Genomic DNA, 114,599 nt, shown 5'->3' with positions numbered 1-114,599 from the left:
GAAGGCCGAGATACTGCGCAACGTCTGGGACGCGCACTATGACGGTCCTGACAACGTGGTTGAGGTGTACGTGGGATATCTCCGACGCAAAGTCGACGGTCCCTTTGGTACCAACACCATCGAGACGGTCCGAGGCGTCGGCTACCGACTGCTGTCCTGAGGCAGAAACAATCCTCGATCGGGCTGTGCGTGCGTTGCCCCCCAGGAAGCGGGACTTACTGCCGAGGGTTCGGCGCGCGATCGGTGATGCTGCAACGGCGGAGAGAGGCAATCTCAGCAATCTCTCAGCGCTTCGTTCCTACGCTTCTACGTCGTGGCGATCACTCCGAATGACGGACAACGGAAATTGTGTTGTTACCGCAAGCAGCGACGCAGCGGCAGGCCGCTTTCTGGGACGCACCGATGCGACCTGGGAGCAACGGTGGCGTCCACCGCGATGCCAAGCCACTGCGACAGCATCGCCGCAATCATCACGGCTGGCCCGCCCGTGCCGCCGAGGTGTCACAGCCGCGCGGCGCTGACTGGATTACCCATTTCAGCTGAACAACGTTGTGCATCAATGCTGTTGGTGTGCGGATAGTTACGAACGGCTGATGCGCGGGGACGGTTTCTGCCTCATGCAGGTCACGGTGACCCGCGGCGGGGCTACGCTCTTGGACCAGGTCAGCGCAAGTATTCCGGCCGCCCGCTGCACCGCCGTTGTTGGTGCCAGCGGGGCCGGCAAGTCGACATTGTTGCGGTTGCTGAACCGGCTCGATGAACCTACGACCGGACGTATCACGCTCGACGGTGCGCCCATCGACGGAATGGACGTCTTGGTATTGAGGCGGCGCGTTGGGCTGGTGGCGCAAGCCGCGGTATTGCTGACCGATCGAGTGCTCGACGAGGTCCGCGTGGGTCGCCCCGACTTGCCTGAGGCCGGAGTGGCCAAGTTGCTGGAACGCGTGGGGCTGTCGCCAGGGTTCTCCTTACGCGCGACCGCGGAGCTGTCAGGCGGGGAAATGCAACGGGTGTGTCTAGCGCGGGCGTTAGCCGTCGAACCGAAGACGCTGCTTCTCGATGAGCCGACGTCGGCGCTCGACGGGGCTTCGGCCGAGGTGATCGGCGAGTTGGTAGCCGCCTATGTGAGCGCGGGTGGAACCGTGGTCCTGGTCAGCCATGACCACGCGTTAATCAAAAGCGTCGCCCAACAGGTTTTAATCCTCGAAAACGGTCGCCTGGTCGAGTGTGCCCGACCCGGCGACCCCGATCTTGGTTCAACCTCATGACCACCACCACGACCGTCGACGACGTGTTGCCGGAGTGGCGCCCGCGGAGAAGTGGCGTCAAGGACGCCCGGCTGGAAACGATGCAAACCTGCACCGATCAGGAAACCAATTGAAGGGAGTGTCGGAGATGGTGTGGCATGGAGTCTTGGCAAAGGCGGCACCTACGGTAGTCACTGGGATCGTCGGAGCGGTCGCGTATGACGGGCTACGCAAAGTGGCCAAGAAACCGCTGCGAGCAGCAGCTGTTTCCATGACGGCGGTGGGTTTGCGTCTCGCGCGCCAGGCTGAGGAAAGCGCCGAGCGGGCCCGGCTAGCGGTCGCCGACGTGGTAGCCGAGGCCGCGGAGCGCGTGGGAAAAGAGAGTTCACCGCCGACCGCGCAGGCCGAAGATGACCTCACGGAGACCGATGATGCCGGGCGTTGATGCCGGGCTCAGACCGGCGGTTGTATCCGCCGCGGCGGGGCGGATGCGGGTGCACGCCGTAGGCTTCCGCCACGATTACTTGCGGGCCTCAGCGATCGAGGAGACTGTCGCCAAGGTCACCGGAGTGCGCGCAGTACAGGCGTATCCGCGTACCGCATCTGTCGTGGTTTGGTATGCGCCCGGAGCGTGCGATACCGCAGCCGTTCTGGCAGCGATCTGCAGCGTGGAGTCCGTCGGTGCCGCGCCGACGGGCGAGCGTACTTCCCGCTCCTCGGTTGCTCGCGGCCGCAGCAGTGTGCTGAACAACGTCATCGGCCGGCTCGCCCGAACGTTGTCGAAACCGCGCGGTGGGCTGTCAAGTGATCCGCCCGAGATTCAGAGGCTGCGTGCAGCACTGGACCGTCTTGGGTACCACCTCGAACCTGCCCCCGCCGGTCAGCATTCGCCGATCCGGTTGATTAAACGCGGCCGAGTTCGCGTCCGCGCGCAGTGGGTATCCCTGACCTTGCCGCTGGGGTTGATAGCGCTCGGATTGACCGGCGTCGGCGTTTGTTGGTTACTACGGCGGGCGGCGAATATGGGCTTTCCGGCGGCTCGACCTGCACGCGCGCGGATGATCCGACATAGCCCGAGATCGCCCCTGGCCGCGATGGCGACAGCGGCGCCGGCCGTACCGAGCTGGGGCGGGGTTGGCGTATCGCTTCTGTTGGTCACGGCGGCAGGTGCGGTTACGTACCGGCAGCGGCTGGGTTTGACGAAGGAGCTTGTCGTCGCCGCCGCACGCGCCGCAGTACAGCTGGTCACGGCCGGTGCTCTTCTTCGCGTCTTGTTCCAGTGGACGAGCCTGCTTGGCGCCGCCGGGTGGGTGAGCATGATGACGATCGTTGCCGGACAGGTCGCAGGTCGGCGCGGTGCAGGCATACCACAGGCCAGGCTTATCGCCACTGGCGGAGTTGCCGCCAGCACCGGTGTCACGCTCGGAGCTTTGCTGGCCGGACGGGTGATCGCCGCCGAGACCCGCGTGCTCGTTCCAGTCAGCGGCATGATTGTCTCCTCCGCCATGCTGGCGGCCGGAAGTACTTTGCGGCGTCTCGACTACGAAGTTCGCCAGTCGCGCCCAGCCATCGAAGCCCGATTGTCTCTCGGCCAATCCGGGCGGCAGGCGATCTTGCCTCACCGGCGATCAGCGCTGCGGACGGCGTTGATTCCGACGATAGATTCCACCAAGGTAGTCGGGCTGATCAGCCTGCCTGGCGCGATGACCGGACTGATCCTGGCCGGAACGAGCCCCCTCACCGCGATTCGCTACCAAATCGTGGTGATGTATATGCAGCTTGCCGCCACCGCGCTGTCCGCCCTCGTCACGGTCCGCCTCGCAGAGAAATCGCTTTTCGACGACGCGCAACGCCTGAATCAGGCGAACCTGCCTGGCAATACGAGTTGACCCTCGCCTAATTGTGGCCGTTGTCGCGAGCATTCCGGTATCTGACGTTGATCGCCTTCGGGAGGCCACGCCATATCAGCGCGCCGACACAGCCGACGGGGTGACGCGGATCGATCCAGCAAAGATCATCCGCACCACTGCACCCCGCTCTCCTCCGAGGTTTGTTGCTGCGCTGTGGATTCGGACCAAAATTCCGCACGCCCCCTTTTCTGGGCTGCCCTCAAGTTGTTCGATCTGAGACAGTTATGGGTGCCGGTTACGAATTGAAATGCTCAGGCAGGGCAACGGTCATGGTGGTTCCACCGCCGGGACGGTCGTTAACAGTGACCGTGCCGCTATGTGCAGCGACTACCTCAGCGACGATGGCCAAACCTAAGCCGGCGCCCCCGCCGCTGCGCGCGCGGTCTGAGTCCAGTCGCACAAAACGCTCGAAGACACGCCTTCGCTCAGACTGTGGGATGCCCGGGCCGTCGTCGCTGACAGAAAGCACGGCTGTTCCGTTTCCGTTGCTGACCTCAATGCCGATGCGGGAGTTCGCGTGCCGCACGGCATTGTCGACCAGGTTGCGGATAACCCGTGATAGGGCTTCGGGGTCACCGGTCAGATGCGCAGGGCCGATATCGGTTTCGATCGTGCAAGCGCCTGCGCGCCGCACACGGGCAGCCTCGATTTCTGCGAGGTCCCCGAGGGCCATCTCCTCTTTTCGCAAGGTCAGACGTCGTTCGTCAGCGCGCGCCAACAAGAGGAGATCTTCGACCAGCGTTTGCATGCGTTGCGCTTCGGGAAGCAAAGTGTCGGCGGCTAATTCGGCATCGAACACTCCGGGGTGGATTTTGGCGAGCTCCAGCCCAGAAATAACGGTGGCCAGCGGACTTCGCAGTTCGTGAGAGGCATCAGCCACAAACCTTCGCTGCGCCTGCTGTCCTGCTTCAATGCGCGCCAGCATGTCGTTCATGGTGACCGCCAGGGCCGCAATCTCGTCGTGATTGCGGGACACGGGCACCCGTTGGGCAAGATCAGAGGTCGTAATAGCGGCCACTCTGCGGCGAATCGCGTCGACTGAGTGCAGCGAGCGTCGCACCAGCCGATAGGTTGCAGTCGCGGCAACCGCCACAATGATGGGTGCTCCGCAAGCCAGTAGCAGCGCCACGGCCCGCGCAGTTTCTTCGACTGCCTCACTGCCTCCGCCGACCAGCACCGTGTACTGCCCGGATACCGTTTCGACCCGCTGACCGCTCATTCTCATGTCGTCGCTCGGCAGCGCGTCGTCAGGGATGCCGCGCCTCAGTTCGGGACCGAAGTCAGAAACGGGGAGCAATGGTGTGTCCGGCGCAGAGCCCGACCTCAGTCGTACCGCTCCGGAAGGATCGATCACCTGAACGGCGACCACATGTTGATCCGTCTTCAGCAGCGCGCCATCCAGATCGCCTAAGGGTTTGGATTGCAGCGCCGCGGCGATAGTTTGAACTCTGGCGGCGGTCGCGTCATCAATCCCGTCGAGCAACAACCGGTAGAGAACTAAGTCCAAAGCGGTCCCGGCAAGGCCGAGGGCAAACAACACGACCACTGCCGAAATGACAGCCGACCGTGTAGAGATTCCCCAGTTGCGCGGCCGGGCAAAACCCCGAAGCCTCGATCGCGCGTTACCCCTCACACCGTGCACACGGCCATTTTTCTACTCATCGGCTAAGAGCCGGCTGAGAGGGCGGGCGATCGAGGCGCGCGCATCGATGTTCCCCTTGGGCCTCACAGTGGCTTCTCAGCGATCTACTCATAGCGTCGGTGCTTGTTGAGTGACTATTTGCTCGCATTTCGCGTTACCCACCTGCCCGGGCTTTCAAGGCTCGGGCGCCGGTGGCGCAGCGCTTTACGGAGCTGCCAGCCGATCCCGCCGAAGGACAATTGTGCCGAATCAAAAATATGATCTCGCCTCCCCCGTCAGTACACCGCGACGCTGGTTGACGCTCGCGATCTCGGTGGCCGCCACTTCGTGCGCATTTCTGTTCATCAACTGTGGGGTGTTTCTCATTCCGGCGCTGCAGTCCGAACGCCATACCTCACTCGCACAGGCGGGGTTATTGTCGGCGATGCCAAGCTTCGGCATGGTTTGCACGCTGATCGGCTGGGGCTACCTGGTGGACCGCCACGGTGAGCGCTGGGTGCTCACCGCTGGCCTGGGTGTGACCGCCGCGACCGCTTTCGCCGCCGCACCCCAGCGTTCCCTCGCGGCGATCGGCGCGCTAATGTTCCTCGGCGGAATGGCCGCTGCCAGCGCCAACACCGCTGGCGGACGGCTGGTATCCGGCTCCTTTCCATCCCACCAGCGCGGCCTGGCCATGGGAATCCGCCAGACCGCGCAACCGCTGGGCGTTGCAATCGGCGCGTTGGCACTACCTGAACTGATCGAGATTGAAAATGGATTTTTCGCCGCTCTGCTTTACCCGGCGGTCGCGTGCGCAATGGCAGCCGGAGCCTGCTACGTCTGCTTGACCGACCCTCCCCGGCCCCAACGTGCAGCCACCCCCCACGAGCAGCTAACCAACCCCTACCGGCGCTCACAAACCCTGCAACGTATTCACCTAGTGTCGGCGCTTTTGATGGTGCCCCAACAAGTCACGATCACGTTCATGCTCATCTGGCTGATCACGGAGCATCACTGGTCGATACCCGCGGCCAGCGCGCTAGTTACTGTCACGCAATTCATCGGCGCGCTGGGCCGCATCGCCGCTGGCCGCTGGTCTGACCGCCTCGGTTCTCGGATGCGTCCGAAGCGGTGGATCGCCACCGCGTGCTTTTCCACATCGGCGGTGCTTGCGTTGAACGACTATCTCAACTCGCCGCTCGCCGTTGCCGCCATGGTGGTTGCAGCCGTGACCGCGGTGGGCTACAACGGCTTGGCGGCCACAGCGATCACCGAGTTCGGAGGGCCGTTCTGGAGTGGACGAGCCCTCGGCGTGCAGAACACGTGCCAGCGATTAGCCGCCGCCGCCACAGCGCCTTCATTCGGTGCGCTCATCAGTGCAGCGGGATATCCGCTGGCTTTCGCCGCATGCGCCGTATTCGCTCTGGCGGCGGCACCGCTCGTGCCGGTCGATAGCGAACGTACTAAGGACCGCGACCTCGGCCTGGACTCGATTTAACGCGGTCGACGCTGTGCAGTAGCCAGCATGAGCGCGCAACGCGCGTCATTGTCGGGACATTCAGCCTGCGCGCAGCCCGGACTGCGGCGTCCAGGTTCATCGGGACCCGCCGCCGGCGCCGAACCGCTCAGCCGTCGGCATTGCCACTGTCGATCCGGCTGTTTGGCTTTGGGTACGGTTGCGACGCCGCGCTGGCCACACCAGGACCACGACCATTACTACCGCGTAAAGCAGCCATCCCAGCACCTCGATGAGCCGAGGATCGGTGGGAACGCCGAACAGGCCCGTGACTAGAGCACCCTGCACCGACTCCTCGGGGATCCAGTGCGACAGGTCAACGACCTGTTGTTGACCGATGTTCAGCCACCCCGCCTCGTGGGCAGTGCGCAAAACATTCAGTCCCAACCCGGCTGCGATGAGAACCAGGAAGATACCGGTGACCCGAAAGAAACGGTGCAGGTTGAGTTTCAATCCGCCGAAGTAAAGACCTACGCCCACTCCCATCGACACCGCGATTCCGGTCATGCCGCCGATAACGGCGAACCAGCGGCTGCTATGAGAGGTGCCCGCGGCCGCCAATAGGAACACCGACAACTCGAAGCCCTCTTTCAGGACAGCGAGGAAGGCCATGACCGTGAGCGCTAGGGAACCGCCCCGACTGACCGCCTCTTCGGCGCCAAGTTCCAGTTCACCCTGCAGTCTGCCGGCGTGGTGGATCATCCAAACAATCATGGAAGTGACAAACATGATCGCAAAGACACCAATGATGGTCTCCATCATTTCCTGCTGCGCCTGCGGCAAACCTTTTGACAAGAGGGTCAAGCCGACGCCGCCGGCGATGCAAATCAGTACGGCGACAGCGACACCAGCAAACATGGAACGAGTCGACTGGCCGTTCCGCTTCAGAAAGGCTGCGGCGATACTCACTATGAGCGTTACTTCTAAACCTTCGCGCAGGCCAATCAGAAACACCCCGATAAAGGCGCCAAATCCGGCTTGCACTGTCGCCCCTCCCTCTTCCCTGTGCGGGATCCTCAGTCACGATTAGCAAAGGATGTGACGGGACCAGCAGCCTATGGGGCGGACGCTGAGAAGGCGCTGAGAAGCCCACCAAATTGCATGGCTGCGTCATCAGGCGGGCACATTGAGCCCACTCGGTGGTGAGCCCGCCACGGCTCGCAGGTCGCCGTGAATCTGACTCCAAATCTCCCCTGTGCAGCCTCCGTCGTGTCTGCATTGGCGGAGCGGGTCATTGGTGCATGGCACGACCACTCTTGCGAACGCGATTCCGCGCCCTGACTCGCGACGATGCCATAGCGGGCATGTCGCGTGGACCACAGCATGCGCATCGACCCGTCTGGTTTGAACGCCAAAACCACTGGCTCGCGCACCGTCCGATTCCGCAGGCCGATCCATCGAGGCGCAAAGATGGCGATTCGTTGTCGGCTTCTCAGCGCTTCCTCAGCGCCTCCCCAATACCTTCGGCTCCGAATCAATGTGGCAAGCGTGGGAGGGGAACAATGAGCTGTCAACCTGATGTGGCCCCGGAGTCTGGGCTTGGCGGAGCGGTCGCCGTCGTCGGAGATGTCGCGGAAATGGTCGGGGCGTCGGCCAGGCCGCGGTTACGCGGCTGGATCCACCTCTACAGTGCCGTCGTCGCCGTGTTCGCCGGGACCACTCTCGTGGTGGCGTCGTGGTCGGAGGTGTCCAAACTGGCCGGCCATGCGACGCTGGCGTACGTCCTGGCCATTGTGTCGATGTTCGCGGTCAGCGCCACGTACCACCGCGTGTACTGGCAATCAGCGGCCGCACGGGCGTGGATGCGCCGACTCGATCACGCGATGATCTTCGTGCTCATCGCCGGCACCTATACGCCGTTCGCCCGCTTGAACATGCCTCGGCCGACCGGGCATGTCGTGCTGGCCGTCGTGTGGGGCGGGGCGTTGGCCGGCATCGCCTTGACCCTGCTCTGGCCGTCGGCTCCGCGGTGGATGGGTACGTCGCTCTACTTGGCGTTGGGCTGGGTCGCGGTGTGGTACATGGGCATGATCCTGCGCAACGCCGGAGTGGCCGCGGCCATGCTGCTCATCGCGGGCGGCGTCCTCTACAGCGTCGGCGCGGTCTGCTACGGACTACGCCGGCCCGACCCGTGGCCGACCACATTCGGCTATCACGAGGTCTTCCACACCCTGACGGTGCTCGCCGCGATCTGCCAGTTCATCGCGATCTGCTTCGCCGTGTTCTGACCCGATTGCTCGGCGAATCGCACGTCACGCCTTCGACCGCGTCAGTCCGGGCAGGATGAAGCCGTCCACCAGGGCCTGCACGGTGCGGCTGTCCGGCGGGTCGTTCGGCAGCAGCGACCGGTGAATGAGGTAGCCGGGCAACAGATCCCACAGTTCGTCGATGATCGCTTCCCGGGCGATCTCCCCCCGGTCCACCGCCTGTTGCAACACGTGCTGCATCAACGCTTTTCGTTGATCGAGGAATTGATGTTGCATGGCGTCGCTGAGGGCGGGGTGACGCGACACTTCGACCAGCACCGCGCGAATGGTGCTGGCCTGCTGATGCGCCTGCGCGCAGATGATTTCCCCGAGCTTCAGCAGGTCGCCGCGCAGGGTGCCGGTGTTCGGCGGTACCGCCACCTGGCACATGCCTTCGATGAAGGCGGCCAGGACCAGTTCGGCCTTCGACGGCCAACGGCGGTAGACGGTGGCCTTGCTGGCCCGGGCGGTGTTGGCCACGGCGTCCACCGTCAGGCCGTCGTACCCGTGTTCGGCGAGCAGTTCCAGCGTCACCGCCAGCAACTCGGCCTCGCGCGGCGACCACGGAGATGCGTCCGCCGGGGGGTCGATCGTCGCAGCCATAGCGCCCACGATAGGACGGCAGGGTTAGTACGGTCCAGTACCGTACTAGTCCGCGCGCCCTGTCACTCCGGGGCGGGTTCGGTTTCCGGCGGCCCTTCGGCCAGCAGTTTCCGGAACCCGTCTTCATCGAGGATCGGGACGCCGAGCTCGACGGCCTTGTCGTATTTGGAGCCGGGTGAGTCGCCGACCACGACGAAGGAGGTCTTCTTCGACACCGAACCGGCCGCCTTGCCGCCCCGGCTGACGATCGCCTCCTTGGCGTCATCGCGGGAGAAGCCGGTCAGCGAGCCGGTCACCACGATGCTCAGCCCCGCCAGGTTGCGCGGCACGCTGTCGTCGCGTTCGTCGGCCATCCGGACACCGGTGGCGCGCCACTTGTCGACGATGTCGCGGTGCCAGTCGACGGTGAACCAGTCGGTGACCGCGGCCGCGATGGTGGTGCCCACCCCTTCCACGGCGGCCAGCTCTTCGGTCGTCGCCCCGGCGATCGCATCGAGCGTGCCGAAGGCGGCCGCCAGCGCGCGCGCCGCCGTCGGCCCGACGTGCCGGATCGACAGGGCCACCAGGACGCGCCACAGCGGCGCCTCCTTGGCCTTGTCCAGGTTGGCCAGCAGCCGCCTGCCGTTGGCCGACAAGTCGCCGGCCTTGGTCCGGAACAGCTCGGTGCGCAGCAGGTCCTCTTCGCTGAGGCTGAACAGGTCGCCTTCGTCGGAGATCGCCCCGGACTGCAACAGCGCGGCCCCGGCCTCGTAGCCGAGCACCTCGATGTCCAGGGCGTTGCGGCTGGCCACGTGGAAGACGCGCTCACGCAACTGCGCCGGGCAGCCTCGGGAGTTGGGGCACCGGATATCGGCGTCGCCCTCCTTCTCCGGCGCCAGGGTGGTGCCGCACTCGGGACACGTTGTGGGCATGACGAATTCGCGTTCGGAGCCGTCGCGCAGGTCGACCACGGGACCCAGTACCTCCGGGATCACGTCGCCGGCCTTGCGGATCACCACCGTGTCGCCGATCAGCACGCCCTTGCGTTTGACCTCCGAGGCGTTGTGCAGCGTGGCCTGCGCCACCGTCGAGCCGGCCACTTTGACCGGCGTCATGAACGCGAACGGAGTGACCCGCCCGGTGCGCCCGACGTTGACCCGGATGTCGAGCAGCTTCGTCTGGGCTTCTTCCGGCGGGTACTTGTAGGCAATCGCCCAGCGCGGTGCCCGCGAGGTGGAACCCAGCCGGCGCTGCAACGCCGTCTCGTCGACCTTGACCACCACGCCGTCGATTTCGTGGTCCACCTCGTGCCGGTGCTCGCCCCAGTACTCGATGCGCTCCTGGACCGACGTCAGCCCGCTGACGACGGTGGTGTGCGTGGAGACCGGCAGGCCCCACTCCTTGAGCGCCAGGTAGGCGGCGTGCTGGCTGACCGGCCGAAAGCCCTCGGTGTGCCCCAGCCCGTGGCAGATCATCCGCAGTTTGCGGCGGGCGGTGACGGCGGGGTCCTTCTGGCGCAGCGAGCCCGCGGCGCTGTTGCGCGGATTGGCGAACGGCGCCTTGCCATCCTCGACCAGGCTCGCGTTCAGGGCCGCGAAATCGTCGACCCGGAAGAAGACCTCGCCGCGCACCTCGAGAACTTCGGGCACCGGGTAGTCATCGCTCGGGGACAACCGCAGCGGCACGTCGTCGATGGTGCGCGCGTTGAGCGTGACGTCCTCGCCGGTGCGGCCGTCTCCCCGGGTTGCGGCCCGGGCCAGACGTCCGTCCCGGTACACCAGCGACAGCGCGACGCCGTCGATCTTGAGTTCACAGAGGTAGTGCGCGTCGTCGCCGACCTCGGCGTGCACTCTGGCCGCCCAGGCGCTCAGTTCGTCGGCGCTGAACGCATTGTCGAGGCTCAGCATCCGCTCGAGGTGCTCGGCCGCCTCGAACTCCGTCGCGAACCCCGCCCCGCCGACCAGTTGGGTCGGCGAGTCAGGAGTGCGCAGCTCGGGGTACTGCGCCTCAAGCGCCTCCAGCCTGCGCAGCAGTTTGTCGAATTCGGCGTCGGTGATGATCGGCGCATCGCGCACGTAGTAGCGGAACTGGTGTTCGCGTACCTCCTCGGCCAGGTCCTGCCACTCGCGGAGCACCTCGGTAGACGTCACTCTGGCAGGCTATCGCCCTACCTCTCGCCGAGATTGCCGCCAGGGTCGCGCCCGGGACGAAATCACAGCCCTCACGGCAATCTCGCCGCGCGAGCCGCCGACGCCCTCGCCGCGCGAGCCGCCGCCACCCCTCGCCGCGCGAGCCGCCGCCGCCCCACGCCGAGATTGCCGCCAGGGTCGCGCCCGAGACAAAATCACAGCCCTCACGGCAATCTCGGCGAACAAGCCGCCCGCCACGCCGCGCGAGCCGCCGGCACCCCTCGCCGCGCGAGCCGCCGCCGCCCCACGCCGAGATTGCCGCCAGGGTCGCGCCCGGGACAAAATCACAGCCCTCCCGGCAATCTCGGCGAACAAGCCGCCCGCCACGCCGCGCGAGCCGCCGCCACACCCCCTCGCCGCGCGAGCCGCCGCCGCCCCACGCCGAGATTGCCGCCAGGGTCGCGCATGGGACAAAATCACAGCCCTCCCGGCAATCTCGCCGCGCGAGCCGCCGCCCCACGCCGCGCGAGCCGCCGGCACCCCTCGCCGCGCGAGCCGCCGCCGCCCCTCGCCGAGATTGCCGCCAGGGTCGCGCCCGAGACAAAATCACATCCCTCACGGCAATCTCGGCGAATAAGCCGAGGCTCCACTCACCCCTCTACTCACCCTTCTACGAAGGCCCGCAGCCGGTCCACCGCCGCGTCCCAACGCCGCGACAACTGGGCGAGGTAATCGCCCGCCTCGGCCAGCGGCTCGCTGCGCACCGCCCAGAGGCGCTCGCGCCCGCGCCGGCTACTCGTTACCAGCCCCGCCGACTCCAGCAGCTGCAGATGCTTGCTGGCAGCCTGCCGCGTAACCGGAATAACCTGTGTCACTTGCGTTGTCGAGCTCGGACCCACCTCGCACAGCCGTACCACGATGCGCAGCCGGTTGGCATCGCCGAGGGCGTCGAAAAGTGGCGCGCCGACCGCCGTCACGCCCGCTCCTCCAGGTAGCGGCGCACCAGGTCGGTCTGAATCGTCCAGCCCTCGGCGTTGGCATCGAAGGAGGCCCGACGACGCGCCTCGGGTATCGCGTCGAAGCCCGACTCGACGATGGTGAGCAGCACCCCGTCGGACACCTCGGCAAGAGTGAACTCCACGAGCGTGGTGGTGTCCTCATCATCCGGATCGATCGGCCAGCGGTAGGCGAACCGGCGGGGTGGCTCGACGGCGACGACCTGCCAGCGACTCGTGACGCCGGCGTGCGGCTCCTGGCGCTTGGCGACGTCGGCGTCGACTTCGGTGGGCGTGATCGTCGCGGTGACGGTACGCCCTTCAGCGAAGGGCCCGTCGAAGCGGACGCCGAACCAGCGTCCGAACTGTTCCGCGTCGCTGATCGCCGCCCACACCCGCTGCAGCGGCGCGCGCAGCAGCACCTGCTTCTCGATTCGATCGGCATCCATGCGCAACCTCCTGGTTGCCTATCACCTCATCACGCCTCCCGCGAAAATGCAACCGAAAGGTTGCGCATACACCTAGATCGCGTCGGGGTCCTGCGTGAATGCCTCCGCCGCGTCCCGGGCCAGCCCGACGGCGGTGCGCGCCCATTGCGGCGTCGCACCCGCCAACCCACACGCCGGGCTGACACCCACGCGTCCCCGCAGCGGCGAACGCCCGAACCCGAGGCGGTCGGTCACCGCGACCACCCTGGTGGCCACCTCTTCCACCGACGGCGGGCGCTCGGGAGCACTGCTGTCGACCACACCCAGCACCACGGTGCGCCCCGGCTCCACGAAGGCCGCGACCCCGTCCAGATCCGCGGCCCGCAGCGTGCTGACATCGATCGATACCGCGTCAATTCCCGTGCGCCCCAACATGTCCCATGGAATATCCGGAGCGCAGCTGTGCAGCACGACGTCCGCCCCCACCACCTCGGCGCAGCTGCTCAACAACCCCTCGGCGACCGCCTCGTCGAGCGAGGGCACCGGACTCAGGGCGGTGACCCCGGTCAGCCGGCCGCCCAGCGCGGCCGGCAGCGTCGGCTCGTCGAACTGCACCACCACCGGGGTGTCGAGCCGACGCGACAGCGCGGCGCGGTGGGCGGCGACACCTTCGGCCAGCGAGGCGGCCAGGTCACGCAGCGCTCCCGCATCGGTGATCGCACGGTGGCCGTTGCTCAGCTCCAGCCCCGCCGCCAGGGTGACCGGCCCCGGCGCCTGCACCTTGACCACCCGGTCACCGCCCCGCAGGCCCGCGGTCTCCCACGCCTCCTCCAGCGCGTCCATGTCCTCGTCGAGCATGCTGACGGCCCGGCGCGTCACCGCACCGGGACGGGAGGCGATGCGGTAGCCGCGCGGCACGGTGTCCAGCGCCACGTCGATCAGCAGGGCCGCGGCGCGGCCGAGCATGTCGGCGCCCACTCCGCGGGCCGGCAACTCGACCAGATGAGCCAGCGCGCCGGCCAGTTCGCCGACGACGACTTCGGCGGCCTGGCGCGCCGAGGTGCCAGGCCAGGACCCGATGCCGCTGCCCTGTGCGAAAACACTCACCGGGCAACCGTATTCGACATCCCACCGTGCGTCCCCGACCAGGGGTGTTTAGCACTGTTGCGCACGGGTAGATTTCGACCCGGAAGGGCGGCACATGGCGAGACTGACGCGGTTGCTCCTGGCGTGTTGTGCGATGGTGCTGACGACGGCGTGCACTCGCGTGGTGAGCGGCGAAGCGTTGCCCGCCTTCGGCGCGGTTCCGCTGGACGTGCTCGACGCGGGCACGGTGCTGCTGGACCAGTCCAGGATGCGCTCGATCACCGGTGCCGGCGAACACCTGACGATCATTCCCTCGATGGACGGCCGCTACCCGGTGGACATCGAGGACCTCGCCGCGACCGCGCCGGTGGAATGCCGGTTCGTGTTCGCCGAGACGGCGACGTTCGGTCCCGACGTCAAGGCGTTCCACAAGACGACCTTCCAGGACCCCGCCGGTGGTCGGCTGATCTCCGAGGGTGCCGCGAGCTACCACGACGCCGGTACCGCCCGGCACGCTTTCGAGGTGCTGGTGTCCACGGTCAAGGGTTGCGCGGACAGCTCGATGGGCTGGTTGTTCGTCAACTCGTGGGACGCCGGCACCGATTCGCTGCGCATGCGGCCGGGGTCGTGCGGTCGGGACTACCGCGTGTTGTCGGTGGCCTTGCTGGAAGTCACCTTCTGCGGTTTCCCGGAATCGGTTTCGGACATTGTGATGACGAACATGGCCGCCAATGTGCCGGGAAGTTAGGCCTGCCCGGTCCCGGCGATAGTGGCGCTGCCGATCACCTCGTCGCCTTCGGGATCCGGACGGTACAGCACCAGCGTCTGCCCGCGCGCCACGCCGCGCAGCGGCGCCCGCAACTGCACCACCAGCTCACCATCGGCCAATTCCGCTACGGCGTCGGCGATTTCGCCGTGTGCCCGCACCTGCACCGCGCATTCGATCGGGCCCGAGGGCGCCGCTCCGGCGGTGAACACCGGGGCCCGGCCGGTCAGCGCGTGCACGTCGAGTTCGGTGGCACCGCCGACGTGCACGGTGGCGGTGTCGGCGTCGATCGCTGTGACATAGCGGGGACGCCCGTCCGGGCCCGGCCCGGCGATGCCCAGACCCTTGCGCTGCCCGATGGTGAAGCCGTGCACGCCCTCGTGTTCGGCCAGCACCGCGCCGTCCCGGTCGACCACCGCCCCACGCCGGACGCCGATGCGTTCGCCGAGGAAGGCCTGCGTGTTGCCGGAGGGGATGAAGCAGATGTCATGGCTGTCCGGCTTTTCCGCGACCGCCAGACCACGACGGGCGGCCTCGGCACGGATCTGCGGCTTGGGGGTGTCGCCGATCGGGAAGGCGGCGTGCCGCAACTGCTCGGCGCTCAGCACCGCCAGCACATAGGACTGGTCCTTGTCCCGGTCCACGGCGCGGCGCAGCCGTCCGCCGGACAACCGCGCATAGTGGCCGGTGACCACCTGGTCGAAGCCGAGCGCCAGCGCGCGCGCCGACAGGGCCGAGAACTTGATCTGCTGATTGCAGCGGACGCAGGGATTCGGCGTTTCCCCCCGCGCATAGGAGGAAACGAAGTCGTCGATGACGTCGGCCTGGAACTTTTCCGCGAAATCCCAGACGTAGAAAGGTATTCCGAGGACGTCGGCGACACGGCGAGCATCGGCCGCGTCCTCTTTGGAGCAGCAGCCGCGCGATCCGGTGCGCAAGGTGCCCGGCGACCTCGACAGCGCCAGGTGCACACCGACCACGTCGTGTCCGGCGTCCACCATGCGGGCGGCGGCCACCGACGAGTCCACACCACCGCTCATCGCGGCGAGAATCTTCACTGGGCCGTCCCGGCGGCGGCCAGGGCGGCACGCCGCGCGCGTGCCACGGCAGCGGGCAGCACCTGCAACGCCGCGTCCACATCGGAGTCAACGCTGTTGTGGCCGAACGAAAGTCGAAGCGACCCGCGAGCGCTGGCCGGATCCGCGCCCATCGCGAGCAGCACATGTGACGGCTGCGCCACGCCGGCAGTACAGGCCGATCCGGTCGAACACTCGATTCCGTTGGCGTCCAGCAGCATCAGCAGCGCGTCGCCCTCACAACCACGGAAGGTGAAGTGCGCGTTGCCGGGAAGCCGTAGCGGGTCAGGGGCCCCGTTGACCCGGACGTCGTCGATCTGCGCGAGCACGCCCTCGACGAGTCGGTCCCGCAGTGCCCGCAGCCGCGCGCTGTTGGCCTCCAGGCCGTCCACCGCGATCCGGGCCGCCGCTGCCATGCCCACCGCACCGGCGACATCGGCTGTCCCGGAACGGATGTCGCGCTCCTGGCCACCGCCGTGCAGCAGCGGCACACACGCGACGTTGCGACGCAGCAGCAACGCGCCCACCCCGGGCGGGCCGCCGAACTTGTGCCCGGTCACGCTCATCGCCGAAAGTCCGCCGGCACCGAAGTCGACCGGCAGCTGCCCGACCGCCTGCACCGCGTCGCAATGCATCGGGACACCGAATTCGGCTGCGACGGAGGCTAATTCGTTGACCGGCAGGACGGTGCCGACTTCGTTGTTGGCCCACATCACCGACACCAGCGCCACGTCGTCGCCGCCGTCGAGCGCCTCGCGCAGGTCGGCGGCCGACACCGAACCGTCGGAGTCGGTGGGCAGCCAGGTGACTTCGGCGCCTTCGTGCTCGACCAGCCAGTTGACACTGTCCAGCACGGCGTGGTGCTCCACCTCGCTGGTGACGATGCGCCGGCGGTTCGCGTTCTCGTCGCGACGGGCCCAGTACAGGCCCTTGATGGCCAAATTGTCGCTTTCGGTGCCGCCCGCGGTGAAGATGACCTCCGACGGGCGGGCACCAAGCTTTTCGGCGATCAGTTCCCGGGATTCCTCGATCCGCCGACGCGCCGCGCGCCCAGTGGTGTGCAGCGACGACGCGTTGCCCACGGTGCCGAGCACAGCCGTCATCGCCTCGATGGCGGCGGGGTGCATCGGGGTGGTGGCGGCGTGATCGAGGTAGACCATGACCCGCCCCACGATACCGGCCCCTCCTGCAGCGATTCCGGCCGGAACAGGGCGCGGACCCGCGACTGATAGCGTAGTGAACAATGTGTTCAGTACTGCCGCAGGGGGACAGTTGACCGCGCCGCCGACACAGAACCGCAGAACCGCGTGAGCGCCGAGAGCCGGCGGTGGTGCTTTGCCGACCAACTCGGCCCCCACTTCCTGGACGATCCGGCTCAACCGGTGCTGCTGATCGAGTCGCAGGCTGTGTTCGCGCGCCGAAGGTTCCACCGGCGCAAGGCGCATCTGGTGCTCTCGGCGTTGCGCCACCGGGCGGCTGAGCTCGGCGAGCAGGCCGTGTTCCTGCAGACGAGCAGCTATCGGGAAGCCCTTGATCAGCTCAAGGAGCCGGTCAGCGTGTGCCAGCCCACCTCGTGGGCGGCCGACCGGTTCGTGCGATCGCTGCCGTCGGTCGAGGTAGTGCCCGCCCGGGGATTCTGCACGAGCCGGCAAGATTTCGACGAGTGGGCGGAATCACAGCGGACGCTGCGCCTGGAGAATTTCTACCGGACCGCCCGCCGCCGCTTCGACCTGCTGATGGACGGTGACCAGCCCGCCGAGGGCCGGTGGAATTTCGACGCCGATAATCGCGAACCCGCCCCCAAAGCCGCCGATGATCTGGGTGTTCCACAGCCCTGGTTGCCCGAGGAAGACGAGATCGACGAACAGGTTCGCGCCGACCTGGACCGCTGGGAACGCGACGGAGAGGTGACGTTCGTCGGACGCGACGGTCCGCGCGAGTTCGCCGTCACGCCAGCGGAGGCGCAGCAGGCACTGCAAGTGTTTCTGCGAGATCGACTGCCGCACTTCGGCCCTCACGAAGATGCCATGCTCAGTGGCGACCGGTTCATGGCGCACAGCCTGCTGTCGGCGCCGATGAACCTGGGCCTGCTGGATCCGCTGGACTGTGCCTACGCCGCCGAGGACGCCTACCGCAGCAAGAAGGCGCCGATCAGCAGCGTGGAGGGATATATCCGCCAGCTGATCGGCTGGCGCGACTACATCTGGCACGTGTATTGGCACTTCGGCGAAAACTACCGTCACCGCAACGCTTTACACGCCACCAACAGCCTGCCGGCCTGGTTCACCGAGCTGGATGCCGATGCGGTGCAAGCGAACTGCCTCAAGGACGTGCTGGCGCAGGTGCGCGATCACGGCTGGGTGCACCACATCCCGCGCCTGATGGTGCTGTCCAACTATGCGCTGCAACGGGGTTGGGATCCGGCCGCCGTCACCGACTGGTTTCACCGGTCCTTTGTCGACGGCTATGACTGGGTGATGGTCGCGAACGTGGTCGGCATGTCGTTGCATGCCGACGGCGGGTTGATGGCGACCAAGCCCTATGCATCGGGGGGCGCCTACATCAACCGCATGAGCGACTACTGCGGCGGATGCCGCTACCAGCCCAGCAAACGGGTCGGCGAGCAAGCCTGCCCCTTCACCGGCGGCTACTGGTGGTTCCTGGCGCGCAACACCGGGGAGTTGGGACGCAACCGCCGCATGGCTCAACCCATGGCGGGGCTGGGCAGGCTGAAGGACCTCGACGAGGTGGTCGCCCAGCAGCGCGGCCTCGGGGACAGTGCGCCGTAAGCCCGCTACGTCAGCAGCTTCTCCATCCGGCGCAGCGCGAGCTCACAGACGGCCAGATAGGCGGGCGCCCAGCGCGGCACGCCGAGCGTGATCCGCGCCCCGTCGCCCTCCGGATCCACCCGGTGCCAGGTTGCCGGAATGCCGGCCACTTTCCAGGCCCAGCATCGGCCCTGTTCGAACTCGGTGACCGCGAACGGAACCCGTACCAGCAGCGCGGTCCGGACCGTGCCCGTCGCGCCGGCGGTCAGGCGCCTTCCGGGCTGGTCGAGTTGCGCCCCGTTGATCGACGGCCCCCACTGCGGCCAGGCGTCGAGGTCGACTAGCAGGTCCCATGCCGCCTGCGGTGGCGCGGCAACGAACCGATTCACACTGAACGTCATCGATCCAGGTTTCCCAATTGCCGGCTACCAACCCATCGATCCCGGAATTCCCTTGAACGGGCCGACGATCCAGCTGGTGATCCATCCCCCGTAGAACCCGCCGGGCTGCGGAATCACCTCTTCGCCGTTAACCGTGCAGCGGTCCACCTGGGCGGCCATCACCGCGATCGCGTTCGCGATCGGCGCGAACCCGGCGGTGGGCCGCTGATAGGTCCAGGCCGCGCGCGGAGCCACCCGCGCGGGGGTCACCAGGTCGAAGTAGCTGGCCTGGCCTTTCCATTCGCACCAGGACGAACCGTCGGCCGGCCGCAGCACACCCTCCGCGAAGGCTTCCCGGGGCAGGTAGTAGGTCGGCGGATGGCTGGTCTCCAGTACCCGCCAGGCGCGCTGGGTCGACGCGATCTGCTGACCACCCAATTCGATGGTGATGGAACCGGTGAAGTCTTCCAGCCGTGGCGGGCGGGGATAGTCCCAGACGGATTCCTGTCCCGGACCCGCAACGTCGGGCTTCGGCCAACGACTCATTAGGTACCTCCGCGCTCGGCTGACGCCCGACGAACTTCATTGTCCGCCGGGGCGCGGAGGAGCCTTCAGGCCACCAGCGCGTGATCCAGAGCCGCCGGTGCGCCCGAGCGCACCGCCGTCTGGCAGCGACGCGCCAGGGCACGCCGGTCGGCACCCGGTAGCTGCAGCGACTCGACGCGCACCCGCGCTACTGTGCGGCGTGCACAGACCACCCGGTAGACCGAGCTCAGCAGGGTGTCTCGGCCGACGTAGGCCGGTGCCGTCGACATCCGCCCGTCCAGGTGGTGGTAAGTCAGGCGCAGCGGCTGCACCGGACGGCCCGCGTCGATAGCGGCCTGGAACATGGCCGGGTAGAAGCTGCCGAATCCCACGCCGCACCAGGTGGTGCCCTCCGGGAACGCCACCACCGTCTGGCCGGCCCGCAGTCGCCGGGCGACGGCGTCCACCACCGCGGGCAGCCGCCGCAGGCTGGTCCGCTCGATCGGAATGATCTTCAGGATCCGCGCGACGATGCCACTGGCGGGGCCGGTGAACATGTCCGCTCGCGCGACGAACGACCCCGGCAGTACCGCGCCGATCGCGAAGACGTCCAGCCACGAGACGTGGCTGCTCACCACGAGGACTCCGCTCAGATTTCGAATCGGATTGCCCGACACGGAGATTCGGACGCCGAGGCTGCGCAGCATCAGCCGGCAGTAGGCGCGCTGCAGGTGCGTGGAACCCGGCAGCGGGATGCCCAGCAACGGCAGGCCGGGGGCCAGCATCACGACCAGCGTGATGCGCAGCGCGGCGCGCAACCGCACCGCCGGCCCCGACACCGCCGCGGCGTCCAGGCAACCGACGTCACACGATGCGCGGGGCAGCCACGAGTGCCCACCCGGCGTGTTCACCGGGCATCGCCACTTGACCAGCCGCCCATTTCGGCGGCGGCCGACACCGACCGCAGCCGCTTGAGATAGCGGGTGTCGGCGTCGCTCTTGCCCAGCAGCACGCAGAAGTCGCCGACGCCGAAGTCCGGGTCGTGGGCGGGTTCGCCGCAGGCCCGCGCGCCGAGTCGCAGGTACCCCCGCATCAACGGCGGGACGCTAGGCCGGCTGGGCGGCGCGATGTCATCGAGCGCCACGCCGTCGACACGCACCGGTCGGTACGGTCGCACCCGGTACCGCGCCGGGTGCCGCTTGAGCACGAAGTCGCGCACGCCGCGGACCTGGCAGCCGGGCGCCTCTCCCCCGGTTTCGATCGGCACCGACACGCAGCCGGTCACGTAGTCGTAGTCGCAGCGATCCAGATAGGCCAGAATGCCCGCCCACATCAGCAGCACCACCCCGCCGTTGCGATGGCCGTCGCGCACCACCGCGCGCCCCATCTCCACCAGCGACGGCCGTAAAGCGTCGAAGTCCCGGACGTCGAATTCGGTTGCCGTGTAGAGACCACCGGCGGCGATGGCGCCCGACGGCGGCAGCATGCGGTAGCAGCCGACCAGTTCGCCGGTGTCGTCATCGCGGACCAGGAGGTGGTCGCAGTACTCGTCGAAGCGGTCAACATCACGGCCGTCGACATGGGTGGGCAGGGCGAAACCGGGGGTGCTGCTGAACACGTCGTAGCGCAGGCGCTGTGCCGCTTCGATGAGGCTCGGATCGGTGGACAGCAACAGGGAATAGTGCGGTCCGGACGACGACCGTGTCGCCGGGCCACGTGGTTTGTCGCTGGGTATGAGAACGGATGCGATGCTCATGGCACCAACGTGGCGCAGGCGGTCAGCTAACCGGCATCGGCCCGCTGACGTGTCGATGCACGTCAGATGACGAATCAGACGAAAACGGCCCCGCAGGTTAACCCGCGGGGCCGTTCGCGTGAAGATCAGCCCTTGCGGGCCTTGACGCCCTCGGTCACCTGCGGGGTGACCTTGAACAGGTCGCCGACCACGCCGTAGTCGGCGATCTCGAAGATCGGTGCTTCTTCGTCCTTGTTCACCGCGACGATGGTCTTCGACGTCTGCATGCCGGCCCGGTGCTGGATGGCTCCGGAGATGCCCAGCGCGATGTACAGCTGCGGCGAGACCGTCTTGCCGGTCTGGCCCACCTGGAACTGCCCCGGGTAGTAGCCGGAGTCCACCGCGGCACGGGAAGCGCCGACGGCGCCGCCCAGCGAGTCGGCCAGCTCCTCGACCACGCTGAAGTTCTCCGCGCTGCCCACGCCGCGGCCACCGGACACCACGACGCTGGCCTCCGTCAGCTCGGGGCGGTCGCCGGCCACGGCCGGCTCGCGGGAGGTGATCTTGGTCGCGTTCTCGCCCTGGGCCGGAACCTCGACGTTGACCTGCTCGCCGGCGCCGGCCTTGGGCTCGGCGTCGATGGCGCCGCCGCGGACCGTGATCACCGGGGTGTCCCCGTTGACCTGGGACTCGACGGTGTAGGCGCCACCGAAGATCGAGTGCAGGGCCTTGTTGCCCTCCCGTACCTCGACCACGTCGACCAGCAGACCCGACCCGATGCGCGCGGCCAGCCGGCCGGCGATCTCCTTGCCGTCGGCGTTGGCCGCCAGCAGCACCGCCGCGGGCGCGTTGGACTCGGCCAGCGAGGCCAGCACGTCGACGTACGGCGTGATCAGGTAGTTCTCCGCCACGTCGGACTCGGCGACGTAGATCTTCTCGGCGCCGGCCTCTTTGAGGCCGTCCACCAGCGGTGCGGCGGTGCCGGACGCACCGACGACGACGGCGGCCGGCTCGCCAAGGGCACGTGCCGCAGTGATCAATTCAGAAGTGACCTTCTTCAGGGCCCCTTCGGCGTGCTCGACGAGCACCAGAACTTCAGCCATGGGTTATTCGCTCTCTAAGTCTGTCTGTGTGTCGGATTCGCGCTCAGATGATCTTCTGGCCAACCAGGTACTTGACGATCTCGCTGCCGCCCTCGCCCTCGTCGGTGACCTTCTCACCGGCCGTCTTCGGCGGCTTCGGCGTGGAGGTCAGCACCGACGACCCGGCGTTGTCCAGGCCCACCTCGTCGGCCTCGACGCCGATCTCGGCCAGCGTCAGGACGGTCACTTCCTTCTTCTTCGCGGCCATGATGCCCTTGAAGGACGGGAAGCGGGGCTCGTTGATCTTCTCGGTGACGCTGACCACGGCGGGCAGCGACGCCTCGAGGCTGAACAGGCCGTCGTCGGTTTCGCGCTCGGCCGTGATCTTGCCGCCCTCGACGGACAGCTTGCGCACGTGGGTGAGCTGCGGCAGGCCCAGGTACTCGGCGATGATCGCCGGCACCGCGCCGCCCGAGCCGTCAGTGGACTCGTTCCCGGCGATCACCAGCTCGGTGCCTTCGATGGTGCCCAGTGCGCGGGCCAGCGCCCACGCGGTCTGCACCACGCACGAGCCGTGCAGGCCGTCGTCCTTGAGGTGGACGGCCTTGTCGGCGCCCATGGAGAGGGCTTTGCGGATCGCCTCGGTGGCGCGCTCGGGGCCGGCGGTCAGCACGGTGACCGACCCTTCGCCACCCTCCCGCTCCCGGATCTGCAGCGCTTCTTCCACGGCGCGCTCGTTGATCTCGTCCAGGACCGCGTCAGCGGCCTCGCGGTCGAGCGTCCAGTCGCCGTCGGAGAGCTTGCGCTCCGACCAGGTGTCCGGAACCTGCTTGATCAGGACCACGATGTTCGTCATGAGTGTGGTTCGTCCTCCTCGAAGGAGTCCCACAGCGCTCGGCTGAGGGACCTCGGTAACACGTTTCTTGACCGCATACGCCATGTTACTAGTGGGTAACTTCTCGCGGTCTGCCATCCCACCATAGCGGGTGCTTACTGGGACGATTGCCCTGGGCTGCCCCCTTGATCCCCCGTCCGGTTCGCGAATCAGAGGCCAGGCATTAGCCTGCCTTAACAATGAGTGCAATCGTCCCCAATACTCCGGACCGGATCGACGCCACGGTCGATCCGGGGTTGACGCTGACAGGCGAGCGCACCATCCCTGACCTCGACATCGAGAACTACTGGTTCCGTCGACACGAGGTGGTCTACCAGCGCCTGGCTCCGCGCTGCGCGGACCGCGACGTCTTGGAGGCCGGCTGTGGTGAGGGTTACGGCGCAGACCTGATCGCCGGGGTGGCGCGCCGGGTGGTCGCCGTCGACTACGACGAGTCCGCCGTCGCCCACGTCCGCAGCCGCTACCCCCGGGTCGAGGTGCTGCACGCCAACCTGACCGAGCTGCCACTGCCCGACGCGTCGGTGGACGTCGTGGTGAATTTCCAGGTCATCGAGCATCTGTGGGACCAGGGCCAATTCATCCGGGAGTGCGCGCGGGTGCTGCGGCCCGCGGGCCTGCTGATGGTGTCGACGCCCAACCGGATCACCTTCTCCCCCGGCCGCGACACCCCGATCAACCCGTTCCACACCCGCGAACTCAACGCCGACGAGCTCACCGAGCTGCTGGTCGACGGGGGTTTCGAAGAGGCGGCTGTGCTCGGTTTGTTTCATGGCCCGCGCCTGCGGGAGATGGATGCCCGCCACGGCGGCTCCATCATCGACGCGCAAATCGAGCGGGCGGTGGCCGATGCGCCCTGGTCACCGGAGTTGGTGGCCGACGTCGCGGCGGTGGCCACGGCCGACTTCGACCTCCTGGATCGGGCGGTGTGTGATATCGACGACAGCCTGGATCTGGTCGCGATCGCGGTGCGCAATTGACCAGTTCACCCGACCGGGTGCCCGGCATGTTCACGTTGGTGCTGCACACGCACCTGCCCTGGCTGGCCCATCACGGTCGCTGGCCGGTCGGAGAGGAATGGCTCTACCAGTCCTGGGCGGCGGCCTACCTGCCGCTTTTCCGGGTGCTGCGCGCGCTGGCCGACGAGGACCGCCGCGGGTTGCTCACCCTGGGCATGACGCCGGTGGTCAACGCTCAACTCGACGACCCGTACTGCCTGGACGGCATGTACCACTGGCTGGCCAACTGGCGGCTGCGCGCGGCCGAGGCTGCCAGCGTGCGCACGCTGCCGAAGTCGAAGTCGTCCGGTTATCTGTCCTGCACGCCGGAAGCGTTGCGGGCCTTCGGCATTCGTGAATGCCAGGAAGCCGATCAGGCGCTCGAGGACTTCGCCACGCTGTGGCGGCACGGCGGCAGCCCGCTACTGCGGGGTCTGATCGACGACGGCACCGTGGAGTTGCTGGGCGGGCCGCTCGCCCATCCGTTCCAGCCGCTGCTGGCTCCGCGGCTGCGGGAGTTCGCCCTGCGCGAGGGCCTGGCCGACGCACGGTTGCGACTGTCGCACGAACCCACCGGGATCTGGGCGCCCGAGTGCGCCTATGCCCCCGGCATGGAGCACGACTATGCCGCGGCCGGCGTCAGCCACTTCATGGTCGACGGGCCATCGCTGCACGGCGACACCGCGCTGGGCCGCCCGGTCGGCACCAGCGCAGTGGTCGCGTTCGGGCGTGACCTGCAGGTCAGTTACCGCGTGTGGTCGCCCAAGTCGGGCTACCCCGGGCACGCCGCCTACCGCGATTTCCACACCTACGACCACCTGACCGGGCTCAAGCCCGCCCGCGTCACCGGCCGCAACGTGGGGTCCGACGGCAAGGCCCCGTATGACCCTCAACGCGCCGATCACGCCGTCGACGTCCACGTCGCCGACTTCGTCGAGGTGGTCCGCAACCGGCTGGCCTCGGAGTCCGAACGGATCGGCCGGCCCGCGCACGTGGTGGCCGCGTTCGACACCGAACTGTTCGGGCACTGGTGGTACGAGGGCCCGACCTGGCTGGCACGCGTGCTGCGGGCACTGCCCGAGGCCGGTGTCCAGGTCGGGACGCTGCGCGACGCGATGTCGGCCGGATTCGTCGGGACGCCCGTCGAGTTGCCGCCCAGCTCCTGGGGTTCCGGCAAGGACTGGCAGGTATGGAACGGCGAGCAGGTGGCCGACCTGGTGCAGCTCAACTCCGAGGTGGTCGACACGGCGCTGACCACCGTGGACAAGGCGCTGGCCCAGACGGCGTCGCTGGACGGGCCCATCCCCCGCGATCACGTCGCCGATCAGATCCTGCGCGAGACGCTGCTCACGGTGTCGAGCGATTGGCCGTTCATGGTCAGCAAGGACTCCGCCGCCGACTACGCGCGCTACCGCGCCCATCTGCACGCCCACGCCACCCGGGAGATCGCCGGGGCGCTGGCGTCGGGCCGCCGCGACACCGCGCAACGACTCGCGCAAGGCTGGAACCGGGCCGACGGCCTGTTCGGCGCCCTCGACGCCCGGAGATTGCCCAAGTGAGCGCCTTGTCACAGGCAGGGCCGCACAGCTCCGCCGCACCCCTCAACCCCGCCGAGCGCCCGCATGTCGCCACCGACACGCCGCCAAACCTGACAATTTGCGGTCGCTCGCGCCCAGCCGCACCCCACGCCTCCGCCGAGCGTGCACAGATTGCCGGCGACACGCCGCTGACGATGGCATTCTGCGCACCCTCGCGCCCAGCCGCGCCCCACACATCCGCCCAGGCGCGGCCATGAAGATCCTGATGATCTCGTGGGAGTACCCGCCGGTGGTCATCGGCGGCCTCGGCCGGCACGTACACCACTTGTCCACCGCGCTCGCCGAGGCCGGCCATGAGGTCGTCGTGCTGTCCCGCCGGCCCACCGGCACCGATCCCAGCACCCATCCGACGTCGGATGAGGTGCACGACGGCGTGCGGGTGATCGCCGCCGCACAGGATCCGCATGAGTTCACCTTTGGCACCGACATGATGGCCTGGACGCTGGCCATGGGCCACGCCATGATCCGCGCCGGCCTGTCGATCACCGGCGGCCGCCGGCCGTGGCGCCCCGACGTGGTGCACGCCCACGACTGGCTGGTGGCACATCCCGCCCTCGCGCTCGCTGAATTCTATGACGTGCCAATCGTTTCCACGATTCATGCGACGGAAGCCGGACGGCATTCCGGCTGGGTCAGCGGGGCGATCAGCCGGCAGGTGCACGCGGTCGAGTCGTGGCTGGTGCGCGAATCCGATTCGCTCATCACGTGTTCGGCGTCGATGCGCGAGGAAATTACCGAACTTTTCGGCCCCGGTCTGTCCGAGACCACGGTGATCCGCAACGGCATCGACGCGGCACGCTGGCCCTTCGCCGACCGCCGTCCACGCACCGGCCCGGCAGAACTCCTTTACGTCGGACGGCTGGAGTACGAGAAGGGCGTGCACGACGCGATCGCCGCACTACCCCGGATCAGGCGCGCCCACCCCGGCACCACCCTGACCGTCGCCGGCGACGGCACCCAGCAGGACTGGCTCGTCGAGCAGGCCCGTAAACACAAGGTGCGCAAGGCAACCCACTTCGTCGGGCATCTCCACCATGACGAGCTACTGGCCGCGCTGCACCGGGCCGACGCCGCGGTGCTGCCCAGCCACTACGAGCCGTTCGGGCTGGCCGCACTGGAGGCCGCCGCGGCCGGCATCCCGCTGGTCACGTCCAACACCGGCGGCCTGGGCGAAGCCGTGATCAACGGCGTCACCGGAATGTCGTTCGCCCCCCGCGACGTGGCCGGACTGGCCGCCGCCGCCAACTCGGCGCTCGCCGACCCGGCCGCGGCCCAGCGCCGGGCCCGCGCCGCCCGGGAGCGGCTGACGTCAGACTTCGACTGGCAGACCGTGGCACACGAGACGGCGCAGGTCTATCTGGCCGCCAAACGCCGTGAGCGCCAACCGCAGCCGCGACGGCCGGTCGTCGAGCACGCGCTGCCGGACCGTTAGTCCAGCCCGACCGCGTCGGCGCAGTACCGCCACATCCGCGCCAATTCCTCATCGCTGTACCAGGTCGTCGGCAGGTAGTGCTGCGGGCGCGGCCGTCGGTCGTGCCAGAAAAGTCCGGTGGGCGGTGCCGGTTTGGTCGCGGCCAGCCAGACCGCGGTGTCGGCGCCCTCCTCGGCGGTGCGCAGCAGCGGGCCGGTGAGGCGCCGGAAGCCGGGCAGCGAGGACGCCACTCCCGGGGTGTCCGCCCACCCGGGGTGCATCGAATAGACCCGGATGCCGGCCCAGCGGCGGGCCAGGATCGACGTGAACGCCACCTGAATCCGCTTGCTGCGGGCATAGGCAATGGCGCCGCGGTAACGCCCCGCCCGGTATTCCGGGTCCTCGACCGGCAACTGCTGGGTGTACATCCCGCCCGACGACATCAGGATTACCCGCGGATCGCTGGACGCGCGCAGCAACGGCAGCAGACCCTCGGTCAACAGCAGCGGGCCCAGCACATGGGTGGCCAGCGTGACCTCATGTCCCTCGCTCGTCTCGGCGCGCTGAGCGGGCAGCAGCCCCGCGTTGTGGATCAGGATGTCCAGCCCCGCCATTCGCCCGGCCAGATCCGCGGCGAACGCGCGCACCCCGGCCAGGTCCGACATGTCACACACCTCGACGCGAATATCGGCATCGGGGTTGCCGGCGATGATCTCGGCACGCGCCTGTTCCCCCTTCGCGCCGTCGCGCACCGTCAGCAGCACGGTCGCACCCAGCCCGGCCAACCCGGCGGCGATGGCTTTGCCGATGCCGCGGTTGGCGCCGGTGACCAGCGCCGTGCGTCCGCGCAGGGCGCCGGTCTGCACATCATCCGGCCACTCGAGGGTCCGGAGGCGATATCCGATCCGGGTATAGCCCGGCACCACCGCCCGGTCCAACACGGCGTCGAACAGCGAAACGATTCCGTCGCGAACACCCATGCAGACAAGAATGCCGCACCGGCGCACCGTCTCTTCGGTCGGTAACGTCACATGCATGGGCCTGACTTATTCGAGCGTTATCGACGCGCCGCGCGACGAGGTGTTCGCCTGGCACACTCGCCCCGGCGCCTTCGCCCGGCTTTCGCCGCCTTGGTCGCCGATGCGGCTCGTCAGCGAGGCCGAGTCGCTCAAGGACGGCCGTGCCATCCTCGGCCTGCCGGGCGGCCTGCGCTGGGTGGCCCAGCATCAGCCGGATTCCTATGATCCGCCAAGGCGTTTCGTCGATGTGCTCAGCAGCGACGGACTGGCTTCGCTGCCCCCGCGAATCATCGGACACTGGCGGCACACCCACGATTTCGAAGAAGTCGGCGCAGGGCAGACCCGCGTCATCGACCGGGTGGACACGCCGGTGCCAGAGCGCGCGCTGCGTCCGATGTTCGTCTACCGGCACCGCCAGCTGGCCGATGACCTGGCCGCGCACCGGCGGGCGGCCGAGAACGGACTCAAGCCTTCCACCGTCGCCGTCACGGGTTCCTCAGGATTGGTCGGCACCGCCCTGACCGCGTTCCTGAGCACCGGCGGCCACCGCGTCATTCGACTGGTCCGCGGCGCGGCGCAGAGCCCCGACGAGCGCCAGTGGAATACCGACGACCCCGATCCGGACCTACTGGCCGGGGTGGACGCGGTCATCCATCTCGCAGGCGCCTCGATCGCCGGACGATTCACCGAAAAGCATCGAAAAGCCATCCGGGACAGCCGGATCGGGCCCACGCGACGACTGGCCGAACTGGTGGCCCGCACCGGAACGCCCGTGCTGATCTCCGCCTCGGCCATCGGGTTCTACGGGTACGACCGGGGCGACGAGCCCCTCACCGAAGACAGCGTGCGCGGCGACGGCTTCCTGGCCGACGTGGTGGCCGACTGGGAGGACGCCGCCGCGCCGGCCGAGCAGGCCGGAGCCCGGGTGGTCAAGGTGCGCACCGGCATTGTCCAGTCCCCCGCGGGGGGCACGCTGCAGCTGATGCGGCTGCTGTTCAGCGCCGGCCTCGGCGGCCGGCTCGGCAACGGCCGGCAATGGTTCTCCTGGATCGGAATCGACGACCTGGTCGATATCTATCACCGCGCGTGGTGGGACGGCGAACTGTCCGGGCCGGTCAATGCCGTTGCCCCGCAACCGGTTCGGAATACCGACTACACCCGAACGCTCGCCGGTGTGTTGCACCGGCCGGCGATCCTGCCGGTTCCGTCGCTGGGCCCACGGGTCCTGCTCGGCGCCCAGGGCGCGCGGGAACTCGCGTTGGCGAATCAGCGGGTGACACCTGCCCGGCTGACGAATCTGGGTCACTCGTTCCGCCAGCCCGATCTCGAATCCGCGTTGCGGCACCTGCTCGGGCGCAGCGGCTAGTTACGGCACCGGTCGGGTGGTGACCGGTCCGTGCGACACGTCGCGCATCAGCGCGGTGCGCAGCGAGCGCGGCCACAGCACCGGACTGGGCATTCCCTTGTCGTGCAGCAATCCGTCCATCAGGTCGGCGAAAGCGTCCAGCGACGACCACCGCGGCGTCCAGCCCAGCTCCTGACGCGCCCGCTCGGTGGCCAGCAGCGGCGCGGAGAACGCCATGTCCAACCAGCCCCGGTCGATCGGCTGCAGCCGGGCCCGCCAGGTCGCCTGCACCAGCGGGCCGAGCAGCCCAGCCGGCACATGAATGGCTTTGGCGCCCAGCGCATCAGCGATGTCATCTCGGGTCACCGCCGGTTCAGCGGCCAGATTGAACGGCCCCAGCGCACGCCGCTCGATCGCCCGCACACACGCGTCCGCCACATCGTCGGCGTGAACCATGGACACCTTGAAGGACCGGTCCAGCGGCAGCACCGGTAGCCAGCGCAACCACCCCGGATCTATGTAGGCGGGCAGCGTATAGCGGCGCAGACCGGCGGCGGCATTGCGCTGCAAAATCAAACCCGGGCGCAGCCTGGTGATTCCCACACCGTCGGAGTGCGTCGCCTCGTAGTCGTCGAGCAGATTCTCCGCGGCCGACTTCGCCCTGCTGTACGTCGACGTGCACAGGCCCGCGGTCGACCACGACTCGTCCACCTTCTCGCCGTAGCGGCCAGGTGCATACGCGCCGAGGGACGACATGTGCACCAGATGAGGTACCCCGGCGCCGTGCGCCGCGCCCAGCACCGCGGAGGTGCCGCGGATGCCGACCTCGTACAGATAGCGCGCGTTGCGGGTGGGCTGAAACCCCCAGGCCAGGTGCACCACGCAGTCGACGTCACGAAAGATGTTGCGCAGCTTGGCTTCCGCATCGTTGTCAGCGACATCCAGCTGATGCCACTCGACATGCCGATACACGTCCTGCGGCGACGGCTGACGCCGCGCAATTCCGACGACCTCATAATCGGCATCGGCGACCGCGCGCAACAGCGCAGTGCCCACATTGCCGCTGGCGCCCGTGACGGCTATCCGCCGGGTCACTGCCGGCCACCGTGGTCGTGGGCCTCCCGGCCGCCACGGCTGCGCGCATAGGCGCTCGCGCGGAGATCGGCCAGCCATCCCGGGAACAGCTTCACCCCGGGCGCGGTGTTGAGTACCGGATCGAACGAGACATCCTGTCCCGGGGGCAGTTCGACCACCTTCGTCAACGAAAGCCGGCCCAGCTCGCGGAAATCGGAGCTACCGCAGGCCTGGTCCAGCGTGACGTCGACGCCGCCGTTCTGGATGCGCTGCTCGATGTCGTCGAGCGAGAGGCCGGCCCCGTCGAGTCCGGTGTCGATTCGGGCGCGCAGCCACCACTTCTTCCCGTCGTAACTGAGCGGCATCAGGGTGGTCATGTCATGTCCGGACCATGAGGTGACCGGCCGCAGCGCCACCGCCCGGGTCACCACCCCTGATCCGGCCGACACCAGCAGGATGTCCCACGGCCCGGATCCGGTGTCGACGCGCAGGGCAAGTCCCATGAAATCCGGAAGTCCACCCGGCGTACCGGTCGCCTTGGAGAATCGAGCGACCACATCGGAGGTGGGAATCGGCAGACCCTCTCCATCAGGAGCGACGCGCTGAAGGGAACCTTTCGCCACGACTCCGAGGGGATGAAAGAACCGCTTACCCCGGACGGCGGAACCCCACTGGAAGGGCAGGGCGACAAGATCAGAAACATTCACCGGCGGCGGGTTCCCTTTCTCTGCACAGGAAAACTTCTCCGCTCGGGAAAACCCGCTTGAACCGAATCGAGCTCTGCTACGTGTGCTCAATAGTCGGCGGCCGACCCGTACGACTGGCGGTCTACACAATCATTCAGTAAGTTAACGATTAAATAAATGAAGATAATAGTCCTACCTGCCCACCGCCACCAGCCCGTGGTTTGGCATCTCGTCGAGGGGGTACCAACGCGTGAATCCGAGCCGTCCGATGTCAGCGGCCGACGCCGATTTCGAGGGAGTCTTCGAGGGAGCCAACGTGGGAGATGTGCGTGGATTCCCGCGGGTGGCCCTTGCCGAAGCCGCACGCAAAGGCCCAGCGGCCCTGTCTGCCACCGACCAGTTCGACGACTGGCGGATCAGCCTAAGACGGGCCGTGCTGGCCGAGGTCGAAGCGTTCGTCTTGGCGCGCTGCACCGACACACTGGGTGACTGTGGCGTCGACACCGCCGGTGAAGTCCTGCTCGAGTTCGTCAAGGGCGGCAAATGCCTCCGGTCGACCTTCATGTACCTGGGCTGGCTGTCCGGTGCGCCGCCCAGCGAAGCTGCCCTGTCAGCCACCGCCAGCTTAGAATTACTGCACGCTTTCGCACTGCTGCAGGACGATGTGATGGACGACTCGCCGTCGCGGCGCGGGTTGCCGGCCGCGCACATCCAGTTCGAGCGCTGGCACCGCCAGCGCGGCCTGTCCGGCTCGTCGAGGCGGTTCGGCGAATCCGCCGCGGTGCTGCTCGGCGATCTGTGCCTGATCTGGGCCGAACAGATGCTGCGCGACTGTGGCCTGAGCCGTCATCAGCTGCACCGGGCCTGGCCGCGCTACGACGCGATGCGCACCGAGCTGGCGGTCGGCCAGTTCGCCGACCTCACCCTGGACGTTCGCAAACTGCCGACCCTGGATGCGGTGCTCAACGTCGCACGTCTGAAGTCCGGCAACTACACGGTGCGCCGGCCACTCGAGATCGGCGCCGCGATGGCCGGCTGCAGCGAGCACACTCTGGCACGGCTGGGTGAATACGGCAGTGCCGTCGGCGAGGCCTTCCAACTGCGCGACGACATCCTCGGCGTCTTCGGGTCGCCGGGCACCACCGGCAAGCCGAACGGCGGCGATCTCCTGGAACGCAAGGCGACCAGCTTGATGGTCGCGGCGTACGAGCTGGCCGACAAGTCGACGCGACGGGAATTCGGGAAGCTGGTCGATCGCGACCATCTCACCGATGAGGACCTGGAGCATTGGCGCTCTTTGATTTTCGCGACAGGCGCCGTGCAGCGGATCGAGGAACTCATCACCGACCGCGTGGAGATCGCCCAGAAAGCGTTGGACAGCAGCGGAATCGACGGCCCCATCAGTGGCGCGCTGGCCAGTATGGCCGGCGTGTGCACCAAGCGGGCCGCATGATCGCACGGGAGGAATGCTGATGCGTACGGTAGGCGGCCGGACCGATCGGGTCGTCGTGGTGGGTGCCGGGCTTTCCGGGCTCGCGGCGGCGCTGCACCTGGCCGGTCGGGGGCGGGAAGTCACGGTGGTCGAGCGTGAACCGTGGCCGGGAGGTCGTGCGGGTCGCCGCGACATCGGTGGCTACCTGATCGACACCGGCCCGACGGTGCTCACCATGCCCGACCTCATCGAGGAGGCCTTCGCCGCGGTCGGCGAATCAATGGCGCAGCGCCTCGATCTGTTGCCGGTTGACCCGGCCTATCGGGCCATGTTCGCCGACGGCGCCGCCCTCGACGTCCACACCGACGCCGAGCGGATGGCAGCCTCGGTGCGGGAGTTCGCCGGGCCGCAGGCTGCCGACGGCTACCGCTCGTTGCGAGATTGGCTGGACCGGCTCTACCGAATAGAGTTCGACGGCTTCATCGCGGCGAACTTCGACTCACCCCTTTCGATGGTCACCCCGCAGTTGGCCCGGCTTGCCGGTATCGGCGGTTTCCGGCGCTGGGAGACGATGGTCAAGCGCTACATCAGCGACCCGAGGCTGCGGCGGGTTTTCACCTTCCAGGCCCTTTATGCCGGGGTCGCTCCCCAGGACGCGCTGGCCGTGTACGCGGTGATCGCCTACATGGACACGGTGTCCGGTGTGTTCTTCCCGCGCGGCGGTGTGCGGGCGCTACCCGACGCGCTGGCCGCGGCGGCCCAGGATGCCGGGGTGCAGTTCCGGTACGGGTCCACGGTCACATCGCTGGAGCGCAGCGGCGAGCGCGTCAACGCGGTGATCACCGCCCAGGGTGACCGCATCGCCTGCGACGCGGTGGTGCTGACCACCGAGTTGCCGCTGACGTACGAACTGCTGGGCCGACGGCCCAGGCGCCCGCTGAAGCTGCGCGCGGCCCCGTCGGCCGTGGTGATGCACGTGGGTTGCCGCGCCATCGAACCACCGCCGGCCCACCACACCATCCTTTTCGGCGACGCGTGGGACCAGACGTTCACCGACATCATCCGCGACGGCCGGCTGATGCGGGATCCGTCACTGCTGGTGACACGCCCGACGGCCAGCGATCCCGGCCTCGCCCCGGCCGGACGCGATCTGCTCTACGTGCTGGCGCCGGCGCCCAACCTCGACCGCGGTCACATCGACTGGTCGAACACGGCCGGCCCCTACGCTGCGACCATGCTGGAGGCGGTGGAACAGCGACTGTTGCCGGGCCTGCGCGATGATGCCGAGGTGCTGCACGTGGACACCCCCGCAGACTGGGCCCGGGCCGGCATGGCCGCGGGCACCCCGTTCGCCCTGGCGCACACCTTCGCCCAGACCGGTCCGTTCCGGCCCGCGAACCTGGTGCGCGGCATCGATAACGCGGTGCTGGCCGGGTCGTCGACCACGCCCGGTGTGGGGGTGCCGACCACTCTGATCTCCGGGCGGTTGGCCGCCGACCGCGTCACCGGGGTGCCGGACCGCATTTCCACGCAGCTGGATCTGAAAGCACGGCTGCCATGATCCGCGCCGAACTCGACGCCGCCGGGATCGACGATCCCGACTTGCGTGCCGCCTATCGCAGTTGCCGAAAGATCGCGGCACAGAACGGCCGCACGTATTTCCTGGCGACCCGGCTGCTGGCTCCCGACCAGCGTCCGGCGATCCATGCGCTGTACGCCTTCGCCCGCCTCGCCGATGACATTCTCGACGAGTTCAACCCGAACCTGGACGCCGCGGCGCGGGCTGATCGGCTGCAGGTGCTGTCCGACCGCTTCTTCGCCGGCGGCGCGCAGCGTGACGAGCCGGTGCTGACGGCGGTCGACCACACGGTGCACCGGTACCAGATTGCGTCCGAGTTGTTCGTGGACTTCCTGGACTCCATGCGCATGGATCTGACCGTCACCGCCTATCCGGATCGCGCCGCCCTCAATCAGTACATGCGGGGGTCCGCGGAAGTCATTGGTCTGCAAGTGCTTCCGATACTCGGCACGGTCGGTGACCCAGGCGAAGCGGCGCCGTACGCCGAAGCGCTGGGCCGCGCGTTCCAGTTGACGAACTTCCTGCGGGACGTCGACGAAGACCTGTTGCGCGACCGGATCTATCTGCCGGCCGATGAACTCGCCGCGCACGGCGTGGACCGCGAGCTGATGCTGTGGTGTCATATGCACCGCCGCACCGACGCGCGGGTCCGGGACGCACTGGCCGAGCAGCACAAGATCACCCGCGAGATCTACCGGTTCGCCGCTGACGGGATCCCGTTGCTGGCGCCGCGGTCACGCCCGTGCGTGACCACAGCGTTGACGCTCTACTCGGAGATTCTGGACCGCATCGAGGACAGCGAGTTCGCCGTCTTCAGCCACCGCGCCACGGTCGGAAAGGCGCGCCGCATTCAGGTGGCCGGCAGCGCTCTGTTCGAGGCCTGGCGCATCCGCCGATCCGTGCCCGATCACCGGAAACCCGGTGCCGCGTGAGCGACCACTGGCAATATCTGATCGTCCTGGGCCTGTGCCTGCTGATCACATTGCCGCTCGAACTGTTCGGCAAGGGTGTGTACCGCCAACCGGGCCGTCTGCTGCGTGCGGTGGTGCCATTCGCGGCCGTGTTCCTGGTATGGGATGCCATCGCGATCGCCGCCGGAATATGGTGGTACAACAGCGAATACATCACCGGCATCGAGTTGCCGCCTCGCATACCCATCGAGGAGGTGCTGTTCTTCGTGGTGATTCCCATCTGCGGGCTGCTCACCTACAGCGCGGTGAGCACAATCCTCGCCTGGAGCAGACGCCGATGACCGGATTGGGCTACACCGTTCCGGCCGTGGTGTCGGTGCTGGCGGTGTGCGCACTGGAGTTCACGGTGTTGCGCACCGGCCTGTTCCGGAAGCTGGCTTACTGGCTGTCGATGGTGATCGTGCTGGGCTTCCAGGTTCCGGTCGACGGCTGGCTGACCAAGCTCAGTGCCCCGGTGGTCATCTACGACGAACGGCAGACCAGCGGTCTGCGCTTTCCCTTCGACATTCCGGTTGAGGACTTCCTGTTCGGCTTCGCGCTGGTGACCGGGGTCCTACTGCTGTGGGAGTATCAACGTGTACGGCGGTGATGATGGATAAAGCAGGTCTTGCCCGCGGCGACGTTCCGGACGCATTCGACGTCGGCGCCGACGCCTACGACCGCCTGGTGGGCGCCAACCCCGGCTATCACAGCAATCTACGACGTTCGGTGCAGCGTATGGCTTTACCGGACAACGGTCGCGGCCTGCGACTGCTCGATGCCGGTTGTGGCACCGGCGCGTCGACGGCCGCGCTGCTGGCGGCGGCTCCCGAGGCCGAGATCATCGCCGTCGACGCCTCAGCCGGCATGCTCGAGGCGGCGCGCGCCAAGTCGTGGCCGGAGTCGGTGCGGTTCGTGCACACCCCCATCGAAGATCTCGCCGAGCACGGCATCACCGGCCCGTTCGACGCCATTCTCGCGGCCTACCTGCTGCGCAACCTCGCCGACCCGGACGCTCAACTGCGCGCCTTCGGCGGACTGTTGCGGCCGGGCGGAACGCTGGCGGTGCACGAGTACTCCGTGCGCGATTCCGCTGCCGCCGTGCGTATTTGGCACGCGGTGTGCTGGGGGATCATCATTCCGTCGGGCTGGTTGCGGACCCGGAGCACCACCCTGTACCGCCACTTGTGGCGCAGCGTGCTGAGTTTCGACGGGGCGCAGCGGTTCCGCCGGCGGATGTCCGATGCCGGATTCACATCGGTACGCAGCGAAACCATGCCAGGCTGGGAACGCAACATCGTCCATACCTTTATCGGGGAGGTACCGCGATGACCAACAGCCGGACCGACCGCCGCCGCGAACGGCACGTGGCCACACCCGGACTGGCCGACGCCACAGCACTGTCCTCGCGCCCGCGCGTGGTGGTCGTCGGGGCCGGGATTGCCGGCCTGGCGGCCGCCACCGGACTCGCCGAACGCGGTGTCGACGTCGAAGTGGTGGAGAAAGAGCTTTATCTCGGCGGGCGGGTCGGTGGCTGGACCGAACAGGAAGACGGCGCCGACCTGCCGATGAACCGCGGGTTCCACGCCTTCTTCCGTCAGTACTACAACCTGCGGGCGCTGTTGAGCCGCGTCGATCCGCAGCTGCGCATGCTGACACCGGTCACCGATTACCCGTTGATCGACGGCGCGGGCCGGCGCGACACCTTCCGCGGGCTGCCCCGCACGCCACCCTGGAACGCGCTGGTGTTCGCGCTGCGCAGCCCGACGTTCCGGCTCTCCGACCTGGCCCGCATCGACGCCAAGGCGTCCGCGCCGCTGGCGGCGGTCTCGGTTCCCGAGATCTATCACCAGCTGGACCACATCGACGCCGAAACGTTCCTCAAGAGCATCAATTTTCCGGAGTCGGCGCGTCATCTCGCCTTCGAGGTGTTCTCCCGCAGCTTCTTCGCCGAGCCGACGCAGCTGTCCGCCGGTGAACTTGCGACGATGTTCCACATCTACTTCCTCGGCTCCAGCGAGGGGCTGATCTTCGACGTCGCGAACGCCAATTTCGATGTCGGCCTGTGGAATCCGTTGCGGGAGTACCTGAGCGAGCGCGGCGTCCGGTTCCGTTCGGGCACCCCGGTGCAGCGCGTCGAAAGCGTCTCGAGTGCCGAAGGCAAATTCGCGGTGCACACCGAAGACGGCGCGCTGTCCGCCGACGCCGTGGTGCTGGCGCTGGACGTCGGCGGACTGCAACAGGTCGTGGCCGCGTCTCCCGAACTCGGTAACGACCTGTGGCGCGCCCAGATACGACGACTGCGCACCGCGCCTTCGTTCGTGGTGCACCGGCTGTGGCTCGACCGCCCGGTCCGGCCGGACCGGGCGCCGTTCCTGGGCACCGCGGGCCATCCCCCGCTCGACAACATCAGCGTGCTGGAGCGCTACGAGGCCGAGGCCGCCGCCTGGGCCCGCCAGACCGGCGGCTCCGTCGTCGAATTGCACTCGTACGCAATGGATTCCGCAACTCCCAGCGACGCGGCAATCGAGCAGTTGCACAAGCTCTACCCGGAGACCGCTGCTGCCAACGTGATTCAGGAACGGGTGCTGCGCCGCAGCGACTGCCCGTTGTTCACCCCGGGCACCTACACCCGGCGCCCGACCGTGGCGACGCCACAATCCGGCCTGGTGCTGGCCGGTGACGGCATCCGGGTGGACCTGCCGGTCGCGTTGATGGAACGCGCCGCCACCACCGGCTGGGTGGCCGCCAACCAGTTACTCTCCCGATGGGGGGTGTCTGGTCACGATCTGTTCACCGTTCCCACCCGGGGCCGGTCCGTGTTGTTGAGATCGCTTGCGCTTCGTCAAATTCGAAGCCAGATTCGAGGCCAAATTCGAGGCCAGATTCGAGAGCGGGCATGAGCGTCAGCGAGCAGTTCCGCGACCGGTGGCCCAAAGACTGGCCGCTGCAACTAGTTCCGCGCGCGGCGTGGACGCAGCAGCGCCCCACCTACGGTCAGGCCCAGCCGGCGATCATCAACGCCGCCCTGGAACGGTCGCAGCGCCGGCCCACCGGTAACTGGTACGTGTTCGCGGCCAGCACCGACGTGCGGCCCGGCCGGCCACTCGGCGCTCGCGTGGCCGGCGTCGAACTCGTCGCCTGGCGCGATCGGCTCGGCCACCTGACGGTGGGTCCGGCGAGTTGCCCCCACCTGGGCGCGGACCTGGCCACCGGCACGGTCGCCGACGGAGTGTTGTTCTGTCGCTGGCACGGGCTCGCCCTGGACGGCAAATCCTGCAAGCTGGGCTGGGCCACGTTGCCGAGTTACGACGACGGCGTGCTGGCGTGGGTGCGACTGGACGCGGTCGGCGGCGAAACGCCGCTGGACGTGCCGGTCATCCCCGACCGGCCCACCGGGACCACGCTGCCCGCCGTCGCCCGCGTCGACGGCACCTGCGAACCGCAGGACATCATCGCCAACCGCCTCGACCCCTGGCACGGCGGCTGGTTCCACCCCTACTCGTTCACCCGACTCGAGGTACTCACCACCCCGACCGAGGAAGACGACCGGTTCGTCGTCTCGGTCACCTTCCGGGTCGGCCGTTTCGGGGTGCCGACCATCGCCGAGTTCACCTGCCCCGAGGCGCGCACCATCGTGATGCGCATCGTCGAAGGCGAGGGTGCCGGCAGCGTCGTCGAAACCCACGCCACCCCAATCGGTCCCGGCCCCGACGGGCAACCCCGCGTCGCCGTCATCGAAGCCGTCGTCGCGCATTCGCAGCGCCCCGGATTCAGGGCGGCACTGTCGGTGGCACCCCTGGTGACGCCGCTGATGCGGTACGCGGCCAACCGACTGTGGCGCGACGACCTAGCCTACGCCGAACGCCGGTACCGGCTGCGCAGCGGCGGCTGAGCATCGCCGTTCAGTCCTCTAGGCTGAATCAGCGATGAAGAGAAGATATTTCGCCCTTGTCGTGGCCACCGTGGCCGCGCACTTCGCCTACCTGGCGTATCTGCCGAGCGGTGGTTTCCTGGCATTGCGCTGGCGGCGCACCTTCTGGCTGCACGTCCCGACCGTCTGCTGGGGGGCCGCGGTGGTGGCACTGGACCTGCAGTGCCCGTTGACGTCACTGGAGGATTGGGCACGCGCCCGGGCCGGCATGGGCACTCTGCCGGACAACGGGTTCATCGGCCGTTACGTCGACGGCGGCGTCCTGCCGGCCAACCGCACCGGAACCGCTCAGGCGCTGGCATTCACCGCCGCCGGGCTTTCCTGGATCGCGTTACTGATCCAGGGACGGCGGGTACCCGCCTGAGAAACGACGGGAGCGAACTCAATTGAGCGACGACAATCTGCGCAAAGGCGACAAGGTCGAGTGGCAGAGCCACGGCAACACCGTCAAAGGCGAGGTGGAACGCAAGATCACTTCGGACACCGAGGCGGCCGGGCGTACCGTGCGGGCGTCCAAGGATGACCCGCAGTATCAGGTCCGCAGTGACAAGACCGGCAAAGACGCGGTGCACAAGCCTGATGCGCTGAAGAAGAGCTGACGATCGGCCATGGCCTCCAGCACGGACGAGACCACGTGGAAGGAATTTCACGAACGCGTCAACATGACCGCGGGCGAGCTTGAGAAGTGGCTCGAGACAGAGCAATCGCACGATGTCGGCCAGAAGAGCGGAAACAGCGAATCCACCGGCCACGCCAGTGGCAGGCGCATCGTCGCGATCCTGCGGTCCAAGCGCGCCGACCTCGGCGACGACGATTACGCCCACATGCGCAAAGTGACCGGTTACACCAAGCGGCACCTCGCCCAGCGCCCCAACGGCGACGTCAGCGACACGGCATGGTGTTATTCACTGATGAACTGGGGTCACGACCCGACCAAACGGTGAAGCCGCGCGACCGGCTGACGCACGCATGAGCGATCACGCCGTACTCTGAGTGGTTGATGAAGGGGTGCGGGTAAGTGACCAAGCGTGGCGGGGACGAATCGCCGCCGAGGCGGACGGAGCTGGAGAGGCAACTCTCGGCCGACATTCGCGCCATCACCGCCCGTTCCGACCGCGTCGGACGGCATTACGCCCGCGTCAATGACGTCAGCAACAGCGACTTCCACGCCCTGCTGCACATCATGGTGGCCGAGACCGCGGGCCAACCGTTGACCCTGGCTCAGCTGCGGCAGCGCATGGACGTGTCGCCGCCGGCCATCACCTACCTGGTCGACCGGATGATCGAGGCGGGTCACATCCGGCGCGAACCCGACCCCGAGGACCGGCGCAAATGGCTGCTGCGCTACGAGACGCGCGGCATGACGCTGGCACACACGTTCTTCACCCCACTCGGAACGCATATCCGTGAGGCGCTGGCCGAGATGCCGGACAAGGACCTGGTGGCAGCTCACCGGGTCTTCCTGGCGATGATCGACGCGATGGCCAAGTTCGAGGACCAGCTGGCCGTCCCGGAGCACCACGAGGAATCAGCGGAACTCGGTCGGGGTTCGTCGTCGCCGGGCAGGCGGCGTCAGGGAGCCGCCCGGTCTGACACGCGGGGGCGCTGAGAGCAACCGCTGCTCGATCAGATCCGCACCTCGCGCCACTCCCCCGGTCGCGCCGAATCCATCGGCAACCCGGCGAGCTCCGCCCGTCATGGTCGCCGCTTTCAGCACCGCGGCCCGCAACCGCGCCGGCGTGAGCCGCTTGGGCGGTAGCCGGGTGCCGCAGCCGGCCACCTCGACACGGCGCGCCACCTCGCCCTGGTCCCGCGCGAACGGCACCACGCAGACCGGGACGCCACGGTTGAGCGCCTTCACCGTGGTTCCCATTCCGCCGTGTGTGACGACACACACAGCCCGCTCGAGCACCGGGCCGTGTGGCAGGAATTGGCACACCGTCGAGTTCGGCGTCCGGGGCAGGCCGGCGGGCACCCCGGCCGGAAATGTCGCGATGACGTGAACGGGTTCCTCAGCGAGCGCTTGCAGCGCAACATGACCCAGCTTGGCGTCGGCCTGGGCGATCGAGGATGTGCTCACCAGCACGATCGGCCGGTCGATGGCGTCCAGCCAGTCCGGCACCGCGGAAGGGGTCTGCTCGGCTACGCACGCGCCGATGAACTGCACGGCATCGCCCCAGTCGGGGTGCGGGTATTCGAACGGCTCGCCTCCGACCGCCAGCAGCAGCGGCGCCCGCCGCATCAACTCGTCGACCGAGTGGATCAGCGGCGCACCCAGTTCGGCGCGAAGGGCGTTGATCCGCGGCAACATCGGGCGGTCGAAAAGGTAAGTGACGAAGGGCCGCATCGAGGCGTCACGGACGCGCCCGATGAGCCCGGGCAGCGGTCGCAACCCGGGCCCGAACGGTGGCGCCGACTGGGAACGCAGGTACGGCGTGAACGGTGAGAACACGGTCCACGGCAGCCCGGCGACGTCGGCAGCCGAGATCGCGCCCCAACAGTTCGCGTCGACGATGACAGCGTCGGGCGCTGCCTCGGTGATCGCGCACCGGAAATCATCCACCTCCAGCACGGCCCGCCGGCAGAGCACGTCGATGGACCGCTTGAGAACACCTAAAGCGTTGTGCGCCAGCCAATCATCTCCGACGATGGCCTCGATCCGTGGGTCGACCGCTTCGGTGTGCACGCCGACCGAACGCATCCGGTCGACCTCGCTGCTCATCGTTCGCAGGTGAACCTGGTGGCCGCGCGCGGTCAGCTCCGCCAGCAGCGCGGCCATCGGGTAGAGATGACCCAGTGCGGGCGAACCGTAACCCAGAATCACCGCCATGCGTCCGCCTAGGTGACGGGTAGCGCGCCGAGCTTGCGCAGCGAAGGCAGATCGGCCGCGCCGCAACCGTGCAGACAGATCCGCAGTTCGTCGATAAAGCCTTGCAGCCACGCCGTTGCCGCATCGGCGGACTCGATAGCGGGGTCCAGCAGCGGGCGGGCGATCGCCACCACGTCGGCGCCCAGCGCGAGCGCCTTGGCCGCGTCCATACCGGTGCGGATCCCACCGGAGGCCACCAGCGGAATGCGCGGAAGTGCCGAACGCACCTCGAGCAGCGCCTGCGCCGTGGGTATCCCCCAGTCGGCCAGGTCCGGATAGCGCAGTTCGCCGTACCGGACCAGCTGCTCGACACGCGACCATGACGTGCCGCCGGCCCCCGCGACATCGATGGCCGCCACCGGCGGTTCTCCGGTCAGGCGCAGCAGGTCGGCGACGGCGTTAGCGCCGATGCCGTGGCCCACTTCCTTCAGCAGCACGGGGTAATCCAGCATCGGCGTCAGGTCGTGCAGCCGATCCAGAGATCCGGCGAAGTCGGTGTCACCGTTGTCCTGCATCGCCTCCTGCAGCGGGTTGGTATGTACCGCAAGCACATTCGCCCCGACCCGGTCGAGCGCCCGGTTGATCTCCGGGATGGCGTCCTTGAAGAATTGCGACAGGCCGATATTGCCCACCAGCAACACGTCGGGGGCCACGTCACGCACCGCGAAGCTGGGCACAGCCCGCTCGCCCAGCGCGCTGTCCAGCATCACCCGCTGGGAGCCGAGCATCATCCCGATACCCAGACGCTGCGCGGCGGTGGCCAGATTCCGGTTGATGGTCCCCGACAACTCGGCACCGCCGGTCATGGCACCCACCAGCACCGGCGCGCGCAACGGCACCCCGAGAAACTCCGCCGACAGGTCCACGTCGCCCAGGTTGGTCTGTGTCAACCCGTTGTAAGGCAGCCGGAAGCGCTCCAGGCCCGTCGTGACGCCGTGATAGGTCACGTCCCCGTCCCGGCACACGTCGATATGACGCAGCTTCCGGGACGCCATGTCGCGGCGCTGCGCCGTCATGGGACTCCGGCCCTGGCAGTCAGCACACTCAGACCCCGCTCCTGGGCTTGACCGGAACCGCGATTTCGTTGCGGCGCAAGGCCGGAACGGTCCAGGGCGGATCGTAGAACCAGGCGGCCGGAGCGTCCGTCGTTTCGAATCCCAACTCGCCCAGCGTGTCCATCAGCTGCTTGGTGTGCGAGGCAACCGCGCGCTTGCTGGGAATGCCGTTGAACTTGTGCACCGCAACCGTCGCGGGTGGCACCTTCACGAGCTCGACGTCGCCCGCGTTCGGCACGGGCAGGGTGTCCATCGTCTTTTCCGACGGCATGAAGAACTGAATCACCCATTCACCTTTGCTGCGGGATTCCTGCGCCACCGGCGCCGTCATCGCGACCTTTTCGCGGTCGTTGTTCCCGCCGAAGATGTAGCCCGCGAGCCGGCGGAATCCGACGTTGCGCGCCGACTCCTCATCGGCCGAGACGGTGGTCTGGGCCGCGATCCGGTCACCATAGTGACGGATCTCCACATCCTTCGTCAGCTTCTCGGTGGTGTGGGCAGGCTCCTCGATGCCGTGGCGGTAACCCACGACCATGCCGGCCGCTTCAGCGAACTGCCCCACCGCTGCGCCAATCGATTTCAACAAGGTCGCCTCTTTCCCTCTCGGTCCCATGGTGTCGCGAATTTTCGGCGCCCACAACTGAGCCCGTGCTCAGACCGGCGTCGTCACTGCTGAACCACCACCCGGGCAGTAGCCTCGGCACGTTCAGCATACGCGCGATCAAGCATTTTGTTAAGTTACTGAATGTTTAATTGATTTAAGGTCCGTAAGCTTGTTGCCCTGGTCACTGGGCGGACGCCACGCCAGGAATGCGTCTAGGCTGGTGTCAGTTGAGTCCGCAGCTACAGTCCCGGAGCTCTGGAACATCGAGTTCCATCGGTTTCACCCACAACTTGATAGGCCATGCCGATGCACGCTGTAGATTCCCAAGACCAACGACGTCCCCGCTACCGCTATGTGGTGAATTGCGATGGGGCACAAATGTTCGTATACGCCCGCAGTCTGGCGACCGTTGTCCGCATTGACGGCGGTGTCGACGCGGCCAACGCCGGACAGATCGCAGCGGAAGTCCGGCGCTTCACCAAAGCGCGCACGCCCTTGATCATCGATCTCAGCCACCTCGACTTTCTGGGCATCGAGGGATTCCAGCAACTTCTTGCCCTCAACCACCAGCACCAGGCTGCCGGTCTCTACTGCAGGATCGTCACCGGTGTCGCCCTGCGCCCGCTGGTTCGCGTGGTGCGGGATCACGGTCTGCCGCTGGTCAGATCCGTGCCGGAAGCTCTGCAGCTGATCGAGGACGCCCTTGCCACCCGGCGTCAGGCACCGGGCATGGTGCGGTAGGGCGATGGGCTCACCCACGCCGCGGGGCCGACACTTCCCCTACCACTACGACCCACGCCTGGCGCCGTTGTGGCTACCCTTTCGCTGGCCGGGCGAACAGGGGGTCACACTGACCGACGACGGCCGATTTGTCGCCCGGTACGGGCCGTTGCGCGCGGAAGCGCCCCTCTCCGACGTGGTCGATGCGCACGTCACCGGTCCCTACCGCTGGTGGACCGCCGTCGGCCCACGCCTGTCGATGGCCGACGACGGACTCACGTTCGGAACCAACGCCAAGGCCGGCGTGTGCATACACTTCGAACCGAAGATCCACCGGGTGATCGGGTTTCGGGATCATTCGGCGTTGACGGTGACGGTGGCCGATCCTGAAGCTCTGGAAAGGGAGGTGAAGTTCGGCAAGTGATTCACACATCAACATCGTTGTCGCAATAGCGTTGAACCAGCGGCACATCCGCCTCGTTACAGCTAGCAGCCGTCGCTTCATTAGATTAATGTTTAATAATCTTAACCGTTGCAACGGTTGGCCGAGATGCGTCATCACGAGGACGGACCATGCTTGCGCAACTTGCCCGAGTCTGCGTCGCCGCGCCGCGACGGGTGATCGCCGGTGCCGCCCTGGTGATGATCGCGGCTGCCGTCTTCGGCATCCCGGCTGCCCGCAGTCTGTCCGGAGGAGGGTTCCTAGACCCCACCTCCGAGTCGGCCCGCGCCTCGGGGCTGCTGACCGGCACGTTTCACCAGGGTGACATGGAGTTGGTCCTGCTGGTGAGCTCGCCGGCCGGAGTGAAGGCCGGCACCGGGCACCTGGTGGGCACCGACCTGGCCCGGCAACTCACCGAATCGCCGTTCGTCTTCCAGGTCGCCTCACCCTGGCAACCGCAGCCCACTCCGGGCACGCTCAGCGCCGACGACAGAACGGCCATGATCGTCGCGACGCTCAAGGGCGACGAGAACACCGCCGCCAAGAACGCGCAGACCTTGGCGGACCGTTTCGTCGGCGACCGCGACGGCGTCACAGTGCAGGCCGGCGGGTCGGCAATGGTCTACGCACAGATCAACAAACAGACCGAAAACGACCTGCTCCGAATGGAAGTCATCGCCATTCCGCTGAGCTTCATCGCCCTGGTGTGGGTCTTCGGAGGTGTGCTGGCGGCCGCGCTGCCGGTGGCGGTCGGCGGCTTCGCGATCCTGGGCTCACTGGCCGCGCTGCGTGGAATCGCACTGGTCACCGACGTGTCGATCTTTGCCCTGAACGTCAGCGTCGCACTGGGATTCGCGTTGGCCATCGACTACACGCTGCTGATCATCAGCCGCTACCGGGATGAACTGGCCGAGGGAGTGCCACCCGATGAAGCCGTGCTGCACACCATGGCCACCGCCGGCCGAACCGTACTCTTCTCCGCGATGACGGTGGCGCTCGCGCTGCTCGGAATGATTTTCTTCCCGATGTACTTCCTCAAGTCCTTCGCCTATGCCGGCATCGCGGTGGTGGCCTTCGCCGCTGCGGCCGCAGTCTCGTTGACGCCGGCCGTGCTGATGTTGCTGGGCAACCGGATCGACGCGTTCGACGTCCGTCGGGTGGGGCGGCGGATGCTTCGTCTGCCGCAACCGTCGGCCCGTCCGATCGAGCAGAACTTCTGGTATCGGCTGGCGAAATTCGTTATCCGACAAGCGATCCCACTGGGACTGATTTTGGTCGTGCTGCTGCTTGCGCTGGGCACCCCCTTCCTCGGGGTGAAGTGGGGGTATGCCGACGATCGCGTGCTGCCGGCCGATTCGTCGGCGCGGGTGGCCAACGACCGGATCCGTGCCGAGTTCCCGTCGAACTCGGCGACCCGAATCAAGATCGTCATTCCCGACACCTCGGGACTGAGCCGCTCGGATGTCGACACCTACGCCGCGGAGTTGTCCCGGTTGCCGGATGTCTCTTCGGTGTCCGCGCCGACCGGCACCTTCATCGCCGGTGAGCCCAAGGGACCGCCGTCGGCGCCGGCCGGAATGGCCGACGGTGCAGCGTTTCTCACATTGGATAGCACCGCCGCTCTGTACACGACGGCATCGGAGGAGCAACTGGCCCGGGTTCATGAGGTCACGCTGCCTGCGGACAAAGCGGCATTGATCACCGGTCTGGCCCAGACGAATCGCGACTGCGTGCACGGAATCACCTCCCGATTGCCCCTGGTGTTCGGCTTCATCGCGGTCGTGATGCTGGTGCTGTTGTTCCTGCTGTCCGGCAGCGTGGTGCTGCCGGTAAAGGCCCTGCTGCTCAACATGCTTTCGCTCACCGCGACGTTCGGTGCGTTGGTGTGGATCTTCCAGGAAGGCCACCTCGGGGCGGCGGGTACCACTCCTACCGGGACCTTGGCGGTGAACGTCCCGGTGTTGATGTTCTGCATCGCATTCGGGCTGTCCATGGATTACGAAGTCTTCCTGCTGTCCCGCATCCGCGAATACTGGCTCGCCTCAACACAGACCCAGGCCGACAACGACGAAAGCGTCGCGCTGGGGATCGCCCGCACCGGTCGGGTCGTCACCGCCGCGGCGTTGCTGATGTCGATCTCGTTCGCCGCCCTCATGTCCGCCGGGGTGTCGTTCATGCGGATGTTCGCCGTCGGATTGACCATCGCGATCCTGGTGGACGCCACCGTCATCCGCATGATCCTCGTCCCCGCTTTCATGCATGTGCTCGGTCGGCTCAACTGGTGGGCGCCCAAGCCGCTGGCCGGATGGCACCGGCGCAGGTTCACCGTCACCCCGGTACGCGGTTTACCCCAACCGCTTCAGGAATCGGTGGGGCCGAGTTCAGTCTGAAACTGCCGCATCGCGGCCAGCAGCGCATCGAAAACCCGGTGCGCGGCAGCCAGATCGGCGTCGGGAAGATCAGCCATCGCATCGTGGGTGTGCTGCCCGAGCGGAGTGAAGAATGACCGCGCGGTGGTCATGCCCGACTCGGCATGGCGCAGGATCACCTTGCGCCGATCAGCGGGATGGGAATCCCTGCGGATGTGACCCGAGTCGATCAGTCGGTCGACAAGGTAGGTGATCGCCGCGCCGGAGAGCCCCATCCGATGACTCAGGTCCCCGGACGTCATTGGCTGACCAGCAGTCTCGGCGACCATGATGTGCAGTAGGGCGCGAAAGTCGGTGGGCCGGACATCGTGGGAGACTGCGAAAATCCGGCCGATCTGGTCGGATTCAGACGACAACTCCCGCAGATCTGCAGTGATCTGCGATTCCAGGGCGGCCCGTTGGCACGCCGGCTCGTCGGATTCCATACCGATGAGCAGCATATCGGTTTTCGGCCGTATTTTCAGTTGATTAATATTTCAGTTACTGAAATGCTTAAGGAGTGTGGGACGGACTTGCCGCAACAGTGACCCGACGCCGTTCCTGGCTGCTCGCTCTGGGTCTCTTTGTGTTGGCCGCCGGTTTCATGGCACTGGTCGGCGGGAATGCCGCAGCGGGGCAGGCGCCGCTCTCGGTGCCTACCGATTCTGATTCGGCGAAGGTGCAGCAGCTGTCCAACCAGTTCCCCGGTGGTGACCGGGTACCGCTGATCGTGGTGGTCAACGGTGCCGGCGCCCCGGATGCTCTGAAACAGGCGTGCGAGGGCGCCCGCGACCGGATGCAGACCACCATCCACGCCGGCAACCCGCCGGCGCCGGTGCTGGTGTCGGCGGACGGCAAGGCAGCGATCGGGGTGGTGCCGATCAGCGCCGAACTGTCCGGGCTACCACTCAACGATGCTGTGGCGGCGCTGCGCAGCGCCGCGAATCAGGGCTTGCCAGCGGGAATGACGGCGCACGTCACCGGCGGACCGGCATTCGGGGCCGACATCGCCAACGCGTTCAGCAACGCCAACATCACCCTGCTCGCGGTGACCGCCTCGGTGGTGGCCCTGCTGCTGATCGCCACCTACCGCTCGCCGGTGCTGTGGCTGGTGCCGCTCGTCGTGATCGGCTTCGCCGACCGGTTGGCCAGCGCCGTCGGTGTCGCGGTGGCGTCGCTGACCGGACTGAACTTCGACGGTTCCACATCCGGCATCACCAGCGTGCTGGTGTTCGGTGCGGGCACCAACTACGCGTTGTTGCTGATTTCGCGCTACCGGCAAGAACTTCGGCGCCACCGGGATCACCGGGACGCGTTGCGGCGGGCGGTCCGGATGGCCGGGCCGGCGATCGTGGCCAGCAACGCGACCGTGGTGCTGGCGTTGCTCACCCTGATCTTCGCGTCCACCCCCAGCACCCGCAGCCTGGGAGCGCTGGCCGCCTGCGGGCTGTTGGTCGCCGCGGTCTCGGTACTGGTGCTGCTGCCGCCGCTGCTCGCGGTGTGCGGAAGGCGGTTGTTCTGGCCGTTCATACCCCAGCCTGGCGACACCACGCACGACGCGACGGATACCGGCATCTGGCACCGCGTCGCTGAATCCGTATCGCGCCGTCCGGCATTGGTCGCGTCGGTCACCATCGTGTTGCTGGGCGTGCTGGCCACCGGTCTGCTCAGTACCCGCATCGGCCTGTCGCAGACGGAACAGTTTCGCGTCAAAGCGGATTCGGTGACCGGGTTCGATATCGTGGCCCAGCACTTCCCGGCGGGTCTGGCGAATCCGACCGAAGTGATCGCCCCGACCGACAAGGCACCGCAGGTGCAACAGGCGATCACCGAGACTGCGGGCGTCATCTCGGCCAACCCGTCCGGCACCTCGGCGAGCGGGCTCACCAAGTGGTCGGTGGTGACCGACGCCGCGCCGTCCTCGCCGCAGGCGTTCACTACCGTTGCGGCGCTGCGGCATTCGACGAAGGCGGTAACGTCCGACGCGCTGGTCGGCGGCCCGGACGCCCAGGCGCTCGACGTGCGGGACGCCGCCGTCCACGACCGGATTCTGTTGATACCGGCGATTCTGCTGGTGATTCTGGTCGTCCTGTACGCGCTGCTGCGCTCGGCCCTGGCCCCGCCGACTCTTTTGGCGGCAACCATTCTGGGAGCACTGGCCGCGCTGGGCCTGGGCGGCTGGGCGAGCATGCATGTGTTCGGTTTCCCGGCGCTGGACAACATCGCCCCGCTCTACGCGTTCCTGTTTCTGGCCGCGCTCGGGGTGGACTACACGATCTTCCTGGTCACCCGGGCGCGCGAGGAGGCAGCCGAGCATGGCGCGCGGAACGGCATGGTTCGCGCGGTGTCCGCGACCGGCGGCGTCATCACCAGCGCGGGAATCGTTCTGGCCGCGGTCTTTTGCGTCCTCGGCGTCCTGCCGCTGATCGTCATGACCCAACTGGGCATCATCGTCGGCCTGGGCATCCTGCTGGACACCTTCGTCGTGCGCACCCTGGTGATCCCCGCACTGTTCGCAATCATCGGCGACCGTATCTGGTGGCCCGCCGACCTCACTCACGCCAAAACCGAAGGGAAACATCATGAGTAAGTCGACTCTGGCCGGAACCGCCTTGGCCGTCACCGCGGCCGCGGCCTCCGGAAGCGTAGCCAGCCCGAACCGCACCCCCGGCTGGTACGACCGGCTTCGCAAGCCGAGTTTCCAGCCACCGAAGGTCGCCTTCCCCATTGCCTGGACGAGTCTCTACACCGATATCGCGATCACCTCGGCGAACACCATCGACCGATTCCGCGAAGCCGGGCGCGACGAGGAAGCCCGCGGCTACATCGCAGCCCTCGGAGCCAATTTGGCCATCAACGCGGGCTGGAGTTGGCTGTTCTTCCGCTACCACAAGCTGGGCCCCTCTGCGGTGGGCGCCGCCGCGCTGACCATCAGCAGCGCCGATCTGGTGCGGCGGGCCGTCGACGCCGACCCGCGCAAGGGGTGGGCGTTGCTGCCCTACCCGCTGTGGTGTGGATTCGCCACCGTCCTGGCGACGAGTGTGTGGCGGCTCAATCGCTGACGGGCTCGCACGCTGGGGGGCTCAACACTGAAGGGGGAATGAAAGTGCCGGCACTGTTGTGGTTTCGACGCGACCTGCGCCTGGGGGATCATCCCGCGCTTGCGGCAGCATCGGAGAAAGATGAGGTACTGGCCTGCTTCGTTCTCGACCCGCGGCTGGAAGCCTCCTCGGGCCCGCGGCGCCTGCAGTTTCTCGGCGACTCGCTGCGCCAACTGAACGACGATCTGGGCGGCCGACTGCTGGTCACCCGCGGGCGTCCCGAGGAGCGAATTCCTGCTCTGGCCAAGTCGATTGACGCGTCGTCGGTGCACATCTCCGAGGACTTCACGCCGTTCGGGAAGCGCCGCGACGAGCGGGTCCGCGACGAGCTGGGTTCGGTCCCGCTGGTCGCGACGGGCTCGCCGTACCTGGTTTCACCCGGCCGGGTCGTCAAGGACGACGGCACCCCGTACAAGGTGTTCACACCCTTCTTCGGCAGGTGGCGCGAAACCGGCTGGCGCTCCCCCGCCGCGACCGGCGCCGATTCCGCCCGCTGGGTCGACCCGTCGAAGGTGAAGGGCGGAAAACCGGCCAAGATCCCCGACCCCGGAGCCGACCTGGATCTCGCTGCCGGTGAGGCAGCGGCACTTTCGCAGTGGGCGACATTCCTTGACAGCCGGGTGAAAGGCTACGCCGACGACCGCAACCGGCCGGACCTGCCGGGCACCAGCCGGATGTCAGCGCACCTCAAGTTCGGCACCATCCACCCGCGAACCCTGGTCGCCGACCTGAACCGGCGGCGCCAGGGTGACTCAGCTTACTTGCGGGAGTTGGCATTCCGCGATTTCTACGCCTCGGTCCTGCATCACTGGCCGCACAGCGTCTGGTGGAATTGGAACCGCGACTTCGATGCCATCGAGACCGACACCGACGAGCAGGCGAAGCGCCGGTTCGAAGCCTGGAAAGCGGGTGAGACCGGCTACCCGTTCGTAGACGCCGGGATGCGTCAACTGCGCGAGACCGGGTTCATGCACAACCGGGTGCGCATGATCGTCGCCTCGTTCCTGGTGAAAGACCTGCACCTGCCGTGGCAGTGGGGCGCCCGCTGGTTCCTCGAACAACTGGTGGACGGCGACATGGCCAACAACCAGCACGGGTGGCAGTGGAGTGCCGGCTGCGGGACCGACGCGGCACCCTACTTCCGGGTGTTCAACCCGACGAAGCAGGGCGAAAAGTTCGATCCCGCAGGCGATTACATTCGTCGCTGGGTCCCGGAACTGAACGACGCCGACGATGTCCATCTGTCCAAGGGGAAACGGCCGGAAGGCTATCCCGCACCCATCGTCGACCATGCCGCTGAGCGAACGGAGGCCTTGCGCCGCTACCGCGACATCAGCTGACCCGGACGCGCTGACCTGAGCACTTCTTGTCGTATTGCTTTGCAGATCTTCTCCGGCGTGCAATTATCTCCCCGACTCATGTCAGGGTTCTGCACACGCCAGGGAGGCGCTATGGCTCGGTTCGTTCGGACGTTGCTGGTTTCGGGTGCCGCCGTCGGCCTGATGGCCAGCGCCGGGGCCTGCTCGTGCTCGGTCGGATCGTCGGGGCCCAAGACGGTGAGCAAGAAGGACGTCGCCGGCCAGATCATCACCAAGATGACCGACGCCAACGGCAACAAGCCGAGTTCGGTGAGCTGTCCGGACGACCTGCCGGCCAAGGTGGGCGCGCAGACGAACTGCGAGATGAAGGTGAAGGACGAGACCTTCAACGTCAACGTCACCGTCACCAGCGTCGAGGGCAAGGACGTCAAGTTCGACATGGTGGAGACGGTCGACAAGGACCAGGTCGCACGCATCATCAGCGACCGGCTGAACCAGCAGGTGGGTCAGCGGCCCGATGCGGTGACCTGCCCGGAGAACTTGAAGGGCTACCAGGGCGCCACGCTGCGCTGCCAACTCACCGACGGCAGTTCCAAGTACGGCATCAACGTGACCGTCACCGACGTGGCCGGCGGGGATGTCAACTTCGACTTCAAGGTCGACGACCACCCCGAGTAAGCCGTTTCATTCCGGCGCGGGGACCGTCATTCCGGCGCGTGGACCGTCGAGACTGGCGCTGCGCACCCGCGCCGTCCGCCAGCCAAGCCTGCGTTACTGAGCGGCCTTCTTGCGCTCGATATCAGCCAGGGCGGCGGCCAGTTCGGCGCGTTGGGCTGCCGAGGTCTCCCAGGACAGTTTGCGGTTCTTGACCACCTTGGCCGGGGCGCCGACCGCGATCGAATAGTCCGGGATGACGCCGCGGACCACCGCGTGCGACCCCAGCACGCAACCCCGGCCGACGGCCGTGCCGCGCAGCACCGACACCTTGACCCCGATCCAGGTGTCAGGCCCGATCCGCACCGGGGACTTGATGATGCCCTGGTCCTTGATCGGAAGCGTGATGTCGTCCATCCGGTGGTCGAAATCGCACAGATAACACCAGTCGGCCATCAGCGCGGAGTCGCCGAGCTCGATGTCGAGGTAGCAATTGATGACGTTGTCCCGGCCCAGCACGACCTTGTCGCCGAACCGCAGCGAACCCTCGTGCGCCCGGATGGTGTTCTTGTCCCCGATATGCACCCAGCGGCCGATCTCCAGCTGCGCCAACTCGGGCGTGCAGTGGATCTCGACACCCTTGCCGAGGAACACCATGCCGCGAGTGATGATGTGCGGATTCTGCAGCTTGAACTTCAGCAGTCGCCAGTAGCGCACCAGGTACCACGGTGTGTAGGCCTTGTTGCGCAGTACCCACCTCAGCGACGCCAGCGTCAGGAATTTCGCCTGGCGCGGGTCTCTGAGCCGCCCCCCGCGCCACCTGCGATGGAGCGGAGCACCCCACATGCTCGTCATGTGCCGAAGCCTACCGAGGACGGCGACGGCGGGACCGGCGGGCTGCGGAGTCGGCCGCCGGTCCGCCCGCGATACCCTCACGTGTGCTCGCGCGACGTCTCCTGACGGCTGTCCTGGTGGCCATGTTCACCCTCGCGCTCGGCGGTTGCGGTAACACCGACTCCTGGGTGGACGCCGCGCCCGCGCAGGGCTGGCCGGCGCAGTACGGCGACGCGGCCAACAGCAGTTACAGCCCGACGGCGGGGGCCGGCAAGCTGGCGCTGCGGTGGACGCGTTCGGCCAAGGGCAGCCTGGCGGCCGGGCCCGCCCTCGGGGCGCGCGGTTTCCTGGCGCTCAACGCGCAGACGTCCGGCGGCTGCTCCTTCATGGAGTGGGAGATCGGCAACGGCCGGCAACGCTGGTGCACCCGGCTGGTGCAGGGCGGCGGCTTCGGCGGCCCGCTGTTCGACGGCTTCGACAACCTCTACGTCGGGCAGCCCGGGGCCATCATCTCGTTTCCGCCGACTCAGTGGACGCGCTGGCGCGAGCCGGTGATCGGGATGCCGACCACCCCGCGGTTCCTGGGCGACGGCCATCTCCTGGTGAGCACGCACCTGGGACAGCTGCTGGTGTTCGACACCCACCGCGGCGCCGTGGTCGGGACCGCCCTGGATCTGGTGGAAGGCGTCGACCCGGCCGATGCGACCCGCGGGCTGGCCGACTGCGCGCCGGCGCGCGCGGGCTGTCCGGTGGCGGCCGCACCCGCGTTCTCGGCGGCGAGCGGCACGGTGGTGGTCAATGTGTGGCAGCCGGGGGCGCCGGCAGCGGGGCTGATCGGGCTGAAGTACCGCGGCGGTCAGCTGTTCCGCGACTGGACCAGCGACGCGGTCGGCGCCGGGGTGCTTGCCAGTCCCGTCCTGTCCGCCGACGGAGCCACCGTCTACGTCAACGGTCGTGACCAACGGCTTTGGGCGCTGCACGCTGCCGACGGTAAAGTGAAATGGTCTGTGCCGCTTGGCTTTACAGCCCAGACGCCGCCCACGGTCACTCCGCAGGGGCTGATCGTCGCCGGCGGTGGCCCCGATGCCCGGCTGGCCGCCTTCCGCGACCGCGACGACCATGCCGACCCGGCCTGGCGACGCGAGGACGTCACCCCGCTGACCACGTCGTCTCTGGCCGGGGGCGGGCTCGGCTACACAGTGGCGGCGGGCATGACCCTGCTGGTGTTCGACCCGGGCGACGGCCACACGATCAACAGCTATCCGCTTCCCGCGGCCACCGGAGCTCCGCTGGGCGTGTCCGTGGGCAAGGACCGGCAGGTGGTGGTCACCACCAGCGACGGCCAGGTGTACTCCTTCGACCCCGCCTAACCGTTGACTCTGCGGTGAGGGCGTGAGCTACTCGCAGTTCGTCGCCACACGCGCAGAGTGAACGTCAATTAGATCGCCAGCGGCGGGATCGAGCCGCGGGGCACCTGGACCTGGGTGGCGCCGGCAAACGACGGCAGCAACTCACCCTGGGCGAAGTAGAAGATCAGCGCGTCGTCGGTGATCGCGAAGTTCTGGTAGTTGGTCGGGTCGTGACCGGCACCCGGCGAGATCGCCACACCCAGACCGGTCTGGTGTTCCAGCTCGCGCTGCACGATCGGGAAGATGGTGTCCAGCGCGTTGGTGTTGGGCGCGAACAGCGAGTCGAAGGTGATGGGCTGCTTGCTCGCGAGGTTGTAGTTGAACGCCTTGAACCAGTTGGACGGCCGGGCTCCGCCGAGGTCCTGGAAGAACTTCAGCACCACGCTGCGGGTGCGGGGCGGCTGTCCGGAACTGTGCTGCTCGTTGGTGGCTTCCATCTGGTAGGGCTGGTCGCGCCGCCCGGATCCTTGCGCGACGTTGACGAAGCCGTCGCGGTTCTGCGTGATGTAGTCGGTCAGTGCCTGTTGGTCGGGGTAATCCACCGGGAAGGTCATGTCCAACGTGTACGTGGCGCTGGACTGGTGGACGTGGCAGATCTCGGCGGCCTCGACCGTGCCGCCCAACGCCGCACAGGACGGCGGCGCGGCGCTGGCCGGCCAGCCCAGCGCGGCGGCAGCGGTCAGCGCTGCGGCCGCTATCAAATAACGCATCGTCGTTTCTGTCCTTGAGTTTTTGCACACCAAAGTGGCGTGAGTACGCCCTATGAGCTAATCGCCGTCAGCGTACCCGGCGTTACCGGGACGGCCGGCAAACGTAGGCCACCGCGTGACTGGCGCTCTTCGCACCGCTGCGTCCGATCCTCGCGATCACCACCGACAGCGCCGTACCGCCGCGCAACCGCAGTCGCCGGCGCAGGACGTCGGGATCTACCTGGACACCGCGGACCAGGATTTCGGCCGCGCCACAGTCCAGTGCCGACAGGGCCTGACGCAACCGCCGTTCGTCGAAGGCCAGCTGCTCGAGGACCTCGAAGCCACGCACTCCGGGCGGCAGCCGGTCACCGGAGAGGTAGGCGATGTCGGGGTCGAGTTGCCACAATCCGTGCCGGGCGCCGTAGTGACGGACCAGCCCGGCCCGGACGACGGCGCCGTCGGGATCGACGATCCATCGGCCCGCCGGCCCCACCGGGCAGTCGTCCGGATCGGCCGAGGTGATCTGTTCGTCGCGATCCAGGACGCTCGCTCGGCGGCGCACACCGGGCTGCGCCAGACCACCCGACCACAGGCAGGCCTCCCGGACCGCGCCGTCATATGACGTAATCTCGATCTCCCCGTCGAATCCGAGTCTGCCGAGTTCGTCGAAATCGATTCCAGGAGAACACTTCACCGCAATATCGCGACCGCGGTAGGCGTGCAGCAGCGGACCCAGGGCGGGCTGATAATCGGCCGGGCTGAAGCGGCGTCGGCCGCCGCTGCGCCGGGCGGGGTCGACGATGACGGCCGCGTCGCGGGTGACCGGGTGCAGCGCATCGGCTCGGCAGAGAGCTACCTCGGTATTGAGGCCGGAGCCCAGGTTGTGGCGCGCCATGGCCAGCCGGACGGGGTCGATGTCACTGCCGATCACCAGCTCGGCCACGCCGTTCAGGGCCGCCAGCTCGGTGCCGATCGAACAGGTCGCGTCGTGCACGACCCGCCCGGCCAGCCGGGCCGCGCGGTGCCGGGCGACGCGCGCGGCGGTGGCCTGCTGCAGCGCTTCGTCGGTGAACAGCCACGCCGACACCTCCCCCAGCTCGCCGAGCTTCGCGGCGGCCCGGCGACGCAACAGCGTCGTCTCCACCAGTACCGGCGCCCGCTCACCGAACCGGCCGCGCGCCGCGGCGATGTCGGCGATCAGGGTGGCGTCGCTCAACTCCAAATCCGCGACGGCCGCCAAGGCCGCGGCGCCCGACTCCGAGCGCAGATAGCCGACGTCGTCGCAGGTGAAGACCGTCAGGAGGGTTTGACCCCGGTGACCATCACGTTGTAGAACCAGCCCTTCGGCGCGACGTGCCGCCAGACGTTGGCGTCCACCCAGCTCAGCGCCTTCCACCCGTTGAAGGCGAACTTCGCCCAGCCCCAGCCCAGCTTTCCGGGCGGGACCGTCGACTCGAAGGTGCGCACCGGCCAACCGAGCATGGCGGCGGTGAACTCCTCGCTAGCGGTCTTGACCTGCACCGCGCCGGCGTTGGTGGCCATCCGCTCGAGGTCCTTCGGGTCGAAGGTGTGCAGGTCGACGATCCACTCCAGGGCCGCGGCCCGCGAGTTCTCGTCGATCTCCTCCTGCGGGCGGCGCCAGCTGCCCAGGCCGGGCAGCTTCACGGCGCGGATGGTGACGTTCCACGTCAGGTCCGCCAGTGCCCGCGCGTAACCGTTGCCGACGGTGGTCGGCTCCCCCGCGAACACGAACCGGCCGCCCGGCTTGAGCACGCGCAGCACCTCGCGCAGCGACAGCTCGACGTCGGGGATGTGGTGCAGCACGGCGTGCCCGACCACCAGGTCAAAGGTGTTGTCGTCGTACGGAATGCCTTCGGCGTCGGCGACCCGTCCGTCGATGTCCAGGCCCAGCGACTGCCCGTTGCGGGTGGCGACCTTGACCATGCCGGGCGACAGGTCGGTGACCGACCCGCGCCGGGCCACCCCGGCCTGGATCAGGTTGAGTAGGAAGAAGCCGGTGCCGCAGCCCAGTTCCAGCGCGCGGTCGTACGGCAGCTCGCGGATCACGTCTTCGGGGACGATCGCGTCGAAGCGCCCGCGGGCGTAGTCGATGCAGCGCTGGTCGTAGGAGATGGACCATTTGTCGTCGTAGCTCTCGGCTTCCCAGTCGTGGTAGAGCACCTGGGCGAGCTTGCTGTCGTGCCGGGCCGCTTCCACCTGCTCGGCGGTGGCGTGGGGGTTAGGCGCCGAGTCGGCGGGGATCTCAGAACTCCTCGTCATGCAGGGCAGCCTAACCGCCGTCGCTGTCACCTTTCGCGGCAGCGTCCTGACCAGCGGCGAACACCTCGACGTAGCGGCGGTCTTCGGCAGCGTGGCGCTCCCGGTCCGCGGGCGCCTCGTACACCGCGTTGATTCCTGCTTTGGCGGCGGCCAGGGCCGGCCGCGGACCGTCCAGGAAGCGCCTGGCCCACGTCGCCGCGGCGTCGTAGACGTTGTCCGGGGCCACCATGTCGTCGATCAGGCCGAGCGCCAGCGCTTCCTCGGCGTCGAAGAACCGGCCGCTGTACACCAGTTCTTTGGCCCTGCTCGGCCCGACCGCGCGGGTCAGGCGAGCCATGCCGTCGCCGCCGGGCACCAGGCCGGCCAGGATCTCGGTGGCGCCGAACTTCACGTTGTCGCCGCTGACCCGCCAGTCGGCGGCCAGCGCCAGCGTCAGCCCGGCACCCAGGGCATATCCGGTGATGGCGGCGACGGTGGGCTTCGGGATCGCCGCCACCGCGTCGACGGCCTCGCGGCGTACCCGGGCCGCGATGCCGGCCTCGTCCGGGTCGAGGGTTCGCAGTTCGGGCATGTCGTCGCCGGCGGAGAAGATCTCGTGGCCGCCGAACAGGATCACCACCGCGACGTCGTCGCGGCGGCCCAATTCCTCGGCCGCGGCAGCGATCTCCCGATAGACCTGCCGGGTCATCGCGTTGGTGGGCGGCCGGGACAGCAACAGCATGGCCAGGCCCGCGTCCTGGGAGCCGTCGCTCACCACGACGCTCACGAACTCGCTCAAAGCGGCCACTTCATCGATCCGCCGGCCTCGCGCGCCCGGTGGTAGCGGTCGGAGTCGAAGAACTCGAAAACCCAGTTGTCGCCACGTTTCTCCAGCAGCGGCTGGATGGGCACGATCTGGCGTTCGACGGCCAGCACCTCGGCGACGCTGCGGCCGGCCAGCGAGTCCAGCTGCGTCCAGGTCGGCGGCAGCAGGACGTTGCGGCCGGCCTCGAAGTCGGCAATGGCGTCCTGCGGGAGCGCCCAGCCGGACAGGTCGGATTCGGTGTTCTCGCCGTCGGCGCGCTGGCCCTCGGGCAGGGCCGCCACGAAGAAGTAGGTGTCGTAGCGGCGCGTGCGCTCGGCTTCCGGGGTGACCCAGTTGGCCCAGGGCCGCAGCAGATCCGAGCGCAGCACCAGCTTCTCTCGGCGCAGGAAGTCGGCGAAGGACAGCGTGCGGTCGGCCAGCGCGTGGCGCGATTCGCGGTAGACCGAAGCGTCACCCACGATGCTGTCCGGCCCCGTCCCGTCCTGGTCGGCCGGTCCGGCGAACAACACGCCCGATTCCTCGAACGTCTCCCGCGCCGCCGAGCAGACCAGCGCGATCGCCAGGTCGGTTTCGATGCCGAAGCGCTGCGCCCACCAGTCGGGTGGCGGGCCGGCCCAGGCGATATCGGCGTTGCGGTCGCGGTCGTCGACCCCGCCGCCGGGGAACACGATGACTCCCGGCGCGAACTCCATCGCGGAGTGCCGGCGCATCAGGAAGATGTTGAGGCCGCCGGGAGCGTCGCGGACCAGCATCACGGTGGCGGCCGGCCGCGCCGGCAGTGGCACGTGTGGTTCGTTCATGAGCTTCTCCGATGAGCTGCACGGGTGCGAACGCGGCGGGCGAAGTAGCGGCCGTCGACCACCTCGAGCGCGATCCGCTGCCCGAACGCTTTGGAGAGGTTTTCTGAGGTCAGCACGTCGGGCAGCAGACCGGATGCGACGGCCTGCCCTTCCGACAGCAGCAGGCAGTGGCTGAATCCGGGTGGGACTTCCTCGACGTGGTGGGTGACCAGCACCAGGGCCGGCGCGTCGGGGTCGGCGGCCAGGTCGGCCAGCCGGGCCACCAGTTCCTCACGGCCGCCCAGGTCCAGGCCGGCAGCGGGTTCGTCGAGCAGCAGCAGTTCGGGGTCGGTCATCAGCGCACGGGCGATCAGCACCCGTTTGCGTTCGCCCTCGGACAGCGTCCCGTAGGTGCGCTCGGCGAGATGTTCGGCGCCCAGGCTTTCCAGCATGTCGACCGCGCGGCGGTAGTCGACGTCCTCGTATTGTTCGCGCCAGCGGCCCAGCACCGAGTAACCGGCCGACACGACCAGGTCGCGCACCACTTCGTCGGACGGGACGCGCTGCGCCAGCGATGACGAACTCAATCCGATCCGGGACCGCAGTTCGCTCACGTCGACCCGGCCGAGGCGCTCTCCCAGCACGAACGCGGTGCCGGTGGTCGGGTGTTCGGAGGCGGCCGCGATACGCAGCAGTGACGTCTTGCCGGCCCCGTTGGGGCCGATGATGACCCAGCGTTCGTCGAGTTCGACGGCCCAGTCCAGCGGGCCAACCAGCGTGCGACCGCCGCGGCGCAGCGACACATTTCTGAAGTCGATCAGCAGGTCGGGATCGGCCTCGAGCGAGCCGGGTTCGGGCACCCGCCCATCGTGCCGTACCGCGTGCCCGCAACGACTGCCGGGTCGCGTTACTCCGCGCTACAGGTCGTTGCCCGCGTAGGAGAGGTTGAAGCTCTTGTTGGCCAGCGGGAAGTCCGGCACGATCGTGTCGGCCATCGCGACGGGCAGGGCCGGCCAGTTGAACCAGGACGGGTCGACCACCTTGCACCGCGTGACCACTCCGCCTTCCACCTCGACGCGATGGACCACGGTGCCCCGCCACCCTTCCACGATGCCGACGCCCGAAGTCCCGGCCGCGGGCAGCGGTGAGCGGATTTCCAGCGGCCCCTCGAGCGGCCCGTCGAGCCGCCCACTGTGCCGGTCGATCAGTGCCGCGATCAGCGTGACGGACGCGGCGAACTCGTCGCGCCGGACCGTGTAGCGGGCCAGCACGTCACCTTCGCTGCGGCTCACCGGGACGACCGGCAGCGCGGTAGTCGGATGGTCGCAGCGGGCGTCGGTGCTGATGCCGCTGGCCCGGGCGACGTAGCCCAGACAACCCAGGGCCCGGGCGTCGTCGCGACGCAACACCGCGGTGTCGGCGAATCGGTCGTAGATCACCGGATTGCCCAGCGTCAGTTCGCTGATCTCCGCGACCTCACCGGCCAGCGCCTGCAGTTCCCCGGGATCCGGGAGTTCCTGCAGGACAACACCTCCCGGCCGAATTGCGCCGCGTAGCAGCCGGTGCCCGGTGACGCGACCATTGATCCGCAGCACGCATTCGCGGACCCGCTGGGCGTGCGCGTTGGCCAGGGCGAAGCCGACGTCGTTGGCCAGTGCGCCCAGGTCGGTGGCATGGTTGTAGAGCCGTTCCAGTTCGACCAGCAAGGCCCGCAACCCGTGCACCGGTTCCGGCACTTCGATTCCGAGTGCGTCCTCCACGGCCAGGCAGTAGGCCAGCGCGTGTGCGGCGGAGCTGTCGCCGCTGATCCGCTCGGCCAGCTCGACGCCGCCCCCGACCGGGCGGCCTTCGAAGAGTTTCTCAATTCCCCTGTGCACGAACCACAGTCGCGCCTTGAGCCGCAGCACCGATTCCCCGATGACCGAGAAGCGGAAATGCCCGGGCTCGATGAGACCGGCGTGCACCGGCCCGACCGGGATTTCGTAGACCCCGGTGCCGTCGACGGTCACGAACGGAAATCCGCCCACCGTCGCGAATTCCGGTGGGCAACCGGCATCACGCCGCATCGGATGCCAGTCTTGCGGCCAGTGCGCATGGCTGACCAACCGTCGCGGCTGCGGATGTCCCACCGGCACCACCCCGTACAGGTCCATCATCTCCCGCTCGAAGCGGCCCGCGGGGATCGACAGATCCCCCAGCGACGGCACCGATGGGCTCCCGGCGTCGGTGGTCAGAGTCAGCTCCACCCGGCGGTCCGGTCCGCCCGCCAGCAGCAGGTACACGACCCGTATTGCATCGCCGTCATCGTGAGCGGCCACCAGCGCCAGCCGAAAACCGTTGTCCAACAACTCCCCTACCGCGCCCGCGAGCTCGCCCGGGCCGACCTGGCGCCGCTGCATCAACCCGCCCCGAACTGACTCGCCGCCGCACGGAACAACCCCGTCAACGGCCCCGCCGTCACACCCAGCGCCAGCGACGCCACCACGCCGCTCACCAGAGCGCCCGCCACCGCGGCGGGTACCACGATCGGCGGCGCGTGCTCACTCGGCGTTCCCAGCAGGATGCGCCCCGAATTGCTGACCAGGGCCGCGAACGCCACCACCATGAGCAGCAACGCGGCGCCGAGCACCCAGGACAACCGGGCGTCAGCCAGCGAACGCGCAATCGAGATTTCGCTGGCGAACATGGCGAACGGCGGCAACCCCAGCAGCACAACAATTCCGGCGGCGAATGAGACGCCGATCAACCGCGAGCGCGACAACACCGCGCTGATGTCGGCGATCACCGTCGAGTCGTGTGCGGCCTGCAACTGCCCACCGGCCAGGAACAGCACCGTCTTGCCGACACCGTGCGCCAGCACATGCAGCAGCAGCGCCGCAATCGCCAGCTTGGTGCCCGCGGCCGCCGCCACCGCGATCAGTCCCATGTTCTCCATCGAGGAGTAGGCCAGCATCCGCTTGAGATCGGTTGCCACAGTGAGCAACAGCGCAGCGACCAACACCGTGGCGAGTCCCACTGTCAGTAGTCCGGCGCGCAGGAAGCCCGGCCCCACCGCGGCGTCGATGACCGTCCGCAGCCGGATCAGCACCGAAAAGGCAACGGAGAGCAGCACTCCGCTCATCAACGCCGAGACCGGAGCCGGCGCCTGACTGTGCGCATCGGCCAGCCAGCCGTGGAATGGAACCAGTCCGACCTTCGCGCCGTATCCGATCAGCAGCAGCCCGCCGGCCAGGCGGGTGACCGCCGGGTCGAGATGCGCGGCACGGGCGCCGAGGACGTCGAGGTTCAGCGCGCTCGCCCCGTCGGCGCCCGCGTGCCGCGCGGCGAAGTACAACAAGACCGTGCCGAGGAACGCGACGGCGATGCCGACCGAGCAGATCACCACATACTTCCAGGTGGCTTCCAGCGCGGTGGCGGTGCGACGATGCCCCACCAGGAAAGCCGTGATCACGGTGGTGGCTTCGACGGCCACCCAGATCACGCCGATGTTGTTGGCCGACACCGCGACCGCCATCGCCGCCAGGAACGCCGGGATGAGGGCCCCGTACCGGCGCGCGTCGCGCTGATCGGTGTGGCCGTGGGCCAGTTCGGCGTCGATGTAACCGATGCTCGCCCAGGTGGCCAGGGTGCCGACGACGCCGATGACGATCAGCATGGTCAACGAGAGCGCGTCGGTACGCAACACCCCGGCCAGCGCCAGCTGCGGCCGGTCGCCGGTCGTGAGGCACAGTGCCACTCCGGATCCCAGCACGACCAGTGCCGACAACACGGTGACCACCGTGGTCCAGCGCCGCCACCCACCCGCCAACGCGACGAGGGCGGCAACGCCGGGCGCCAGGATCGGCGCCAGAATCAGGCCCGTTGTCATCAAACCGGTCATCAGTCTCGCAATCTCTGCAGCCGGTCCAGGTCGGCGCCACCGAGCATGCGCCGCAGCCGGCCGGTCAGCACACCGAGCACGATCAGTGCGAACAGCACATCCAGTGACGCGCCGAGTTCGACGATCAGCGGAACCCCCGCCGTCAGCAGGAACGCGGTGGCAGCAATTCCGTTGTCCAGCATGAGGAAACCCGCGGCCTGGGAAATCGCGTGCCGCCGGGTGACCATCACGAACATGGCGATCAGCACCACCGCCAGCCCCGCGGGGACCACACTGACGGCGGCGCCGGGGTCCAGGTCGACCACCGGGCGGGTGACCGCCAGGGCGACCACGGTGAGCACCGCGGCGATCAGCAGCGACGCGGTGCTGTTGACCAGCGGTGTCGCTTCGCGCTGTTGGCGTTCCTCGGCGCCCAGCGCACGCGCGAGCAACCACGGCAACACCACTCCACGCAACACGAACAACGCCGCCCCGACGCCGACCAGCTCCCAATCCTGGCCGTGCACACCGAGAATCACCGGAATCGCGGCCAAGGCCACCCCCTGCAGCGCCAGCAACCGCACGATGGAACGCAGGTCGCGCCGCCAGACGATCAGCACCGCGGTCAGCACCAGTCCCCCCGGCGCCAGGTCGAGCACCCCCGCATAGGAGTCCGTCATCTCATCACCCCTGCGCCGCAAAGAAGTTCGCTGAGCTCACCGCGAGCAGAGCAAGCAGAAAAGACCCGGCCAGCAACTCAGGTACCCGGAATAGCCGCAGCTTCGCGATGAACACCTCGGCGCCGGCCAGGACGATGGCAGCGACGGCGACCTTGACGCTGATGGCGGCGATGCCGATGCCTACGCCGAGCAGCGTGGGCTGATCACCGGCAATACCCCACGGCAGGAACAGATTCGCCAGCAGCGCCAGCAGCACCGTCAGGCGCATGGCACTCGCCCATTCGACGATCGCCAGCTTGGGCCCGGCGTATTCCAGCACCATCGCCTCGTGCACCATGGTCAATTCCAGGTGCGTGGCCGGATTGTCCACCGGCAGCCGTCCGGTCTCGGCGATGACGACGATCACCAGGGCGACGAAAGCGAGGATTCCCGCCAGTGAGACCACCTCGCCCGGATTGGCCAGTGTGAAGCCGACGATGGCGCCCAAGTTGGCCGAGCGGGCGGGAATGGACAGCGCGAAAACGGCCAACAGAATCGTCGGCTCCACCAGTGCGGCAATGGTGATCTCGCGGCTGGCGCCCATGCCACCGAAGGACGTGCCGGTGTCGATGCCCGCCAACGTCAGCGCCACCGTGCCCAGGAAGAGCAGGCCCACCACGGCGAACAGGTCGGCGACGGGGTCCAGTGGCGAACCGGTCGCCACCAGCGGCACTACCGCGGCGATCAGCAACGTGGTGGCCGCCACCACCACTGGCGCGGCCGCGAAGACCAGAGTGGTACCCAACGGAGTCACCTGCTGCTTGCGTAGCTGCTTGCGCAGATCGCGCCACGGTTGCAAAATGCCTGCGCCGCAACGACCTTCCGAGCGGACCCGCACCTGGCGCATCAACCCCAGCACCAGTGGTGCGCCCACCATGACACCGCCGATCTGCGCCGCGCCGGCCACCGCTGACATGACGTTCACTGCGCCACCACCAACACGATCAACACACCGAGGACACCGTAGGCCAGATACAGGTGCACACTTCCGTTGTGGGCGTTCCGGATTGCCCGCGCACAGGCGGCGACGGTGCGTAGCACCGGCGCGTAGATCCGGTCTTCGACGGCGTCCGAGACATTGGTCCGGTAGGCGATTTGCGCGATGTGGTAGCGGGTTTCCTCCAGGTGGGTCACCTCGATACCGGTATCGGGGCGCAGCACGTCGTCGAACACCCGTTGCAGCGGTTGGGCGAACGATGTTGCGGTGTATTGCATTCGAGGCGTGAGCTCGTCTGCGCCGCAGGCCCACAACGGCGATGTCACCGCCTCGGGACGGTGCCGCGCTCCCCATCGGCCCAGGGCCACCACCACCAGCACGGCGCCGGCCAGTGCCGCGGCCAGCAGGATGGGCGACATCGAGCCGTCGATCCCGGGCAGCCGCAGCACGATACCCAGTCCGCTGAGATCGGCGTTACGGGCAGCCGGAACGCTGTCCAGCACCGACTGCAGGGCCGGGGTGACGATCGACGGCAGTATGGCCAGCGCAACGCAGCCGCCGGCCGCCCCGGCCATGCCGACGAGCATGCTGACCGGCGCCTCCCGTGCCCGCACGGCACCCGCGGAGCGGGCTCGCGCCAGGAAGCCGGTACCGAACGCTTTCACCATCGCCGCCACGCCCAGCCCCGTGGTCAGTGCCACTGCGCCGACGCCGACCGGTGTCACCAATCCGAGCAACGAATTGTGTTCGGGGCGGGCGTGAATCAGCGACTGCACCAGCAGCCATTCGCTGACGAACCCCGCGCCCAGCGGCAATCCCGACGCGCCGAGCGCCGCCACCCCGAAAAGCACGGTCGTCGAGGGCATTCGACGGGCCAGTCCGCCCAGCCGGTCGAGGTCACGTTCACCGGTGGCCACCAGCACCGAGCCGGCGGCCATGAAACCGAGGCTCTTGAACGCGGCGTGCGCAATCAGGTGCAGCAGCGCCGCCGTCATCGCGATCACCGCAGCCGCTCGGGCACCACAGGCAGACAGCAGGGTCGCGGCCCCCAGCGCCAGGACGACCAGTCCCATGTTCTCGATCGTCGAATAGCCAAGCAGCCGTTTGAGATCCGAGGCCACCGAAGCCTGCAGCACCCCGTACATAGCCGACACCGCGCCGACGCCCAGCAGCGTCACGCCCCACCACCGCGGGCCCGGCCCCAGCAGCTGCAAGTCGATCCTGATGATCCCGTATACGCCGAGGTTGACCATGGCGGCACTCATCAGCGCCGAAACCGGGCTCGGTGCTTCGGGATGGGCGCGCGGCAACCAGGCGTGCAAGGGCAGCAGGCCCGCCTTGGAGCCGAACCCGAGCAGCGTCAAGAGGAACACCGCGTTGCGTGTCGAATCGGAGACTCCGGCGATGCCGGCGAATCGCTCGGTGCCCCCCGCCGCGGCCGCCACCATCAGGCCGGTCAGGATCGCCACGAAACCCAGCTGCGTCATCACCGCGTAATAGACCGCGGCAGAACGCACTTCGGCGCGGGCATGATCGGATGCCAGCAGAATCAACGAGGTGACCGCCATCACTTCCCAGGCCAGCAGGAACGTGCTCACCGAACCGGCCGCGGGCACCAGCAGCATCGCCGCGACGAACAGCGGCAGCGTCACCTGTGGGACGACACCGAGTCGCTCGCGACGCAGGTAACCGATGCTGTAAACACCAACGACCACGGCCACCGCCCCGGTCAGTGCCATGAAAAACCCGCCCACCCGGTTGACGGCAAGATCCACGCCACTGAGCGGCAACAGCCATGGCAGTCGCACCGCCGGCAGCGAACCGGATACCGCGGTCAGCCCCAGCACTGCCCCGGCCACCCCGACCGCCGCCGTCACAGTCCCGCTCACGACCGCGCCAATGCCGTTACCCTGCAACGTATCCGGTGCAGCCTCGGGCACCAGGGTCGCCGTCACCTGCCCGTCACCGATCGCAAGGCCGCCACCACCTGGTCGGGCGTAGGCGGGCAACCGGGGATCTCGACGTCGACCGCTATCACGTCGCTGACCGCTCCGACCACCCCGTAGGCGTCGCCGAACACGCCGCGGTTGAGCGCACAGTCCCCGCAGGCGATCACCACCCGGGGCAGCGGTGTCGCCGCCACGGTGTTACGCAACGGCTGTGCCATGTTGCGGGTCACCACGCCGGTGACCAGCAACGCGTCCGCATGCCGGGGCGAGGCCACCAGCCGGGCGCCGTACCGCTCGGCGTCGTATACCGGGCCGAACGCCCCCGAGATCTCCACCTCGCAGCCGTTGCACGAACCGGCGTCCACATGGCGCACCTGCAACGAGCCGGCCACTCCGGTCGGCGGTGCTGCGGCCGGCGCAGGCCGCTCGCCCGCGGGTTCGGCGACCCGGCCGAGTCGCAGGATCCTGCCGATCCAGGTCATCGCCGCTTACCGCCGCGCCGTGGGGACGTCGGCGCGCAGATCCTCGAGCATGGCGACCTGCCCCGTCAGCATTCCGGTCAGCACCCGACGGGCCACCGTCATCAATTCGGCGATCAGCGGCGAGGTGATCGAGTAGATCACCGAATTGCCGTCCTTGCGCGCCGTCACCACCCCGGCCCGCCGCAGCACCGCAAGCTGTTGGGACAGGTTCGACGATTCCAGGCCCACCTCGGGCAGCAGTTCGGCCACCGTGTGGTCGCGTTCCGACAGCAGTTCCAGGATGCGGACCCGCGCCGGGTGGCCCAGCGTCTTGAAGAACTCGGCCTTCAGCTTGTACAGCGGCTCGGACACCGACCCTCACTAAGGATTCATCAATTTAACAGTTGAAGAATTTATCAGATAGTGGCGCGGCCAGCAGCGCGAGCAGACGCGGAATCGCACCGGAACGCGCGCTCCAGTGCGATTTGGTGTCTGCTCGCGACAGCTACTCGGCAGGGATCTCGACGCGGCGCACCACGCCGTCCACCGCGTCGGCGGCCTCGATCTCACCGCGTGTCACACCCAGCAAGAACAGCACGGTGTCCAGATACGGGTGGCTCAAAGACGCGTCGGCCACCTCTCGCAGCGCGGGCTTGGCGTTGAATGCGATGCCCATGCCCGCCGCCGCCAGCATGTCGATGTCATTGGCCCCGTCGCCCACCGCGACGGTCTGCTCCATCGGCACCCCGTACTGCTCGGCGAACGCCCGCAGCGCGGTGGCTTTGCCGGCACGGTCGACGATCGTGCCGACCACCCGACCGGTAAGCGTGCCGTCGACGATCTCCAGCTCGTTCGCTGCGACGAAGTCCAGCTTCAGTTCCTCGGCCAGCGGCTCGATGATGCGGGTGAACCCACCGGAGACCACACCGCAGCGAAAACCCAAGCGCTGCAACGTACGTAGCGTGGTCCGGGCGCCCGGCATCAGCTCCAGCTGATCGGCGACGTCGTCGATCACCGAGGAGGGCAGGCCGGCCAGGGTGGCGACCCGCTGCTCCAGCGATTCCGCGAAGTCGAGTTCACCGCGCATCGCCGCCTCGGTGATCGCCGCGACCTTGCCTTCGGCGCCGGCGCGGGCCGCCAGCATCTCAATGACCTCGCCCTGCACCAGCGTCGAATCCACGTCGAACACGATGAGCCGTTTGGTGCGCCATTCCAGACCGTAATCCTCGAGCGCCACATCCACCTGCTCGTCGGCGGCGACCTTGGTCAGCGCGCTCTGCAGCGGGCCGTAGGCCCCAGGCGGCACCGAAACCCGCAACTCCAGACCGGTGACGGGGTAGTCGGAGACGCCGCGGATGAAATCGATGTTGACGCCCAGGTCCGCGACTTCCCTGGCGACCGCGCCGAAGGCACCGGCGGTGATCGGGCGGCCCAGCACGAAAATGGTGTGCGTCGACGGCTCCCGGATGATCGGCAGGTCGCCGCTGCGCTCGATCGTGACGTCCAGGCCGACCTCGCGGATCGCGGCTTCGACGTCGTCGCGCAATGCGGTCGCTTCGAGGTCGCCCTCGACCGGGTCCAACGGGCAGGACACCAGCACGCCCAGCGTCAACCGCCCGCGGATCACGACCTGTTCCACGTTGAGTAGCTCGACCTTGTGCCGGGCCAGGACGCCGAACAGCGCGGATGTCACACCCGGTTGGTCGACGCCGGTGACGGTGATCAGCAACGACACCCGGGGTGACTTACTCACCCGCGACGGCCGTCATCAGGTGCGGACGCTGACGTCGTCCGCTCTGGTGACATCGCCGTCGGAGGGACCGTGACTGCGCCCGACATGGGCCTCGGCGCGCAGCCGCTCGACCATGTGCGGGTAGTGCAGCTCGAAAGCCGGCCGCTCCGAACGGATTCGGGGCAGCTCGGTGAAGTTGTGCCGCGGCGGCGGGCAGCTGGTGGCCCACTCCAGCGAGTTGCCGTAACCCCACGGGTCGTCGACGGTCACCACCTCGCCGTAGCGCCAGCTCTTGAAGATGTTCCACACGAACGGCAGCATCGAAACGCCCAGGATGTATGCGCCGACGGTGGAGATCATGTTCAGGGTGGTGAAGTTGTCAGTCGGCAGGTAGTCGGCGTAGCGACGCGGCATGCCCTGGTCGCCCACCCAGTGCTGCACCAAGAACGTGGTGTGGAACCCGATGAACGTCAACCAGAAGTGCACCTTGCCCAGCCGCTCGTCGAGCAGCCGGCCGGTCATCTTCGGGAACCAGAAGTAGATGCCCGCGTAGGTCGAGAACACGATGGTGCCGAACAGCACGTAGTGGAAGTGCGCGATCACGAAGTAGCTGTCCGTGACGTGGAAGTCCAGCGGCGGGCTGGCCAGCAGGACACCGCTGAGGCCGCCGAGCAGGAACGTGACGGCGAACCCGACGGAGAACAGCATCGGCGTCTCGAACGTCAATTGGCCCTTCCACATCGTGCCGACCCAGTTGAAGAACTTGATGCCGGTCGGGACCGCGATCAGGAAGGTCATGAAGGAGAAGAACGGCAACAGCACTGCGCCGGTCGCGAACATGTGGTGCGCCCACACCGCGACCGACAGCGCGGCGATCGACAGAGTCGCGTACACCAGCGTGGTGTAACCGAAGATCGGCTTGCGCGAGAACACCGGGAAGATCTCCGAGACGACGCCGAAGAACGGCAGCGCCAGGATGTAGACCTCCGGGTGGCCGAAGAACCAGAACAGATGCTGGAACAGCAGCACGCCGCCGTTGGCCGGGTCGTAGATGTGTGCGCCCAGGTGGCGGTCGGCGGCCAGCCCGAACAGGGCGGCGGTCAGCAGCGGGAAGGCGATCAGCACCAGCACCGAGGTCACCAGGATGTTCCAGGTGAAGATCGGCATCCGGAACATCGTCATGCCGGGCGCGCGCATGCACACCACCGTGGTGATCATGTTGACAGCACCGAGGATGGTCCCCAAGCCGGCGACGATGATGCCCATGATCCACAGGTCACCGCCGGCGCCGGGGGTGTGGACCGCGTCGCTCAGCGGGGTGTAGAAAGTCCAGCCGAAATCGGCGGCGCCGCCAGGGGTGATGAACCCGGCCGCCACGATCAGGCCGCCGAAGAGGAACAGCCAGAACGAGAAGGCGTTCAACCGCGGGAAGGCCACGTCGGGAGCACCGATCTGCAGCGGCAGCACCAGGTTGGCGAAGCCGAACACGATCGGGGTGGCATAGAACAGCAGCATGATGCCGCCGTGCATGGTGAACAGCTGGTTGTACTGCTCGTTCGACAGGAACTGCAGACCGGGCACCGCCAGCTCAGTCCTCATCAGCAACGCCAGCAGACCGCCGATGAAGAAGAACATGAAGCAGGCGACGCAGTACATGATGCCGATCAGCTTGTGATCGGTCGTGGTGATCAGCTTGTAGATCAGGTTGCCCCTGGGTCCCATACGAGCCGGGTAGGGACGGACTGCCTCGAGTTCTCCCCGTGGGGGCGCTTCGGCTGTCAACAGATCCTCCAAACATCCATCCGGACAGGGGCGCACATACCGTGCTGAGAGGAATCTTAGCCCGCGTTCAGCCTGCCGGTAGGCCTGGTCCTACAAACTGTCGTATTCGAGTCGGCACGTATCCGCCGGACGCCCGACCGGCGGGGTCTGAGCAGGCCGGATGTTACCGTCGGACGCGTGCAATCCGGCGGCATTCGAACCACTCTGGGCGCTGTGACGGCGGCCGCGCTGGTACTGACATCCGCCTGCGGCTCGGATAAGGCAACACCGGCGTCCTCACTCGTCACGCCGACCACCCAGATCGCGGGTGCCGGGGTGCTGGGTAACGACCGCAAGCCCGACGAGTCGTGCGCGCGGGACGCCGCAGCGCCGGACCCCGGTCCCCCGCCGGCCCGCAACGCGGCCGGTGTCGTGCCGGGTGAGACGAAGGTGCCCGCCGATCCCCAGCGCATCGTGGTGCTCTCCGGAGACCAACTCGACTCGCTGTGCGCGCTCGGCCTGCAATCCCGGGTGGTCGCCGCGGCACTGGCCGACGGATCCTCGGCTCAGCCGTCATACCTGGGCAAGGCGATTCACGACGCGCCGGGTGCGGGTCCGCGCAATGCACCGGATCTCCAGGCCATCGCGGCGGCCCACCCGGACCTGATTCTCGGGTCGGTGGCGTTGACGCCGACGCTGTATCCCCAACTGGCGGCGATCGCCCCGACGGTGTTCACCGCGGCCCCGGGCGCGGCCTGGGAGGACAACCTGCGCGGTGTCGGCGCCGCGACGGCCCGTGGCGCTGCCGCCGACGCGCTGATCAACGGGTTCCGGCAGCGCGCCACCGATATCGGCGCCAAGCACGACGCGCCCCACTTCCAGGTGTCGGTGGTGCAGCTGACCACCAACACGCTGCGCGTCTATGGGGCCAACAACTTTCCCGCCAGCGTGTTGAAGGCGGTCGGCGTGGACCGTCCCGCCGCGCAGCGGTTCACCGACAAGCCGTACCTCGAGTTCGGCACCAGCGACACCGACCTGGCCAAGAACCCGGACTTCTCCGCGGCCGACGCCGACATCGTCTATGTGTCGTGCGCCTCCACCGCCGCCGCCGACCGCGCGGCAACGGTGCTGGACAGCGGCCCCTGGCGCCGGCTCGGCGCCAACCGCGACAACCGGATCTTCATCGTCAACGACGAGATCTGGCAGACCGGTGAGGGAATTATCGCCGCCCGCGGCGTCGTTAACGATCTGCGTTGGGTCAACGCTCCGATTAATTAAGAGCGACGATCAACTGAGAGCAGCGATCGACCGAGAGTGACGAGCGCAACGCCGCCGGAATTGGCGCGCAGACCGTTAACTTAGCTAACCTTTATTAGAGCGTAACGAGATCCCAGAGGATGATGATGAGCACTGTTTCCGCATATGCCGCGACGTCGGCCACCGAACCGCTGAGCAAGACCACGATCGAACGCCGCGAACCCGGCCCGCACGATGTGGCCATCGACATCAAGTTCGCCGGAATTTGCCACTCCGACATCCACACCGTCAAAGCCGAATGGGGCGTACCGAACTACCCGGTGGTGCCGGGCCACGAGATCGCCGGCGTCGTCACCGCGGTCGGGTCCGAGGTGACCAAGCACAAGGTGGGCGACCACGTCGGCGTCGGCTGCATGGTGAACTCGTGCGGCCAGTGCAGCAGCTGTAAGGCCGGCCTCGAGCAGTACTGCAAGAAGGGCGCCACCTTCACCTACAACTCCACCGACAAGGACGGCACCCCGACGCAGGGCGGCTACAGCCAGGCCGTCGTGGTGGACGAGAACTTCGTCGTGCACATCCCCGAGTCGCTGCCGCTGGACGCCGCGGCCCCGTTGTTGTGCGCGGGCATCACGCTGTTCTCGCCGCTGCGGCACTGGAAAGCCGGCCAGGACACCCGGCTGGCCATCATCGGCCTGGGCGGACTCGGACACATGGGCGTCAAGCTGGGCGCGGCGATGGGCTGCGAGGTGAGCGTGCTGTCGCAGTCTTTGAAGAAGATGGAAGACGGATTGCGTTTGGGCGCAAGCAATTACTACGCGACCTCCGACCCGGACACCTTCAAGAAACTGCGTGGCAGCTTCGACCTGATCCTCAACACCGTCTCGGCGAACCTGGACCTGGGCCAGTACCTGAACCTGCTCGACGTGGACGGCACCCTGGTCGAACTCGGCATCCCCGAGCACCCCATGGAGGTGCCCGCATTCGGGCTCGCGCTGGCGCGGCGCAGCCTGTCCGGTTCGAACATCGGCGGCATCGCCGAGACCCAGGAGATGCTCGACTTCTGCGCCGAGCACAACGTGACGCCCGAAATCGAGGTCATCGCAGCCGATTACGTCAACGAGGCCTACGAGCGGGTGCTGGCCAGCGACGTGCGCTACCGCTTCGTCATCGATATCTCAACGCTCTGAGACGGTTCAGCCGGGTGAGATAGCCCGCAGTCGTGCCGCCACTTCTTCGGCCGCTTCGCCGTCCTCGTCGCCGGGGATCACTTCGCTGACGTCGATGCCGGCCAGCGGCCAGCCGGCGGCGGCGAGCGTGGCGGCGACCCGCCGAACGTTTTCCGGACCGGGGTCGCGGTGGGTCAGTCCGGCGATGGATTCGGCGATCTCGTTGCCGTCGATCACGCCGTCAGCCACCGCGGGCGATCCCTTGGCGGTCAGGTTGTCGATGACCTCTTTCAATTGATCCGAGGTCAGGGGCGTACTGCGCAGCAGCGCGAAAAGTGGGACCCGATCGGGCCCGGGCACGCCTTCGGGATAGCCGGCCTGCAGCCAGCGGATCACCGAGCGAAAGAAGTGGGGGTGGGCGCAATCGTTACGGTCTTTCGTCACCCGCCCAGTGTCCCGAAACCGAGGTGGACGCCGCCACTTGCGAAGGCGTGCTGAGCTGACAATTCATGCTTCGTTCACGACGCGCACACGTGCGAGCGGAAGACCGCTTGTCGGCACGCGTCCCTATCATCGGGTCGTGCAGACGGCTCCCCTGACGACCCACGCATGACCCCGGTATGACAGCGGCCCTGCTCGCCATACCGCTGATCGTGGCGGCGGTCGTCGGCATCATCAAGCACAGCCTGGCGGCCGGCGTCCTGGCGTTCTACCTGGCGGCGCTGTGCGTGGTGCTGGCAGGCTGGCTGGCCAACCGGAAGTGGCCGCGCCGCGCGGGACGCGTGACGAGTCTGCGCGACATCGACGCGATGGACGGTGTCGCGTTCGAAAGCTACGTCGCCACCCGCCTTGACCGGGCAGGCTGGCAGGTGACGTTCACCCCGCCCGTCGGCGACTACGGCGTCGACCTGATCGCCGAAAAGGACGGCCGGTATGTGGCGGTGCAATGCAAGCGCTACGCCAAACCGGTGGGCGTCGCGGCCGTCCAGGAGGTGGTCGCCGGCGCCCGCCACCACGGCTGCACCCGCAGCATCGTGGTCAGCAACCAGGAATTCACTGCAGCCGCAAAGCAATTGGCGCGCACCCACGGCTGCCAATTGATCGGCCGGAAGGTTTTGCAGAGCTGGGTGCCGCAGCCGATCGGTCGCTCCGTCGCCTAGCCCGAAGCCAGCCCGATTAAGTAGTCGGGTACCTAAGCCAGGCCAGTCGTTCCTTGCGAGGCTAGGTCGTGCGCGACCGACTCATGCGCGTCGGTTTCCCAGTGCGGCGACGAGGCGGAGAGGCAGAGAGGCAGAGAGATGGGGCATGTATTCGCGGTGCCGGACCAGATCGCGGCGGCGGCAACGGATCTCGGTGCTATCGGTTCAACGCTCGAGGCAGCCCACCTGACCGCGGCGGCCTCGACTCAAACGCTGCTGCCGGCGGCCGCCGACGAGGTGTCGGCGAGCGTCGCGCAGCTGTTCTCCGGTTATGCCGAGGAATACCAAAAGCTGGCCGCGAAAGCGGCGACATTTCATCAGCAGATCGTGGAACACCTGACCGCCAGTGCGGGCTCGTACGCCACGGCCGAGGCCGCCAACGTCGCGTCGTTGCTGCACCCCGTGACTGCCGCAGCGAACTCGATCGCCACGGCAGCCGCGGACCCGTCGGTCATTTCCTCCTATTTGGGTGAGGCATTGCGCCGCATAGGATTTATTGTCAGTTCTATCCCGGCTCTGTTGGGGCAACTGGATCAGCTTTACCTCACCAACCCCGACTACTTCTATAGCGCGCTACCGCTGTTCCTGATAGGTGGACCCCTTATTGCCGGTCTCTATATCTCCGGTCCCCTGTTGCGCCTCTGGATAGACCTGATCAGCCCACTTTACGAGACGTATCCCTCTGTCTACCAAGCACTTATGGCGCCGTTCTTTCCGCTACTGCTTGCTCATCTCATTACCTTTGGTGCATTTTTATAGAAGAGGAAGATGCACTCAGTGCCTGAAACCGTCTTGTCAGGCAGCGCTAGAAGTCCCAGTCCTCGTCCTCGGTGACCACGGCCTTGCCAATCACGTAGCTCGACCCCGAGCCCGAGAAGAAGTCGTGGTTCTCGTCGGCATTCGGTGACAGGGCCGACAGGATCGCCGGGTTCACGTCGGTCTCGTCGCGCGGGAACAACGCCTCGTAACCGAGGTTCATCAGCGCCTTGTTTGCGTTGTAGCGCAAGAACTTCTTGACGTCCTCGGTCAGCCCGACCTCGTCGTAGAGGTCCTGGGTGTACTCGACCTCGTTGTCGTACAGCTCGAACAGCAACTCGTAGGTGTAGTCCTTGAGCTCGGCGCGCTTGGCCTCGTCCTCCAGCGCCAGGCCACGCTGGTACTTGTAGCCGATGTAGTAGCCGTGCACGGCCTCGTCGCGGATGATCAAGCGGATCATGTCGGCGGTGTTGGTCAGCTTGGCCCGGCTCGACCAGTACATGGGCAGGTAGAAGCCGGAGTAGAACAGGAAGCTCTCCAGCAGCGTCGAAGCCACCTTGCGCTTGAGCGGCTCGTCGCCGCGGTAGTACTGCAGCACGATCTCGGCCTTGCGCTGCAGGTTGGGGTTCTCCTCCGACCAGCGGAACGCGTCGTCGATCTCGGCGGTGGAGCACAGCGTGGAGAAGATCTGGCTGTAGCTCTTGGCGTGCACCGACTCCATGAACGCGATGTTGGTGTACACCGCCTCTTCGTGCGGGGTCAGCGCGTCCGGGATCAGGCTCACCGCACCGACAGTGCCCTGGATGGTGTCCAGCATCGTCAGACCGGTGAAGACCCGCATGGTCAGCTGCTTCTCGCTGGGGGTCAACGTGCCCCAGGACGGGATGTCATTGGACACCGGCACCTTCTCGGGCAGCCAGAAGTTACCGGTCAACCGGTCCCAGACCTCTGCGTCTTTGTCGTCTTGCAGACGGTTCCAGTTGATCGCCGAAACGCGGTCGATCAGCTTTGCATTTCCACTCACCGAAACCCCACTTCACCAGGCCGATTTGGCTGCCGGCAACGCCGGACGTGCTTAGGCCACAAACACTACCCCTAGGGGCCGACAAGCCGGCGCAACACAATAAGTTGTGTTTTGCGCGTGTCGCTGCGTCGCCGCCAGAATCGGCTCGGCCGTCCGTTCCGGCGGTCCCAGCAGGGCCCCCAACACGGGCTTTGGGCCGCGGTATGCGTGCTGGACAGCCGACGGAGAGCCTCGCGGTGGACGAAAGTGCTCGATATCGGTGTGAAGCGGTACCGGCGCGATCTGGACTGTCGATAAATCACGCGCATCAGCAATGGTGCAGCGGGCAGTCAGGGTTCGATGATCTGCACGACACCCGCGGTCACCCCAGCGACGAACAACCGGCCGGTGTCCGCGTCCACGCCGACGGTGTACGGATTCTGCACCGTCGGAAAACGTTGCACCTCGCGAGGATTCGCGTCGCTCATGTCGTAGCCGACGACTTCGTTGGTTCCTGACGAGGCGACCCAGAGCCGGTCACGCTTTCCGTCATAGGCGATGCCGTACGGCCCGCCCGGCTGCGCCACCGAAGCCACTTCCCGCGGCGCCGGCAGCGGGGCGAACACCCGCACGGCGTCTCCGCGGGTGTCGGCGGCGATCATCCGCCCGTGCCGGTCTGCGACCAGGTGCGTCGGACCGGCACCGACAGGTGCCGAGCCCACGATCGTCAGCCGTTCGGCGTCGTACACGGTGAGGTCGTTCTTGCGTACGTCCAAAACCCCCATCGATGTCCCCACCGGCGCCGTCCCGGCGGGCTGAACACTGTCGGCGAAGACCTTGACGATCTGGTCTCCGCGCAGCACGGCCACCGTTCCGCCGTGTTCGTTGGCGACGAACACCGTGCCGTTGGCCGCGGCGGCGGCGTCGTGCGGATGCGCGCCCGTGTGGATGGCCGGCTGCGCCTTGCCCTGCGGCAGATCGACGCGCACCAACACGTCGGCGGTTTCCACCGGCACCAACACGGGACCACCGGGAGCGGCGAGTTGCAGGTGACGGACCGATCCCGGGAGTGGCACCCGGCCGGTGACGTCACCCGAATCGGCGTTGAGTAGCACCAACTCATCGGGGTCGCGCACGGCGACGACGACGGTCCGGGTCCGCGCGTCGACGACGATCCCTTCCGGCGCGCGGCCCACGGCGACGGTCCGCCCGACGACAGGGTCAGTGGGCGGCGGTGCTTGCCGTGGTTCGGCGGCCTGTGGCAGTCCCGCGTCCGGCGGTCGGCTGCCCTCGGTCGGCACGGTCGTCGAACCCGACTGTGGCACCCCGCCGGGATGACCGCAACCGGTCATCAGCAGCACGGTAGCGCATAGTCCGCCCACCAACCGGCTTGTCCTGCAACGACTTCCAGAACTCATTCATCGCCCGTCGCGGCCGAGAGCATTGCGATCATGGTGTCCACAAGTTCCTCCGCGTCGGTGTGCCACTTGTCCAGATCCAGGTGGCCGCTCAGATCCAGGCCCGCGATCCCGTGGGCGCTGGCGAGCAGGAGCGCGCCGTAGCGCCTGGCCTGTTGCGGGCCGGTGACGCGACCAACGATGTCGAGGAACAGATGTTGCGTGCGCTCCCCCGCCTGCGCCGCGGCGGCGATGTCAGCCGGCGGCGTGGTGAAGATCAGGCGATACAGATGCGGTCGCGTGCGACCGAGATTGATCAGCGATAGCAGCGCGGACCGCAACGCCTCCTCGGGGGAAGCGTCACTGGCGGCGAGCACCTCGAGTGAATCACCGAGTTCGTTCAGTGCATTCATCGCCAACTCCGCGAGCAGAGATTCCTTGGCGTCGAAGTGGCGATAGGCCGCCGACCGGGATACACCAGAACGGGCGCCGACCTCACGCAGCGTCACTGCCTCGACTCCCCCGCGGTCGAGCAACGCCCCCGCGGCTTCGAGCAGCGACCGGCGCGTGGCCGCCGCGCTCTCCGCTCGTGTCATCACCTGCCGAGCATATGCCGCACCTGAGTTGACAACGTCAACTTAAATGCTAGCTTGAGATGACAGCGTCAACTCAAACCCAGACTCGACGGAGGCCGCCGTGACATCATCCGAGCAACCCAATGAACTGGTCGTCGTGACCGGCGCGTCCACCGGCATGGGGGCCGCTACCGCAAAAGAACTGGCGCGCAGAGGATTTCAGGTTCTGGCCGGAGTACGGCGGGATATCGACGCCGACGCGCTGCGCGCGGACGGAATCGAGCCGCACATCCTGGATATCACCGTCGATGCCGATGTGGCCGCGATCGCCGATCGGGTCGAGCGCGACCCGCGCCCGCTGCGTGCGTTGATCAACAATGCCGGGATCGCGATCAACTCGCCGGTCGAGACGCTGCCACTGGCGCAGTGGCGCCAGCAGTTCGAGGTAAATCTGTTCGGGCACATCGCAATCACCCAGGCGCTGCTTCCCGCGCTCTTACGCAGCTCAGGCACCGTGGTGAACATCAGCTCGGTCGGCGGGAAGGTGGTGCTGCCGACCTACGGCGCGTACGCGGGCTCGAAGTTCGCCCTCGAGGCCGCCAGCGATGCGTTGCGGCGGGAGGTCGCGGGCCTGGGGGTGAAAGTGGTCGTCGTCGAACCCGGCGCGGTCAAGACCGCGATGCCGGAGCGCGGTATCGCGACGGCGGAGGAACTGACGGCGACCATGAGCGCCGCGCAGCTGGAGCGATACGGCGAGCTGAATGCGGCAGTGACGGCGCAGGCGCGGTCGTTCATCGAGATCGGCGTGCCGGCCGAACATGCGGCGAAAGTTATTGCCAAGGCCGCCACCGCATCTCGTCCCCGCACCCGCTACACCATCGGACGCGACGCCGCAATCCTGGTGCGGCTCAGCCGGTTGCTACCCGACCGGGTGCTGGACCGTATCGTGCGCCGCAACCTGCGGTCGTTCGCCGACAGCGCGTCCCGTCCGGAACGGCAGTTGTCACGCCACTGACTTGCGAGACTTCTTGCCCGCTCCCAGGAACTGGTACTCCTCGGGCTTCACCGAGCGGGTGGCCATCCAGTACTGCCAGGTGTAGCCGCCCCATAGCACGGTGTTCTTGCCGTGCTCGTCGAGGTACCAGCTGCTGCAGCCGCCGCTGTTCCACACCGAGCCGGACAGCTTCTCCTGCAGTTCGTCGTTGAACCGGTCCTGTGCTTCGCGCGTGGGCGCGAGCGCCTGGGCGCCGCGCTTGTCGCACTGGGCGATCGCGTCGGCGACGTAGCGGATCTGCGACTCGATCATGAACACCACCGAGTTGTGGCCTAATCCGGTGTTAGGGCCGAGCAGGAAGAACAAGTTCGGCACGTCGGCGACGGTGATGCCGCGGTGGGCGCCGATGCCCTCGCGGTTCCACCGGTCCACCAGGTCCTCGCCGCGCTGGCCCTTGATCTGGACGTAGGTGTAGGAGTCGGTGACGTGGAAGCCGGTGGCGTACACGATCACGTCCGCCTGGTGCTCGCGTCCGTCGGCGGTGACGATCCCGTCCCGGGTGATCCGGGTGATGCCCTCGGTGATCAGCTTCGTGTTGGGGTGCGCCACCGCCCGGTAGTAGGTGGACGAGTTCAGGATCCGCTTGCAGCCGATGCGGTATTTCGGCGTCAGCTTGCGCCGCAGCTCGCGGTCCTTCACCGAGCGCCGGATGTTCCACTTGCAGTACGCCTCAATGAATTTCAGCGCGTTGGGGTGCTTGGTCATGCCGAAGGCGAGCGCTTCCTGACCCCAGTAGATCGCCAGCCGCGTCAGGGCACGCAACCCCGGCACGTTCGCCATGGCCGCGCGCAGCGCCGGCGGGAGGTCGGGGTTGGACCGCGGCACCACCCATGGTGGGGTGCGCTGGTAGAGCTGAAGTTCGGCGACCTGCCCGATGATCTCCGGCACGATCTGGATTGCGCTGGCACCGGTGCCGATGATCGCCACCCGCTTGCCGCTCACGTCGACGCTGTGGTCCCACTCCGCGGAATGGAAAGCGGCACCGGCGAATTCGTCACGGCCCTCGATGTCCGGAACGGACGGAATGTGCAACGCCCCGGCCCCGGAGACCAGGAACTGCGCCACGTACTCCCGCCCCTCGACGGTGAACACGTGCCAGCGGTACTCGTCGTCGTCCCAGTAGGCACGGTCGACCAGGGAGTTGAAGTGGATGTAGCGGCGCAGCCCGTACTTCTCGGTGACGCCCTTGAGGTAGTCCCAGATCTCCGGCTGGAACGAGAACGGGTTCTTCCAGTCCGGCTTGGGCTCGAAGGAGAAGGAGTACAGATGCGACGGGATGTCGCATGCGCAGCCCGGGTAGCTGTTGTCGCGCCAGGTGCCGCCGACATCGCCGGCCTTCTCCAGGATGACGAAGTCGACGCCCTCCTTCTGCAGCGCGATCGCCATACCCAGGCCGGAGAATCCGGTCCCGATGATCAGGGTGCGGGTGTGTGTCGGCTGGGACTGCGGTTTCTCGGCGGATTCGGTCGCCGAGGTCGCGACGTCGGTCATGGTGAATCTTTCCTGTAGTGGCCGCTAGCGGGCGGGCGTACTCGTTGAGACGCAGATACCCAGTACCCGGGGTATCGGATATATCCGAGTGTCATGGATTGCCACGACGATGTCAACGTCGCTAGGGCTCAGCTCACGCCAGCGCGGCCGGCAGCGCATCGTGGATCGGCTTGTCGGGGTCCATGGCGATGCCCAGCGTCTCGGCGGTGCCGACGATAACGCCCATCATGATGGTGGTCAGCTGGCTGACGAACTGCTCGCGCGTCATGGATCGCGGGCTGTCCGGCTCGGGGCCCAGCCACCATTCGGTGGCCGAGGCGGCGCACCCGAACGCCGAGAACGCGGCGAGTTCCAGGGCGGCGGAGTCGAGTTCCATGTCGCGCAACTCGTTGTTGAACATGTCGGCGATCGTCAGGGTGATCTCCCGGCCCTCGTTGAGGGTCCGGACCGTGGCCTTGGACTGCGCGCTGGAACTGCCCTGAATGAAGACCCGCATGACGTTGGGATGCTGGTCAAGCAGGGTGACGAACTCTTCGACCGCCCGGTGGATCACCTGGCGGGCGGAGTCGGTGGCCAGGTTGATCGACGGGAAGATCGCCGCCCACAACATGTCGCGCAGGCGTTCGCCGATGGCCAGGAAAAGGTCGGACTTGTCGGTGAAGTGCCGGTAGATCTTCGGCTTCGCGGTGCCGGCCTCCTCGGCGATCTCCCGCACGCTCAACTCTGGGCCCAGCCGGTCGATGGCACGGAACGCGGCGTCGACGATTTCGGCGCGGACCTTCTTGCGGTGTTCGCGCCAACGCTCGCTGCGCGCGTCGACTTTCACGCCGGGCTTCGCGCTCGGGTGGGGTAAAGCGGGTCGAGGCATTCTCACCACGTCATGCACCTTACCGCTTGGGAGGCGCTGACCTGCGCAGACCGGGTGCATATGGCTCGGCCCAGTGTGAACCTGCCGACGCGACCCGCCGATTGAGCGTCGCGGGTTTCACTGTCGGCTGGACGGCATACAGCGCACAATCACCGCATGCACCGGATACGACTCGTCGCCCGTAACCTCCGATGGCCACGCTGCGCGACCATGTGCGCATGCCTGCTGCTCGCCGTCGCGGGCACTGCATGCCAGACCTCCAACACGCCTACACCTGCGAATTCTTCGGCGCCGAGGTCGCCCAGCGCTGCAACTTCCACGCCCGCGGCCGCCGGAACGCAGGTCATCAACGTAGTGGCGGTCGTCAACGGACAACCCGCCAACGGCTACCGCGACGCGACAACCGGAGAAGAGAGCGGCACCGTCGAGATGTGTGACGCCTCGCCCTCAGCCGTCAACCCCGGCATTTACCGATGCTCACCGTCAGCGGCGGGCGCCGACGTGTGCTGGAAATCGACTGCACCGACCCTGTTGTGCGTCGGCGATCCGTGGACGAAAGAACTTCACCGGGTGACCGCGAGCAAACCGCCGCCTTCCGTCCAGCCGGTGTCGTTGCCACAGCCGTTCGCGCTGCTACTGGACGACGGTACGCAGTGTCGAATCCGCAACGGAGGTGCCTGGGGTGGCCGCGACGACGGCCTGGTCGGCGCCTACGGATGCAGCGGCAAGGACGTCGTCTTGGTGGCAACCGACGATGCTTCGATGCCGATCGATCGTTCCCAGCCACTGTGGACGGTCAAGGTTGGTCCACTCGGAGCCGGCGACGTTCATTTCCCACCCCCGCAGACGCGATCGGTGACCACGGCTTGGTTCGCCGCAACGAGCAGCCCCCATAGCTGAAGTCCTATGGCTGGAATGGCCGAAGCCGATGTCCAGACGCTGAACGACGATCCGCGATTTGCCCCGAGTTGCCCTAGAGCATGCAGGACACGCAGCCCTCGACCTCGGTCCCTTCCAGCGCCATCTGACGCAGCCGGATGTAGTACAGGGTCTTGATGCCCTTGCGCCACGCGTAGATCTGGGCTTTGTTCACGTCACGCGTGGTCGCGGTGTCCTTGAAGAACAGCGTCAGCGACAACCCCTGGTCCACGTGCTGGGTAGCAGCGGCGTAGGTGTCGATGATCTTCTCGTAGCCGATCTCGTAGGCGTCCTGGTAGTACTCCAGGTTCTCGTTGGTCATGTAGGGCGCCGGGTAGTAGACGCGGCCGATCTTGCCTTCCTTACGGATCTCCACCTTGGACACGATCGGGTGGATCGAGGACGTCGAGTGGTTGATGTAGGAGATCGACCCGGTCGGCGGCACCGCCTGCAGGTTCTGGTTGTAGATGCCGTGCGTCTGCACCGACTCCTTGAGCCGCTTCCAGTCGTCCTGGTTCGGGATGCGAATGTCGGCGTCGGCGAAGAGCTGGCGCACCTTATCGGTAGCGGGCTCCCAGACCTGTTCGGTGTACTTGTCGAAGAACTCACCCGAGGCGTACTTGGACCGCTCGAAACCTTTGAAGTGCGTACCCCGTTCGATCGCGATGCGGTTCGAAGCGCGCAACGCGTGGTAGAGCACCGTGTAGAAGTAGATGTTGGTGAAGTCCACGCCTTCTTCAGATCCGTAGAAGATCTCTTCGCGAGCCAGGTAGCCGTGCAGGTTCATCTGACCCAGACCGATCGCGTGGGAGTCGTTGTTGCCCTGCTCGATTGACGGCACCGAGGTGATGTGGGTCTGGTCGCTCACCGCGGTCAGCGCGCGGATCGCCACCTCGATGGTTTGCGCGAAGTCCGGCGAGTCCATCGTCCTGGCGATGTTCAGCGACCCCAGGTTGCACGAAATGTCTTTGCCCACTTTGGCATAGGACAAGTCGTCGTTGAACAACGAAGGCGTGGACACCTGCAGGATCTCCGAGCACAGGTTCGAGTGCGTGATCTTGCCCTCGATGGGGTTGGCCCGATTCACCGTGTCCTCGTACATGATGTACGGGTAGCCGGACTCGAACTGCAGCTCGGCCAGCGTCTGGAAGAACTCGCGGGCTTTGATCTTGGTCTTGCGGATGCGCGCGTCGTCGACCATCTCGTAGTACTTCTCGGTCACCGAGATGTCGGCGAACGCCGTGCCGTAGACCCGTTCGACGTCGTACGGCGAGAACAGGTACATGTCCTCGTTCTTCTTGGCCAACTCGAAGGTGATGTCCGGAATCACCACGCCCAGGCTCAGCGTCTTGATGCGGATCTTCTCGTCGGCGTTCTCCCGCTTGGTGTCCAGGAAGCGGTAGATGTCGGGGTGGTGGGCGTTGAGGTACACCGCGCCGGCACCTTGGCGCGCTCCCAGCTGGTTGGCGTAGGAGAACGAGTCCTCGAGCAGCTTCATGATCGGGATGACACCCGAGGACTGGTTCTCGATGTTCTTGATCGGCGCACCGTGCTCACGAATGTTGCTGAGCAGCAACGCAACTCCCCCACCCCGCTTGGACAGCTGCAGCGCGGAGTTGATGGACCGACCGATCGACTCCATGTTGTCCTCGATGCGCAACAGGAAGCACGACACCGGCTCGCCCCGCTGCTTCTTGCCCGAGTTCAGGAACGTCGGAGTGGCCGGCTGGAACCGGCCGTCGATGATCTCGTCCACCAGCTTCTCGGCCAGCCCGGTGTCCCCGGCGGCCAGCGTGAGCGAGACCATCACGACGCGGTCCTCGAAGCGCTCCAGATAACGCTTCCCGTCGAACGTCTTCAGCGTGTAGGAGGTGTAGTACTTGAACGCGCCCAGGAACGTCGGGAAGCGGAACTTCTTGGCGTAGGCGCGGTCCAGCAGCGTCTTGACGAAGTTGCGTGAGTACTGGTCGAGCACCTCACGCTCGTAGTAGTTCTCCCGGATCAGATAGTCGAGCTTCTCGTCCTGGTTGTGGAAGAAGACGGTGTTCTGGTTGACGTGCTCGAGGAAGTACTGGCGTGCGGCCAGCACGTCCTTCTCGAACTGGATCTTGCCGTCCGCGTCGTACAGATTCAGTCGCGCGTTCAGCGCGTGGTAGTCCGTCTCGTCGGGCAATCCGTGAACGCCGGCGGTTACAGGCTCTGCAGTGACGGTTGGTGGCACGTCTGTTCCTTCCAATATTGAGCCCAGAATTGAGCGAGGCCCGCACGGACGGCGGCCACGTCGTCCTCGGTGCCCATGAGTTCGAAGCGGTAGAGGTACGGAACGCCGCACTTACGGGAGATCACGTTGCCCGCGTATGCGAATTCGGCACCGAAGTTGTTGTTGCCCGCCGCGATGACGCCGCGGATCAGCGAGCGGTTGTGCTCGTTGTTCAAAAAGGCGATCACCTGTTTGGGGACGTAGCCACCGTCGTTGAGGTTCGGAGTGGCCCGTCCGCCGCCGTAGGTGGGCAGCACCAGCACGTACGGTTCGTCAACCTCTATACGGCCGTGCAGCGGTATCCGCGTGGCGGGAACACCCAGCTTCTGCACGAAGCGGTGGGTGTTCTCCGACACGGACGAGAAATAAACCAGGTTGGTACCCGCGATATCTGAGATGTCCATCGGGCACCGCAACCCTTCCTTATCTATCCAGCTGTCGAACTAGGCGCTCATCGCCGATTCGGCGAGCGCCTTGATGCGGTCCGGCCGGAAACCGGACCAGTGCGCGTTGTCCGCCACCACAACGGGCGCCTGCAGGTAGCCCAGCGCCATCACGTAGTCGCGCGCCTCGGGGTCCAGGGTGATGTCGACTTTCTGGTAGTCGATGCCCTGCTTGTCGAGCGCCTTGTAGGTGGCGACGCACTGCACACAGGCGGGCTTGCTGTAGACGGTGATGCTCATGGGCGTACCGCTCCTTTGCGGGGGGATGTGAGGGGAATGGGCAACGACTGGATTGGCACAACCACGCTATGTTCAGCGTCCCGGCGAGCCCCCAGATTCCCGTCGTGCGGGCGCTGATTTCGAGCTGACCTGACTCGAGATGCGCTTTCCGATTCCGGGAAGTTCATCGCGCCCCGCCTGGTCGGTCGGAACCTGATCGGGACTTGGTGAACCTGGGATCTGCCGGTCCTCGAAACACTACACCTAGGGGGTGACAACAAGAAGAGATACAAGATGTTCTGAATAACATTCCTGAAATTCCCAGGTAGCAGGGCCCGTCGGGCGTGTCGCTTCGGCGTGTCGCAGATCACAAAATCGCGACGGTGAGGTATCCCCACGGGCAACACGGCGGTCATGAATCAGAGGTATATCAGCGACCACCGACAAAGCCGCTCCACGCAGCCTTGCCGTCACATGCCAGCAAAGCCGTCGGCGAGAGCGCCGACGGCTTTGACTAGAGGGTTGAGCCGGCCGCGGCCGGCTCGATGCAAACGGTTCAGCCGACCTCTGCGACCAGCTTGCCGACCACGTCGCGCAGGTTGGCCGCCAACTCCTCGTTGTCGGACGGGGCGTTGCCACCCAAGGTCGCGAACGGCACCGAAAGCTTGATCGCGTCACTCACCCGGGCGCCGGCGATACCGAACGACTTGCGGGTCTCGTCGTGCGCCCATACCCCGCCGTACTGACCGGCCGATCCGCCGATCACCGCCAGCGGCTTGTCTTTCAATGCCCCGTTGCCGAAGGGCCGCGAGAGCCAGTCGATCGCGTTCTTCACCACCGCGGGAAGAGACCCGTTGTATTCCGGCGTGACCACCAGCGCGGCATCGGCCTCGGCGGCCGCGGCGCGCAATGCTGCGGCCTGCGCCGGCGCCTGGTCCAACTCGCTGTTCATCGCGTCGTCGATGTCCTCGTTGTAGAAGGGAACCTCCCCCAGCCCTTCGAACACCGCGACGGTGACCCCTTCGGGGGCCAACTCGGCCGCCAGTTCGGCGATCTGCCGGTTGACCGACCCCGCACGCAGGCTGCCCACCAGAGCCAAGATCTTGATTCCAGTCACTGTCCGTTCCCTTCGGTTGTTGATGTCCATCCTTGCACCGATGAAACGGACTATAGTCCGCTTTATTCCCGCCGCGTTAAAGTGCAGAGGTGGGCAGTGTCGAGGGAACAGGCGGATTGCGGCTCGCTGCGCACGAAGACCTGACCGGGGAGCCGCTGCCGGAGCGAAGCGACGCGGCGCGAAACCGGGCGCTGCTGCTGCAGGCCGCGCGTCAGCTGGTCGCGCAACGCGGCGCCGGTGCGGTCACCATGGACGACATCGCTGCCGCCGCCGGCGTCGGCAAGGGCACCCTGTTCCGCCGGTTCGGCAGCCGATCCGGCCTGATGCTGGTGCTGCTCGACGAAGACGAGAAAGCCAGCCAACAGGCATTCCTCTTCGGGCCGCCGCCGCTGGGGCCCGATGCGCCACCTCTGGAGAGGCTGATCGCCTTCGGCCGGGAACGCATCCGCTTCGCCCACACCCACCGCGAGCTGATGTCCGCCGCCAGCCGGGACCCGCACATGCGACACGTCGGCGCCGCCCTCGTGCTGCGCACCCATGTGCGGGTGCTGCTGCACGCCGCGCACACCTCCGGCGACCTGGACGTGCAGACCGACGCGCTGCTGGCCCTGCTCGACGTCGGCTATGTCGAGTACCAGATCTCCGAGGGCGGCCACACCCCCGAGACACTGGCCGATGCCTGGGCGAGCCTGGCCCGCAAGCTCTGCGGACGCTGAGCGCGGACATGACGCGCTGGATCCTGCACGTCGACCTCGACCAGTTCCTCGCCTCCGTCGAACTGCGCCGCCATCCCGAACTGGCCGGACTGCCGGTCATCGTCGGCGGCAGCGGCGACCCCACCGAACCGCGGAAGGTCGTCACCTGTGCGTCCTATGAGGCCCGTTCATTCGGGGTGCATGCCGGCATGCCGCTGCGCGCGGCCGCACGCCGGTGCCCGGATGCCACCTTTCTTGCCTCGGACCCCGCCGCCTACGACGCCGCCTCGGAACAGGTGATGGGCCTGCTGCGCGATCTGGGGCATCCCGTCGAGGTATGGGGCTGGGACGAGGCATACGTCGCGGTGCCGGCCGACCCCGTCGAGGTTGCCGACACCATCCGCAGCGTCGTCGCGGCGGAAACCGGACTCTCCTGCTCGGTGGGCATCAGCGACAACAAACAACGCGCCAAGGTCGCCACCGGCTTCGCGAAACCCGCCGGGGTGTTCCAGCTCACCGAGGCCAACTGGATGACGCTGATGGCCGACCGTCCCGTCGACGCGCTCTGGGGCATCGGCCCGAAGACGTCGAAAAAGCTTGCCGGCCTTGATATCAGCACGGTGGGACAACTCGCCCGCACCGATGGTGAGCTGTTGACGTCGACGTTCGGCCCCCGCACCGGCCTGTGGTTGCTGCTACTCGCGAAGGGAGGCGGCGACACCGAGGTCAGCGCGCAGCCGTGGGTGCCACGGTCCCGCAGCCATGTCGTCACTTTCCCGCACGATCTCACCGAGCGTGCCGAAATGGATTCGGCGATCGTCGATTTGGCTCAGCGGGCACTCGATGACGTGGTTGCCTCGGGGCGGATCGTCACCCGGGTGGCGGTCACCGTCCGGTCCGCGACCTTCTACACCCGCACCAAGATCCGCAAACTGGAGGCTCCGACTACCGAATCCGACGTCATCACCGCGGCCGCCCTGCGCATCCTGGACCTGTTCGAACTCGACCGGCCGGTCCGCCTGCTCGGCGTTCGCCTGGAGCTGGAAATGCCGTCCTGACCTCACTGTCGCATGACCATACGAATATCAGCGAAACACGTTGTGCTGCCGGGCGCTTAGCCCTGAGCGTCAGTCCTGCAGCGGCCGCAGGACGGCGCTACCGTATCGCTGACAGGCGATCAGAGCGAGTTCGACGTTGCGCTTGTCCCCGATCGGACGGCCCCGCCTTTCGACAGCTCGCCGCACGTCATACCTGACGGCCGCAAGAGGCACATTCAGCTCCTCCGCGACCCGGTACGGCCGGCCGAAATAAAGATAGATCCGCAATATCTCGCGCAGCCGGGCATCGTCGTCGGTATCCGACGCCAACGGGCCGAGGACGTCGGTCACCCATCCGCGTATCTCCTCGACGTCGGCATCGAGATCGAGATCGACATCGACATAAAGCAGTGCCGCCGAGACGATGCCGGCATCGGTTGCCGCGACCACCTCACCCGGCGGGCTGGTGCGCGCCTGCGCGGCGGTGCGCGCACGCTGCGCCTGGCGATGGGAACGGCGGAATCCTTCGACGCCGCAACCCATCGCCCCGATCGCAACGTTGGGGGCATCCGTTCGTAGGCGGACGAATTCGCGGATGCGCGCGATGGCTTCACCGGGCACTGAGCGGTAGGGCAACCACACCCACCATGCAGCCCCGTCGGCACCGACCAGGAGTGGACTTGCGTCAGTGTCGGCGGCCACGGCCAGCGCACGAACGAACTCCGACAGGCCGCCGAGACGCTCGGGTGCAGGGTCCCTGCCCGGGTACCACACGATGAGCGCAAGGTGCTCCCAGCTCAGCGGATAACCGATGGCCATCGAAACCGACTCGACGTCAAACGATTTGACGTCATCGAGCACGTCTCGAATCTGGACTTCGCCTTGGATGCGCTGCGCCGTCAGCACCAGCCCGTGCTCACCCTGGTAGGCCGCAAGAGCCTGCTGTGACAGCACGTCGACGTATTTCGACAACGTCCTGGCGAGACTTTCAACCACCGTGACCTGGGTTTCGGGCGCCATGCCGGCGGCCTGCAGTTCGGCGAAGACCACCGCACCCAGCCGGCGCTGCCCGAGCCGGTGGGCGCGCATCATCGCTTTGATCGGAATGCCCCGGCGGGCGAGAACTCTGGCGTACTCGGTATGTGTTGCCGGCACCGCGATTCTGGTGACATCGATGTCCCGGAGCAGCGCACGGAATATCGTGTGGAGCTGATCGCTCATGGCGGCACGCATCAACGCGCTCATCTCATCGTCGCGGGGAAGCTCCGGCACACCCTCCTGGGCCGCGGTACAGAGGACATCACTGATCGTGGCGGCCTGCTCATCGAGTCGGGCAACAATCCTTGCGACATCGCTGTCCACGCCAACCTCCGCCGAAATGTGTCGGCCCCCACGGAGACGGTAGATCCCCAGTGGGCATCAGCGGAAGACAAACCGCCGCAGGGCCGAAATCTGGGCACTGGATCGTGGATCGTGGATCGTGCCCGGAAGGTGCTCCAAGAACCCGAAATCGCCGAACGTCCCTGTCCTGCAGCGAATGCAGCCGGAAACGCCGCCTTAACGCTCCAACTGCGGCGGTGCCGGCCGAAGCGCCCGCGTGAAGATCGCGTTGACCCGACGCATCGCGACGCTGTACGGCCACCAAGCCAGCCGCTTGAACGCATACAGCGCCCTGATGTCCTGCGAGGTGTAGATCAGGTAGCGCTTCTTCGCGACCCCGGCCAGGATCTTCTCGGCCGCCCGCTCCGGTGAGACCGCGTGGCCGCTGAAACGGTCCACCCAGCGCGCCACGTGCGGGTCTTCCCGGTCCACGCCGGCGATTTCGACGGTGTTGACCAACGGAGTCTTCACGGCGCCGGGCACCACCACCGACACCGCGATGCGGTGCCGGGCCAGGTCGAATCGCAGCACCTCGGACAGTCCGCGGAGTCCGTACTTACTGGCGCTGTACGCGGCATGCCATGGCAGCGCGACGATTCCGGCCGCCGAGGAAACGTTGACGACGTGTCCGCCGCGGCGCGCGGCGATCATTTGCGGGACGAAGGACTCGATCACGTGGATCGGGCCCATCAAGTTGATCGAGATCATCTTTTCCCACTGCGCGTGGGACAACCGGTCGACGGTCCCCCAGGCCGATACGCCGGCGATGTTCAGCACCACATCCATGCTGGAATGCCCGGCATGGATGTCGGCGGCGAACGCGGCCACTTCGTCGTACTTCGAGATGTCGAGCACCCGGTGCGCCGGCACCTGCGCACCCAGCGACCGGGCGTCCGCCACGGTTTGCGCCAGACCGTCCCCGTCGCGGTCGGTCAGATACAGTTCGGCGCCGTGTGCGGCCAGCCGCAATGCCGTGGCGCGGCCGATGCCACTGGCCGCGCCGGTTACGAAACACCGCTTGCCCGCGAAATACTCCGTGGAGCCGCTCTGCACCATGGTCGGCAACGATACCTACCGGCTCGGGCCGCCCCACAGCGCGTTGAGCCACATCTGCTCGAGCACGGCGACCCGGCGCTCGAAGTCACTTTCATTGCCCACCATCAGTGGGTCTCCCGTCAAGGCGAGCGCCGTGGCCCCTGTCAGGGTGCGAATCAGCGTAGGGATGTCGTCGCTGATCGGCCGGGCGGTGCCTGCCTTCATTTCGGCATCCACCACGCTGACGATCTGGCGGAACACCACGTCGAACTGCCGGTCGAGAATCTGCTGGATCTCAACGTCGGTGTGGCGAGCGGCGTCACACGCCCTCACCACCGGGTCGTTATCGGTGTAGACCGCCGCGGCACTGCCGACCATCCGCTTGGCGAACTGCTCAGGTGATTCCCCGGGCTGACGCGGGGCGAAGTAGTGCGTCAGCTCCTCCAGTTCCTCGGCCGCCTCGGCCAGCATCTGCGCGAGCACCGAGTACTTGGAATCGAAGTAGAAGTAGAAACCCGAGCGCGCCACACCCGCCCGCAGGCTGATGGCGCTGACCGAGAGCTCCGAGAATGGACCCTCCTGCAGAAGCTCACGAACCGCCTGCATGATCGCCTGCCGGTGCTTGTCACCACGCCGGCGTGACGCCGGCGCCCCCTGCCCCTCGTCGGCGGCCGGACTACTCACTCGCGATCACACCTTGACCATGCACCACACCAATCCAAAAAGAAAACTTGACAGGCGTCAAGTTTTTCCGAAATAGTGAAAAAAGTGACGGTGACCACAACCGGTTAGGAGCGCGCGTCAATGGCGACGACCATCAGCACCCCCGACTATCTGCTCGATCAAGCCAAACGTCGGTTTACGCCGTCGTTCAACAACTTTCCCGGTATGGGACTGGTGGAGCGCAAACTGCGCAACACCCAGTTCCCGGAGAAGACGCTCGCCGACCCGCCCCCGGGCAGTGGACTCAAACCGATCGTCGGCGACGCCGGCCTGCCGATCCTCGGTCACATGATCGAGATGTTGCGCGGCGGGCCCGACTACCTGATGTTCCTGTACGAGACCCGTGGCCCGCTCATCTTCGGCGACTCGCCCTTCCTGCCGTTCGTCACGGCGTTGGGACCGGATGCCGCCCAGGCCATCTACTCCAACCGCAACAAGGACTTCTCCCAGCAAGGCTGGGTCCCGGTGATCGGCCCGTTCTTCCGACGCGGATTGATGCTGCTCGACTTCGAAGAGCACATGTTTCACCGGCGGATCATGCAGGAAGCGTTCATCCGCTCCCGCCTGGTCGGCTACCTCGAGCACATCGATCAGGTTGTGCAGCACGTCATCTCCGATGACTGGGCGACGAACGACCCGCGCTTTCTGCTGTATCCGGCGATGAAAGAGATGACGCTGGATATCGCCTCGATGGTGTTCATGGGACACGAACCCGGCACCGACCGGGAGTTGGTGACCAAGGTGAATAAAGCGTTCACCACCACCACCCGTGCCGGCAACGCGGTGATCCGCACGGGCGTGCCCCCATTCACCTGGTGGCGCGGCCTCAAGGCGCGGGAACTGTTGGAGAACTATTTCGCCGAGCGGGTCAAGGAGCGGCGCGGCAAAGAAGGCAACGACCTCTTGACCGTCTTGTGCCAGACCGAGGACGAGGACGGCAACCGGTTCTCCGACGAAGACGTCATCAACCACATGATCTTCCTGATGATGGCCGCGCACGACACTTCCACCTCGACGGCCACCACGATGATCTATCACCTGGCTGCCCACCCGGAGTGGCAGCAGCGCTGCCGTGACGAATCGGATCGCCTGGGCGACGGCCCGCTGGACATCGAGTCGCTGGAAAAGCTGGAATCGCTGGACCTGGTGATGAACGAGTCCATCCGATTGGTCACCCCGGTGCAGTGGGCGATGCGGCGCACGGTGCGCGACACCGAACTACTGGGCTACTACCTGCCCAAGGGCACCAACATCACCGCGTTCCCCGGGATGAATCATCGCCTGCCCGAAATATGGACCGACCCAATGAAGTTCGATCCCGAACGTTTCACCGAACCGCGCAACGAGCACAAGCGGCACCGGTACGCGTTCACCCCGTTCGGCGGGGGCGCGCACAAGTGCATCGGAATGGTGTTCGGTCAGCTGGAAGTCAAGACGATCCTGCATCGCCTGCTGCGGCGCTACCGGCTTGAGCTGCCCCGGCCCGACTACCAGCCGCGCTGGGACTACGGCGGCATGCCGGTGCCGATGGACGGCATGCACATCGTGTTGCGACCGCTGTAGACGGATCGTCCTCAAGATCCGGCGATCAACCGGTTGACGCAGGTAACGACCGCGCGCAACGCGGACTCGGTGCAGTCGTGAGCCCACCCCATCGCCCATTCGGTACGGACGCCATCCGTGCCGCGAACGAAGGTAGCCGCGTCACCTTCCGAGCTCATCTGGTGAAAGTTCAATGTCTCCAGCCGGATTCCGCGGCCATGCAGCATCGCGGTGAGCGCCGCGACCGCGCCGCCGGCGGCCGCAGTGGACGTGCCGATGCGGTCGCCGACAGCGATCACGGCGCGAAAGTTGCGCGCCTGCGGTCCCATCCGAGCGGCGGGTCGCTCGGCGTCGGTACACGACCAGTGCCCCAGGCGAACCGGTCCGGCGGCATGGCCGTAAACCGAGACGAAGCGCTCCCATGACATTGCGCCGGCCTGCTCACGCAACCCGCGTGGCAATGCCACGCCGAAGCGGTGGCCGAACCACGCGTTGGCGGAAGCGATTTCACGGAAACGGTAAGAACTTGGGTCGGGGTGCGTCACGGTGCCGGTCTTCTCTGGCTCGAAGGAGCGACCGACGGTAGTAGCTTCCGACCCACAGCGGGGGGTCGGTCTGGATCAGACCCCGCTGCGGGTGCTGGCTACTACGGCACGCGGTGAAGGACGCACGAGCGAAGACGATAGACGGCAGACGCCGCGCGGCGCAACTGCATTTTATCTGCAGTGGATATCGGAATCTTATTCGAAATTCGCTGATTCACCGCGAAACAGCTCCTGAGATGCAATGCCGGAGTTAGCATCCAGGTAGCGGTGCAAAATCGCTAACTGGGGAAATGAGCGAACGAAGGGGGTAGCCGATGAACGCACGTAAATCTGGCAGGGGGATTCAGGCGGTAAAAGTAGTGGTCGCCGTGCTGGCCGCCGCTTTCGCCCTGACGGCAGCCGGTTGTACAGCGCAAACCGCCGGTTCCGTGGGGGGCACCGTCGGTACGCCGCCCACCTCCGGCACCCAGTAGACGCGTCGGGGGAACCCGCTGGGAACCGCTGCACTCGCAGTCGGTTCCCAGCGGGCTGACGTACCGAATGAATGCTTATACCCACAAAACCAAAATGGCAGATTTGCCCACTCCATCGAATTTATTCTGAGTTTTCCGCGGTTTGTGAAAAACCAACTCGCTAAGCGATGAGCGGCGTTAGCATCACAGACGCTAGTCGCTGTCACATCAAGACGCCCCGGCGCGGCGGAGAAAGGCGAGAACAAAGCGCACCAAGCGGAGGACGTCCAGGCAAGGGAAGCCCTGATCCTTGCGGCATTCGCCTCCTTCGCGGCGAGTTGCGCTGACGAAGTGTCGCAATTGCGGACCCCGGAAAACAGCGGCGGGGAGCTCGCAGGTCGGCTGAAACAGCGCCGGCGGCACTCGACCGGCGCGGCAGTGGCAGGTTGGGTTGGCGCCTGCCCCGTGATTATCACGTTGTCCCGCAATGCAATTCCTCGTCAAACTGGGTATTCCGCCACGGCGGCGAAACCGCTAGTGTGACACAGGTAACACTCTTACATCGGCGTAAATTTGCCGGTGCGTCCTTGAGGAGGGCTCGACGATGAGCGCGAAGACTAAGGTGAAAGCCGCTATCGGCGCCGCAATATTCGCAGGGTTCGCTCTGCTGTCCGTCGGCTGCATGAAGCAACCGGTTGCCCCAGCACTGCCGGTGCCGGTGACGTCGGAGACGGCGATCCCCCAGTAATCAGTTCAAAAGCCCGAGCATCGGATCGACGGTCAGCAATCCTGCGAGGAGTCCAGCCGCAGGTAGGCCTGGATGGTGGTGCCGTCCGCCGTGGTGTGAGTACGCACCAAGTCCGCCATCGCGTTGACCAGGTACAGGCCGCGGCTGGCGGTGCCGCTGGCACCGGGGCGCCGGTGTCCCACGAAGGGGTCTTTGAGCCGTCCGCGGTCACGCGCCTCGCAGACGAGGTGCTCGTTGTGCCGCCAGAAGGACAGCCGGCATGAGCCGCCGGCATACTGCAGGCTGTTCGTCGCGAGTTCGGTGGCGATCATTTGCAGGTCGTCCAGGCCGTCCTTGGACAGACCGACCCAGCCGGCGTAGTCCGCTGCGAACGACCGCGCCGGACGCAGGTCAGCGCTGCGCCGGACCGTGTAGGTGACGGCACCGGCGTTGGTGGGAAGCGGCTGGTTGCATCGCGCCAGTACCTTCTCGGGCGCGTAATCGTTGCTGCGGTGAGCCGATCCGCCCTTCCACAGCAACGGGTGAGTGCGGCGGGCGTCGGCCAGCACATCGTCGGGCAGGTGGGTCGCGTCGTAGAGACATAAGCCCAACACGTTCGGGTTTTTCAGCGCCCCGTTGATCAGGGATTCGTGCTCCATACAGGCCAGACACTCGTCGGAGCTGCGTCCCGGCCAGACTAGTTGTCTGACAATCCGGACGGTCTGATCTGCGTGTTTGTCGGCGAAGGCGCTCTCCATCGCCGCAAACCGACCCGGATTGCGCGCCGCGTCGGTGATGTCGATCAGCCGCAGTTCGGCGTCGGATCCGGCGCGGGCTCCGTGCAGAGCCGGGCCCAGCATCGCCAGCTTGTCACCGGGTACCGCGACCAGCACTGGCTCGTCTACCGCCAACCCGTCGGCGGCAAACCGCACCACGGAATCGAGGTACTCCCGTTCACTCTGGAAGAACAGCGCGGAATGCACGAATCCTTTCGTCGAGCCCAGGGGCCTGATCTCCGTGCTCGTGGTCATAGAGACTCCCACCCGACGTAAGCCCGCACGCCGCTGTGCCGGCTATCTCCTTAGTGTCCCTGTACCCAGGACGAGTCTTTGCTATGCACGCGGTTTGCCGCCCCGCGTGTCGCGGCGCGACCCGCCACCACCGTCAACGCCCCGTTTCGCGACAGATGGCGCCGCTATGCACCCGGATCGGCTCGTGGTTCGAGTCTCGTGTTTCGAGTCTCGTGGTTCGAGTGGTGTGCCACCGACCTTCCGCAATTTGTCCGGGTGCCGAACTTTGATAGTGAAAAGCGTTTCAGCGCACTCGAATTCGCTCGCCATCCAGATCGACAGAGTTTGGGACATACCGTCGGCGGCAACGTCTCGATCATCCGCGTCGTGGCAATGACGATCAATCCTGCGTCTTCCGAACCAAGAGCCAAATCCCGCCATTGGAACGTGCCACGACCTAGACTTGGCGCGTGCCCGGCCACTTATCACCCGAGGCGGTGGCAGGACACAGTGACCGCGCAGTCGTTATTCGGCTGGTACTGGGCAGCTCGTTGCTCCTGTTCCTCGAGCTGGCACTGATCCGCTGGCTCGGGTCGAGCGTTGTGCACCTGTCGTACTTCACCAACTTCGTCCTTCTCGGCTCGTTCCTCGGCATCGGAACGGGTTTTTTGATCTCCCAGAAGAGCTATTCGATCCTGCCGCTTTCCAGCGGACTGCTGACGTTGCTGGTAATCGCCGTGCATGTGTTCCCGGTCAGCGTGCGGGGCACCGGCAACGCCATCCTCTATTTCAGTGCGCTGCGCACGAGTGGTCCACCGATCTGGATCGTGCTGCCCGCGATTTTCGTGATCGTGGCAGTGGTGACGGCGGGGCCGGCCGAGGTCGCGGGCCGCTGCTTTGGGCAGCTCGAGCCGCTGACCTCCTACCGCTGGGATCTGGTCGGCTCGCTGATTGGCATCGGCGCGTTCACCTTGTTGTCGTTCCTCCGGGCGCCGTCGGTCGTGTGGGGGGCGATCGTGGGCGTCATGCTAGTGGTGTTGAGTCGACCCGAGTTCAGGCTGGTGACGGCGATTTCGGGTGCGGGGCTGATCCTGGTGCTGCTAGCCGAGTCCAACACCCTCGGAGTCTCGTGGTCGCCGTACTACAAGGTGCAGACCTGGGAGTACCGGTCCTGGAGCGCCGGAACGCTGGCGGTCATCACGGTCAACGGCATCCCGCACCAGGTGATGGGACCGGCGGCGTGGAAGCTCACCGGCAGCGATGGGCAATACCGCAAGCCCTACGAGCGGGCGGTCACGCGAAGCCTCGACAACGTGCTGATTATCGGGGCCGGGTCCGGATCGGATGTGGCCATTGCGCTGTCCAAGGGGGCCAGGCACGTCGACGCGGTCGACATCGACCCGCGGATCGTGCAGATCGGCGCGGAGCGTAACCCCGATCGCCCCTACTCGGATCCGCGCGTCACGGTCCACATCGACGACGGGCGGGCGTTTCTGCAATCGTCGGATGCCAAGTACGACATGATCCTGTTCGCGCTGCCGGACTCGCTGGCCCTCGTCAACGGAGCCTCGCAGATCCGCCTGGAATCGTTCCTGTTCACCGACCGCGCCATGCGGACGGCTTACGAACACCTCAAGCCGAGCGGCGTCTTCGCGATGTACAACTACTACCGCGAGACCTGGCTCATCGACCGGTTGGCCGGCACGGCGGCCGCCGCCTTCGGCCATCGACCATGCGTGGACCAGACGGCTGCCCACGCGGCGGTGATCACGGTCGCGGTCGATCCCGCCTACCAGAGATGCGCCGCCCGCTACACGCCGGCAGGCGACGTGACCGCGCCGGCCACCGACGACCACCCCTTTCTCTACTACAAACAGGGCGCGATCCCGACCATCTACCTCTGGACTTTGGCCGGCATCATCCTGATTTCGCTGCTGGCGGTGCGGCTGCTGGGGGGATCCTTCCGGTCGATGCGGCCCTACCTCGACCTGTTCTTCATGGGAGCCGCGTTTCTGCTGCTCGAGACCAAGAACATCGCGACCTTCGCGCTGTTGTTCGGCACGACCTGGCTGGTCAACGCGCTCGTGTTCGGCGGGGTGCTGCTGATCGTGCTGGCCGCCGTAGAGACCACCCGGAAGTTTCGCACCCCGCCGCTGCCTGTGGTGTGGGGCGCGATCGTCGCCTCCCTGCTGCTGGCCTATGTGATCGACCCGGCCTGGTTGCTGGGCTGGGCCTTTTGGCCCCGCCTGGTCATCGCCTCGGTGATCGGGTTTCTACCCGTGTACCTGGCCAACATCGCCTTCGCCAAACGATTCGCCGCCACCGATCGCGCTCAGCCCGCGTTCGCCATCAATCTGCTTGGCGCCATCCTCGGGGGGTGCCTGGAGTACGGGGCACTGCTCACCGGCTACCGAAACCTGCTCATCGTGGTCGGGCTGCTGTACCTCGCCGCATTCGTGCTCACACCCAGACGGGGCGGGGCGCTGGTCAGCGTCTGATGACCGATCACAGCCACCAGGACGCGGCGGCGTCCAGATGGCGCCGGATGCGGTAGCGCGCCAGGCTGTCATCGCCGGCGCTGATCGCTTCCAGGATCCGCTGATGCGCGTTTTCGACGGCCATAGTGTCGGATGACGTCAGCTGGGCCTGCCCGGTCGTGGACCAATGCCGACGGAACAATTCGACGATGATCCGCAGGAAAAGATCGAGCAGCGCGTTGCCGGCCAGGTGCGCCAGACCGACGTGGAAGCGGAACTCCTCGACGGCCGCGTTGCGCGCATCGTCGCTGGCTTGGGCGGCCACGCTCGACCAGGCGTCCGGGTTGAGGAAAGCCGCCACTTCGGGGTCGGAGCGACGTGCCACGACCTTTGCCACATTGTCGATCTCGATGGCGTCGCGCACACTGCGCAAGTCTTCCCGCGTCGGCTGGCGGTACTGCAGGTAGAGCGCGATGGTGTCGATGCTGGCCTGGGCGCGCGGCCTGGCGACGACCAGCCCGCCCCCAGGGCCCCGGCGCATGCGCGCGACCTCGTGATATTCGAGTAGCCGCACGGCTTCCCGCAGTGCCGCCCGGCTCACCCGGTAGCGCTCGAGTAACGCCGTCTCGGTGCCGAACACCGAACCGACGTGCCAGCCGCTGACGGCAATGTCGTCGGCGATGTTGGCCGCCAGCACCTCGGCGAGCTTGCCGCGCGGCGCTTCAGACGCGAGCCGCTTGCGGCCCGGGCCTGCTCGAAGTGACGGGTCGCGGTGTTCGGCCAGCCAGGCTGTCACGCGCTCCACGTGTCGCTCGCTCAGCGTCTTGGCCCGGGCCGAATCGCCGGCGGTGACGGCCGCGACGATGTCGGCATGCGCCCCGCGCATCTTGTGGGCGGCATCGGCCGCTTCGGCTGCCGACCCGGTCCGCGAGGCCCGGGCGTAGCGCTTGGTCAGCCTCGTCAGAACATCGATGAACAATTGCAGCACTGGGTTTTTCGATTGCTCCGCCAGTGCGATGTGGAATTCGTCGGGAGGTGCGGGCAGGCCGGGACGCCACTGTTCCTCAGCGCTCAGCACCGATCGCAGCCGGCCGATGCCGGCTTCGTCGATGTGTTCGGCAGCCAGCGCGGCAGCCAGCGGTTCGAGCACCAGCCGCGCGTTGAGCAGATCACCCAGCGTGGTGCCGAGATACTCGAGGTAGATGACGACGGCGCGGGTCGCCGGACCGGCGTCGGGCTCGCAGATGAGCAGACCGCCGTTGGGGCCGCGCCGCATCCGGGCGACCTGGTGGTGCTCGACGAGGCGGACCGCTTCGCGCAACACCGACCGGCTTACGCCGTAGCGTTGCTGCAAGGCGGCTTCCGAGCCGAGCGACTCCCCGACCGCCCAGCCGCGGCGGACGATGTCCTCCTCGATACGACGGGCAATCCTTGCAGCTCGCTTATCCGCTCTGGCCTGGTCGGCTTCGACGGTCACGGCGGGCTCAGCATGTGAGCAGCATGCATCCCGCGACCGGACCACCGCCGACGGAGACCACGCCGACCTCGGGGCGGCGCTCAACCTGCCGCTCCCCGGCCTCGCCGCGCAGTTGCAGACAACCTTCGTGCAACGCCCAGTAGCCGTGCATGCGACCGGCCGAAAGCTGCCCGCCGTAGGTGTTCAGCGGCAGCCGGCCGTCTCTGGCGATGCGGGCGCCACCCTCGACAAACGGCCCGGCCTCGCCGTCCCCGCACACTCCCAGGGCTTCCAGCCACGAGAGGGTGAGGTAGGTGAAACCGTCGTACAGCTGGGCGACGTCGAGGTCCGCCGGCGTCAGTTCCGTGCGCGACCACATCTGCGCCGTCGCGTCCGACATCGCCATCTTCGGGTAGTCCTGGCGGTGAAACCATCCGCCGGCACCGTCGGAGCCGCCGATGGCCTCGACCTTCACGGCACGGTGGGGGCAGTCGCCGGCGTACTCGGCGTGGGACACCACCACCGCGATCGAACCGTCAATGGGCACATCGCAATCCAGCAAGCCGAACGGCGTGGACACCGGACGTGCGCCCAGGTAATCGGCCATCGTCATCGGATCCCGGTACACCGCAAGGGGATTCAGCGCGGCGTTGCGGCGGCCGTTGAGGGCGATCCAGCCCAGCTGCTCCTTGGTGGTTCCATAGAGTTCCATGTGCCGACGGCAATTCAGAGCAAGCCAGTTCGCCGCCGAGTACGCGTGCGCGGCAACCAGATCGTTGATGTCGTCCATGGCGCCGACGGCTGGGCGCTCGCCTTCGGGTGCATCGAACATCCGCGCCAGAGGCGGTGCGGGAGCGTCCTTGTCCTGCAGAACAGTGCCGCCCAACATCTGGATGGTGCGGTAGACGACGACGTGGCGCGCCCGTCGCTCGGCGACGGCACGGCACGCGGACATCACCGGGCTCAGCAGACCGCCGGTGCCGAACCCGCTGCCGCAATCGGCGGCGTCGATCCGCAGTTCGGCGTTGACCTCGGCCGCCGGGGTGTCGCCCAGTGTCGCGATGCCGTCGATATCAGCCGCGCGCAGGCCAGCGTCGTCGATGGCGGTCCGTACCGCTTCCATGGTCAGATCCCGCCCGGGGATCCCGGTGCGACGGCCGATACGCGAGATACCGATGCCGGACACGATCGCGTCTTTCTCGAAGTACTCCATCTGCACCGTCCGTAGCCCAGAACACACGACATACCAGTACGAATTGAGTGTACTGTATTTGTCGTGTCGACTTCCCCGCTGCTCGTCGAGCACTGCGACAGCTGCGCACACTGGGTGCATCCCGCGGCCGGCGAATGCCGAGATTGCGGCGGGCCGCTGACAGCCAAGCCCGTGTCCGGCCAGGGGACGGTGTTCACCTACACCGTCAACTATCACCCCTACAACCCGGAGATTCCGACACCCTATGTGATCGCCCTGGTCGAATTGGCCGAACAGAGCGGCCTGCGTGTAGCAGCCAATATTGTTGACTGCGAACCGGATTCGGTGACGTGCGGCATGCCTGTCGCGCTGCGGCCGGAGCGCGGCACGGGCGGTGCCCCGCTGTTCGCGCCTGTCGCCTAGTTGCGCACTCCCTCGCGCGAGCAGACGCGAAATCGCACGATTCCCTTTCAGAACGTGCGATTTCGCGTCTGCTCGCGGTAGCCACTCAGCGCTTGCGTGCGGTGACCAACAGGTATTCCCACTGCATTGTCGACCCTCCGGCCAAGTGGCGGTCGCCGAGCGCGGCCAACTCGGCGTCCAGTGCCGCGATACGTTCAGGCTCGTCGGCGATCCCCTGGTACGCCGCGACCGTCGGCCCGTAGTTAGCTTTGAAGTAATCGCGGAACGCCGCTCCGTCACCGAAAGCGTTCACCGGCAACATTTCCCGCCTCGCCGTGAAGTCGATGACCCGGTCGGACAACAGAGCGCGGACATGATCTTCATCGCCCCACAGCGGCGCCGGCTGCGACCCCGGCAGCGGCGGTGCCATGAAGGGCTTCATGGTTGCGAACATCTGCCCGACGAATCCTCCGGGCGTCCAGCTGATCAGTCCGATCACACCGCCGGGCCGGCAGACCCGAACCAATTCGTCGGCCGAGCGTTGGTGGTAGGGCGCGAACATGACGCCGATGCAGGAGAGCACCGCGTCGAATGCGTCGCTGCCCAACGGGAGCGCCTCGGCGTTGGCCTCCATCCAGCGCAGACGTGCGCCACGTTCCTGCGCTAGCTGGCGGCCGTGTTCGAGCAGCTCGGGACACAGATCGCCGGCGATCACGTCGGCTCCCAGCAGCGCGGCCGGGATGGCGACATTGCCCGATCCCGCCGCCACGTCCAGGACACGATCGCCCGGACTGATCCCGCTGGCGGACAACAGAACTGGACCCAGCGGGGCCACCACGTCGCTTGCGACGCTGGCATAGTCACCCAGCGCCCACAGGGCTCGATGCTTGCTCTCGTAGCCGCGGCCCGGCTCGGTCACAATGGTCATGGTCGGTGTTCCCCTCTTGCCGATCGTTTGGTTGCCTCCATGGTCGGACTGTCGGGTGAACTGGTTCCAGTGTCAGATCTGAACCACCGGCGGTACAGAATCTGTACTAGTCAATCGGCTCCGCGCGGCGTCTACTGGACACACAAGGAGGGTTCTCGATGTCCACCTACAGCCAGTTCTGCCCTGTCGCCAAGGCGATGGAGCTACTCGACGAACGCTGGACGCTGCTTGTCGTACGCGAATTACTCAAAGGCAGTGCCCATTTCAATGACCTGCGGCGTGGGGTTCCCAAGATGTCGCCGGCGCTGCTGTCCAAGCGACTCAAATCGCTGACCCGGGCGGGTGTGGTCGAACGCACCGACACCGACGGCCGAACCTCCTACTCACTGACCACATGCGGTCAGGAACTGGCCACGGTGGTGGATGCCCTGGGGCAGTGGGGTGTGCGCTGGATCCCCGAACTCGGTGACGACGACCTGGATCCACACCTGTTGATGTGGGATATCCGCCGGACGATCTCCGTCGACGTCTGGCCGCGGGCCCGCACGGTCCTGGCTTTCACGTTGTCCGGAGTGGATCCCAAGGCCGCCCGTTGGTGGTTGGTGGTGTCCGAAGGGGAAGCCGATGTCTGCGACTTCGACCCCGGCTACGAAGCCGCCGCCACGGTCGAAACCAGCCTGCTGACCCTGACTCAGCTGTGGCGCGGCGATCTCTCCTGGTCGCGGGCAATGCTCAACGGCGCGTTGGCCATTCACGGCGGTGCGGACGCCCGTCGGGAGGTGCCCGCCTGGCTGGGCCAATCGCGGCTGGCGGCCGTCCCGCGCCCCGCCTGATACCCGCGAGCAGACGCGAAATCGCACAAAATCTGGGATTTTGATGCGATTTCGCGTCTGCTCGCCAACAGGGGGACAGCCCGTTAGTTGATCAGCGGGTCACGCGGCATGCCGAGGATCCGCTCGGCGATCTGATTGCGGGTCACCTCTGAGGTACCCCCGGCAATCGCCATGCCGCGCGCGCCCATCACCATCCGCCCGGCCATCGCGGCGGGTCCGTCGAGCAGGGCCGTCTCCGGACCGGCCAGCGCCGTCGAAATGGCGGCGCCCTCGATCATGTGGTCGGCCAACTTCAGCTTGGTGACGTTGCCTTCCGGCCCCGGACCCGCGCCCTCCACGCTGCGGGCCGCGCGGCGCAGGTTCAGCAGCCGCAACGCATTCTCCTCGGCCAGATAGGTTCCGACCCGAATCACCGCCCCCGCCAAGTGATCTGAACGCCGTTGGGCCTGCTTCACCAGTTCGCCCGCCAGGCCTTCGTAGAAGGAGCCACTGCCCCCGATACTGACCCGTTCGTTGCCGAGAGTGGCGCGCGCCACCGTCCACCCGGAATTGGGCGCCCCGACCACGTCCTCGTCGGGCACGAAGAGGTCGTTGAAGAACACCTCGTTGAACTCCGCGCCACCGGTGATCTGGCGCAGCGGACGCACCTCGACCTCCGGGGCTTTCATATCCACGATGACGGTGGTGATGCCGGCGTGCTTGGGCGCCTCCGGGTCGGTGCGCACGGTGGCCAGGCCACGCGCGCAGTACTGCGCGCCGCTGGTCCAGACCTTCTGCCCGTTGATCTTCCATCCGCCGTCCACCCGGGTGGCACGGGTCTTGACCGACGCCGCGTCCGAGCCGGCCTCCGGTTCGGAGAACAGCTGGCACCAGATCTCGTCTTTGCGCAGCGCTTTCTCGACGAATCTTTCGATCTGCCAATCGGTTCCGTGCTGAATCAGGGTGAGGATCACCCAGCCCGTGATCCCGTAGTCGGGACGTTTGACGCCTGCCGCGCGGAACTCCTCCTCGGTGACGAGTTGCTCCACCGCGTCAGCGGCCCGGCCCCACGGCTTGGGCCAGTGCGGCATCACGTAGCCCGTCTCGATCAGTTTGTCGCGCTGCGCCTTCTTCTCTAGCGCGGCGAGTTCGGCCGCGTCAGCCCGGATCTGGGTGCGCAGTTCCTCGGCTTCCGGCGGGAGATCCAGGCTGTTCTCCCGCACGACGCCGGCCGCGGTGAGATCGAAGACATCGCGGGCCGGCCCGTCACCGCCGAGCAGGGCGGACGACACCAGAGCGCGCCGCAGATGCAGATGCGCGTCGTGCTCCCAGGTGAACCCGATGCCGCCGTGCACCTGGATATTGAGCTCCGCATTGCGCGCGTACGCCGGGAACGCCAGCGTGGCGGCCACCGCCGACACCAGCCGGAACTGTTCCTCATCCTCCGACGCCGCCCGCGCGGCGTCCCACACCGCGGCCAGCGCCGATTCGGCGGACACCAGCATATTCGCGCAATGATGTTTCACCGCTTGGAAAGTCGCGATGGTGCGACCGAACTGCTTGCGCACCTTGGCATATTCGACCGCCGACTCGACGCAGTCGGTCGCGCCGCCGACGGCCTCCGCGGCCAGCAACGTACGCGCCCGGGCCAGCGCCGCGGCCGCGGCACCGGACAGGATGTCGTCGTCGGTCACCTTCACGTTGTCCAGCCGAACGCGTCCGGAGCGGCGCGTCGGATCGAGGTTCTCCGGCACCTCCACGGTGATGCCGGACCGGCCGCGGTCCAGCACCAGCACATCGTCACCGGCCGCGAGCACCAGCAGGTCGGCCAGTCCGGCCCCGAGCACCACCCCGGCCTCACCGTCGGCCACGCCGTCGGAAACCCGCAGGCCGCCAACCAAACCGACGCCCGCGGTAACGGTTCCGTCGATCAGCCCCGGCAACAACCGCGCCTGCTGATCGGCGCTGCCGTCATGGGCGATCACCGCCGAGGCGATCACTGTCGGCACGAACGGCCCCGGCGCCACCGCACGCCCGAGTTCCTCGATCACCACCACCAGTTCGGGCAGTCCATAACCGGATCCGCCGTGCTCTTCGCCGATGTGCAAACCGAGCCAGCCCAGTTCGACGATGCCCTGCCAGAATCCGGGCCGCGCCTCCTCCGGCGCGTCGAGCAGCGACCGAGCCGCCGCCCGCGCCTTCTGCGAAGTCAGGAACCCACGCGCTACCTCGGCGAGTTCGCGATGGTCGTCGGTCAGTGCGATACCCATGCGGGTCCTCCTCGCGGCGCTGCTGATTCTCTAAAGAGTGTACTCAATGCGCCGCGAGGACCGGCCCCGGCCGGGGTGCTACTTGGGCGCGAACCGCTGCCCCGCGTCCAGCCGCAGGCATTGGCCGTTGAGCATCGGGTTGTCCACGATGGCCGCGACCAGCTTGGCGTACTCTTCGGGCCGGCCGAGCCGCTTCGGGAAGGCCGCGTCCTTCGTCAGGGCCGCGGCGAACTCGTCCGGGATGCCCTGGGTCAGGCCGGTGGCGAACAGGCTCGGTGCGATCGCCAACACCCGGATCCCCAGCGAGCCAAGGTCGCGCGCCATGGTCAGGCACATGCCCGCGATGCCGGCCTTGGCGGCGGTGTATGCGACCTGTCCGATCTGGCCCTCGAATGCCGCGATCGACGCGGTGTTGATGATGACCCCACGCTCGTCGTCCTCGGGGTCGTTCTTGGCCATGTGCGCGGCGGCCAGCCGGCTGATGTTGAAGGTGGCGATCAGGTTCAGGTCGATGACGGACTGGAAGGACTCCAGGTCGTGCGGCCCGGACTTGGTCATGGTCCGCTTGGCGATGCCGCCACCGGCGGTGGTCACCGTGACGTGCAATCCACCGAGGTCGTCGACCGCGGCCTGCAGCGCCTGCTCGGTGCCGGCGAAGTCGGTGACGTCGACCGGATAGAACTTGCCGTCGATATTGTCGGCGACCGATTTGCCGTCCGAACTCTCCCGGTCGAGCACCGCGACCTGGGCGCCACGCTGGTGCAGAAGTTCGGCGCTGGCCCGTCCCATCCCCGAGGCGCCGCCGATCACGACGACCTTCTTCCCGCTGATCTCCACCCGAACCTCCAATATCTGGGTTGTCACTTTGACTAAGATTTGTAACGTTAACCCGTCACGGTAGCGCGTCCGGTCCGACGCCGTGTCACCGAGCCATGCCAAGCTCGAAACGTGCTCCTTGTCGACATAGCAAGCACTTCGCTTAATGTGGGCGCCACCTCGTCGCGGCTGACCAAGGTCGCCCACATCGCCGACCTGCTGCGCGGTGCCGCCACCGATCCCGAACTGGTCGCGACCGTCGTGTCCTGGCTTTCCGGTGAGCTTCGGCAGCGCCAGATCGGCGTCGGCTGGGCCGCGCTGCGATCGCTGCCTCCGCCCGCGCCGGATCCCACGCTGACCGTGGGCCGGGTGGACGCAACCTTCACCGAGATCGGGGCCGTCGCGGGCAAGGGTTCCCAGGCGCGCCGCGCCGCGCTGCTCACCGGGCTGTTCGCCGCGGCGACCGAAACCGAGCAGACCTTCCTGGTCCGCCTACTCGGCGGCGAACTGCGGCAGGGCGCGCTGATCGGCATCATGACCGACGCGGTGGCCAAGGCCGCCGGGCTTCCTGCCGCCGTGGTGCAACGGGCGGCGATGCTGGGCGGGGAACTGCCGGCCGTTGCGGCGGCGGCTCTGACCGGCGGATCGCTGGACGCTTTCACGCTGCAGGTCGGACGGCCGGTCGGGCCGATGCTGGCGCAGACCGCGACCGATGTCGCAGGTGCGCTCGAACGCCACGACGGCACAACGATTTTCGAAGCGAAGCTGGATGGCGCGCGAGTGCAGATCCACCGCCGCGGCGACGACGTCACCGTCTACACCCGCAGCCTCGACGACGTCACCGCACGGCTGCCCGAGGTGGTAGAGGCCACGCTGGCCCTGCCCGTGACGGACCTGATCGCCGATGGCGAGGCGATCGCGCTGCGTCCCGACAACCGTCCGCACCGCTTCCAGGTCACCGCGTCCCGCTTCGGCCGATCGGTGGACGTCGCCGCCGCGCGCGACAAGCAGCCGCTGTCGGTGTTCTTCTTCGACATCCTGCACCGGGACGGCGCCGATCTGCTCGACGCGCCGACCAGCGAGCGGCTCGCCGCCCTGGACGAGCTGGTGCCGACGCAGCATCGGGTGGATCGGCTGGTCACTTCCGACGCGAACGCCGCGGCCGCCTTTCTGGACGCGACGCTGGCCGCTGGTCACGAGGGCGTGATGGCCAAGGCGCCGGACGCGCCGTATCAGGCCGGCCGACGCGGGGCGGGCTGGTTGAAGATCAAGCAGGTGCACACCCTGGATTTGGTGGTGCTGGCCGTGGAGTGGGGTTCGGGGCGCCGCCGCGGCAAGCTGTCCAACATCCATCTCGGCGCACGCGATCCGGAGTCCGGCCGGTTCGTCATGGTGGGTAAAACCTTCAAGGGCATGACCGACTCCATGCTGGAGTGGCAGACCCAGCGGTTCACCGAGCTCGCGACCGACGGCACCGACGGCTACGTCGTGCAGGTCCGGCCCGAACAGGTGGTGGAGATCGCCCTGGACGGGGTGCAGGGCTCGAGCCGCTACCCCGGCGGCGTGGCGCTGCGGTTCGCGCGGGTGGTGCGCTACCGCGACGACAAGAGCCCCGCCGAGGCCGACACCATCGACGCCGTGCGCGCCATGTACTGACCCCGCGCCGGGCGGGCGCCGGGCCCGCGCCGACTGTGCATCGCACGATGCGACACACCGCGGCGGCGTCGGTAGATTCACACTCGCTATCGGCCGCTGGAAGGGAGCCCGGGTGGACAGCGACGTCAGCTACATCCGCACCGAGCCCGACCTGCCACCCGTCGCCATCATCGACCGCTCCCCGATCACGCTCAGGCACAAGATCCTCTTCGGTGTAATCGCGGCGACCGGTGCCGCCGCCTGGGCGATCATCGCGTTCGTTCGCGGCGAGACGGTCAACGCCGTGTGGGTGGTGGTCGCCGCGGTCTGCACCTACGTGATCGCCTTCCGTTTCTACGCACGGTTCATCGAAGCCAAGATCGTGCAGCCCCGCGACGACCTCGCCACCCCGGCCGAAATCCTGGAGGACGGCACCGACTACGTGCCCACCGATCGCCGAGTGGTGTTCGGTCACCACTTCGCCGCGATCGCCGGCGCGGGCCCGCTCGTCGGGCCGGTGCTGGCCACCCAGATGGGTTACCTGCCCAGCAGCATCTGGATTGTGGTGGGCGCGGTACTCGGCGGTTGCGTGCAGGACTACCTGACCTTATGGATCTCCACCCGCAGACGTGGCCGTTCGCTGGGTCAGATGGTTCGCGACGAGCTCGGCGGCGCCGCCGGAACGGCAGCCCTGCTGGGCATCCCGGTGATCATCACGATCATCATCGCCGTGCTCGCGCTGGTCGTCGTTCGTGCGCTCGCGCAAAGTCCGTGGGGTGTCTTCTCGATCGCCATGACCATCCCGATCGCCCTCTTCATGGGTTGCTACCTGCGGTTCTGGCGTCCCGGGAGAATCTCGGAGGTGTCGGCGATCGGGGTGGCGCTGCTCCTGCTTGCGGTGATCTCCGGCGACTGGGTCGCCCGAACATCCTGGGGCGCAAGCTGGTTCACGCTCTCGCCGGTCACGCTGGCCTGGCTTCTCATCATCTACGGCCTCGCGGCCTCGGTGCTGCCGGTATGGCTGCTGCTGGCGCCGCGCGACTATCTCTCAACGTTCATGAAAGTCGGCACGATCGCGCTGCTGGCGATAGGCGTGTGTGTCGCGCGGCCGGCCCTGGAAGCGCCCGCGGTGTCGCGGTTCGCCATCAGCGGCGACGGCCCGGTGTTCGCCGGCTCATTGTTCCCGTTTCTGTTCATCACCATCGCGTGCGGTGCCCTGTCAGGTTTCCACGCGCTGGTCTGCTCCGGCACGACGCCGAAGTTGCTGGAGAAGGAAGGGCAGATGCGGCTGGTCGGCTACGGAGGCATGCTCACCGAGTCGTTCGTCGCCGTCATCGCCCTGCTCACCGCGTCAATCCTCGACCAGCACTTGTACTTTGCGATCAACGCACCGTCGCCGCAGACTCACGACACCGCGGCCGCCGCAGCGCGGTATGTCAACGGACTGGGCCTGGCGGGACCGCCGGTGACCGCGGACCAGGTCAGCCAGGCCGCTGCCGACGTCGGCGAGAAGACGATCGTCTCGCGCACCGGTGGTGCCCCGACGCTGGCGTTCGGTATGTCGGAAATTCTGCACCGGGTGTTCGGGGGCGCCGGCCTCAAAGCCTTCTGGTACCACTTCGCGATCATGTTCGAGGCACTGTTCATCCTGACCACGGTCGACGCCGGCACCAGGGTCGCGCGTTTCATGGTGTCCGACGCGCTCGGCAACTTGGGCGCCCCGATGCGCAAGTTCCGCAATCCCAGCTGGCGGCCGGGCGCCTGGCTGTCGAGTCTGGCGGTCGTCGCCGCCTGGGGCAGCACGCTGCTGCTCGGGGTGACCGACCCGCTGGGCGGCATCAACTCGCTGTATCCGTTGTTCGGAATCGCCAACCAACTGCTTGCGGGCATCTCACTGACCATCATCACGGTGATCGTCATCAAGAAGGGCCACCTGAAATGGGCCTGGATCCCCGGGGTCCCACTGTTGTGGGATCTGTCCGTCACGCTCACCGCGTCATGGCAGAAGATCTTCTCCGGAGACCCCAAGCTCGGTTACTGGACGCAGTACTTTCAGTACTCGGCGGCCCGCGACGCCGGCAAAACGTCCTTCGGTTCGGCCGTCAACGCCCGTCAGCTCGACGACGTGGTCCGCAACGCCTTCGTGCAAGGAACGCTGTCGATCGTCTTCGCCACGGTGGTCCTGGTGGTCGTCACCTCCGCAATCCTGGTGTCATACCGAGTGATTCGGGGCTCTGGCACACCATTGAGCGAAGACGATCAGATGAACTCCCGTCGCTTCGCCCCCGCCGGATTGATTCCCACCGCGGCCGAACGTGATGTCCAGCGTCAATGGAATCAAGTTTCCGCTACGCGCCCCAGCTAGTCAGATCCCTTGCCGGTAAGCCATTCTCGGCACAGTAGTTCAGGTAGCGCTCGAGGCTGCTCTTGTGGTTCTCCTGCCACAGGATCCGGTTGTCGGAATCGAGGAACAGCAACTCGCCGACCATGACGAAGAAGATCTCGCTGTCTTCAAAGCTTTCGGGGGCGTGCGAGGAGCCGGCAACCTCGTAGAGGGTGTCGCCGGCCCGCGCGACCCAGTCGCTCTCCTTGTACCGCCAGGCTCCGCTAACGGTATGCGCCACCACGATTCCGGTGTGATAGTGGGTTCCGAGTTCCAGCCCTGCCGGAATCTTCATCGAGACGATCATCTCTGCCCGCACCGGGTCGACTTTCCAGTACTTCAAGAAGATCTGCTCGCTGAGCGGTGTGAACGGTATCCATGGGTTGTCCGGCCCGCTCATGTAATTGGCGTCGAGTTCCCGCAGCGCTTGCATCTTCTCCTCCTCGTCCGGATCGGCACCATAGCCGATGCCGGAAGACGTTAGGAAACAGCCGGGCTGTGCGCTCGGGGCACGGCAACAGAGTTCACCCGAGCAATTGTGTTGCCGTCACAAACCGCGGTGCCCGCTGAGCCCGCGCAGCGCCGGCAGCAACGCCAGTGCCAGCGAAATCTCCAAGGTGTTCGCGTCGATCGGGCGACCGAGAAGTTGTTCAGCCTGGTGGACGCGATAGCTGACGGTGTTGGGATGCACCGTGAGTCGTTGCGCGGCCTTGCCCGGGCTCCGGCTTTCCTCGAGGTACACCGCCAGAGTGGCGGCAACACGGAATGTCGCTTCGTCTTCGGCGGCCAATGGACCAAGGACGCGCTTGACGAATGCCACGGCGTGCTCGCCGTCCGCGCTGGCAAGGGCGGCGACGGCGACGTCGCGGTAACGGGTCACCGCCGGGGCGCGCTCGCCGAGCAACGAGGCAAGCCGGTGAGCATGCGAGGCCTCGAGATGGGTGCGACGGAAGCCACCGATCCCCCATCCCGGCTCACCGATCGCCACCGAGACCCCGACCGGGGATTCGGGCTCCTCGACCATGCGCTTCAGCTCGGATGCGGTAAACGCCTGCGACCGGCTCAGCCAGGCCGTGATTGCCATCGAACCGGCGGGAAGGACCATGGGGCTCTGCGCCGACATCGCCGAAGCGAGCCGCCAGAGCGCCGCAGTCAGCCCGGTTTGCGCCTCCGGGTCATCAATTGGAGCATCCAGCCAGGCGTGCACCCCGAGGTGGTGCCGGTTGAGGTCGTAGCGCATTCGTTTCGACGCGTGCTGCGGGTCTGCCTCGGTTCCGGCCAGGATGTCATCGACCGCCGCTGCCCGGGCGGCTGCTGTGCCCCGGAGCCACGCTTCCCGCTCGGTTTCATAGTGATGCTCCGCCTGAACCAGGATCCGGTCGGCGTAGGCGAACATGTAGTCGGTCGCGAGTTCAAGTGCTGCCGATTGTTCGGAAGTCGATGCGCTCGTGGTTATCTGGTTGAACATCCAGTGCCACGTTTTCTCGTGCGCCAGACGCACGGACCGAAACAGGTCGTTGAGCGGAATGCCTCGTTGCACTCCGGAGCGGGCAATCAGGACGGTCGACGGGGTCATGTCGAGCCGACGCGGATCGTCGCCCGTGTCGATGCAGTGGGCCACTTGGCGCAGGCTGTCCTCGACGCTGGTGACCTGCTCGGACACTGCCGGCGCGTCGGGAACGATCGCCGGAACCTCCGACTGATACCAGTCGACTATCTCGGCAGCCAATTGGGTTGCACACGAACGCAGTTGCGAAGACATAGGCCGCAGGACCTCTTGCCACACACGGGCGGCGGCCGGCTCCCGGAGCGGCCGCCATTGAGGCTCCATAGGGGCAGAATCTAATCCGGTTGTGCCGCGGTCACAATGCTCGGCTGGTGCGGGTGACCACCGCGATCAACTCCCGGGCGGCAGCAGCATCGACTGCCAGGTACGTGGGCCGGCGGGAGCAAGGTCGGACTGGGTGTAGACGCGTCCATCGGGGCCGACGTAACTGCCGGTGGCCGGATCGTATTCGGCAGCCGGGACGGGTAGCGGCGGCAGCTGCGGAACGGGAAGCGGCGACAGCTGCGGGACAGGTTGCCCCGACAGCGTCGCGTTCGGGTCACCTTTCCAGTTGTAGCCGTCGTTGAGCGGTATGTAACTCTGGTCGCTCTCGCACATCGCGACCGTGGGAGCGCGTTTGCCCGGCTGTTCGACGCACGGTGTATTGCGAACGCCGCGAACGTTATTCGGCGAGTCCTGGGGCACCCGGCAGTACAGGTCGCCCGGCGGTCGGTCCGGGTGGTCTTCCCAGGACGGCACCCGCTGCTGCTGGGCCGGCAGGTACCCGGTGGTGCACGGCGGCGGCAGGTTGAGCCGCAGATTGAAACTGAGGAAGGCTCCCCGGTAGGCCTGTTTGGTGTTTCGGTTGGGGACGCCGATGGCTTGAATGGTCGCCACCGCCTGGGGAAGCAGCACCAGCAGCTGCTCGATCCCGGCGTGATAGGTCAGCGCGACCTGGCCGACGCCGATCAGGTTGGACAGCAGGATCGGCAGCGTCGGGTTCAGCCGGTCCAAAAGCCGGCGCGCCTCGGCGGCCGCCGGACCCGCGTCGCGCAGCACGTCCCGCAGGGCGCCGTCGTTTCGTTGCAGCCCCGAGCTGATGTCGGCGAGGTGAGCGGCCCACTGCGTTACCGCGTCCGGGGACGCCGCCTGGCTGTCGAGCACCGGCTTGGATTGGTCGATGAGGGTGAGCAGCGGGCCCAGGTTCTTGCGGGCGTCGCTGGATAGCGTGCTGGTACCCGTCACCAATCGGGACAGTTCCGGCCCCAGGCCACCCACGGCGGTGAAAGACTCGTCCACAACGGTTTTCAGGCTGTCGCGCGGGATCGCTTCCATACCCCGGTTGACCGAGTCCAGCAGGGTATCCAGGTCCGGCGGCACCGACACGCGGTCTCTGGTGATCACGTCGCCGTTGCGCAGCGGGCGGGAATCCCGGCGCGGCAACAACGCCACGTACTGCTCACCGACTGCCGATTGGCTGTGCACCTGAGCATCGAGATCAGAGGGGATGTCGACGCCCGATTTGAGCGAAAGCACGGCCGCGACACCGGTATCGGTGAGGCGCACGCTCTCGACCCGGCCGACCTCGGTACCGCGATAGGTGACGTTCCCGCTGACGTAGAGGCCGGCGGCCTGCGGCAACTGCACGGTGACTTGGTAGCGTCCCACCCCGAACATGGCCGGTAGCTGCATATAACCCAGGGCCATCACGGTGCCACCCACCACCGCGACGATCCCGAAGATGGCCAGCTGGATCAGGATTCGTCTCGTCAAGGGTGGCATGTCAGGGCCCCTGGTCCCAATGGTAGGGAGCCACAAGGGGATTGCCTGCGGTGGCGGGACTGGGCATCTGGCCGATCGTTCGGCCCCACTGCAATTCGAGTTCGGTCAGATTGCCCTCGAAGCGGGTGCCGGTGAGGAAGGAGGCGTCCAGCCGGCTCAAGGTCAGGTCGATGATCGCGGTCAGGTTCGCGTAGTCGCCGCGGGCCCACTTGCTGATCGTGTCCTTGGGGAACGGGTAGGTGGGCAGCAGACCCAGGGAGCGCGTCAGAGCCGGGCCGGCGTTGGCCAGTGATTCCAGCACCGGCCCCAGCTCCTTCAGCTCTTTGACCAGAGCGTCTTTGGTCTGGTTGACGGAGTCGGCCGCCAGGGCGCTGAACTTGCCGATCTGATCCAGGGCATCGACCAGTTGTTGGCGCTCTTGCCGAAGAGCCGCAAGCGCATTCGGCACCGTCGCGAGCGCGCGGTCGAGCACGGGCCGCTGGTCGGCGAGCTGGCCGACCAGATTGTTAAGGCGTTCGGTCGCGGACAGGATGTCGTCGGTCTGATCATTCACGGAGCCGGTGAACCGGTCCAGCTGCTCGATCAGGCTGCGCAGGTCATCGGCCCGCCCGGACAGAGCCGTGCTCAACGACTCGGTGATGTCCTGAATCTGTCCGATACCACCGCCGTTGAGCAGCAACGAGATAGCCGCCAGGGTCTGCTCCGTCGACGGGTAACTGCCGGCCGACGCCAGGGCGATCAGCGATCCCTCCCTGAGCTTGCCCTGCGGTGGGACGTCGGCCGGCGGGGCCAGTTCGATATGCAACGAGCCGAGCAGGCTGGTCTGCCCGATCGTCGCGGTTGCATTGGCCGGCAGGTCGACGTCACCGTTGAGCCTGATGGTCAGCAGTGCATGCCACGCCTGCCGTTCGATCCTGGTGACGTTCCCTACCGTCACGTCGCCCACCTGGACACGGGAGTTCTGCTCGAGGGTGCCCACGTCGGGCAGTTGGACGTGGATCGTGAAGGAGCCGGGACCGTTCCCGGTACTGCCCGGCAGCGGTAATGAATTGAGGCCGCGCCATCCACAACCGCCCAGACCCAGCATGACTAGAGCCAGCAACAGAGCTGTGGTCCCACGGCGGATCATCGGCTAGCCCCTTCCGGTAGCAGCAGTCCCGGTAGTCCGTCGGCGGGGTCGGTGGCGTGAATTTCGGCCGGCAACGGCGCAAGGCCAACACCCAAGGGCGTAATCGGCTGTGGCGGTACGTAGTCCGGCCGCAGCCAATCCTCGCTGTAGGTCACCTCATTGGGGCGCGCGGTGGCGCCGACCACCGTGTTCTCCCCCAGCGGCGGGAAGTTGTACTGCCGGTTCTTGATGATCGGCGCCAGATACTGGACACACAACTTCGCCGACTGTTGATAGCCCAGCCTCGACGCCGCCTGTATGGCCCCGCAGAGAAACGCGATGGGGTTCGCGAAGTTGTTGAACGCCGGCGCACCGCTGAGCGTGCCCTGCGCCGGCTGGTAGATGTTCATGAAGTTCTGCAGTTCGGTCGGCGCGATGTGCAGCGCCTGCTTGATATCGCCCAGACTGCCGTTGAGCACCTGGGAAACCGACGCCAGCTTGTCCGCCGAGGTACCCAGCGCTTC

110 protein-coding genes (2 of these 110 only partly in view) are annotated in these 114,599 nt (G+C 67.0%); 47 read left to right on the top strand and 63 right to left on the bottom strand.

Going from position 1 to position 114,599, the window contains the following annotated elements; all coding sequences use genetic code 11:
- The 4 genes from C0J29_RS09920 to C0J29_RS34745 all read left to right on the top strand — a co-directional run.
- Positions 1-160, top strand: partial view of a response regulator transcription factor gene (locus C0J29_RS09920; protein ID WP_065161641.1) — the final stretch only. The gene continues 509 nt to the left of window position 1, outside the view; the window shows 160 of its 669 coding nt (coding positions 510-669); its start codon lies off the left edge, out of view; its stop codon occupies positions 158-160.
- A 433-nt stretch (positions 161-593) separates the two neighbouring features.
- On the top strand, positions 594-1,268 hold the full coding sequence (locus tag C0J29_RS09915; RefSeq protein WP_120792207.1) for an ABC transporter ATP-binding protein: 675 nt from the start codon (positions 594-596) through the stop codon (positions 1,266-1,268).
- Between the two features lie 127 nt (positions 1,269-1,395).
- Positions 1,396-1,692, top strand: a complete 297-nt coding sequence (locus tag C0J29_RS09910) for a DUF1490 family protein (RefSeq protein ID WP_120794656.1) — start codon at positions 1,396-1,398, stop codon at positions 1,690-1,692.
- Between the two features lie 649 nt (positions 1,693-2,341).
- Positions 2,342-3,136: an ABC transporter permease gene (locus tag C0J29_RS34745; protein ID WP_065161644.1), complete on the top strand. Its 795-nt coding sequence runs from the start codon at positions 2,342-2,344 to the stop codon at positions 3,134-3,136.
- A gap of 256 nt (positions 3,137-3,392) precedes the next feature.
- Here the strand turns inward: C0J29_RS34745 and C0J29_RS09895 are convergent, their stop codons facing one another.
- Positions 3,393-4,790, bottom strand: a complete 1,398-nt coding sequence (locus tag C0J29_RS09895) for a HAMP domain-containing sensor histidine kinase (RefSeq protein ID WP_065161649.1) — start codon at positions 4,788-4,790, stop codon at positions 3,393-3,395.
- Positions 4,791-5,094: 304 nt separating this feature from the next.
- Between C0J29_RS09895 and C0J29_RS09890 the strand changes: the two genes are divergently transcribed.
- Complete coding sequence (locus tag C0J29_RS09890) at positions 5,095-6,276, top strand: MFS transporter (RefSeq protein WP_306255245.1); 1,182 nt, start codon at positions 5,095-5,097, stop codon at positions 6,274-6,276.
- 96 nt (positions 6,277-6,372) lie between these two features.
- Here C0J29_RS09890 and C0J29_RS09885 read toward each other — a convergent pair whose 3' ends face one another.
- Positions 6,373-7,278, bottom strand: coding sequence for an FTR1 family iron permease (locus C0J29_RS09885; RefSeq protein ID WP_082994038.1), 906 nt, complete (start codon positions 7,276-7,278; stop codon positions 6,373-6,375).
- 518 nt (positions 7,279-7,796) lie between these two features.
- Here C0J29_RS09885 and trhA point away from each other — a divergent pair.
- Complete coding sequence (gene trhA / locus C0J29_RS09880; RefSeq protein WP_065047988.1) at positions 7,797-8,522, top strand: PAQR family membrane homeostasis protein TrhA; 726 nt, start codon at positions 7,797-7,799, stop codon at positions 8,520-8,522.
- A gap of 24 nt (positions 8,523-8,546) precedes the next feature.
- Here the strand turns inward: trhA and C0J29_RS09875 are convergent, their stop codons facing one another.
- The 5 genes from C0J29_RS09875 to C0J29_RS09855 all read right to left on the bottom strand — a co-directional run bounded on the left by C0J29_RS09875 (position 8,547) and on the right by C0J29_RS09855 (position 13,781).
- A complete protein-coding gene (locus C0J29_RS09875) occupies positions 8,547-9,143 on the bottom strand; it encodes a TetR/AcrR family transcriptional regulator (RefSeq protein WP_065047987.1) in 597 nt (198 codons plus the stop codon).
- A 62-nt stretch (positions 9,144-9,205) separates the two neighbouring features.
- Complete coding sequence (gene ligA / locus C0J29_RS09870; protein WP_120792204.1) at positions 9,206-11,272, bottom strand: NAD-dependent DNA ligase LigA; 2,067 nt, start codon at positions 11,270-11,272, stop codon at positions 9,206-9,208.
- Positions 11,273-11,913: 641 nt separating this feature from the next.
- Positions 11,914-12,228 carry an ArsR/SmtB family transcription factor gene (locus C0J29_RS09865; RefSeq protein ID WP_120792203.1) on the bottom strand — a complete coding sequence of 105 codons (315 nt, stop codon included), beginning with the start codon at positions 12,226-12,228 and terminating at the stop codon, positions 11,914-11,916.
- Positions 12,225-12,695: an SRPBCC family protein gene (locus C0J29_RS09860; protein WP_120792202.1), complete on the bottom strand. Its 471-nt coding sequence runs from the start codon at positions 12,693-12,695 to the stop codon at positions 12,225-12,227. Before C0J29_RS09860 ends, C0J29_RS09865 begins: the two co-directional genes overlap by 4 nt.
- 72 nt (positions 12,696-12,767) lie before the next feature.
- Positions 12,768-13,781: a uroporphyrinogen decarboxylase/cobalamine-independent methonine synthase family protein gene (locus C0J29_RS09855; protein ID WP_120792201.1), complete on the bottom strand. Its 1,014-nt coding sequence runs from the start codon at positions 13,779-13,781 to the stop codon at positions 12,768-12,770.
- A 94-nt stretch (positions 13,782-13,875) separates the two neighbouring features.
- Here C0J29_RS09855 and C0J29_RS09850 point away from each other — a divergent pair, with 94 nt between their 5' ends.
- Positions 13,876-14,508, top strand: a complete 633-nt coding sequence (locus tag C0J29_RS09850) for a sensor domain-containing protein (RefSeq protein ID WP_120792200.1) — start codon at positions 13,876-13,878, stop codon at positions 14,506-14,508.
- Here the strand turns inward: C0J29_RS09850 and mnmA are convergent.
- Both mnmA and C0J29_RS09840 read right to left on the bottom strand, forming a co-directional pair.
- Entirely contained in the window at positions 14,505-15,584 is a 1,080-nt protein-coding gene (mnmA, locus tag C0J29_RS09845; RefSeq protein ID WP_120792199.1) for a tRNA 2-thiouridine(34) synthase MnmA, read from the bottom strand. The two genes, C0J29_RS09850 and mnmA, sit on opposite strands and share 4 nt — an antisense overlap.
- A complete protein-coding gene (locus C0J29_RS09840; protein ID WP_120792198.1) occupies positions 15,581-16,762 on the bottom strand; it encodes a cysteine desulfurase family protein in 1,182 nt (393 codons plus the stop codon). The genes mnmA and C0J29_RS09840 overlap by 4 nt, the downstream gene beginning before the upstream one ends.
- A gap of 147 nt (positions 16,763-16,909) precedes the next feature.
- Here C0J29_RS09840 and C0J29_RS09835 point away from each other — a divergent pair, with 147 nt between their 5' ends.
- Positions 16,910-18,391 (top strand): cryptochrome/photolyase family protein, encoded by a 1,482-nt coding sequence (locus C0J29_RS09835; protein ID WP_120792197.1) that lies wholly within the window; start codon positions 16,910-16,912, stop codon positions 18,389-18,391.
- Between the two features lie 5 nt (positions 18,392-18,396).
- Here C0J29_RS09835 and C0J29_RS09830 read toward each other — a convergent pair whose 3' ends face one another.
- The 6 genes from C0J29_RS09830 to C0J29_RS09805 all read right to left on the bottom strand — a co-directional run bounded on the left by C0J29_RS09830 (position 18,397) and on the right by C0J29_RS09805 (position 22,948).
- Positions 18,397-18,771, bottom strand: coding sequence for an SRPBCC family protein (locus tag C0J29_RS09830; RefSeq protein ID WP_120792196.1), 375 nt, complete (start codon positions 18,769-18,771; stop codon positions 18,397-18,399).
- 24 nt (positions 18,772-18,795) lie between these two features.
- Positions 18,796-19,296, bottom strand: a complete 501-nt coding sequence (locus tag C0J29_RS09825) for a DUF427 domain-containing protein (protein ID WP_120792195.1) — start codon at positions 19,294-19,296, stop codon at positions 18,796-18,798.
- A 65-nt stretch (positions 19,297-19,361) separates the two neighbouring features.
- Positions 19,362-20,186, bottom strand: a complete 825-nt coding sequence (locus C0J29_RS09820; RefSeq protein WP_065164639.1) for a lysophospholipid acyltransferase family protein — start codon at positions 20,184-20,186, stop codon at positions 19,362-19,364.
- The gene (locus tag C0J29_RS09815) at positions 20,183-21,031 is read right to left on the bottom strand and encodes a GNAT family N-acetyltransferase (RefSeq protein ID WP_120792194.1); all 849 of its coding nucleotides are present in this window, start codon (positions 21,029-21,031) and stop codon (positions 20,183-20,185) included. The genes C0J29_RS09820 and C0J29_RS09815 overlap by 4 nt, the downstream gene beginning before the upstream one ends.
- Before the next feature lie 125 nt (positions 21,032-21,156).
- On the bottom strand, positions 21,157-22,113 hold the full coding sequence (locus C0J29_RS09810; RefSeq protein ID WP_065047960.1) for an electron transfer flavoprotein subunit alpha/FixB family protein: 957 nt from the start codon (positions 22,111-22,113) through the stop codon (positions 21,157-21,159).
- Between the two features lie 43 nt (positions 22,114-22,156).
- Complete coding sequence (locus C0J29_RS09805) at positions 22,157-22,948, bottom strand: electron transfer flavoprotein subunit beta/FixA family protein (RefSeq protein ID WP_065047959.1); 792 nt, start codon at positions 22,946-22,948, stop codon at positions 22,157-22,159.
- A 218-nt stretch (positions 22,949-23,166) separates the two neighbouring features.
- On the opposite strand from C0J29_RS09805, the gene C0J29_RS09800 reads away from it, so the two are divergent.
- From C0J29_RS09800 to C0J29_RS09790, 3 genes are all read left to right on the top strand, one after another.
- Complete coding sequence (locus C0J29_RS09800) at positions 23,167-23,964, top strand: class I SAM-dependent methyltransferase (RefSeq protein ID WP_120792193.1); 798 nt, start codon at positions 23,167-23,169, stop codon at positions 23,962-23,964.
- Positions 23,965-23,990: 26 nt separating this feature from the next.
- Positions 23,991-25,541 (top strand): 1,4-alpha-glucan branching protein domain-containing protein, encoded by a 1,551-nt coding sequence (locus C0J29_RS09795; protein ID WP_120792192.1) that lies wholly within the window; start codon positions 23,991-23,993, stop codon positions 25,539-25,541.
- Positions 25,542-25,773: 232 nt separating this feature from the next.
- Positions 25,774-27,012: a glycosyltransferase family 4 protein gene (locus tag C0J29_RS09790; RefSeq protein WP_120792191.1), complete on the top strand. Its 1,239-nt coding sequence runs from the start codon at positions 25,774-25,776 to the stop codon at positions 27,010-27,012.
- Here the strand turns inward: C0J29_RS09790 and C0J29_RS09785 are convergent.
- Positions 27,009-27,971: an SDR family NAD(P)-dependent oxidoreductase gene (locus tag C0J29_RS09785; RefSeq protein WP_120794655.1), complete on the bottom strand. Its 963-nt coding sequence runs from the start codon at positions 27,969-27,971 to the stop codon at positions 27,009-27,011. The two genes, C0J29_RS09790 and C0J29_RS09785, sit on opposite strands and share 4 nt — an antisense overlap.
- A gap of 55 nt (positions 27,972-28,026) precedes the next feature.
- On the opposite strand from C0J29_RS09785, the gene C0J29_RS09780 reads away from it, so the two are divergent.
- Positions 28,027-29,376 (top strand): TIGR01777 family oxidoreductase, encoded by a 1,350-nt coding sequence (locus C0J29_RS09780; RefSeq protein ID WP_120792190.1) that lies wholly within the window; start codon positions 28,027-28,029, stop codon positions 29,374-29,376.
- Here C0J29_RS09780 and C0J29_RS09775 read toward each other — a convergent pair whose 3' ends face one another.
- Together C0J29_RS09775 and C0J29_RS09770 are read right to left on the bottom strand one after the other, a co-directional pair.
- Positions 29,377-30,450, bottom strand: a complete 1,074-nt coding sequence (locus C0J29_RS09775; protein ID WP_120792189.1) for an NAD-dependent epimerase/dehydratase family protein — start codon at positions 30,448-30,450, stop codon at positions 29,377-29,379.
- Positions 30,447-31,136: a phosphodiesterase gene (locus tag C0J29_RS09770; protein ID WP_120792188.1), complete on the bottom strand. Its 690-nt coding sequence runs from the start codon at positions 31,134-31,136 to the stop codon at positions 30,447-30,449. The genes C0J29_RS09775 and C0J29_RS09770 overlap by 4 nt, the downstream gene beginning before the upstream one ends.
- A gap of 304 nt (positions 31,137-31,440) precedes the next feature.
- Between C0J29_RS09770 and C0J29_RS09765 the strand changes: the two genes are divergently transcribed.
- From C0J29_RS09765 to C0J29_RS09710, 12 genes are all read left to right on the top strand, one after another.
- Entirely contained in the window at positions 31,441-32,568 is a 1,128-nt protein-coding gene (locus C0J29_RS09765; RefSeq protein ID WP_371872484.1) for a polyprenyl synthetase family protein, read from the top strand.
- Positions 32,569-32,587: 19 nt separating this feature from the next.
- Positions 32,588-34,108, top strand: a complete 1,521-nt coding sequence (crtI, locus tag C0J29_RS09760) for a phytoene desaturase family protein (protein WP_120794654.1) — start codon at positions 32,588-32,590, stop codon at positions 34,106-34,108.
- A complete protein-coding gene (locus C0J29_RS09755) occupies positions 34,105-35,058 on the top strand; it encodes a phytoene/squalene synthase family protein (protein ID WP_120792186.1) in 954 nt (317 codons plus the stop codon). Before crtI ends, C0J29_RS09755 begins: the two co-directional genes overlap by 4 nt.
- Positions 35,055-35,378, top strand: a complete 324-nt coding sequence (locus C0J29_RS09750) for a lycopene cyclase domain-containing protein (RefSeq protein ID WP_065047945.1) — start codon at positions 35,055-35,057, stop codon at positions 35,376-35,378. The genes C0J29_RS09755 and C0J29_RS09750 overlap by 4 nt, the downstream gene beginning before the upstream one ends.
- Positions 35,375-35,686: a lycopene cyclase domain-containing protein gene (locus tag C0J29_RS09745; RefSeq protein ID WP_065047943.1), complete on the top strand. Its 312-nt coding sequence runs from the start codon at positions 35,375-35,377 to the stop codon at positions 35,684-35,686. Before C0J29_RS09750 ends, C0J29_RS09745 begins: the two co-directional genes overlap by 4 nt.
- 2 nt (positions 35,687-35,688) lie before the next feature.
- Positions 35,689-36,408, top strand: coding sequence for a class I SAM-dependent methyltransferase (locus tag C0J29_RS09740; RefSeq protein ID WP_242460404.1), 720 nt, complete (start codon positions 35,689-35,691; stop codon positions 36,406-36,408).
- The gene (locus C0J29_RS09735; protein WP_120792184.1) at positions 36,405-37,979 is read left to right on the top strand and encodes an FAD-dependent oxidoreductase; all 1,575 of its coding nucleotides are present in this window, start codon (positions 36,405-36,407) and stop codon (positions 37,977-37,979) included. Before C0J29_RS09740 ends, C0J29_RS09735 begins: the two co-directional genes overlap by 4 nt.
- Positions 37,976-38,971, top strand: coding sequence for a Rieske (2Fe-2S) protein (locus tag C0J29_RS09730; RefSeq protein WP_120792183.1), 996 nt, complete (start codon positions 37,976-37,978; stop codon positions 38,969-38,971). The genes C0J29_RS09735 and C0J29_RS09730 overlap by 4 nt, the downstream gene beginning before the upstream one ends.
- A gap of 34 nt (positions 38,972-39,005) precedes the next feature.
- Complete coding sequence (locus C0J29_RS09725) at positions 39,006-39,374, top strand: DUF2784 domain-containing protein (RefSeq protein WP_065161599.1); 369 nt, start codon at positions 39,006-39,008, stop codon at positions 39,372-39,374.
- A gap of 22 nt (positions 39,375-39,396) precedes the next feature.
- Positions 39,397-39,609 (top strand): hypervirulence associated TUDOR domain-containing protein, encoded by a 213-nt coding sequence (locus tag C0J29_RS09720; protein WP_065047932.1) that lies wholly within the window; start codon positions 39,397-39,399, stop codon positions 39,607-39,609.
- Positions 39,610-39,618: 9 nt separating this feature from the next.
- Positions 39,619-39,954, top strand: coding sequence for a DUF3140 domain-containing protein (locus tag C0J29_RS09715; protein ID WP_120792182.1), 336 nt, complete (start codon positions 39,619-39,621; stop codon positions 39,952-39,954).
- 74 nt (positions 39,955-40,028) lie between these two features.
- On the top strand, positions 40,029-40,619 hold the full coding sequence (locus C0J29_RS09710; RefSeq protein ID WP_120792181.1) for a MarR family winged helix-turn-helix transcriptional regulator: 591 nt from the start codon (positions 40,029-40,031) through the stop codon (positions 40,617-40,619).
- Here C0J29_RS09710 and C0J29_RS09705 read toward each other — a convergent pair.
- From C0J29_RS09705 to C0J29_RS09695, 3 genes are read right to left on the bottom strand one after another with little or no spacing between them, the layout of a single operon-like run.
- Positions 40,539-41,840, bottom strand: coding sequence for a glycosyltransferase (locus C0J29_RS09705; RefSeq protein WP_120792180.1), 1,302 nt, complete (start codon positions 41,838-41,840; stop codon positions 40,539-40,541). The two genes, C0J29_RS09710 and C0J29_RS09705, sit on opposite strands and share 81 nt — an antisense overlap.
- A gap of 8 nt (positions 41,841-41,848) precedes the next feature.
- Entirely contained in the window at positions 41,849-42,895 is a 1,047-nt protein-coding gene (gene fni, locus C0J29_RS09700) for a type 2 isopentenyl-diphosphate Delta-isomerase (protein WP_120792179.1), read from the bottom strand.
- A 28-nt stretch (positions 42,896-42,923) separates the two neighbouring features.
- On the bottom strand, positions 42,924-43,520 hold the full coding sequence (locus tag C0J29_RS09695; protein WP_065048067.1) for an SOUL family heme-binding protein: 597 nt from the start codon (positions 43,518-43,520) through the stop codon (positions 42,924-42,926).
- A 396-nt stretch (positions 43,521-43,916) separates the two neighbouring features.
- On the opposite strand from C0J29_RS09695, the gene C0J29_RS09690 reads away from it, so the two are divergent.
- The 3 genes from C0J29_RS09690 to C0J29_RS09680 all read left to right on the top strand — a co-directional run bounded on the left by C0J29_RS09690 (position 43,917) and on the right by C0J29_RS09680 (position 47,090).
- Positions 43,917-44,279 carry an STAS domain-containing protein gene (locus C0J29_RS09690; RefSeq protein ID WP_162951431.1) on the top strand — a complete coding sequence of 121 codons (363 nt, stop codon included), beginning with the start codon at positions 43,917-43,919 and terminating at the stop codon, positions 44,277-44,279.
- Positions 44,280-44,283: 4 nt separating this feature from the next.
- A complete protein-coding gene (locus C0J29_RS09685; protein WP_120792176.1) occupies positions 44,284-44,682 on the top strand; it encodes a hypothetical protein in 399 nt (132 codons plus the stop codon).
- A 149-nt stretch (positions 44,683-44,831) separates the two neighbouring features.
- Positions 44,832-47,090, top strand: coding sequence for an MMPL family transporter (locus C0J29_RS09680; RefSeq protein ID WP_120792175.1), 2,259 nt, complete (start codon positions 44,832-44,834; stop codon positions 47,088-47,090).
- Here C0J29_RS09680 and C0J29_RS09675 read toward each other — a convergent pair.
- A complete protein-coding gene (locus C0J29_RS09675) occupies positions 47,060-47,569 on the bottom strand; it encodes a MarR family winged helix-turn-helix transcriptional regulator (RefSeq protein ID WP_065047921.1) in 510 nt (169 codons plus the stop codon). The genes C0J29_RS09680 and C0J29_RS09675 overlap by 31 nt on opposite strands.
- A gap of 83 nt (positions 47,570-47,652) precedes the next feature.
- On the opposite strand from C0J29_RS09675, the gene C0J29_RS09670 reads away from it, so the two are divergent.
- The 4 genes from C0J29_RS09670 (at position 47,653) to C0J29_RS09655 (ending at position 52,206) form a co-directional block, all read left to right on the top strand.
- Complete coding sequence (locus C0J29_RS09670) at positions 47,653-49,698, top strand: MMPL family transporter (RefSeq protein WP_242460403.1); 2,046 nt, start codon at positions 47,653-47,655, stop codon at positions 49,696-49,698.
- Positions 49,691-50,170: a TspO/MBR family protein gene (locus tag C0J29_RS09665; RefSeq protein ID WP_120792174.1), complete on the top strand. Its 480-nt coding sequence runs from the start codon at positions 49,691-49,693 to the stop codon at positions 50,168-50,170. The genes C0J29_RS09670 and C0J29_RS09665 overlap by 8 nt, the downstream gene beginning before the upstream one ends.
- Before the next feature lie 44 nt (positions 50,171-50,214).
- Positions 50,215-51,549: a cryptochrome/photolyase family protein gene (locus tag C0J29_RS09660; RefSeq protein WP_065048063.1), complete on the top strand. Its 1,335-nt coding sequence runs from the start codon at positions 50,215-50,217 to the stop codon at positions 51,547-51,549.
- A 111-nt stretch (positions 51,550-51,660) separates the two neighbouring features.
- On the top strand, positions 51,661-52,206 hold the full coding sequence (locus C0J29_RS09655; protein ID WP_065047914.1) for an anti-apoptotic protein: 546 nt from the start codon (positions 51,661-51,663) through the stop codon (positions 52,204-52,206).
- Positions 52,207-52,299: 93 nt separating this feature from the next.
- Here the strand turns inward: C0J29_RS09655 and C0J29_RS09650 are convergent, their stop codons facing one another.
- Positions 52,300-53,037, bottom strand: coding sequence for an acyltransferase (locus C0J29_RS09650; RefSeq protein WP_065047913.1), 738 nt, complete (start codon positions 53,035-53,037; stop codon positions 52,300-52,302).
- Positions 53,038-53,159: 122 nt separating this feature from the next.
- On the opposite strand from C0J29_RS09650, the gene C0J29_RS09645 reads away from it, so the two are divergent.
- The gene (locus C0J29_RS09645) at positions 53,160-54,386 is read left to right on the top strand and encodes an outer membrane protein assembly factor BamB family protein (protein ID WP_120794652.1); all 1,227 of its coding nucleotides are present in this window, start codon (positions 53,160-53,162) and stop codon (positions 54,384-54,386) included.
- Positions 54,387-54,454: 68 nt separating this feature from the next.
- Here C0J29_RS09645 and C0J29_RS09640 read toward each other — a convergent pair whose 3' ends face one another.
- The 15 genes from C0J29_RS09640 to ctaD all read right to left on the bottom strand — a co-directional run bounded on the left by C0J29_RS09640 (position 54,455) and on the right by ctaD (position 70,420).
- A complete protein-coding gene (locus C0J29_RS09640; RefSeq protein ID WP_065047909.1) occupies positions 54,455-55,135 on the bottom strand; it encodes an esterase in 681 nt (226 codons plus the stop codon).
- A gap of 82 nt (positions 55,136-55,217) precedes the next feature.
- Positions 55,218-56,456, bottom strand: coding sequence for a class I SAM-dependent methyltransferase (locus tag C0J29_RS09635; RefSeq protein ID WP_162951611.1), 1,239 nt, complete (start codon positions 56,454-56,456; stop codon positions 55,218-55,220).
- On the bottom strand, positions 56,414-57,397 hold the full coding sequence (locus C0J29_RS09630) for a class I SAM-dependent methyltransferase (RefSeq protein WP_065161606.1): 984 nt from the start codon (positions 57,395-57,397) through the stop codon (positions 56,414-56,416). The genes C0J29_RS09635 and C0J29_RS09630 overlap by 43 nt, the downstream gene beginning before the upstream one ends.
- 10 nt (positions 57,398-57,407) lie before the next feature.
- On the bottom strand, positions 57,408-58,175 hold the full coding sequence (locus tag C0J29_RS09625) for an enoyl-CoA hydratase (protein ID WP_120794650.1): 768 nt from the start codon (positions 58,173-58,175) through the stop codon (positions 57,408-57,410).
- Positions 58,172-59,002 (bottom strand): NUDIX hydrolase, encoded by an 831-nt coding sequence (locus tag C0J29_RS09620; protein WP_120792173.1) that lies wholly within the window; start codon positions 59,000-59,002, stop codon positions 58,172-58,174. Before C0J29_RS09620 ends, C0J29_RS09625 begins: the two co-directional genes overlap by 4 nt.
- Positions 58,999-59,841: an ABC transporter ATP-binding protein gene (locus tag C0J29_RS09615; RefSeq protein WP_065047905.1), complete on the bottom strand. Its 843-nt coding sequence runs from the start codon at positions 59,839-59,841 to the stop codon at positions 58,999-59,001. The genes C0J29_RS09620 and C0J29_RS09615 overlap by 4 nt, the downstream gene beginning before the upstream one ends.
- Positions 59,842-59,898: 57 nt before the next feature.
- Positions 59,899-61,380, bottom strand: coding sequence for a hydrogenase large subunit (locus tag C0J29_RS09610; protein WP_120792172.1), 1,482 nt, complete (start codon positions 61,378-61,380; stop codon positions 59,899-59,901).
- Positions 61,380-62,861 (bottom strand): proton-conducting transporter transmembrane domain-containing protein, encoded by a 1,482-nt coding sequence (locus C0J29_RS09605; protein WP_242460402.1) that lies wholly within the window; start codon positions 62,859-62,861, stop codon positions 61,380-61,382. The genes C0J29_RS09610 and C0J29_RS09605 overlap by 1 nt, the downstream gene beginning before the upstream one ends.
- Complete coding sequence (locus tag C0J29_RS09600; RefSeq protein WP_120792171.1) at positions 62,861-63,520, bottom strand: hypothetical protein; 660 nt, start codon at positions 63,518-63,520, stop codon at positions 62,861-62,863. The genes C0J29_RS09605 and C0J29_RS09600 overlap by 1 nt, the downstream gene beginning before the upstream one ends.
- A gap of 4 nt (positions 63,521-63,524) precedes the next feature.
- Complete coding sequence (locus C0J29_RS09595) at positions 63,525-64,475, bottom strand: respiratory chain complex I subunit 1 family protein (protein ID WP_120794648.1); 951 nt, start codon at positions 64,473-64,475, stop codon at positions 63,525-63,527.
- 5 nt (positions 64,476-64,480) lie between these two features.
- Positions 64,481-66,436: a proton-conducting transporter transmembrane domain-containing protein gene (locus tag C0J29_RS09590; RefSeq protein WP_371872483.1), complete on the bottom strand. Its 1,956-nt coding sequence runs from the start codon at positions 66,434-66,436 to the stop codon at positions 64,481-64,483.
- 11 nt (positions 66,437-66,447) lie between these two features.
- Positions 66,448-66,927, bottom strand: a complete 480-nt coding sequence (locus C0J29_RS09585) for an NADH-quinone oxidoreductase subunit B family protein (RefSeq protein ID WP_120792169.1) — start codon at positions 66,925-66,927, stop codon at positions 66,448-66,450.
- A gap of 6 nt (positions 66,928-66,933) precedes the next feature.
- A complete protein-coding gene (locus C0J29_RS09580; protein ID WP_065047894.1) occupies positions 66,934-67,278 on the bottom strand; it encodes an ArsR/SmtB family transcription factor in 345 nt (114 codons plus the stop codon).
- Between the two features lie 133 nt (positions 67,279-67,411).
- Complete coding sequence (gene serB, locus C0J29_RS09575; protein WP_065047892.1) at positions 67,412-68,659, bottom strand: phosphoserine phosphatase SerB; 1,248 nt, start codon at positions 68,657-68,659, stop codon at positions 67,412-67,414.
- Between the two features lie 15 nt (positions 68,660-68,674).
- Positions 68,675-70,420, bottom strand: coding sequence for an aa3-type cytochrome oxidase subunit I (gene ctaD, locus C0J29_RS09570; RefSeq protein WP_065048055.1), 1,746 nt, complete (start codon positions 70,418-70,420; stop codon positions 68,675-68,677).
- A gap of 177 nt (positions 70,421-70,597) precedes the next feature.
- Here ctaD and C0J29_RS09565 point away from each other — a divergent pair, with 177 nt between their 5' ends.
- Both C0J29_RS09565 and C0J29_RS09560 read left to right on the top strand, forming a co-directional pair.
- Positions 70,598-71,677: an iron-siderophore ABC transporter substrate-binding protein gene (locus tag C0J29_RS09565; protein ID WP_162951430.1), complete on the top strand. Its 1,080-nt coding sequence runs from the start codon at positions 70,598-70,600 to the stop codon at positions 71,675-71,677.
- A gap of 125 nt (positions 71,678-71,802) precedes the next feature.
- Positions 71,803-72,843, top strand: coding sequence for an NAD(P)-dependent alcohol dehydrogenase (locus C0J29_RS09560; protein ID WP_065048053.1), 1,041 nt, complete (start codon positions 71,803-71,805; stop codon positions 72,841-72,843).
- A gap of 6 nt (positions 72,844-72,849) precedes the next feature.
- Here C0J29_RS09560 and C0J29_RS09555 read toward each other — a convergent pair whose 3' ends face one another.
- A complete protein-coding gene (locus C0J29_RS09555; protein ID WP_231513300.1) occupies positions 72,850-73,266 on the bottom strand; it encodes a DUF3349 domain-containing protein in 417 nt (138 codons plus the stop codon).
- Positions 73,267-73,442: 176 nt separating this feature from the next.
- Between C0J29_RS09555 and C0J29_RS09550 the strand changes: the two genes are divergently transcribed.
- Complete coding sequence (locus C0J29_RS09550; RefSeq protein ID WP_120792168.1) at positions 73,443-73,982, top strand: restriction endonuclease; 540 nt, start codon at positions 73,443-73,445, stop codon at positions 73,980-73,982.
- Positions 73,983-74,120: 138 nt separating this feature from the next.
- Positions 74,121-74,780 carry a PE family protein gene (locus C0J29_RS09545; RefSeq protein WP_120792167.1) on the top strand — a complete coding sequence of 220 codons (660 nt, stop codon included), beginning with the start codon at positions 74,121-74,123 and terminating at the stop codon, positions 74,778-74,780.
- Positions 74,781-74,826: 46 nt separating this feature from the next.
- Here the strand turns inward: C0J29_RS09545 and nrdF are convergent, their stop codons facing one another.
- The 3 genes from nrdF to C0J29_RS09530 all read right to left on the bottom strand — a co-directional run bounded on the left by nrdF (position 74,827) and on the right by C0J29_RS09530 (position 77,773).
- Positions 74,827-75,801 carry a class 1b ribonucleoside-diphosphate reductase subunit beta gene (gene nrdF / locus C0J29_RS09540; RefSeq protein ID WP_055577483.1) on the bottom strand — a complete coding sequence of 325 codons (975 nt, stop codon included), beginning with the start codon at positions 75,799-75,801 and terminating at the stop codon, positions 74,827-74,829.
- Positions 75,802-76,130: 329 nt separating this feature from the next.
- A complete protein-coding gene (locus C0J29_RS09535) occupies positions 76,131-77,132 on the bottom strand; it encodes a YncE family protein (RefSeq protein ID WP_240748529.1) in 1,002 nt (333 codons plus the stop codon).
- A gap of 62 nt (positions 77,133-77,194) precedes the next feature.
- A complete protein-coding gene (locus C0J29_RS09530; protein WP_242460401.1) occupies positions 77,195-77,773 on the bottom strand; it encodes a TetR/AcrR family transcriptional regulator in 579 nt (192 codons plus the stop codon).
- 100 nt (positions 77,774-77,873) lie between these two features.
- On the opposite strand from C0J29_RS09530, the gene C0J29_RS09525 reads away from it, so the two are divergent.
- The gene (locus tag C0J29_RS09525) at positions 77,874-78,767 is read left to right on the top strand and encodes an SDR family NAD(P)-dependent oxidoreductase (protein WP_120792164.1); all 894 of its coding nucleotides are present in this window, start codon (positions 77,874-77,876) and stop codon (positions 78,765-78,767) included.
- Here the strand turns inward: C0J29_RS09525 and C0J29_RS09520 are convergent.
- Both C0J29_RS09520 and C0J29_RS09515 read right to left on the bottom strand, forming a co-directional pair.
- Positions 78,756-80,297 carry a flavin-containing monooxygenase gene (locus C0J29_RS09520; RefSeq protein ID WP_120792163.1) on the bottom strand — a complete coding sequence of 514 codons (1,542 nt, stop codon included), beginning with the start codon at positions 80,295-80,297 and terminating at the stop codon, positions 78,756-78,758. The genes C0J29_RS09525 and C0J29_RS09520 overlap by 12 nt on opposite strands.
- A gap of 133 nt (positions 80,298-80,430) precedes the next feature.
- Positions 80,431-81,174, bottom strand: a complete 744-nt coding sequence (locus C0J29_RS09515) for a TetR/AcrR family transcriptional regulator (RefSeq protein WP_120794646.1) — start codon at positions 81,172-81,174, stop codon at positions 80,431-80,433.
- A gap of 345 nt (positions 81,175-81,519) precedes the next feature.
- Between C0J29_RS09515 and C0J29_RS09510 the strand changes: the two genes are divergently transcribed.
- On the top strand, positions 81,520-82,065 hold the full coding sequence (locus C0J29_RS09510; RefSeq protein WP_120792162.1) for a hypothetical protein: 546 nt from the start codon (positions 81,520-81,522) through the stop codon (positions 82,063-82,065).
- A 73-nt stretch (positions 82,066-82,138) separates the two neighbouring features.
- Here C0J29_RS09510 and nrdE read toward each other — a convergent pair whose 3' ends face one another.
- From nrdE to C0J29_RS09490, 4 genes are all read right to left on the bottom strand, one after another.
- Positions 82,139-84,304: a class 1b ribonucleoside-diphosphate reductase subunit alpha gene (gene nrdE, locus C0J29_RS09505; RefSeq protein ID WP_120792161.1), complete on the bottom strand. Its 2,166-nt coding sequence runs from the start codon at positions 84,302-84,304 to the stop codon at positions 82,139-82,141.
- Positions 84,274-84,747: a class Ib ribonucleoside-diphosphate reductase assembly flavoprotein NrdI gene (gene nrdI / locus C0J29_RS09500; RefSeq protein WP_065042991.1), complete on the bottom strand. Its 474-nt coding sequence runs from the start codon at positions 84,745-84,747 to the stop codon at positions 84,274-84,276. Before nrdI ends, nrdE begins: the two co-directional genes overlap by 31 nt.
- Before the next feature lie 39 nt (positions 84,748-84,786).
- Complete coding sequence (locus C0J29_RS09495; RefSeq protein ID WP_065042992.1) at positions 84,787-85,026, bottom strand: redoxin NrdH; 240 nt, start codon at positions 85,024-85,026, stop codon at positions 84,787-84,789.
- Positions 85,027-85,561: 535 nt separating this feature from the next.
- Positions 85,562-86,152 (bottom strand): NAD(P)H-dependent oxidoreductase, encoded by a 591-nt coding sequence (locus C0J29_RS09490; RefSeq protein WP_120792160.1) that lies wholly within the window; start codon positions 86,150-86,152, stop codon positions 85,562-85,564.
- Positions 86,153-86,238: 86 nt separating this feature from the next.
- Between C0J29_RS09490 and C0J29_RS09485 the strand changes: the two genes are divergently transcribed.
- Both C0J29_RS09485 and C0J29_RS09480 read left to right on the top strand, forming a co-directional pair.
- Entirely contained in the window at positions 86,239-86,838 is a 600-nt protein-coding gene (locus C0J29_RS09485; RefSeq protein WP_065043087.1) for a TetR/AcrR family transcriptional regulator, read from the top strand.
- Between the two features lie 8 nt (positions 86,839-86,846).
- Positions 86,847-87,875, top strand: a complete 1,029-nt coding sequence (locus C0J29_RS09480; RefSeq protein WP_120792159.1) for a DNA polymerase IV — start codon at positions 86,847-86,849, stop codon at positions 87,873-87,875.
- Positions 87,876-87,944: 69 nt separating this feature from the next.
- Here the strand turns inward: C0J29_RS09480 and C0J29_RS09475 are convergent, their stop codons facing one another.
- The 3 genes from C0J29_RS09475 to C0J29_RS09465 form a co-directional block, all read right to left on the bottom strand.
- Positions 87,945-89,216, bottom strand: a complete 1,272-nt coding sequence (locus C0J29_RS09475) for an RsbRD N-terminal domain-containing protein (protein ID WP_120792158.1) — start codon at positions 89,214-89,216, stop codon at positions 87,945-87,947.
- Between the two features lie 195 nt (positions 89,217-89,411).
- A complete protein-coding gene (locus C0J29_RS09470; RefSeq protein WP_065042996.1) occupies positions 89,412-90,290 on the bottom strand; it encodes an SDR family oxidoreductase in 879 nt (292 codons plus the stop codon).
- A 15-nt stretch (positions 90,291-90,305) separates the two neighbouring features.
- Complete coding sequence (locus tag C0J29_RS09465) at positions 90,306-90,953, bottom strand: TetR/AcrR family transcriptional regulator (RefSeq protein WP_065042997.1); 648 nt, start codon at positions 90,951-90,953, stop codon at positions 90,306-90,308.
- A gap of 120 nt (positions 90,954-91,073) precedes the next feature.
- Between C0J29_RS09465 and C0J29_RS09460 the strand changes: the two genes are divergently transcribed.
- On the top strand, positions 91,074-92,555 hold the full coding sequence (locus C0J29_RS09460; protein WP_065042998.1) for a cytochrome P450: 1,482 nt from the start codon (positions 91,074-91,076) through the stop codon (positions 92,553-92,555).
- A gap of 11 nt (positions 92,556-92,566) precedes the next feature.
- On the opposite strand, the gene C0J29_RS09455 is transcribed toward C0J29_RS09460, so the two are convergent.
- On the bottom strand, positions 92,567-93,079 hold the full coding sequence (locus tag C0J29_RS09455) for a 2-isopropylmalate synthase (protein WP_065042999.1): 513 nt from the start codon (positions 93,077-93,079) through the stop codon (positions 92,567-92,569).
- Between the two features lie 1,056 nt (positions 93,080-94,135).
- Here C0J29_RS09455 and C0J29_RS32775 point away from each other — a divergent pair.
- A complete protein-coding gene (locus C0J29_RS32775) occupies positions 94,136-94,279 on the top strand; it encodes a hypothetical protein (RefSeq protein WP_156770563.1) in 144 nt (47 codons plus the stop codon).
- Between the two features lie 32 nt (positions 94,280-94,311).
- Here the strand turns inward: C0J29_RS32775 and C0J29_RS09450 are convergent, their stop codons facing one another.
- The gene (locus C0J29_RS09450) at positions 94,312-95,289 is read right to left on the bottom strand and encodes a sensor histidine kinase (RefSeq protein ID WP_065043000.1); all 978 of its coding nucleotides are present in this window, start codon (positions 95,287-95,289) and stop codon (positions 94,312-94,314) included.
- A gap of 449 nt (positions 95,290-95,738) precedes the next feature.
- Between C0J29_RS09450 and C0J29_RS09445 the strand changes: the two genes are divergently transcribed.
- Positions 95,739-97,766: a spermine/spermidine synthase domain-containing protein gene (locus C0J29_RS09445; protein WP_120792157.1), complete on the top strand. Its 2,028-nt coding sequence runs from the start codon at positions 95,739-95,741 to the stop codon at positions 97,764-97,766.
- Between the two features lie 7 nt (positions 97,767-97,773).
- On the opposite strand, the gene C0J29_RS09440 is transcribed toward C0J29_RS09445, so the two are convergent.
- Both C0J29_RS09440 and C0J29_RS09435 read right to left on the bottom strand, forming a co-directional pair.
- The gene (locus C0J29_RS09440; RefSeq protein WP_065043002.1) at positions 97,774-99,222 is read right to left on the bottom strand and encodes a FadR/GntR family transcriptional regulator; all 1,449 of its coding nucleotides are present in this window, start codon (positions 99,220-99,222) and stop codon (positions 97,774-97,776) included.
- A 7-nt stretch (positions 99,223-99,229) separates the two neighbouring features.
- Positions 99,230-100,414 (bottom strand): thiolase family protein, encoded by a 1,185-nt coding sequence (locus tag C0J29_RS09435; protein WP_065043088.1) that lies wholly within the window; start codon positions 100,412-100,414, stop codon positions 99,230-99,232.
- A 63-nt stretch (positions 100,415-100,477) separates the two neighbouring features.
- On the opposite strand from C0J29_RS09435, the gene C0J29_RS09430 reads away from it, so the two are divergent.
- Complete coding sequence (locus C0J29_RS09430) at positions 100,478-100,816, top strand: Zn-ribbon domain-containing OB-fold protein (RefSeq protein ID WP_065043003.1); 339 nt, start codon at positions 100,478-100,480, stop codon at positions 100,814-100,816.
- A gap of 85 nt (positions 100,817-100,901) precedes the next feature.
- On the opposite strand, the gene C0J29_RS09425 is transcribed toward C0J29_RS09430, so the two are convergent.
- The gene (locus tag C0J29_RS09425; protein ID WP_120792156.1) at positions 100,902-101,723 is read right to left on the bottom strand and encodes a class I SAM-dependent methyltransferase; all 822 of its coding nucleotides are present in this window, start codon (positions 101,721-101,723) and stop codon (positions 100,902-100,904) included.
- A gap of 158 nt (positions 101,724-101,881) precedes the next feature.
- Between C0J29_RS09425 and C0J29_RS09420 the strand changes: the two genes are divergently transcribed.
- Positions 101,882-102,556, top strand: a complete 675-nt coding sequence (locus C0J29_RS09420) for a winged helix-turn-helix transcriptional regulator (RefSeq protein ID WP_120792155.1) — start codon at positions 101,882-101,884, stop codon at positions 102,554-102,556.
- Positions 102,557-102,639: 83 nt separating this feature from the next.
- Here C0J29_RS09420 and C0J29_RS09415 read toward each other — a convergent pair whose 3' ends face one another.
- Both C0J29_RS09415 and C0J29_RS09410 read right to left on the bottom strand, forming a co-directional pair.
- Positions 102,640-104,805, bottom strand: coding sequence for an acyl-CoA dehydrogenase family protein (locus tag C0J29_RS09415; protein WP_120792154.1), 2,166 nt, complete (start codon positions 104,803-104,805; stop codon positions 102,640-102,642).
- Between the two features lie 78 nt (positions 104,806-104,883).
- Positions 104,884-105,642 carry an SDR family NAD(P)-dependent oxidoreductase gene (locus C0J29_RS09410; RefSeq protein WP_120792153.1) on the bottom strand — a complete coding sequence of 253 codons (759 nt, stop codon included), beginning with the start codon at positions 105,640-105,642 and terminating at the stop codon, positions 104,884-104,886.
- A gap of 111 nt (positions 105,643-105,753) precedes the next feature.
- On the opposite strand from C0J29_RS09410, the gene C0J29_RS09405 reads away from it, so the two are divergent.
- Both C0J29_RS09405 and C0J29_RS09400 read left to right on the top strand, forming a co-directional pair.
- Entirely contained in the window at positions 105,754-107,277 is a 1,524-nt protein-coding gene (locus C0J29_RS09405) for an ATP-dependent DNA ligase (RefSeq protein ID WP_120792152.1), read from the top strand.
- 88 nt (positions 107,278-107,365) lie between these two features.
- Positions 107,366-109,621, top strand: coding sequence for a carbon starvation CstA family protein (locus tag C0J29_RS09400; RefSeq protein ID WP_120792151.1), 2,256 nt, complete (start codon positions 107,366-107,368; stop codon positions 109,619-109,621).
- Here the strand turns inward: C0J29_RS09400 and C0J29_RS09395 are convergent.
- The 5 genes from C0J29_RS09395 to C0J29_RS09375 all read right to left on the bottom strand — a co-directional run.
- The gene (locus C0J29_RS09395) at positions 109,605-110,072 is read right to left on the bottom strand and encodes a 2,4'-dihydroxyacetophenone dioxygenase family protein (RefSeq protein WP_065043089.1); all 468 of its coding nucleotides are present in this window, start codon (positions 110,070-110,072) and stop codon (positions 109,605-109,607) included. The genes C0J29_RS09400 and C0J29_RS09395 overlap by 17 nt on opposite strands.
- Before the next feature lie 114 nt (positions 110,073-110,186).
- The gene (locus tag C0J29_RS09390; RefSeq protein WP_242460400.1) at positions 110,187-111,368 is read right to left on the bottom strand and encodes a PucR family transcriptional regulator; all 1,182 of its coding nucleotides are present in this window, start codon (positions 111,366-111,368) and stop codon (positions 110,187-110,189) included.
- Between the two features lie 168 nt (positions 111,369-111,536).
- On the bottom strand, positions 111,537-112,967 hold the full coding sequence (locus tag C0J29_RS09385; protein ID WP_120792150.1) for an MCE family protein: 1,431 nt from the start codon (positions 112,965-112,967) through the stop codon (positions 111,537-111,539).
- 1 nt (position 112,968) lies between these two features.
- Positions 112,969-114,096, bottom strand: a complete 1,128-nt coding sequence (locus C0J29_RS09380) for a virulence factor Mce family protein (protein ID WP_065043012.1) — start codon at positions 114,094-114,096, stop codon at positions 112,969-112,971.
- A protein-coding gene (locus C0J29_RS09375) for an MCE family protein (RefSeq protein ID WP_370530925.1) crosses the window boundary here: on the bottom strand, positions 114,093-114,599 show its end. It continues 756 nt past the right edge of the window; only the last 507 of its 1,263 coding nucleotides appear in the window; its start codon lies beyond the right edge, outside the window; its stop codon occupies positions 114,093-114,095. Before C0J29_RS09375 ends, C0J29_RS09380 begins: the two co-directional genes overlap by 4 nt.

The sequence above is a fragment of the Mycobacterium paragordonae genome (assembly GCF_003614435.1).
Classification (GTDB): Bacteria; Actinomycetota; Actinomycetes; order Mycobacteriales; family Mycobacteriaceae; genus Mycobacterium; species Mycobacterium paragordonae.
Note: the sequence above shows the minus strand (reverse complement) of the source record. Positions and strands in the feature narration are given on the sequence as shown.

Bases quoted from the DNA above. Each gene is read 5' to 3' on its own strand.
- C0J29_RS09915 (WP_120792207.1), top strand. From the start codon at position 594: ATGCGCGGGGACGGTTTCTGCCTCATGCAGGTCACGGTGACCCGCGGC.
- C0J29_RS09910 (WP_120794656.1), top strand. From the start codon at position 1,396: ATGGTGTGGCATGGAGTCTTGGCAAAGGCGGCACCTACGGTAGTCACT.
- C0J29_RS34745 (WP_065161644.1), top strand. From the start codon at position 2,342: ATGGCGACAGCGGCGCCGGCCGTACCGAGCTGGGGCGGGGTTGGCGTA.
- trhA (WP_065047988.1), top strand. From the start codon at position 7,797: ATGAGCTGTCAACCTGATGTGGCCCCGGAGTCTGGGCTTGGCGGAGCG.
- C0J29_RS09875 (WP_065047987.1), bottom strand. From the start codon at position 9,143: ATGGCTGCGACGATCGACCCCCCGGCGGACGCATCTCCGTGGTCGCCG.
- C0J29_RS09860 (WP_120792202.1), bottom strand. From the start codon at position 12,695: ATGGATGCCGATCGAATCGAGAAGCAGGTGCTGCTGCGCGCGCCGCTG.
- C0J29_RS09850 (WP_120792200.1), top strand. From the start codon at position 13,876: ATGGCGAGACTGACGCGGTTGCTCCTGGCGTGTTGTGCGATGGTGCTG.
- C0J29_RS09840 (WP_120792198.1), bottom strand. From the start codon at position 16,762: ATGGTCTACCTCGATCACGCCGCCACCACCCCGATGCACCCCGCCGCC.
- C0J29_RS09830 (WP_120792196.1), bottom strand. From the start codon at position 18,771: ATGACGTTCAGTGTGAATCGGTTCGTTGCCGCGCCACCGCAGGCGGCA.
- C0J29_RS09825 (WP_120792195.1), bottom strand. From the start codon at position 19,296: ATGAGTCGTTGGCCGAAGCCCGACGTTGCGGGTCCGGGACAGGAATCC.
- C0J29_RS09815 (WP_120792194.1), bottom strand. From the start codon at position 21,031: ATGAGCATCGCATCCGTTCTCATACCCAGCGACAAACCACGTGGCCCG.
- C0J29_RS09810 (WP_065047960.1), bottom strand. From the start codon at position 22,113: ATGGCTGAAGTTCTGGTGCTCGTCGAGCACGCCGAAGGGGCCCTGAAG.
- C0J29_RS09805 (WP_065047959.1), bottom strand. From the start codon at position 22,948: ATGACGAACATCGTGGTCCTGATCAAGCAGGTTCCGGACACCTGGTCG.
- C0J29_RS09800 (WP_120792193.1), top strand. From the start codon at position 23,167: ATGAGTGCAATCGTCCCCAATACTCCGGACCGGATCGACGCCACGGTC.
- C0J29_RS09795 (WP_120792192.1), top strand. From the start codon at position 23,991: ATGTTCACGTTGGTGCTGCACACGCACCTGCCCTGGCTGGCCCATCAC.
- C0J29_RS09790 (WP_120792191.1), top strand. From the start codon at position 25,774: ATGAAGATCCTGATGATCTCGTGGGAGTACCCGCCGGTGGTCATCGGC.
- C0J29_RS09785 (WP_120794655.1), bottom strand. From the start codon at position 27,971: ATGGGTGTTCGCGACGGAATCGTTTCGCTGTTCGACGCCGTGTTGGAC.
- C0J29_RS09780 (WP_120792190.1), top strand. From the start codon at position 28,027: ATGGGCCTGACTTATTCGAGCGTTATCGACGCGCCGCGCGACGAGGTG.
- crtI (WP_120794654.1), top strand. From the start codon at position 32,588: ATGCGTACGGTAGGCGGCCGGACCGATCGGGTCGTCGTGGTGGGTGCC.
- C0J29_RS09755 (WP_120792186.1), top strand. From the start codon at position 34,105: ATGATCCGCGCCGAACTCGACGCCGCCGGGATCGACGATCCCGACTTG.
- C0J29_RS09745 (WP_065047943.1), top strand. From the start codon at position 35,375: ATGACCGGATTGGGCTACACCGTTCCGGCCGTGGTGTCGGTGCTGGCG.
- C0J29_RS09740 (WP_242460404.1), top strand. From the start codon at position 35,689: ATGGATAAAGCAGGTCTTGCCCGCGGCGACGTTCCGGACGCATTCGAC.
- C0J29_RS09735 (WP_120792184.1), top strand. From the start codon at position 36,405: ATGACCAACAGCCGGACCGACCGCCGCCGCGAACGGCACGTGGCCACA.
- C0J29_RS09730 (WP_120792183.1), top strand. From the start codon at position 37,976: ATGAGCGTCAGCGAGCAGTTCCGCGACCGGTGGCCCAAAGACTGGCCG.
- C0J29_RS09725 (WP_065161599.1), top strand. From the start codon at position 39,006: ATGAAGAGAAGATATTTCGCCCTTGTCGTGGCCACCGTGGCCGCGCAC.
- C0J29_RS09715 (WP_120792182.1), top strand. From the start codon at position 39,619: ATGGCCTCCAGCACGGACGAGACCACGTGGAAGGAATTTCACGAACGC.
- C0J29_RS09705 (WP_120792180.1), bottom strand. From the start codon at position 41,840: ATGGCGGTGATTCTGGGTTACGGTTCGCCCGCACTGGGTCATCTCTAC.
- fni (WP_120792179.1), bottom strand. From the start codon at position 42,895: ATGACGGCGCAGCGCCGCGACATGGCGTCCCGGAAGCTGCGTCATATC.
- C0J29_RS09690 (WP_162951431.1), top strand. From the start codon at position 43,917: ATGTTCGTATACGCCCGCAGTCTGGCGACCGTTGTCCGCATTGACGGC.
- C0J29_RS09685 (WP_120792176.1), top strand. From the start codon at position 44,284: ATGGGCTCACCCACGCCGCGGGGCCGACACTTCCCCTACCACTACGAC.
- C0J29_RS09680 (WP_120792175.1), top strand. From the start codon at position 44,832: ATGCTTGCGCAACTTGCCCGAGTCTGCGTCGCCGCGCCGCGACGGGTG.
- C0J29_RS09675 (WP_065047921.1), bottom strand. From the start codon at position 47,569: ATGCTGCTCATCGGTATGGAATCCGACGAGCCGGCGTGCCAACGGGCC.
- C0J29_RS09665 (WP_120792174.1), top strand. From the start codon at position 49,691: ATGAGTAAGTCGACTCTGGCCGGAACCGCCTTGGCCGTCACCGCGGCC.
- C0J29_RS09655 (WP_065047914.1), top strand. From the start codon at position 51,661: ATGGCTCGGTTCGTTCGGACGTTGCTGGTTTCGGGTGCCGCCGTCGGC.
- C0J29_RS09650 (WP_065047913.1), bottom strand. From the start codon at position 53,037: ATGACGAGCATGTGGGGTGCTCCGCTCCATCGCAGGTGGCGCGGGGGG.
- C0J29_RS09645 (WP_120794652.1), top strand. From the start codon at position 53,160: ATGTTCACCCTCGCGCTCGGCGGTTGCGGTAACACCGACTCCTGGGTG.
- C0J29_RS09640 (WP_065047909.1), bottom strand. From the start codon at position 55,135: ATGCGTTATTTGATAGCGGCCGCAGCGCTGACCGCTGCCGCCGCGCTG.
- C0J29_RS09630 (WP_065161606.1), bottom strand. From the start codon at position 57,397: ATGACGAGGAGTTCTGAGATCCCCGCCGACTCGGCGCCTAACCCCCAC.
- C0J29_RS09620 (WP_120792173.1), bottom strand. From the start codon at position 59,002: ATGAACGAACCACACGTGCCACTGCCGGCGCGGCCGGCCGCCACCGTG.
- C0J29_RS09610 (WP_120792172.1), bottom strand. From the start codon at position 61,380: ATGCAGCGGCGCCAGGTCGGCCCGGGCGAGCTCGCGGGCGCGGTAGGG.
- C0J29_RS09605 (WP_242460402.1), bottom strand. From the start codon at position 62,861: ATGACCGGTTTGATGACAACGGGCCTGATTCTGGCGCCGATCCTGGCG.
- C0J29_RS09600 (WP_120792171.1), bottom strand. From the start codon at position 63,520: ATGACGGACTCCTATGCGGGGGTGCTCGACCTGGCGCCGGGGGGACTG.
- C0J29_RS09595 (WP_120794648.1), bottom strand. From the start codon at position 64,475: ATGTCAGCGGTGGCCGGCGCGGCGCAGATCGGCGGTGTCATGGTGGGC.
- C0J29_RS09585 (WP_120792169.1), bottom strand. From the start codon at position 66,927: ATGACCTGGATCGGCAGGATCCTGCGACTCGGCCGGGTCGCCGAACCC.
- C0J29_RS09560 (WP_065048053.1), top strand. From the start codon at position 71,803: ATGAGCACTGTTTCCGCATATGCCGCGACGTCGGCCACCGAACCGCTG.
- C0J29_RS09550 (WP_120792168.1), top strand. From the start codon at position 73,443: ATGACAGCGGCCCTGCTCGCCATACCGCTGATCGTGGCGGCGGTCGTC.
- C0J29_RS09545 (WP_120792167.1), top strand. From the start codon at position 74,121: ATGGGGCATGTATTCGCGGTGCCGGACCAGATCGCGGCGGCGGCAACG.
- C0J29_RS09535 (WP_240748529.1), bottom strand. From the start codon at position 77,132: ATGACCGGTTGCGGTCATCCCGGCGGGGTGCCACAGTCGGGTTCGACG.
- C0J29_RS09530 (WP_242460401.1), bottom strand. From the start codon at position 77,773: ATGACACGAGCGGAGAGCGCGGCGGCCACGCGCCGGTCGCTGCTCGAA.
- C0J29_RS09520 (WP_120792163.1), bottom strand. From the start codon at position 80,297: ATGACCGACGTCGCGACCTCGGCGACCGAATCCGCCGAGAAACCGCAG.
- nrdI (WP_065042991.1), bottom strand. From the start codon at position 84,747: ATGGACATCTCAGATATCGCGGGTACCAACCTGGTTTATTTCTCGTCC.
- C0J29_RS09495 (WP_065042992.1), bottom strand. From the start codon at position 85,026: ATGAGCATCACCGTCTACAGCAAGCCCGCCTGTGTGCAGTGCGTCGCC.
- C0J29_RS09490 (WP_120792160.1), bottom strand. From the start codon at position 86,152: ATGGACATCAACAACCGAAGGGAACGGACAGTGACTGGAATCAAGATC.
- C0J29_RS09480 (WP_120792159.1), top strand. From the start codon at position 86,847: ATGACGCGCTGGATCCTGCACGTCGACCTCGACCAGTTCCTCGCCTCC.
- C0J29_RS09470 (WP_065042996.1), bottom strand. From the start codon at position 90,290: ATGGTGCAGAGCGGCTCCACGGAGTATTTCGCGGGCAAGCGGTGTTTC.
- C0J29_RS09460 (WP_065042998.1), top strand. From the start codon at position 91,074: ATGGCGACGACCATCAGCACCCCCGACTATCTGCTCGATCAAGCCAAA.
- C0J29_RS32775 (WP_156770563.1), top strand. From the start codon at position 94,136: ATGAGCGCGAAGACTAAGGTGAAAGCCGCTATCGGCGCCGCAATATTC.
- C0J29_RS09450 (WP_065043000.1), bottom strand. From the start codon at position 95,289: ATGACCACGAGCACGGAGATCAGGCCCCTGGGCTCGACGAAAGGATTC.
- C0J29_RS09435 (WP_065043088.1), bottom strand. From the start codon at position 100,414: ATGGAGTACTTCGAGAAAGACGCGATCGTGTCCGGCATCGGTATCTCG.
- C0J29_RS09425 (WP_120792156.1), bottom strand. From the start codon at position 101,723: ATGACCATTGTGACCGAGCCGGGCCGCGGCTACGAGAGCAAGCATCGA.
- C0J29_RS09420 (WP_120792155.1), top strand. From the start codon at position 101,882: ATGTCCACCTACAGCCAGTTCTGCCCTGTCGCCAAGGCGATGGAGCTA.
- C0J29_RS09415 (WP_120792154.1), bottom strand. From the start codon at position 104,805: ATGGGTATCGCACTGACCGACGACCATCGCGAACTCGCCGAGGTAGCG.
- C0J29_RS09395 (WP_065043089.1), bottom strand. From the start codon at position 110,072: ATGCAAGCGCTGCGGGAACTCGACGCCAATTACATGAGCGGGCCGGAC.
- C0J29_RS09385 (WP_120792150.1), bottom strand. From the start codon at position 112,967: ATGCCACCCTTGACGAGACGAATCCTGATCCAGCTGGCCATCTTCGGG.
- C0J29_RS09380 (WP_065043012.1), bottom strand. From the start codon at position 114,096: ATGATCCGCCGTGGGACCACAGCTCTGTTGCTGGCTCTAGTCATGCTG.